This is a genomic window from Candidatus Protochlamydia phocaeensis, from assembly GCF_001545115.1.
GTDB lineage: Bacteria > Chlamydiota > Chlamydiia > Chlamydiales > Parachlamydiaceae > Protochlamydia_A > Protochlamydia_A phocaeensis.
In genome coordinates, this window is sequence record NZ_FCNU01000028.1 from 230,685 (window position 1) to 341,654 (window position 110,970).

A 110,970-nucleotide genomic window follows, 5' to 3' on the forward strand; every position below is an offset into this window, starting at 1 on the left:
GCCATCTTTAAAACCAAGCCGACCCAACCTGAGACGGGGGCGGTTGTGCAGGTTCCTCTTGAAGTTGAACTAGATCAAGAGATTCAAGCAGTTGTGCCGGCCTTAGCCACTCCATCCCCTGTTGCCGTTTCCTCGGTTTCTCCTATTGTTGCGTCATCGATTGATTTGCCTGATGCCAATCGGATTGAAGAATTATTTAATCGAAATGATCCGAAGCTACCTATTGTCGAGACCATTACTTATAAGAGCCATGTACCTTGGCAGAAAGGGCGTCCTGCTTGGTTATCGGATTATGCCTCTCATTACAATACGTCTCGGCATTTTATTGCGCGGAGTTTAAATGGCAAGCCTGATTACTTAAAGCAGGATTTGGCTGAAGGCGATCGCTTTAATGTATTTAAAAAAGATAAGAATTTTCAATTTTATCTGGTTGTAGACACATCCCGTTGTAAAATGTGGTTCTACTATATTGATTTGGATGATAAGCAGGCGACGCTATTAAAGACCTATCAAGTAGGGCTAGGCCGCTTAGATTCAACAAAAGCGTCGGGATTGCTGACGCCTTTAGGGAAGTATTCTCTTGGCGATCGCATTGCAGTCTATAAACCCAAAGTCATGGGAATGCATCAAGGAAAGAAAATTGAAGTAATCACTGTTTTCGGAACGCGTTGGATTCCCTTTGAAAAAGAATTAGGCCCTTGTACAGCTCCTGCAAAAGGATTTGGCATTCATGGAACGCCTTGGCATGATAAAGGCCAAGGAATACTTGCTGATGATACAAGCAGCATTGGAAAATATGAGAGCGATGGATGCATTAGGCTTGCCACTCCGGATATAGAAGAGCTTTTTGCCATTATTATTACTAAGCCCACGACCATTGAAATTGTCCCAGATTTTTCTGAATCCACCTTAGCTGGAGCTGGGGCAGGGCTATAAAATTAAATATTTAATTGAAGGAGCGACCCGTTGGATATTCTACCCCATGAAAAGCAAATTCATGAGTATATCAAAACGATTGAACATCTAAAAAAACAGAATCAAGACAATCCTATTTTTAACGCCGAGATTCGCAAGCTTGAGCAAAAGTTAGATAAACTCAAAGAAAAAGTTTATTCAGAGCTGACTCCGTGGCAAAGGATTATGATTTGCCGTCACCCCTCTCGTCCGCATGCCCTGGATTTCTTTCGCAATATGTGCGAAAGCTATGTGGAGCTATCGGGAGACCGCTGCTATCAAGATGATCATGCGATGGTTGGGGGGTTGGCTAGGATCGGGGGAATAAAGTGCGTTGTCATCGGCCAAGAGAAAGGATTTGATACCGAAAGTCGCGTTTACCGCAATTTTGGTATGCTTAATCCCGAAGGCTTCCGCAAAGCTCTGCGCTTGATGCAAATGGCTGAAAAATTTAATTTGCCTATCATTTCCCTTTTGGATACTCCAGGAGCTTATCCCGGATTGGAAGCCGAAGAGAGGGGGCAAGGATGGGCGATTGCGCAGAATCTACGCGAGATGGCTCGTATCAGCACGCCGATCATTGTGGTTGTTATTGGAGAAGGCTGTTCTGGAGGGGCTTTGGGAATGGGTGTGGGCGATGTCGTGGGCATGCTAGAGCATGCTTATTACTCTGTCATCTCACCAGAGGGCTGTGCATCGATTCTTTGGAAAGATGCAAGTAAAAATATAGAGGCTGCATCAACGCTCAAGTTGAACGCAGAAAATCTTATAGAGCTCAAGGTCATCGACACGATTATTAGCGAACCTCTCGGAGGCGCGCATCACGATCCTCAGCAGACTTATCAAAATGTCAAGCAATTTATCATCGATCAATGTCAGATTCTGCGCAGAATCCCCCCATCACTGTTGCTTGAGCAGCGCTATTTAAAATTCCGACAAATGGGACAATTCCTAGAAGTATAAGTACGAGCTATGCGATTTTTATTTAAGACAGCGCTTCTTGGAAGGCAGCACCGCATCCTGATTGGATTGACCATTTTTTCCATGATCTTATTGACATTTGCCTCCCAGCTAGAGATTGTCGCCATGGGCGTCATCATGAGGAAAGGGCCGGATTTTTTTGAATTGTTTGCCCCTATCAAAGAGGGGAAGCTAGAGCGTAATTTAGCTGTCAGTTGGGAAGATGTCCAGGCGCGCTGGCCGCAATTGGATGTGTCCGATCGAGGCTTTGTTAACTTAGAAGATACAGCGCGCTTTTTAACTGATTATAAGGGCCAAGGATTGGTGGAGAGAGTCATAGACGGCTTAAACCATTTCATTCCTATTACCAGCAGTTTGAAATTCCTCGCTTTTTTTATTGTCTTAGTCGCTTTATTTAAAGCTATTTCACTGTTCAGCCAGCGCTTTGCCTCGCGCCTGGTCGCCATCCGCATCAGCCGCGATTTGCGCCAAGCCTATTTTGAGCATATTCAATCTTTGCCCATGGATTTTTATCAGCGGCATAATATAGGCAGTTTATCCTCGCGCGTGGTAGGGGATGCAGCCCTAGTGGCAGAGGCCTTGAATGCTTGCTTGGTCAATTACTTGCAAACGCCTTTTACGGTTATCACGACGCTTGGCCTATGCTTTTTAGCTTCCTGGCAGCTTTCGCTTATTATTTTCTTCGGTTTTCCCTTGATTGTTTTCCCCATTGTCTTCCTCGCCAAACGGGTCAAAAGAATTTCCAAGCAGATTCAGAAAAATCAAGAAACATTTGCCTCTGTTCTTATCGATTTCTTAGCTGGCATCCAAACAGTCAAAGTTTTTGCCATGGAGGATTTCTCCCTCAGAAAGTACCGCGATCAAAATGCGAAAATGGCGGCTCTGGAGCAAAGAAGCGCTCGATACGATTTGTCCTCGAGGCCCATTGTTCACACAATTGGAATGTTTTTTTTAGCGACGGCCTTGCTCTATGGGCTTTATGTCCTGCAGATGAATGTTTCGGACGTGTTGGTGTATTGCGGATTGCTCTATGTTTTTTACGAGCCCATTAAAAAATTTGCTGAAGAAAATACGCATATTCAGCGAGGCATTGCAGCAGCAGAGCGTGTACAGGAAGTGTTGCATCTTCAGCCTCAAATCCGCGATCAAGACGGGGCTTTAGAGCTTTCTTCTCTTGATAGCACGATTGAATTTGATAATGTTTGGTTTCGCTACGACCAAAAATGGATCCTCAAAGGTGTCAGCTTTACTGTCCGCAAAGGAGAAACCGTCGCTTTGGTGGGGCCGACAGGATCGGGAAAGTCCACCATCGTCCAGCTTTTACCTCGCCTATATGACATCCAGAAAGGGGAAATTCGTATTGATGGCCGTTCCTTAACAGCTTATACCCAGCGTTCATTGAGGGATAACATCGCTTTTGTGCCTCAAAAACCTTTTCTCTTCTTAGATACGGTTGCCGAAAACATTGCTTTCGGACGTCCCTTTTCGCAAGAAGACATTCAAGAAGCGGCTAGGCAGGCCCATGCGGATGAGTTCATTCAGCAGCTTCCGAAAGGCTATCAGACCGAATTATTTGAAGCCGGCAAAAACCTGTCGGGTGGGCAGCAGCAGCGTTTGGCAATTGCGCGTGCGCTAGTCAAAAAAGCGCCTATCTTGATTATGGACGAGGCAACTTCGTCATTGGACGCACTTAGCGAAAATCACATCAAATCGGCTTTAAGCCAGCTTCAGGGAAAGATGACGCAAATTATCATCGCGCATCGCTTGTCTACTATCGAAGATGCCGATAAAATTATTTATTTGGATAAAGGCGAAAAAGTGGCTGAAGGAACAAAGGAAGAACTCCTGCGTACTTGTCCTCCGTTCAGACAAATGTGGGAAATGATGTACAATCAAGCGCCGCTTCAGCCTGCGGGCTTATCTCTAAATTCATAATGGCCTAAATCATTTTTCCTTAGGAGTCTAGCCTATGTCGGCTCCTAAGGAGAAGCACTCGAATTTGGGTCATTGGCGGCTTTAATACACCCTCTAAGACTTTCAAGTCGTCTAAATCCTAGAGCACTCAACACTCAATCAAACTAAATTCTGGCTTTAATCCTTCTTAAAAGGTCTGTATAGCCTTTCAAGTATGGCGCCTTCTCATGCCTTTAGATTCTTATTTATTTACTAACTTTATGAGAGGCTTTGAACGATTTCCTTCTTTTATTCACTAAAAGGCAAAAGACTCCAAATTCAATTTATTAAGTCAAAATAGGATGAAAGAGGTTGACAAAATCTATTAATTAAAATTTTATTTATTAATTCAAATTGTATTTTGGAGACCCTATGAATAATGTGCATTCGTCTTCTAGTCACCCCTCCTCTCCCGTCCTTTCCATGGACTGGAACAGAATCCATGAGAACAGTAAAAAGGTCAAAGAGTTTTTAAAGTCTTTTCATGTCGATAGAATCGGAACCGGCCTTATGAGAGTGGATGAAAATGGCTATACCCTCTCTCCTCGCTCCAATTATGTGAATAGTCCCACGGTGCAACGGGCTTTAAATATTAGAAATCCGCTTGCGACATATGAAGCTGTTCAACGCTGCTTTAATGATATAAGCAGAAAGATAGACGTATTAGAGAAGTTCATTTCAGCGTTTGATCCCGATTCGGGGGATTGTGTCCAGGCCAAAAAGCTTCTTTTGCGTTTAGTGAAGATTAATCGTATTTTTGAGACCACAGCCTTTGAGGGGATAGAGCAGCTTTGCAAAAACTATATTAGCGATGGCCAGGCTGACAAAGCGGGAGCATTAAAGGTAAGTGGGGATGGCTATCACGTTTTATTAAAAAGAATCATTGAAGCTTTAACGCATAAATTGTCCGCTCGCATCGAAGAATTAGATGTCGATATTAAATTAGTGAAGTACAATTTTTCGGCCGCTAAACTTCTCATAAAAAGAGGGGATGCTGTCCTGCATTTACGAAGTGTTTTCTGCAATTTCAAGGTCGGATGCATTATTCCTACAGAATTGATTCAGGATTGCTTGACCGATCAACATAAGTTCAAAGATACGGACAAGAAAGCTATGCAGATTGCGACCAATCAAATCGGTTTGCCGACCTTGGCTAGCAAAATTCCGACTCAAGGCGGAAATGCGAATTGGGTTCCTATGCGTCTTATTGAGACTGAAGAGCGCTCTATTCTCGTTGAACGGGGCGTAGTCGGGACCTGCGAGAGGGACTCTGCGAAGAAATTAAGCGATCTATGCAACGTCTACTATAGAATTGAATCCGATAGCCTAAATTGTTTTATTAGTTGTGGAGCGGTTAACAATGCTCAAAAAGCAAAAGAGCTTGCCCAAGTGATTAAGCTTATGGAAGAGCCGTTAAAGAAGAAACAAAAGCAGTTTGTGCTTCATCAATTGGGATCTTTTAAAGCAGAAGAAGAAATCATCCGCAATGCGCATACGCATATTGCAGAGACTGAGAGCTTGCTGCGGACAATTTGTGAGGATGATGAGTTAAGCATCTTGCACATTAATACCAATTTCAATGCCACGAATTGGTTTGATTCGGAAAGAACAAATTCTTTATCCATCAACTGTCAAGGCCTCGCTCGTTTGGCTAAGCATATATTGATGAAAGTGGATCAGCTCAACCCATTCAACATAAAAGACGCGGCATTTTTTGAATCGGCAAGAGAATTAAAGGAGACATTTGATTGCCAAATCCAACGTTTAATCAATGTCATTGCTTTTATAGAAAAAGAACCTGAATCTATAAAAAATACAATAGAGGCTAAAAATACAATAGAGGTTAAACAAAAGGAGCTTGAAAGGGAGCTTGAAAAATATCTAAAAAATTTGGATGAAGCATTGGCAAAGATTGATCCTTCCCTAGTCAGGAATTATGAAGAAGAGACTCTACTGCTTCTTTTGGATATTTTAAGGCGGCTCATTCACTTGCAATTCACTCCTCTCCATTTACCAAGGCTTTCTCGATCTGCTGAGATAGAATTATATCTGCTTCTTTATCGCATGCTCGATATGACGCCTATTCTCATTTGTTGGAGCGGATTGGATCGATCAGGTGCCGTGAGGGCCTTGGCTGAATCGCAAGCGCGTTTAGAAAGAGAGCTTAAGCAACGCGTTCCCCAAGGGGCTGTCGATCTTGCAAAACAACCCAGTCCTTTGAATGCTTGGAAAATGATTTTTCGCTTAATTCTTCATTGCGATGACTATCGCAAAGAGCTCTTTAGCTTAACAGAAGCCATCAGTCAAGAGAATTCCTCTTTGACGATGATCGCTAATTTAGATAAGTGGCAGGCTTTGGAAAGTCAGCCGTTCCTTCTTAAAGACGAAGATGCCAGCTTTAGAAAAATGCTTTTTGAAAAGATCGATCAGATGTATGAAGATAAGGAAAAAGCGGACGATTTAAAACTCGTCCAATACTATTTGGAGCTTGTGGTTTCGCAGCTACTGGGAAGCGAAGCAGAAAAAACGTTCTATAGTACGGGAATGATTGGCTTCAAATATCATCATAATGGAAGTCTGACACAGAGAATGGGGGCAAATAATTATCCTTTAGAGAGATGGCCTCAATTCATTAGCGACCATCAGGGGTGTGTCATTCAATTATTAAGCGATCCGATGACGATTACAGAAGCCGCTAAAACGCTCATTCTAAGGCTCGCTTACCTTAGAGGGGGCTAAAAAGCTCCAAACTCAGGCGAATAGAATTTCCGGGGCTATCGAAGAGATAGGCCCCAGCTATTTTTTAGATTCTCAAGTAAATAGCAAGCGCATCCTTTTATAATTATTGCTTAAGCATTAATAGAATGGTTTCTAATGAGGCCATTCGAAATCCAGGGTCTGTATAAGCGATAGGGTTGCGGTCGATGCTTCCGGATTCGACCCGGTCTTGGCCGAGCATGGCTCCAAAGGTGGAAATGGCGGCTACGCCAAACATAAGTTGCAAAGGCGTATCATGAAATAAGCTAATGTCATTGATTTTGCTGATTTGAGTGAGCAAGGAATAAAGCAGGGGCAAACATTCGCGGTTTTCAAAAATATTAAAATATATCTCATTAAAAAGCCTGTTATTCCGGCCTGGTCTAAAATTGTTTTTTAGCCACGTTGAAAAGCCTGCAAAGCCAAGCGTGCTCGCTAAAAAAGCCAAGATGGCAATTTGATCTTGGGACTGATCTGTGCAGACAACGGCTATTGAAAATCCGGTGAGGCTCATAAAAAGAGGAATGGTGACGGCCCGATCGACTAAAATGGCTGTGCGAATTCTCTTATCCTTCTTCGTAATGGATAGTGCCTTAAGTATTTTGCTCTTTTTGAGACCTTTCCAGCACCCCTGCAAAGGAACTTTATTAATTTCTTTTTTATGAGTATAGATTTCTTTAGTCAAATTTTGAAATCTTTGCTTGGCATCGCGCTTGGTGATTCCATACATGATACCGAGAAGAATAGCTAATTGATTGTTGTGGAAAATAGATAAAAGCGCATTCATTTCAATGACTGCTTTAGGAATGGCCTGAATAGATGTTTTCATAACCGTTAGGGCTATTCTGCGGGCGCGCATAGGCCGGGACTCTAGCTCCCTTTTTTGCAAATTAGATTCTATTTTCTTTAATACTTGTAATAGGCCTTCCATTCCGATCTCGCCTGCTCCCGCTCCGATTAACAGATAACCGCAGGCATTATACAAGGGAAAAAGCTGATTGCTGGGGCTCAAATAGAGGTTGACAAAGAGCGTTGCGCTCACTCCGCAGGTGATCTTGGCTGCATTGATGAGTAGATTGACTTTAACCTGTGTATGAGCAGGCTCTAAGAGGGCGCAGATTGGCGCATTCCGGCTTTCTACGCTAATTCTCTCCGGTAATGGCGTGTCTTGTACATGTGCAGAAGAGGGGAAACTCCCTTGATCCTCCTGCTGTGGCTCTTCAATCGAAGAGATGACTTCTTGATCTTCTTGTCCGCGGCTATTTAGCAAATGGGAGCCGTCTTGTTTGATCTGGTTGACAATTTGAATAAAGTCATTGGTCACATTATAACCAGCCCAAGCTGAAATCATTCCCAAAACCTTTTCTTGAGCGGAATCTGGGACATTTATAGCTGTATTCCAGAGCATTAAAAATCCCCAAAAGGAAAGATTTGTCGTAAAGGTGTGTGCTTGCTGCATATACTGGTTAATGGCCGGAGTAACAGAAAATGACTCAATCAACGCCCTTAAGGAAACGCCAAGATTGATCCAGCAAACAGTTTCAGCAACCTTATCTTCCATGGAAGATTCGGAGTCTGGCAGTTGGTTCTTATACATGAGAAATGTTCCGGAAGCAACTAAGGCGGTGGTTGCCACTACTCCTTGAGCGATCCTAGGTAAAAGCGGCTTGATACGCCTTCCGCAAAAAGATTTAATGCCGGCCCAAAAAATGGATCCTGTAGAAGTTTGAGAGGGAACGGAATCGGAATCAGAATAAAGGACAAAAGGAGTTCTTTCTGTGACTAAAGACATGTGTATTCTCTCTTGTAAATTTAATATACTCGGAACATAGCTGGAACATAAAATTCCACTGACATACTTTAGGTAGCTGCTGCCTTAGGATTTGTCAAAAACTGCTAATGGCCTAGATTCGAGTACTTTTCCCTAGAAGAAAAGGAGGATAGAGGGCCACATTCACGCAATATTGTTCCTCTATTTCCTATTCTTGCTAGGGAGAAAATGATCTCAAATATAGGCGATTATGAGTATTAAGAAACCCTCTTAGACTTCAATTTTTGCCTTTATTTTTTGCTGTTTCCTTTGAGTCGGACAGGCCTTAATTGATGAGCGGATACAGGAGCGCCTCTATTTATCTGTTTCCTCATTATCTGTTTAGTGCGGAAATTGGTTGTTTTGGAATTGACGACCTTAGAAAGAGACAAGCCTTTGGCATGCGAAGACCCATGTGTTCTGCTATGCAGATGAGGAGGCACGCTGGCTTGGGATTTCATCACTCCCGCTCCATCGGGTCCTGGGCCAAAATGAAGACGGACAATTGGAGTGGCATGTACTTGGCTAAGAGCCAAAGGAGGATAGGTTTGAGGAAGCGGCGATGGGCATTCTCCTCTTGCCAAACTCGCAGATAGGGAAAAGGAAAGAGTAAAAAATAAGCAGGCTTTTTTTAATAGGATCTTCATGATAGCCCTCTAAATAAATTGGTAACCTGAGTTTGGCGTTTTTTTCCCTTTAGACTGCATCAAAGCTGCGGAGATGAATAAATGGCAAGGCGGTCACTATTAAAAAATATGGACCGTCTTGCCATTATCTGTAAAAGCTTCCACGTCAGTCCAAAGGGTAAAAAAACTCCAAACGCGGTTAGTCGTTTGGTAATAGTTGTTAAAAAATAATTTGTATTTTTAACGTTTTGGGCAGATTAGATCAATCAGATAATTAAATAATTGAATGTAATGAGTAGAGAGGCTCTAAGAAAGAAAATCCTAATGATTTTAATTTTTGGTTAGAGACCTTTTTATTGCCTCCATGAGGATTAGAATCTTGATGATTCCATTGAATAGGGGGAAGGTGGGCTTTTTGACAAAGGGCTTCATAGAAGACTTTTCGAGGAATATGGAAATCATTGCATAAGTTAAAAATGCCATTTAGGCGCAATTGAATGGCAAAATCAAGCGCTCTTGTAATATCATCGACATGAATTAAATTGGTGTATTGATTGCCTGTTCCAGGAAAAGGGCGCGCGTGCATGCGGCGGAGGCGATCGGTAATATCGCGTTGAGGGCCATAAATTTCGCCTAAGCGGAAAATACAGACAGACCGCTGCTCTGTCGCAAGACCTAATAAAATTTGTTCCGTTTCATACAAACATTGGTTATTGGCATTAGAAGGATGGATGCGAGCCGTTTCATCGACCCATTCTCCTTGGTAGTCTCCGTACACGGAGGTGCTGCTTGTATATAAAATTTGTTTGAGATGGGGAGCATGAGGTATGCCTGCTGCTATTTGCCGGGCTGTTTGTAGGTAAGTTGTTTGGTAATCGGCAAAAGAATCGGGGGCTACGCTGACAAGAAGGGTATCTAGCTGAGATAAAAAGGAAAAGAGGGAAGAAGCATCCGTCAGTAAATAAGGATGGGGGATAAGCGTTTGCAAATCAGCCAGGCGCTCGGGCTTGCGTGTAGTAGCTGAAAGTTCATGTCCTGCCAAGCTCCACATTTTGGCTGCTGCTTGTCCCACATATCCGCAGCCCAAAATGCCGATCTTCATGCTGCCCCTATAGCGACAGTAGGTTCTAGCAAGCCAAGCCGAAGGAAACTATCTTTTAGCTCTTGATTTTCCGGTTTATCAAAGACGCCTGTCGAGGCTAGCCATTGAATATAAGAACGGGGGACTTTGCTAAGAGGCTGCCCTTGATGTTTGCCAAAAGGCATATGCTGTATCGTACGCGGGCGATTCATTAAATAAAAAATCTCTTCTATCGGCAAGTCATCAATCATCGCTTGAAAGACTTGATACAGGACGATAACGTCATCTAGAGCGCGGTGGGCATTATTTGCAGAAATACCATAAATTTCTCGCAAAAATTGAAGCGTATGCCGAGGAAGATCTGGACGGTAACGCCGCGCCCATTTGAGGGTGTCCAAAAATTTCCATGAAGGCATCGGCATTCCGTTTCTGTCAAATTCATTACGAAGAAAATGAAAATCGAAATTATCATTATTATGCGCAATCAAGACCACATCCCCTTCACAGAATTCCACAAATTCTGCTCCTATCTGAGCAAAAGAAGGCGCTGAGGCAACCATTTCATCTGTAATATGGTGAATGGCGATGGCCTCTGGCGGAATGGGACAGCCGGGATTGACAAATTTTTCAAACCGCCTATCCAGAACAGGGTCATAAGCCGCAATTTCAATAATGCGATCCCTCTCGGCTTTTACCCCTGTCGTCTCAGTGTCATAATAAATTGGTCGTAATGCCATAACAATTATTTTTGCTGTTCCATTTCCTGAGCTTTTTGCAGTATCTCATCCAAAGTAGTCTGCCCAAATCCAACTGCTTCAATGGGTGTGGCAAACATTTGGCAGACATGCTCGATTGTTTTGAGAAAAGCGAGAAGCAAATCGCCATCGATTTTCTTTTTTGGAGTCGGAAGCATAAGACGATAAAAGACAACCCCTGCCATTTCATCCATGCCAAAGCCTGGTACATCTAATTCCTTGTTGAGCAAATGAAGTAGACGAGCCATATCTGGAACGATTTCGCGTTGAAGCTGGCAAGGAATGAAAGCAAGCATTTGTAAAAGATGGCCATCATCAAATACGCGCAAGAAAAGCGGGTACTCTTTTTGTGAGAGTTTGAGAATGGTATAAACTTGCTGCGTATCCGCTTGAATATCAGCTTCATATTTGTTCTTCTGCATGAATGTAAGAATAGACTCAGGAGTCATATTAATCATATTGTGTTCCTTCTTTAGTATCCCATTCCGGGTAAAAGACTTTCTGTTTTTTCGTTAGTAACAGCTGGATTATTAGTCGTAGGAACAACGGAAAAGTCATTTTCAGTCGGCATGCGATAACAGCTGAACAAAGTAGCAATAAACGAGGCTAAGAGGAAGTACGTAAAAGCTGAGGGGGATGTTTTCATAAAAATTCCAAGCTAAAAGATTAAACGGATTGTAATCTAGCTGTTTTAATAAATTTCAATCAATTCTAATTGTAATTAACAGGTAAAATCTTTGTGCTATGTCTAGCAAAAAGCAACGATTTCCACATTTTAACAGGGTGTATTAAAACTCATAATCTCGAATATCGGCTATTAAGGGCTTTAATACACCCTCTAAGTCAAGTAACAAGCGCGCCCAAATTTTAAACGATAACTAAATAAATTATTTAAATCCTTTATTTGAGCTTTAAGAGACGTTTGATTGAGGCATGGGAATTTATTTCCCAAAAAACCATGCTGCAAATTAAGGCTTATATAGTAAAAAAGCTGTTGCATCTCTTCTAAAGAAAATTGATTGGCAGCAAATCTAATTAATTCAGCATTCGAATCGGTTTCCTGAGCGGTTTCCTGACAGGTTTCTTTGAATGCTTGCACGCCTTGTTCCATCTTGTTAAGTAATAAAAGGATATATTGGTCAAGAATGTGCTCGTCGCCAAAATAGGAATGGGCTTCAACGGCCTGATCTTTTTTTAATAGCTTTTGAAAGCTTTTTAGGTCATTTTCAGAAATTTCTCTTAAAAAATTTGAAAGGAATAATCGAATCTTTTCTTCTAATTCTGCTTTATTTGCCAGTAAGGCTGAACTATGGGCAATTTCATGCGTTTGATTCCAACCCAAGTAAAATAAAGCGCTGCTTGGATGAATTTCCTCTTCTTGATTGGAATGAGGAGAAGAAAGAATGCTAGCTTGCCAATGCTGGACGATAATTTGATGAGCAAGTTCTTCCCCTTTCTCCGCCAAGCGCCATCCTTTTATGGCCCACAATGGAATAATGAGGCCAAAAGAAGAGGAGGCGATGCGAATGACAGTACAGACTAAAGGAAATAGAAATTGCAAGGAGGAGAGAAAAATTAGATGGGAAATCAGCTTAACGGTTAAGGGAGTTCGGTGTGTATTTAAAAATAAAAATGAAAAAAAATGATGGGCAACAAAGGCGATTTTACAAATCAGGTAAAAAGGACAAGAGGCAATATCTCCCATTAAATTGACGGCAATGCTGAAACGCGAGGGGCAAAATCCGCACTCGAGGGCAGCATCAAAAATAGCAATGCTTTTTTTAGAGCAAATTAATTGATATTCATATCTGCTATTAAGATTAGTAGGGAGGACGCTTATACTCATTAGATTTCCACAAATAAAAAGAAGAGAATAAAGGAATTATACAAATTTTACAAATAGTAAATAGTTGGTGAAATTCAGCAAGCCTTCGACTTTGGTTGTATTAAAAAAACAAATTTGAATGGAATAGAGGGGAAAAGGCCTGTTAGGTTAAACAAAATGCGGCGGCGCACGGACAACACGTAAAATCATTTCAAGCCTCGCGAGCGGCGAGGCGGTTGCAAATGGTGTGAAAATCCTTCTTTTCAAGGACTAAGCTTAGAGGCATTAATGGGACTAGCCTCTACAAATCCTTTATACCTTATTTTTTGGAGTCATCTCGCAAATAAGGAGGAAGGGATTGCCTTCCGGATGGCATGTCTTCTTCGGGCAGCGTTTCTAATGAGGTTAAGGCTGTCACTCCGGTTGCAGACTCTGCGATTAGCAGCTGTTTGCCTTGTAAATCTAAAAGGTAAAGCGTAGAGCGGGGAGAGAGATAACGCGTTTCTAAAACTTTAATGATACTTGAGCTGTTGAGCTGGGTCACTCGGGTTTTCATCATGCGTTTAAGCATCCAAGAGGCAAGGATCATGAAGCCTATTAAAAGAGCTAAGACAAATAACATGTTCATAAACTTTACTTGGAAGTTGTCCGGTTCTTGCAAGTGATCCGCTAAAGGATCGTAAGGATGAGACGAATCAGTCGAAGAATAAGGAAGGTGGTCGGAGAAGGGATCGGATGAATGTTGGGCAGCTGGCGCATCTTGTCCGGGCAACGAGCAAGGAATGGCAAATAGAGAGAACAAAAACAGTGGGATAAGCAGATAATATTTCATAGTTGTCATCATTGGTGCTAAAATTGATAGATTAGTAGGATACATGCCGCTTAGAGAGTGTATTAAAACCCATAATAACCTATATTTGAGATTATTTTCTTCTTAAGAGGCGATAGGAGACAACGGACACTAGTGAGTGAATAGTGCCCGCCCTCTCCTATCGCCCCTAGGGAAAAGAACTTGAATCTAGGTGATTAGCAATTTGAAAACAAGCTCTAAAGGTAAAAAAAATAATTTTCTATGTTTTTTCGTTCTTTCAAAGGAATTATTGCTTTGGATATAGATGGGACGGTGACTGCAGAGTCGCACGCTCTCTCTTCCGCTGTCATGCATTATTTAAATGATTTACATCAAAAAGGTTGGCAAATTCTCTTTATTACAGGCCGGCCTTTTCAATGGGGATTTCACTCTTTACAGGCCCTTCCCTTTGCATACAGTTTGGCTGTTCAAAATGGAGCTCTTTTGTTGAATATTCCTTCAAAAAAAGTATTAGCTCGTAAATATTTGACTAGCCGAGTTTTACCTATCATGGAAGCAATTTGCAAAGAGCAGCAGACCGATTTTGTTGTTTATTCGGGTTTAGAAAATGAAGACTATTGTTATTATCGGCCGGAACATTGGCCGTCTGATTTGCTGGCTTATGTGCAAAAGAGATCGGCTTATTTAGCGGAAAAATGGGTATCGGTGAAAACTTTTGATGAATTGCCAGTTGAGTCTTTCCCCTCGGTCAAATTATTTGCCAAAGAAGAGGCGGCCTTTAGGCTTAGCCGTCAAATCGAGCAGCGACTGGATCTACATGTCCCTCCTAATAAGGATCCTTTCGATCCGACTTATTTTGTCGTTCAGGCCACACATCCCGAGGCCAACAAAGGAAATGCCCTAAGGGAATTTTTAAGAATGACAGATATTTCAGGCCCAATCATTGCCGCGGGAAATGACTATAATGATTTTACCCTTCTTCAAGCAGCCGACATAAAAATTGCCATGGCGGATGCTCCAAAGGCTCTTTTAGATCTTGCAGATATTATTGCTCCTCCGGCTATTCAGGAAGGCATTATCAAGGGATTGAAAGAAGCTATCGAACGCGTTCCGAAGATAAAACAAGGAAAGTCTCATGATTGAACGTCCGCTTGTTACCGTTGGAGGGTTAATTATTGCCCCAGATGGGGATGTTTTGCTTGTGCGCTCTAAAAAATGGCAGGACTTATATTCCTTGCCGGGCGGAAAAGTCGAATGGGGAGAGACGCGCTTGGAAGCCTTTCAAAGAGAGGTTAGGGAAGAAACAGGACTGGAAATAACGAATATTCGCTTCGCTCTTGTCCAGGATTGCGTTTTTTCGAACGAGTTTTGGCAGAAGCGTCATTTTGTCATGAATGATTTTATTGCCGATTTAGGTCCTGGCTGTCCAAAAGACCGTGTCTGCCTAAATGATGAAGCCTATCACCATATATGGATTAATCCCAAGGAAGCTTTTCATTTGCCTCTCCATAAAGAATGCCGTCATTTGTTGGAATGGTATATCGTCCATCTAAAACAGAAGGGGAATGAAAGAGCAATTGTTGGTTTCGAACACCATCATATCCGTTGCATCATCGGTATTCTCCCGCATGAAAGGGTGCAAGAGCAAGATTTGTATATCGATGCGAAAGTAGAGACGAATTTTGCCGCCTGCAGATTGACGGACAGAGTTGGAGACACATTAGATTATGTCCGCCTAACAGAAATTTGCACGGAAATCGCACAAAATAAAAAGTATGGCTTATTAGAAACCCTGATCTCTGATATTCTAGATCAATTTATGCAAAACGATCGCATTAAATGGGCTTGGGTGCGCATTAAAAAACCGGCAGCGCTGCCTTCGGCGAATTATGCTTTTGTTGAATTAGAAAGGCGCAGACAGGAGTAAAGATGGCGTGGGTATTAATAACAGGAGGCGCTAAACGGCTTGGCGCTGAATTATGCTATGGCTTAGCGGAAAAGGGATATTCTATAGCCGTTCATTATAATACCAGCCAATTAGAAGCATTAGCCGTAGCTGAAAAATGCCGATTGCTTGGTGTTCAAGCAGGGACCATTCAGGGAGACTTTTCAACGGTTGAGTCGACAATTGAATTTGCCGAACGCTATGTAAGGCTTTATCCGCATACACAGGCGCTCGTCAACAATGTAGGGAATTATTTAATTAAATCCGCCTTAGAAACAGAAGCCGAAGAATGGACAGGCCTTTTTCAGTCCAATCTACACGCGCCCTTTATATTGTCCAAGGCGTTGGCTCCGTCGCTTGTCCGCCATTGCGGACAAATCATCAATATCGGCATGTCGGGCATTGATAAACAGGGAGCGCACGTCTACTCGGCTGCTTACATGATTACAAAAGGAGCTTTGCTCATGCTGACCCGCTCGCTTGCTCTCGAGCTGGCTCCGCATGGAGTCCGAGTAAACATGGTCTCTCCGGGATATTTGGACATTGCGGTCGATTTGCCGGAAGATTGCAGCAAGCTGCCGATGCGCCGGGCGGGTCAATGCCGGGAGATTTCTCGGGTAGTGTCTTTTTTGCTAGACCCTGCCAGCCAATATATAACAGGCCAAAATATTGAAGTAGCGGGAGGAGTCGGACTATCATGACGGGAAAACAAGAAGGCATTTTCATGGAAAATTGGAAAGAATTGAATGAATGGGCGCTTGCGGCTGGACGCGTCTTTAAGAGCCCTCAGACAGGCTATATCCACTATCACCATTCCAATTCCCTTAGCCTTGTCCATCAAACCATTCCTTTATATGAAAATGCCCTTTTCATTTTAGCTCTGCTTAAATCTAGGCTTGTCGACAATATTCAAGAGGCAAAAGGGCTTTTGAACCGGATTCTATATTTCCAATGCCAAGAAGGAGAGGCGGCGGGAAATTTCCCTTTCTATCTCCATGATTTTCCTAACTGTTTCGAACCGGAGCAAGGCGTTCAGCTCTTAGCTCCTTTTTATTGGATTTTGAAGTTGTTTGGACATGTTCTAGGTCATGAACTTAAAAATAGAATGGAAAAATCCCTTTCTCAATTAATTGAATTTGCCCTTCGTGCCCATCAAGCAAAGGCTTTCCCTTATTCTCTTTCTGTCCGGCTATCTGCTGGATTGATTGCATGCGGAATCTTGCTAAAAAATGAAGAGTGGAGGGAAAAAGGGCATCAGGCTTGGTTGGAAATGGCTCAATCTTGCGACAGCTGGTATGCGACTGCCCACATAGCTGATATTTTAATAGCATTCCAAATGGCAGAAGAAACGTTAAATGGGGCTTGGGCTTTTTTTGGGAAGTTCCTCAGGCAGACATGGCACAAGCAAGCTTGCTGCTACATAGGTCCTTGCGTAAGAGAGCTGCAAGAACAGGAAGAGCCGCAAGTCAATCTTTATGATTTCTTTTTGGGCTATCTCTATGGGCGTTTTCCCCAACGCGCTAAAAAAATTGGCATTGCGCATTTGCAAGCGTCTTTAATACAGCCTTTTTCCTTTCATCTAGAAGAATTAGAGCTTCCTTATCAAATTGAGGGGACATATAAAAAACAAAAATGGATGCTCTCTTGCCGCTCTACACGTGCTTATACCCTTTTAGAGAAAAAGGAGAAAGCTGGGCCTTCTTTGGACAAAACCTATACGCCTTTCCGATTGGTATGGGGAAATGAACTGCATGCTCATACGTTGGTTTGTCAAGGAGGGAAATATGAAAGGATGGAGTTTAAGCTTGGATCGGATGAACTCCAGACAGCTCAAGAAAGCGTCGAACTATTTTTTGATTTCGAGCAAGATTTTAATTATGAAGGCAAAGAGCAACGCGACATTTGTTTTTATTTTGATTTTCATCCGGATGCCCGCATACAGATTAAAGAGCAAGCTTCTACAACCTTTGAATTGGGACAGCCTATTACCCTGCGTTTGAATGAGCAACAGCTATCTTTAACATTTTCGCTCGTTCAAGGAGAAGGGGATTTTCTAGGTCACCTAGCAAGAGGGAATCGCCCCTCTCAGATCAAATCTAAAGAAGAGAAGTCCTTTCAAACATATGATTGGGTCGTTTTTTTGAGAACAATTAGACGTCATTCCGTTTGCCGTCTTAAAGCAATTCTGCAATTTTCCTAATTTTCGTTTCGGTTATGCAGCCTAATAAGCAGATATCTTGGCAATTATTAGTGATTTTTCTGCTATTTCTTTCCAGCTGTCAGCCTTGGTCTCGGGAATATAGGGACTTTTATAGCTATGCGAAGAAAAGCTATGATAGCAGTCCTATTCCCATGCAGGAGAGCGATTTTTTTTTAGTGATCTTGGTCAATGCGCGGCATTTGGATTATACGGATACGCGTTCTTTTTTTAAAACTGTTGCCAAGCATCCTACAGATGGGAGCAAAAGCGGCGATGTTGGCCATGCTTGGATTTATCTTCAAGGCAAGGTTAATGGAAAAGTATGGGTTTTGGAAGGCGGGCATTCGGGGGAAAGGGGAAGGCTTCAGGCTAGATATTTTGATGGGATCATGAATTATAATGATTGGGGATATGCCAATCCCTCTGATGAGCAAAAACAGTATCCGCGTTATGAACCCAATCCTGTCAAGTATTTATGGGCAACGCTAGAAGACGGGTATTTTGAAAAGGGAGCTGGCGGGCATCGGCCTACTTACGCTGCCAAAGTGGATTTAACCGAGCAGCAATTCTACCGCATTTTGCAGTTTATCCATCCCCGTTATTATCCTTACCGCCAATATGCCCTGACAAACCTGCAATGCTCGTCTTATGCCGCTCAAGTCGCCGTTTTAGCCGATCTCTATGTAGAGTCCGAGGTGTCCATGGCCGTCCAGCCACGCATTTGGTTCGGCAGAAGATGGGTGCGTTTTTGGACAGACCCTTGCTATTCCGTTATTACTTTTTCCAGTCCGGATGTGTTGGAGAAAAGTTTGATGGAAGCTGTGCAGGAAGGCCGAGCAGAATATGCGCTAGATTGGTATTTAAAAAAGCGGCTTTGATAGGACGCCAACTGTTTCTTCTAATGCGAAAAGCTGCTGGCCTATCTTTAATTTGATATAGCCGCAGTTGGAAATCACCCACTTGTTTTTAGGAATAAAATTTACATGGTCGAGAACAGACCGAATAACCCCTCCATGCGAGACAACTAAAATCGCTTGGCCTGTATAAGGGTGGACATGAGAAAGCAAATAATTTTTAACCCTGCAAAAAACGGATGACCACGTCTCTACTTCTGGATGCCAAACGGAATTTAAATATTCTTCCTGTGAAGAGGCTCCTGGACGGGAAATAAAAAATTGCCTCATCAAGTTGTCAACTTCTTTAAAGCTTTTTCCTTCAAAGGAACCAGCATGCCGCTCTCGCAGCTCGGAGGATTCAAAAAGAGGGATGGGATGCGGATCAATAATGCATTTAGCCGTCTCTTTAGCACGAGATAAATCCGAAGAAAAAGCTGCCTTGAAAGAGATATGAGAAAGGACTTGCTTCAAGCTTTGGGCTTGAAGCATTCCTTGCGCATTTAAGGGAATGTCCGTGTGTCCCTGAAGACGTCCAGCTGCATTCCAATCCGTTTCTCCATGCCGGACAATGTACACCTCGCAAGACTCTTGGCTCATAAAGCTTCCGCAGCCTTTGGTTTTAATGTAGGACTATCTACTCCAACTCCCATGGTATGCAAACCATGGTCTACATAAAGAATGGTCCCTGTGATGGCCGATGCTAAAGGCGAGGACAAGAAAGCCGCTGCATTGCCCACTTCATTGGCTGCAAGCTCTTCCTGTAAAGGAGCATTTTCTTGCGAATAATGAATCATGTAATCAATAAAACCGATCGCTTTTGCCGCACGGCTTCTTAAAGGGCCTGCAGAAATTGCATTCACTCGGATATTCCATTTTCTTCCTGCTTCCCAAGCTAGGGTTTGAGTATCGCTTTCAAGAGCCGCCTTTGCCGAGCTCATTCCTCCGCCATATCCAGGAATCACTCTTTCAGACGCTAAATAAGTCAAAGAAAGCGCAGATCCGTGTGGATTCATAATAGGTCCTAAATGGGCAAGCAAGCTAACAAAAGAATAAGAAGAAGAACTGAGCGCCGCCAAGTATCCTTTCCGACTTGTTTCTAATAGGGGTTTTTGAACTTCAGGAGCATTGGCCAAAGAATGAATAAAGATATCAATGTTGCCAAAATCTTGACCAATGGCTTTGCACACCTCGGCAATCGTATAGCCTTCCACATCTTTATAACGCTTATTTTCACGGATATCGTCAGGCACATCTTCAGGCTGGTCAAAAGAGGCATCTAATGGATAAACCTTGGCAAATTCCATCAGCGATCCATCCGATAAACGCCTTGAAGCATCAAATTTGCCGGTATTAAAACTCGTCGTAAAAATCTTTAAAATGGGAGTCCATGTCCCCACTATGATCTCCGCCCCGGCCTCTGCCAAAGCTTTTGCAATTGCCCATCCGAATCCTTGATCATCTCCAATTCCAGCTATAAAGGCTCTTTTTCCTTTAAGGTCAATTTGCAACATAAGATTACCTATATGTAAATTTTGAGAGTCTTATTTTAAATACTCTTTGTTTTCTTGCAAATGATATATATTCAATCAATCTAAAAATACCGAATTTCAGATGTAAATCAGAAGATATTTAAATTAAAATAATTTAAATTTAATTATTTAATTAATGTTTTAATTAATCTTTAATTTTTGTATAATATATTAAAATTTAATATATTTCACAAGATTTCATTGAAAGCAATTGATTTTAAGTAAAATGTTGTTGAAATTTTATAGAATATGCTATAATTTTAATAATTTATAATTAATTAATAACCTTGTGCTAAAAATTTAATTTTAAAGAAGCGGCAGGGTTTCTAAGTTATCAAGTTGGAGTAAATATGCAGTCAAGCCAAAATAGTGCAGTATCTATAGACCCTATACAGTGGGCGAATTGGTTGCAGTCCATTGCAAAAAATCCTCAAGGACACGGAAAAATTGCCCGAGAGAATAACCAATATACCTATCTGAGCTCTGAAGAAATTAAACGCAGACGTTCTATTGAAGTTGTCAATATCCAATCTATTATGGATATCAGTAGCTCTTTATTGCAAAATCGAGAAGCTGATACGGCTCAGACTTATCAAATGTTGCAAGGATTGCGCTATATTCATCAACGACGTGAGAGTAAATATCAAAACATGTTTTTTCTTTTCCGTTGGTTTGCAAAATTGGGGGGAATAGAAGCCAAGCTAGCAAAAGAGAAGGCCATTATTCTTTCACTGGAAGAATCCGTAAAGTCAAATCTTAGCAAACTAGGAACATTAGATCAGCACCGCGAAAATCTTAATGAAGCAATTTTTGAGGGAGCGAAAAACCTTCATTATTTGAAGCAAGTCGTTTCTACAGAAGACACAGATCGCCAAGCGGAAGTGGAAGCTTTAAAGAAGAAGGTTTATGCTCTGAATCCTCGAGTTCCCACTATTAAAAGCCTTATCAAGGCGTTTGGTCCCGAGGTCATTAAGTCGACTTTACAAGAGACGATTGAATTCATTTACGCAGAGAAAGTAGCTCCCGAGCAAAGGGTTAGTTCAGAAGAATTGGCTAGGGATCAAGCGCTTTTTCAGTGCAGTGAATTGGAAGCCAAAGCCATTTATATCAAGCGTTTAATTAAGCATCAACGTACTGATTTATCGGTGTCTTTTATTTCCGCTATTGAACGGACATGGGAAGAGCTTGTTCAAACAGGTCAGCAAAAAGCCGTTGCTATGAATTTGAGTGGCCATCGCGTTCTGTTTATCCCGGGCAAAGACGGAGAAAAAGGCGAAGTATTCATCCATGATAGATATTTGGCTAAGGGAACGTATAAAGCGGCTTTTGTTGCGACAGAGTTCTTTACAGGTAAGAAAAAAGAGCTGCTCGATCAATACGTGGTGTTATTGCCGGCTAAACTAGTCGAAGATGAAATTCCAGATGATGCGGCTGATTCTTTTAGAGAAGCCGACAGGTGGACGCGCACAGAAGAGAGAAAGACTGGCAAGAAAGTCAGGTTTGAAGATTCAACAAGCTCCAGCAGCCAGGAAGAGTACTCAACTCTTTCAAGCGAAGAGGGAACATCCGATACGCGTATTATTGTAGATACGCAGGAAATCGAAAGACGAGAAAAATTAAAGAAAGAGGGCAAAGGCACAGAGGTTGAAGAGAGCACGGGAACCTCGGACAGTTATAATTCGGACAGTTATTCTACCGTTAAGATCAATAAAGCGCCTGATGCCACGTCAAAGACTAAAGAAAGCAGCCAAGTAGTCAAAAATGACGCGCCTAAAGAAAACACAGACGCTTCGGGCACCTATTCTACCTCTGATTTCTCTAAATTGCCAGGGGCTCAAGAGTTGGAAAAAGACGAAGATTATGAGAGCTTGGACTTTGACAATTCGCCAGAAATTAACTCAATAAAGGCGAATATACAGCTTAATAACACAATTATTAAGCCTATTACGAAGCAATCAGTAGAGCGATTAGCAACGCAGCCTTCCGAGGATGAGGAAGATTATAGAAGAGAGGCCGGCTATTGCGTTCGTTTAGGAAATCTGCCAGGTATTTGGCCTACCCATAGAGTGGCGACAGTCCAGGGACAAATTGCCATTATTCAAAAAAAGGCAGGTTACCGAGTTGAAGGCTTAAGAAGGGATGCCATCGATCTAGACGATATGGCTCATTTAGCGGAGCAAAACCGTTTATCCGTTAGAGATCAGATTGCCTTCTTAAATATGATTGAAGATTTCTTGTTAGGGGTAAAGAGTGTGCACGATCAAGGACTCATTCATCGCGATATTAAGCCTAAGAATATTTTATGCGGTACGGATAAGGCTGGGGTATCTGATTTTGGTTTAGTCTGTCCTTTGACCATTTCAAATGAGAAAGGCGAATCTATTCCAAATCCAGAAAGATATACTTTCATCGGGACTCCTTTTTATATAGCACCTGAAGTGACCGGCGTCAATAGCGGCGTTAATGGTAAGCCTTATGCTGAAGTCGATCAAAAAGCGGACATTTGGAGCGTGGGCATCAGTTTGTGGAAAATGCTGACAGGAAAACGCATGGAAGAACATCCTGCGATTGGTTGCTCTCATCCAATGAGGTCCCTATTCCGCGTTCAAGCGCTCTTAATAGGTCCAGGATTGAGAAAAGACTATGAAAATAAATATCCTGAACCTGAAGATAAAACGGGAATTGCCCATCTAATCTGGAGCTGTACCCGCATCGATTCTAAAGAGCGTCCTGATATCCAGACCGTCATTCAACGCTATAGAGCATGGAAAACGGACATAGAGTCGCTTCTACAGAAGCCCAAATCGTCAAGAGCGGAAATAGAGGCGAAGTTAAGCGCGTAAAATCGCTGTTTCCGGCTGTTTGAATCATTCAGGCATAGAAAAAACGAAGGAGGAAATCATTGCATGGTTTCCTCTTTTTGTGCTGAATGGCGCAATTGAGGAAGGAACAGGCGCAATTGGTTGGCGGCTAAATTTAACTCTTCAATTGTTCGATGGAATTGGTGGATGGACTGTGCAATCTGCTGAGCCGTCTGGCTAAGCTGGTTAATAGCTTGGTTGATCTGCTCAGCTCCCGTTGATTGAGCTTGCATCCCTTCATTGACAGTTTCAAAACGAGCAATGAAATTCTGGACTTGCTCCATGATCGTTGCCAATTGCCCGCTGACGAGACTGATCTGTTCTACTCCATTGCGGATTTCTTGCGTAAAATCGTCTACGCTCATGACGCTTGAAGAGACGGCAGTCATAATTTCATTGGCGGTCCTTTCGATATCGAGAGTGGAAACAGCCGTCTGATCTGCCAAGCGGCGGATCTCTCGGGCAATTACAGCAAAGCTGCGGCCGTATTCTCCGGCCTTCTCTGCCTCGATCGAGGCATTAAGCGATAGCAGGTTGGTTTGGTCGGCGACCTTAGTGATGGTCGTAATGACGTTTGTGATGTTGCCCGCTTTTTCGTTGAGGACGGCAAGCTTGGTGGCAATATTGCCGGATGCATTGACCATCTGCCGCATGATGGCTTCCATGTTCGTTAGGGAGTTTTTGCCTGTGACGGCCAAATGCGAGGTTTGCTCGGCGACTTGGCTAATATCTTTTAATGTATTGGCGTACTCTTTGGCTGTCGAAGAAATTTCATTGGCAGCGACGGCAATTTCTCTCGTCGTAGCCTCCTGAGCTATAATAATTGTCTCTTGCTCTTTTGATCCTGCGGCAATTTGATTGGCTGAGTTAGTTAAAGTAAAACCCAGCTCCTCCAGCCGTCCAATAATGACTTCATAAGTTTGAGCCATCTGATTAAAAAGATGAGAGACTCTGCTAAATTCCTTTTGTTCCGTGCCCGGATTAAGGCGAATACTTAAATTGCCTGTAGCAAGGTTATGGATCCCTCTTAACAATTCGTGAAATTGCAGAATCATGCCTTCCATTCTTTGCTTCAAATGATTGATAGAAACTTCTAGAAAACCAATTTCATCGTGATAGGTGATGGGAAGCCGCATAGCGGGCTTGCCATCTATTATTTCCGTTATCCGTTGTTTAATCATTTTCAGTCTCCTCGCCGAATGACGGCAAAGCCAAAGGCCAAAAGCGAACGCGGTTAAGCTAAACATAAGTGTTAGCAGGATTGCCAACCAGAAGCGATTCCGCAGAGTTGTTTGCTGTTCCTTCAATATATGATCGATTTTGTCTGTGATCAAATCCCCTAATTTTACTCCGGAATTAATGGCCTTATTATCTGTAGCCATTAAATCATCGTTTGAAAGGGGAGAGGGAGGATCATTTACAAGGGTGCGGCGGAACAGCTGGATCAATTGTTGAATCGATTGTTTATAAATATGAAAAGAGGAAAGAATCTCTTCACCCAAAGAATCCGTCTGCTCCGGAATCGCTAAAGCGATATTGTCTTTTAAATTATGCAGGTGCAATTCGATGACAGCGAGCCGCGCAAGGAGTTCAGCTTGCATTTTGAGCGTAATTTGCCGGTCAGAAATTGGTTCTTCGGCATTATAGGTCATTTGATAGAGAAGGGCTTGAAGATGGGGAATGTCAATGAGACTCGACAAAATGAGATGAGTAAAAGAGGGATTGGTATTGGCTAATAAATCGTATTGGTCTTCTAAAAAATAACAAAGCTTGAGAGTATCTTCTAATAGTTGCTGGTGAAGATGATCGCTTGCTTGGACAGAATCGAAAGAATAGATAGTTAACTTCTTCCACTCCTCATAGGCACTTGTCGGCGTGAAAAGAGGAAAGGAAAGCGCTCTTGAAGCAGAGGGGAGAGAAGAAATAGACTGAAAATACTCGTCGATTTGTTGATGAAGACGACTTAAATCTTCGGAAACATTCAATTGTCCTTTTAAATAGCGACGAGTCAAAGCTTGGTGGCGCGAGAGACTGTCGATTAATTTTTTTAAAATCGATTGGTATTGATTCCCTTGAATTTGCAACTCTAAAAGGCTGTTTGCGTCCTGATAGGTTCTAACGGAGAAATAGAAAAGAGGAAGAAGAGATAAGCTAAAAATGGCCGATAAAATGAGATAGCGTGGTAGGAGGCTAAAATGTTTAAGAAATGTTGTAGATGTCGCATTTTTCATATTCGAATTAGCAATAAATTTGATTCATCTTATTCATTATTAGAAACGCGAGCTAAATATTCCAAAGCCCTATTGTGTATATATATAAATTTAATAAATAATTTTTTAAATAAAAATACACACTCTTAGACTATTTATAAAAAAATATTTCGCAAGATTTATAAAAAAGAAAAGTTTTCACAATGACTTTTTCTTTTCCATACGCTAAAATGCCTTTTTTTTGCTTAAGAGTTACTTATGAAAATGTCTGTTAAAACAATTCTCTTTCGGTTAATTAGCCTTTCTCTTCTCATTGCAGCTTTATATGGGGCAGGCCGTTTATATTTTCATCTGACAGGAGGCTTTACCTTAGCCAATATTTCTTCTGATTTTTCTTTTAATCCTGAATGGGAAGTGAGGCCTTTAGCTAAAGAAGAAAAAGAGCGATTAACTCAAGCTTTAGATCAGCCTTATTATTACTTAGGCAAAGGGTGCCAATCTTATGTGTTTTTAAGCAAAGATGGCCGTTATGTCATTAAATTTTTTAAGTATCAGCGTTTCCGCATGCAGCCTTGGCTTGTCTATTTCCCTCCCTTGCCAGCCATTGTCAAGTATCGCGAAGAGAAAATGGAAAAAAAATGGGGGAAATTAGATAGCTTTGTCAAAAGCTGGAAAGTGGCATTTGAAAATTTAAGGGATGAAACAGGCCTTATTTTTGTCCATCTCAATAAAACAACCGATCTGCAAAAGCGTCTGACCATTTATGATAAAATAGGTTATTCTCACCAAATCGATTTAGATCAAATGGAATTTTGCATCCAGAATCGTGCCTATATGCTATGCGATGTATTGCTTGAATTGAAGGAAAAGGGCGACTTGCAAGGGGCTAAGCAGTTGATCAACGATCTGCTTGGTCTAATCTTGTCAGAGTATCATAGGGGATTAGCAGATAACGACCATGCCCTCATGCAAAATACAGGTGTTGCTCAAGGAAAGCCCATTCACATTGATGTCGGCCAGTTTGTTCAAAATGAAGCGATCAAGAATCCGACTGTTTATCATCAAGAGCTCTATACTAAAATGTATAAATTTAAGCTGTGGTTGAAAGACTCTTATCCAGAGTTAGCTGATTTTTTAGAGGAACGGTTGGCTGAGATTATAGGTCCTAGTTATGGAACAATGCAGCCTAAATTCCGGCCAAAATAGGAGAGTGTTTTAACAGAAGCTCTTTTATGAGCTCCTAAAGCCTAGCAGTTTGTTTTTAAGTCGATTTTTAGCTGGCACGTGTCGTTCTATTAAATCCGATTAAAATGGTTTTTACGCATTGACTATGGGTTTTGGTTGCGCCTCTACCCACTGCTACTGCCCATGCGCCACTTGCGCGGCTTGTTTGGAATCGCTTATCTATCCCATTGAGATTTGAGTTTTAATGCACTTTCAAAACGATTTTGCCTTGAACATGGCCTTCCTCGCTTTTGGCTTGCGCGTCCCCTGCTTTTTCTAATGGCATTTCTTGAATATGGATGGGGTGAATTTTTCCGGCTTCAATGAGATGGGCTATGTGTTGCAATTCCTTGCCATTGGGAGAGACAAAGACATATAAAGCTTTGATTTTTAATTGTTCGGCTATCGCTTGATTAGGAGGTTCGACAATAGAGACGATGCGTCCGCCTGGTTTGAGAAGCTGATAGCTATCTTTTAAGGTTTGTCCGCCGACTGTATCGAAAACGACATCGAGCCCCTGCGGGTAAAGCCGTTTGATTTCCTCAACCATAGAATGCGCTTTATAGTCGATCGCTGCGCTTGCTCCAAGTTTTTTCACGTACGCATGATTGGATTGGCTGGCAGTCGTTAGAACGTGAGCTCCTGCATAGTTGGCAAATTGAATGGCCAGGCTTCCTACTCCTCCCGCGCCTGCGTGAATAAGGACCGTTTCATTCTTTTTTAATTGAGCGGAATCAAAGAGTGCTTGCCAGGCTGTCAATCCGGATAAAGGAAAAGCAGCCGCTTGAGCAAAGGACAGGTTATGAGGCTTGAGGGCAACATCTTCGGCTGGATAACAGATATATTCGGCATACGTTCCCCATTTGATAACAGGCTTGCGGCAATAGCAAAAGACAGGGTCTCCGATTTTGAACTTTTTGACATCTTTACCTAAAGCAGAGACGATTCCTGCCGCATCCCATCCTAGAATAAGCGGAAAATCATGAGGCAAGCGTCCTTGAAGCATTCCTCTTCGAATCTTCCAATCAACGGGATTGACGGCAGTATAAGCAATCTGGATTTGCACTTCATCGGGGCCGGGAAGCGGTTTATCGACTTGTCCGACTTTTAAACGGTCTATTTCCCCAAAATTTTCTAAAATAATGGCTTTCATGGTGTTTGCAGGCATAGCGGCTTCCTAAGTGTATACATGGTTAATGTGGCTGCGTAACAGCCATGCTGTTTTTTCATGTGCACGCAAACGCTGAATTAGCAAATCAGCAGTGCCGGCATCTCCTAAACTAGAGGATAGCTCAATTCTTTCTCGCAAATGGCGGCATAAAGCTTCATGGTCTTGCAAGAGATGGAGAATCATGTCGTCTCCGCTTAAATCCCCATCCGATTCTTTTAGAGATGACATTTCCAGAAATTGCTTAAGGCTTCCTGGCGCGTGCTGCCCCAATATGCGTATGCGCTCAGCTATTTCATCTATGGCCTTAGCTAGCTCTTTATTTTGTTCTTCAAAAAACTTATGCAAAGCAAAAAAACGTGCATCCACAATATTCCAATGAAAGTTTTGAGTTTTTACGTAAAGGACGTAGGTATCCGCTAGAATTAAACTTAGAAAATGGGCAACTTGCTGACGAATGCTTTGTTCCAGATTAAGGTTGATCATCATCCTTTTCTCCCTTTACTTAAGTCAACTCAGGAGCTAAAGGAAAATCGATTTTCGGGTCTGCAATATGGTTGAAATAGTTTGTAAAAGTATTGAGGGTAATTAGCAAAATGATATCAACAATTTCTGGATCGTTAACGCCAGCCGCTTTTAAACCGGCTATATCTTGATTGGAGATTTGCGCGCGGTTTTCCACTACGGTTTTAGCAAACTTTAAGATCGCCTGCGTTTTCGGGTCTTGCGATTCACCATGCCGGGCTTGAATAATATCCGGATCTTTTAATCCTTGCCCCTTTGCCAACATAGTATGGGCTGAAAGGCAATATTGGCAGTTATTGGTTTGGGAAATGGTTAAGGCTAATTGCTCTCGCACTTTTGGCTCTAAGCTCGTATGACTGGCTGCTTCGCTTAAACTTAAATAGGCTTTCAAAGCAGTGGCAGAATTGCCCATACTTAAAAATATATTGGGAATCCTGCCCATCTTTTTTTCAATTTGTTTATAAATGTCTTTTACCTCATTCTTTGCTTCTTCAGGCTGGACTGGTTTGATTCGCGCCATTTTCTATCTCCTGTTAATTCATGTATGGCTCTATCTTGTATGGGTACTCCCTATCTCTATCGGTTAATAATCTGCGTGAAGAACGCAGGAGGTAGAGAACATTTTCCATGTTTGTAAATCAATCTTTTTTGGCAGATGACCTTAGAGACCGTTTTTTAAATTTATAATATTTTTAAACATTCAACCTTCGTGAATTATTTATGAAGAGAGCGATTAGCTGTTTACAATGTCTCCTCCATTAGGATGTAAAATCTGGCCTGTCATGTAAGAGGAATCTTTTGAAGCTAAAAAGACATAGGAAGGAGCGACTTCGAAGGGTTGGCCGGCACGTCCCATAGGGGTTTCTGAGCCAAATTCCTCTACTTTTTTTTCATTAAAAGTTGACGGGATCAGGGGAGTCCAAATAGGCCCCGGAGCAACGGCATTAACGCGAATACCCTTGTCAGCTAGATTACGGGAAAGAGAACGGGTAAAGGCTACGATAGCTCCTTTAGTCGATGAATAATCGAGGAGCATGGGGTTGCCCCTATAAGCCGTTACCGAAGTGGTATTAATGATAGCGGACCCTTCTTTTAAATGCTTCATGGCCGCTTTGACAAAATAGAAATTGGCAAAAATATTGGTCTTAAATGTTTTCTCTAACTGTTCTTTGCTAATATCATCAATTTTATCCTTAGGATGTTGTTCAGCAGCTCCATTGACTAAAATGTCCAGTTTGCCAAGAGTCTCAACCGTTTGCTGGACAGCCTTCTTGCAGAAGCTTTCTTCACCTACGTCACCGGCAATTAAAAGGCAGCGTCTGCCGAGGCTTTCCACTCTTTCCTTTGTTTTTTGAGCATCGCCATGCTCATTCAAGTAGACAATGGCTATATCGGCGCCTTCTTTAGCAAAAGCGATTGCAACGGCCTTGCCAATTCCGCTGTCTCCTCCGGTAATAAGGGCAACCTTGTTCTTTAGCTTATCGCTTCCTTTATAAGCAGGATCTTCTGTTTGAGGCGCGGGATTCATATTCTCTTCTATTCCCGGTTGAGTGTCCTGCTTTTGAGGAGGAAATTGTTTCTTATTCATTTTTATCTCCTTAATTACCAAGGCCTGTTGTGCCTAAATAAGACACAATCAGGCTGAATTGATGATCGATTTTATTGAGCCGGATTTCTTTTCTTTGTTGTCGTTTGCGTTTGCTCTTTTTCTGCTTCATCATTAATGCCTTGGCTGAAGAAGCCTCCTTCGGCTATATCAGTCAGCTTTTCATCCGCTGCACTTTCTTCATCCAACGTTTGCTGCAATAAATCAGCGATCTCATCAAAGTCAACCCGATCGCTGACTTGGGCGTCGTGAAGATGACGGGCTAAGGTGCGGGCCGAGCCGTAGCTAGCAATTTCGTAATGTTCGACTTGCTGGCAGCATATAATTAAATTCGCATCTTTGACATTTGGAGAGGTATTTTTACTAATCACTTCTTGCGCTTCCTGCATCATTCCCTGCATAGCAGGACAGGGTTTGCCTGTAGGATTTTCATTTAACATTTTGAAGATTTTCTTTAGGCGCTGCACTTGATTCTTTGTTTCGTCTAAATGCTGGGAAAGCGCGTCCTTTAACTCGGGATTAGTCGCGGCTTTAATGACTTTTGGCAAACCGTCGACGATTTGATTTTCAAAATCAAATATTCCTTTTAAGAGAGTCAAAAAGACCTCAAAAAAGGATCCTTGGTTTAAATTCCCTTGATTCATAGCCATAGCACACCTCCTTAAAAAAATGTTTACTACGTTTTGAATGTTAAACCAACGATGGAATTGCAGCAACTTCTTTATAGAAGCTAAAAAAAGGCAATATTCAAATGAAAGATTTATTAGATTGCTTAAATTAAGCGAATTATGGAAAAAGCAAGGAGGCTACGGAATGGATTGAACTTCTTTAAAGTAAAAGACTCGGGTAGGACGGTTAAAGATAAGCCATCCTAATATAATGTATTGCCATTTAATGGATTGCGAAAAAATGGAGTGCGTGGCCGCTTTAATTGAGAAATATGGGAGGCCATTTCTTCAATGGTTAATCCGGCTTTTAAATCAGCTTGGCTGGAAGAAGTCTCTTGATTGGATGCTTTTTCCCTCAGGGATCGAAGAGGGGTTTTTAATTGATGTGGCATAAAAGTTCCTGATTCTTAAATCTTAAAGCAAGAAAATGTAAAGTAAGTAGGAAAAATACTTATTCATTTACTTGAACATAAATAGACATTCAGAATACAGGGGTTGGAGAAAAATTAAAAGAAATATTAACGGGGTGGAATGAATTCAAATTTGAAAATGAGAATGCAAGAAGGGGTTGGCCAGATAAATTTTAAGCTGGCGGTTAAAATGAGTCTGGCTGCTGTGATTAGTTTATATGTAGGCTTAGAATTTAATCATTTTGTGAAAAGGCCGGACCCTTTAATTAGCGGGCTATGGTGCGTAGTGGCCTCTATTATTGCCTCGTTGCCGACTTTAGGCGGAACGTATACCGCGATTTGGAATCGATTTTTAGGGGTCTTGATCGGTTCTTTAGTAGGAGGGGGATTCGCCTACTTTTTTGGAGCGGATTCGTTATTTTTTGCTTTGGCCATTTTCAGTACGGTGATTTTATGCAATCTGATAGGCTTGCAGGAAAGCTATCGCATCGCCTCTTTATCGGTCGCTGTCATTATGATTCCTTGGGGAATGAATCCTACCCTTAGTCCCTGGATATATGCCTCCTTTCGTTTTTTGGACACATGCATTGGCCTGTTTGTCGCTATGCTTGTTGCTCACAGTTTATGGCCCTCCCAATCAATCACAAAGATGCGCTTGAATATGGCGGACATTTTAAGCAGGATGCGGGAATTTTACGAACAGACTTTAATTCCGACTGATAGCCTATCGAAAAGTGAAAAAGTGTTGCAAGGCCTTGCCTCTGATATCAATCAGGCTTTATTAAAAAATCAGTTGTTATTTGGAGAAGCTAAAATGGAGCTTCTGTTTTCTTCAACGTCAGGATGGGGACAGCTATCCAGCGGTTTAGAGCGTTTATGGGGCGCTTTGCAAGACTTGAAAAATGTTTTTAACACGAATGTGGAAGAAATTTTTGATGAAAGCTTAAAACAACGCATTCACTCTACCGGTGAAACTATAGATTTTGTATTTAAAGCCCTTGCCGATAAATTGCGTGCAGAAGAATCCGCCTTTAATTTTTCCATCATTTCTTCTGCTCAGGAAAGCTTGAATGAAGAATTATCGCGCTTTAGATTGACAAGGACGACTAAAAGATACAGCCTGGAAATAGTGGAGAACTATTTTGTCTTTTCTTATAGTTTGAGGATAATTTTACGAGAGCTTTCCGCCTTAAATACGCTGGTTGATCAGTTGGATTTGAATTCGGAATAGCGGTTCAGACACTTTCCTTTGTGCTCTGTAAAATGCGATTGACCCATTTGACTTCTTTTATCGAACATCTCTTCCATTCGGGAGTTTTCTTAAACTGCTTCAGCAAGTCTTTCGCAATCTTCAAGGCAAAAGAATTGCCGCTCTTATAAAAATCCCGAGCGAGAGGAATGCAGGATGGGTTAGGCGTCTTGTCATAATGGTCGATAACCGATTTAACTACGCTCTCCAGCAGCTCCTTGCCTTTATTGGCTAAGGCCGGCATGGACTTGGGATGCTTGAAGAAAGCTGCTTCAATCTCGGCGATAAGGGAGACTGTATCTTTTTCATGTTTATTACCAAAATAGGTATCCGAAATTCGATCCCGGATGATTTGATATGTGGGATCTAAAGCATAAATTGCCATTTCCTCGATTCCACTTAAATTATGGGCCGTTGAGTGATTGAGCCATTCGATGACTAGATCGCAAATGAGAGGCTTTTCTTTATAGGTAAGAGCGTCTCTTAATTTTTGATTGATTTGCTTAATGCTATCCGTCTGCTCGAAATTTGTTGGCTCTATTTCTCCCAAAGCTTGCAGAATTTTCAAAGTAGACGTACGTATAGTCTTGATTTGTTGAAGGAATAGGGGATTCTTAAATAAATCCTCTCTTTGCTTAATCTCTTGGAAAGAGGGGATTTGAGAAAGGGCAATTTGAGTTGCCGGGCCAATTTGGCCTTCTTTAATGAGAATTAAGCTAATTTCGCAGAGTAACTGATTGATGGTAGGATCGTTAATTCCCTCTAAAAGCGTTAAATTTTCCGTGCAAGAATAGATCTTTTCCGTTTGAATGAGCTGGATAATTTGTTTGAGTCCGGTAATAAGAAAATCCCTTGCCTGTCTTTTCTCGGATAATTTAGATGAATGCTTAATAGCCTCGCAGGTTAGAGCGACAAGGGTATTAAGATGGACGGGATTATTGGCATCCATCTGCTTGCTTGCTTTGTTTAATAAATTCAAAGCAATCGTTATCCGTCGATTATTTGCGGCAAGCATGCCTAGTTCTAAATCCTCAGGTAGAGCAGAAGGGCTGTCCGCTTTAAAAGCTTCTTCAGGAGAAAATTCACTCAGGAGAATTTCCAAACGGCTATCTTGATAATACTGACGCTGTTCGCTTCCCTCATTGTCTAGAATGACAGCTTCTAAGAGATCTTTCTTAAGCTTTCTATCTTCCTGGGCCCATTCTTTAAAATGGTTAAACCAGCGATCGGCATTTAAACTCTTGGCATTTCCCATGAAGAATAAAACAGGAATCAAGCGTTTATTTAGATTGTTTAAAGCGGTAGACGGAAAATCTTCTAAATGCGCCTGTCCGTTCTGGATGACGCCACCTTCTGGTTCAAGTAACCACATGGGAAAATTTAATTTTTCCTTTTTAGCAAGCTGTTTTTTAAAGAAAGCGGCTTCTTCTAAAGTGACAAGGACGGTCTCCCAGTCATGGGTTTGAGGATTGAGAATGGCCAAGACATTATAAACAGGTTTTTGATGGAAGGTAAAGAGGCTGTCCGCATTTTCCACAGTCCGGAGAAAATTTTCAGACAGGCTTAGGCTTTTATCAAAGCAATGCGCGTATTTTTTTAAATGAGAGTGATGTTCTAATACATCTTTCAAAGGCCATATAGCAGGGTGGCTCGAATGTTGCAAAGGATAGGGGGGGAATACAGGCCCTCCGGCGGCAAGCGCTTGAAATTGGCCAGCTTGCCAAGCCCGTTCTTGCTGGGGTGTAAGGGTTACTTGTATTTGTTGAAAAGTATCCAGTTCAACGTAATAATCCGTTTGCTGTTCTTGATGCTGCTGCGTCGAAGTCTCTTCCAGCTGTTCTACTGTCGTTTCGCGGCCCCATTCTAAATTGCCCAATTGCGGCATAGTGGGAGGGAGTTTGGTTAGAGCGTGCTGGATCGTTTGATTGATGCGTTGATAAGCTTTGATCAAATCTGGAGACAATTGATTAGATTCTGGCAATAGTTCTCCATTTAATGAAATGACTCCTCTAAGCGGATAACCCGTCAGGGGAATTAAACATTCATCAGCTTTCCTCAATAAAAATTGTTCAGAGGAGATTTCTCCCCCATGAGGTTGAGCGAATTTTTCAAAAAGAGCCAAATCGTGTTTTCTGATCGCTAGATGCCTTGCCTTTTCAAAAAGGCGGTTTTCCTCTTCGTCGCTTTCTGCTTTATAAAGCTCGCGCAAAACAGCTTCCTTGATATGGTTGCTGATTTTTTGAAGGGTCGAGCGGGGATAATCCATTCGTTGCCTTTCCGCTTCATTGAATTCTGCGAAAGGAATCAAATCCGCTATAGAAAGTAGACTTGGATCAGGCGTTGTTTCTATTGCTTGTTGAGGAAGATGGGGCTTTCCAATCTCATCGCCTATCATAGGAAGAGTGGAACGGAGGAGCATTGTTTCAAGATGTTGATTTTTAAAAAGGCCTCTGGCTCTCATATCTCCTTGAAGAACGTCTCGCAAAGGCGTTGTATTGGAAAATGTTGGCAGAATGTAGGCATCTTTGGGCAAAACTAAATCAGCCCCTGTCAATTTGTGATGAGGATAAAAGGCAAAGAGTTGTTCTTGTTTTAAACCTGTGAAGGAAAAGATCGTATCGGGATCTGTAGCAGGAAGCGTGATAGGTTCAGCTTCTCCGGATTTAATGCAGCAGAGCATGTTGGAGACATCATCCCAGTATAAAACGCCTTGAACGGCATGCATCGCCTGATCCGGGTGGTTTCTCATAAAAGCTAAAATATCTGTTGCGATTTGTTCGCTGCTACAGCCCTTGTAGATGGGACCCAAGTCAATTAGAGCGCGGAATTGAGCAGCATGCGGATTGGTAAGGTTAGGCCATCCAAGAACTTGTTTGAGATGATCTTGCACGTTGCCTTCTTCTACAACATGCACTGTTTTATTTGCTCTTAATAAGACTTCTAGGACTTTGCCGTTTGTTCCCTTATCGAGGTTAACTTGTACATCATCTGGAAAAGTGTCCGCACTTTCCATCGTTCCTGTATATCCTTGCTTGACTTTGGGCATTGAGGCGAGGTTTTGTGCATTATGAGTAATCTGTTCCGGATAAATTTTTATAGTGGGAAGCACGTGATCCACGACATAAGCGAGCATCAAGCTTAAACCGGTTTCCTCTCCTTTTAAAAGAGCCTGCTGCACCTGATGAATGCGGTCTGTTTGCCCTCGATTAATGGCGAGCAGCTCGAGTCCAGTCGCTTTGAAAAAGGCCTGGGCTGTCGGCATATCGGATGTTTGAGGAGGATAGCCGGCTTGGCTCCATTCAAACCTCACTTTTTTCTGCAGGTTTTCTATAAACTCAATCGTCTGTTCAAACTTGAGGCCGTTAGACAAATAAAGCTGCAAGGTTCGATTGGCTGTTTCCCAGGGATCTGCAAACTCCGAATTTTCACTAGGTTTGTTATTGGCAGAATAAGGGATGGCGATCAATTTGGTAGATTGGATACGAGAGAATCCATAATGCTCTCCCGCGCTTTTTTTCCAGCTTTCCTGCAACCATTCATTCAATTCTTGACGCAAAAGCGTATAAAGATCTGCCGCCTGTTTCTTCATAGGCTGATTTGAATGGTATAGGGTATGAAGGTAAGCGGGGGCAGGCTTATCCAAATCCGTAATGAATGCGTGAAGTTCGGTAATAAATTGCAAATTACCATATTCTCTTGCCAAACCGAGCCTCTTTTTTAATTGAGGGAGGGAAAAAGAGCGTCCGGAAAAGAATTTTTCTATGTCTTCTAAAGATGGATTGGGCCCAAACGCAGTGTAGATGGACAATAATTCATCGTCCTTTAGGACAGAAGCGGATTTTTTTATCATTTCGTTCAAACTATTTTCCAGCGGTCTTTCTTCCATGCGCAAGAGCTCTGATTGATATTTTTTCAGCACCTCTTGATCGAGAAAAAGGCGCTCGCACCATTTATCGGACGCAATGATCCGGGCTAGAAATTTTCTCGATAGAGTTTCCTTAATTTTTTCATATTGTACAGGCTGAAGCTCGGATTGTTTATTCTCTCTTAGGCGAAGGCCTGCTTGCAAGATATCCCGGTCCGTTGCAGCTAATAGGAAGAGATCGGCCAGTATTTCGTTAGCTTGTCTTGGAAGGGAGATAGAGTCGCCTATGGGAAAATTCAACTCTTTCCTGCAATTTAAAGTAAGGTCAACTTCGTCAAAGGTAAAGACTCCTCTTGCTTTAATTAATTTTAAGGTCTCTTTGAGAACTTTAAGGGGGCGGCTAATGGCTTGAATTTGTTGGTCAATGCGCTCAGCCTCTAGGTGGTTTTCAGCGCCCAATAATTCAGCCCGCGCTTGATAAAGCAAGCGTAGCTCTTCTCGTTTTCCCCAATATTCATTCTCCATCGCTTCAAGAGATTCTGGAGATAAAATGATCGAGCTCTTCTTTTCGATCGCTTGGACAAGCATTTGATAGCCGTTAGTCAAATAGGCGATATTAAAATAGGCCGGATCTCTTTTATACATAAACGTTTCAGTCTTTTGTCCGAACAGTTTATCAGATCGTATTTTCATGTCCTGCGCATTTGTGTCATATAGCGAAGGGGGAGGAATCAGAATGGAAAGGTGATAGCCGTCCGCCTTTAATAAAGCCATAAGCGTTCCTAGGACCAATGTCTTTCCGCCTCCCATGATTTTTTGAGTGAAAAGATTGGGGAATTGAGAACGGACCTGGTCTAATGATTCGACTCCAAGCATTGTCTTAAGGTCATTAATTTGGTCGGGACGCACCTGTTTATTCATAAGATAATGGAAAACGAGAAGGGGAGCGGAAGTCAAATACGCTTCATCGGCAGCATCCAGCTCCATCAGTTCGCCAAGCTCTTGCATGGTTTCTTTAATGGCATCTGCATCGGTGTCGGATTCTATTTGCTGGATGATCTTATCTATTACAGTGATTTTATTTTTATTTTGCCTCAAGTCTAGCGAGTTCACAATAAAGGATCCGATCATATTATGCAGCTCTTCCACTTCAGTCTCGGATAGAGAAGGGTTAAGTTTTTGATAGCCCGCTTTGCTTTGTTGGGCAAAGGCAGCTAATAAATCCGGAAAAGAAACTGAGGCCTGTTTTCTGCCTATTTGTTTCAATTGATGAGACAGATATTGGGGAGGCTTTTCGTTGATAGCAGGAGCCTTATTTGCCAGTTTGATGAGGTTTTCAAATAAAAAGAGGGGAGCTGTTATCTCTTCTATTTCTTGCTTTTCCAATTCGGCTTTCCATCGTTTAAAGTCTATGGCCTGAGAAAAAACAAAGCTGGTAGCCTCATCGCTTTTTTTGCATCCCTCTTGATAATCTTCAAGCAGCTTCCTGTATCTTTCTTGTCCGTAGAAGGTTGTTGGTTCATATTTTGGAAAGGGTGCATGATCTTTGGGCGAGACAATTTTCTTATAAGAGGATTGTCCAATGGCCGCTTTTTCCCTTGCTATTTTGCGCAAATCCGGTGAAAAGGCAAGGGACAGCCTATCCTCTTCTATAGGAAAAGACGAGGGAGGAGAAGGAAGGTCAGGAATATAAGAGGTGGCAAGCTTTATCCTCCTTTCTGTTTCTACTAAGTAAGGATGATCTGAATTGAGAACATCCTTGCTCTGTAAGTAACGGTTAGCCAGCTTTTCCAAGTCTTGAAATGCGGTTTTCTCATCGCGGATCCTTCCTTCTTTCAATGCATCAAGGCATTTCATGATGCCCGAACTTAAGGGGTGCTGCAGGATAATGGCCTCAAGAAGAGCTCGGTATCCTTGGTTTTGTGGGTTAGGTTCATGGCGCATATCATATAAAAGATGAAGGAGAACTTTTTTTTGTTCCTCATTTCCTTTTGTAGCAATTAAATAAAAATTGAGAAAATGATCTAGGAAGCCCTTGCCAGGGCGAGTGCGAGGGAAAATTTCCAAGACAGCTTTCACGGCTTCGGTAGGTGTTTTGGCTATTTGAGATCCTAAAAAGGAAGAGGTTGAACTGCGAGAATAAGAGTCTTTAATGGGAAGCAAAGCGATTTCAGGGGAAGTGATCTGCACAAAAGGAGCATAAGTTTTGAAATCGGAATCAAATTGTTCTAATTCTGCCAAAGCGGTAAAGCGCAAGGCCAGCTGTTCATTGTAATAAATTTTTAAGAGATTTTGAAGCCAAATGATTTCTTGTTGCGGCGTTAGGCGGGCTTCTCTTTTTCCCTTCTTAGAACTATCTAAGCGGAACTCGCCATTCACATTCTTCCTAATATTTAGATAGCTTTTGTAGAGGTGGCTTGCATAATCGGCGAATGAATTCTTGCTGCTGGGTTCGGAGGATAGATTAGGCATTCTTTTCCAATATCCATTTCCGCTAAGATAGTCCTCCCAGTCGCCTTCGTTTTGATAGAGGCTTTTAATTTCCGCAGGGGTTTCAATGGTTGTTTGCTTAGTAGAAATCAAGCGGGGATTTCTAAACAAATTATCGCTGACTAGCCAAGACGCATAGTTTCTGACAGCGATGGCATTGGGATCGAAATCGGCATTTTCTTCTTGGCTATGAATAATCCATCCCAAATATTTGAGATCGTCGGGTTTATATCTTTGTAGATGATAAGCTTTCTCTAAATGCGAAAAAGCATCCTCATAATTTCTATGCATGAGACTAAGATAAGCGCTTATTGCGTGCTGTTTGGGAGTTTTAGGATTCAACTTGTTGCCAGCCAAATCAATGACTTCATATTCAAAAGTGAAAGGAGGGCCTTCGAAAGACGCGTTTTTTTCTGTAGAGTAAGCTTTAATAGGAATAAGCGCCTTCTTTTGTCCAGAGGCATTTTCTAAAATAAGGAATTGATGATAATTTGGAATGCCTGCTAGCTCTTGTTTCTGAGAAATGAAAAATTGGGGATCAGACTCCCAAACCAATTTAGGTTCCACTATTGCAGTCTTTTCGTCGGTTTCTGAGGCATCCCCCCTTTCGACCATTTTTTGGATGAATTTAAGGGGAGAGCCTTGGGAATCGCAATAGCGGCAAAAATTAAGGCTAATGTCTTGATTTTGATCGTCCTGCAGAGCAAAGATATAAGAGGGGGAGTCAAAATGGGCGAGCGCTTTGCTATCCGGAACTTTCTCTATATCTATCCATTCCTTAATTTGGCCTGAAGGCTCTTGAATTTTGCCTTCTGTAGTAAAGAGATAAGCCACTTCTTGCGATTGCTTATCTACGACTCTAATATGTGAATCTTCTAGCGATTGCCAAAGAATATAATGGTCTTTATTTGGGTGTTTGGGCAAAGTCGGCCACTGTGGATAGCCCGGTGCTTTTTGCCATGAAAGATAAACATACGGAACTCCATCTATTATCCTTTCCATGCGCAGGGGAGGGGTTTTATCCTCTTTTGTTTGCCAAGGAAACTCTTGTTGCTTAGGAACAAAAAAATGAATGGGTTGCCCTCTTTCGTCCAGAACTTCATAACAAATGATATTGGTATCCGATTGGGGAATAATGCTGCTGCTAAGAAACCGTTTAGATCCGAAGGCATGCTGGTAATCAGGGTCTTCATAAATGGCTTCTAGTTGATTTAAACGGACGCCATCTTTTTTGACCTCGCCTGTTAAAAGATTCATTTCATAAAGAGTCCCTTGCAGGTTGGTTTTACAAATGGGGAATTCAAGCTCCCAGCTAAGAAGAGAGGAGATAGGAATGCCATAGATATTCTCTAAAATGCGGTTGAAAACCGGTGCAAGCTTGGAAAGATCCGAGGGATCATTAATCAGCGGAAGCAGGCTGAATAGCGCTGATTTAGCCCCTTGCTCTGCGGAAGGATCGCTCTCTTTTCTTAAGGCTGCATAAAATTGAGCGTAAAAGGAATGCTCAATTAAAGCCTCTATTTCTTGCCAATCTTGAAGAGGAAAATTTAAATAGCTTGAGGCAAGAATCAAATGGACTGAGCGCTGCAAGGACGCTTGTTTTGGCTCTGAAATGGGAAAAGAAAGCAGCTCTTCTTTTAAACGTTTCCGCACCTCTGCGACTTCTTCTTTGATGGAAAAGTTAAATTCCTTTTGACTTGTTGTATGGGCTGTTTGGGCATAATCTAATAGCCTTAGCTTAAGCTGATAGAAAAAAAGCTGAGCCTGAGATAGTTTTGTCTGATAGTTAATTTCCTCTTCGCTCAGGGATGGCTTTCCCTTTTTGCTTTCCGCCATCATAAAGGACAGTTCTGCTAAGTTTTTTTCAATTGTTTCTAGGTAATGCCCTATCAAGGCCGGGTCTTCTTCTATTGCAGTGGGCAATCTTTCCTCAGAAAAGAGAGCTAAACTGCAGAAGACCTGATTATCCCGGTCCAAAATATCGTTTAGATGGGAAGACAACCACATTCTAATATGGTAAGGGGTCAGGAGAGGTTGGCTGGTTAGGGAGAAGAGAGATTCTAATTCGGATGTGTATTTGATTGTATAGGCATTTTGGCTTTCTTGGGGATACAAGGCCTTGCTTTTTTCCTTGTTCCCAAAAGCAAAATGCGTCGAAGAATAAGAATTGGATGGATCCGTGTTTTTTGGCGTATGCCTTCCTATCCGAAGCGGAGTGGAGGCTGCCCATTTGCCTTGGGATTGAATGAAAACTTTAGCCGTCTTATCCGAGGTATTAATTTGAATCAGGAACTTATTTGAAGAGTAATTGCAATACTCTTGCCAGGCAAAAGCAGAGACATTCTCGAGAATTTGCGAAAATAAGGATAGATCCCTTTGAATAAGAAAATAAGTAGGTGCATGGCCTGTCTTTCCTTCCCATAGTTTGGCTAAATGCCATTCTTGGCGAGAAATTTTGCGTTTAATGTCGTAATTTAAATTTTCATACTCTCTATCTTCTTTTTCCCATGTTGAAATGGCGTCATGAATGTCTTGCAGGTAAAAGGATTCACCGCTGTCTTTGGGGATGGGGAGTTCAATTTCGGGCCCTTCCCGCTTCCATTGAATATAATTAAATAAGGTATAAGAAGGGGGTTTAGAAGGATGGGCCAGCCTCATATACTCAAGAAGCTCGTTTAGTTTATGTCTTGTCTGTGTGTCATAAATCACATTATGGACATCAGTTTTTAAATTGAGCAAAGGCGTATAGTCGATGCAAAAATTTTCTAATTTAAATTCCTTATTGGGAAAATTTTCTTTCTCAATTTGACAGGCAAGCTTAAAAGCAATGGCTTGAGCTTTGTATAAGGCAATTATGCGCTCGGGAAACGCTATCGGTGAAGACTGCATGTTAAAGAGCAAGTTTCTGGAAATCGCATAAATATGCAAGAGGCTCTTTTCCGCTTGACCGATTGAGAATTCTTCCCAAGCTTCTCCTATATTTCCTGTAGGAAGAGGAAGATTTAGCAAAGTCTGCGTTGCTAATTCAACGGCCATCTCTCGCTCCTTTGCCGTTCCCTGGTTTTGCGAAACGCAAAATTTTCGTATGACCTCTAAGTGGTCAACTAAGCTGTTTCCTCTAAGCTCAGCAATATGAGAGGGCGTTAAAATCTTCAAATGTGGCTGATCGGAGAGTTGAAGATCGACCGTGGATAAGCCTTGGGATTTTTCAACTTGCTTGAATAGGGATTCTAAAGACTGCGATAAAGCTAAGGTATTCAAAGGGGCTATAAGTGGAAAAGAAAAATCAGGATGCCTAGTTCCTATTGAAGAAGGAGCCATGCCAACCGCCCTAAAGATTTGAAAGGCTGTTATTAAGCCGCGAGCGGCCTCTCTAATAGGTAAGCGGGTGGCCTTGATTTGCTCAGGATTTTTTTCTTGGATTCTTTTCTCTAATCTTTCTAATAAAGAAAGAAGCGCTTGTTCGGAAGGGGGCTCTTGCGATTTAAAGCTGATCTTCTCCTCTTCTAAGGCTTCAGAGATGTCTCCTAAAGTCATTTCTCCTAGATTATCTTCCAGAAAATGGGAAGAGTGAAGATTATCTTTTGATAATTTGAGAATATTCCTGCATAGGGATTCGGCAGATTTCCTCAATATATGCTGCAGAACAGGCTGATCTTTTAGGAGATTTTCGTTCTCGATAGCGGCTGATAAAGCCGTCTTTTTCAAGAAATAAGCGGTCGGTTTATAAGACTCTTCTCCCAGCATAACATGCATATAAGCCAGAAGCACCCGGATAGAGCAGCTTCCAGAGCGCTGGGCTGTGATATAGAGATTCATCTCTGGGCTAGTCGTGACTAACTTATCTTTGAAGCGAGCAAATATGCCATCATATAAATCCAAGGATGAATAGTTAGAATCTTTTTGTTCGGGATTGATTCGGGGTTCGAATAGCGCTTGCAAGAAAGTTGAATCGGTCGCTTCTTCTTGCGATAAATCTTTATAACAGCAAATGGGATTGATATAGGTTTTATTTGGTTTTGGCAAAAAGGCATGATGCTCGACACCATCTCCTGTATTAATAGACAGGCAATCATATTTTCCCTGGCCCACACAGCGGAACACGCACAGCATTGCATGCCCGCCGTTCTCTGCGCTCCAGCCTGATGGCAAAACCAGCGATTCTCCCTCTCTTAATCGGTTTATTTGATGAGAAAGGCGTTTGGAAAAGGTTTGAAGCATTTCCTGTTTCTTAAAACGAGGCGCTATTTGAATAGCTGCTAGCTGATCGGCAAATTCAGCGCATTGGGCAAGCTGCTTGGAGAGAGAGTCGAAACGCTCTTTTTGATCTTGCTTATGTATCAATATGTGCTTTATTTCAGGATCTGTTTCCGCCTCTTGCATGACGGAGCCTAAAAGGCTATTGATAAAGTAGAGCGATTGGACAAAATTATTGCCTTCTAGCCTTTCTCCTCTGTCATCTTTCATGTCTTTCATGAAGTTATCGGCGAGCAGGTTGGCTAAATTTTTAGTGTTGACTAAATCTCTTAAGGCCTGTTTTGGATCTTGCTTCTCTCGTTGCACCTGAAATTCTCCAAGTTGGCGAAGCTGCCAATCGGATTGAAGGGGACTAATGTCTGCTCCATCATCTAAGAGAAATTGGATTAGATCATCTTCTCCTATTTCTAGAGCAAGCGAGAGAGGCGTGATTCCTTTCTTATTAGGATCATTAATTAAAGGCGTATGGGCTCCCATCGCCATTAATTTTTCCGCCACTTTGAACTTTTTGCTCTTTAGAGCCATGAGCAAGGAGCTATCTTGGCTTTTTGGATCTCTAATCAGCAAGAAAGGAAGGCCTCTATCTAAAAGCTGGTTGATGATCCTTTCGCTGCTAGGATTTTTCCATTGCATCAAGTCATTCCAAATTTGAGTTGCCTGATCTTGAGGCAAACTTTGCAAGTCTAAATTATGTTGTAGAGCCTTATTCAGGAGATCTAAAGCGGGAGATTGCTGATCTTTGAATTGAGTCAATCTTGAAATAATAAAGGCGATAAAAGATAAGCGCGAGCCCGGCAATACAATATTAGGATTAGAATCAAAGTCAAATAAAATGGAGGCAGATTCGATAGATTTTTTTTCAAAGGCATACTGCAAGGGAGTTAAATGATCTAAATCTGCAATGGGCCGATTATCCGGAGGCTTGAATTGGCATAAAGTTTTTAACAAAGAGGGATTTTGGTCGATCGCGCGTTTTAATACAGTTGAATAATTTTCAGATGAAAGAAGGCCCATTTCTTCTAAGATTTTTAATAGCCCTTTCTGCGTTTCGGGAGACGCTTTGCTAGAGTGACTTAACAGGGAATCAAGCACAAGGGAAGATCTTTGATCCATCCAAGAATGAATAGCGGGAAAATGAGAAGCCCATCTATAGAAAGCATCCAAGTCTTTCAAATAAGGAGTCTCGGAGCCAGTTAATTCTTGATGCAATTTGGCAACTTGTAAAAGCTCCCTTCTAAACTCTTCCTCTGAATGGTTGGAATTGTCATAACGGCCATATTCCCTTCCATAGTTGCCAAATAAAGAGGAAGATTTCTTTTTCTCTTCCGGAATTTTATATCCCCTTACGATCAAAAAAAAGGCAATGTTTTTAAGATTGTTGATTTCTTCTCTTGTGCTAGATTCGTTAGAAAGCTTGCCGTATTTTTTTAAAAATGCATCCAAATCCCCATATTTTGAAATAATCACTTGTATTTCTCGAGATCCATCTCCTTCAATACCCACTCCATGATCAATCAATAAGTTGAAAATTTCAAAACTAGGAATAGAAATAACAGCAGTGAAGAGAGAGGATTTGTTTAAACGTTCATTTTCTAAAATGCCTTGTTTAATCAATAATTTTATTAAAGGGATATTTTTGCGCGAAATGGCTTGATTAAGCAACGCAGGGGCATCATCTGCCGCTTTAAAAAGTGAAAAAGAAGAAATGAAAGAGGCCAATTCATTGACTCTTTTTTGCAGTTCAGGAGACTTTTTATCGATATGGTGATGGATAAAATTCTTCACGATGGAATGAGTCGCTGCTTGATGGGTTTCCATCCATTCCTGATTCGACTTCAAAACTTTTAGACAGCGATCAAAGAGAGCGGGAAAACTCTCCATTTCTTCATGAAAAATTTCCTTAAAAGAGTCTGATTTTTCTATTACTTCAAAAATTTTTAGTACGACTTCCGCTTCTACTGCCGCATTTTCTAACGTCAAACGGATAATTTCCCGATCTAATTTCTTGTTTTTTTGATTATTTACCCATTCTAAATCCTGTACAAAAGCATTAATAAAATCTTTCAAATCTAAGGGATTATTTTCTAAATGCTCAACAATCTTCTTTTCTTCCTTAAATTCTTGGAGATTTTGATGGAGAGAATAAGACAGTCCTAAAGGCAAGTTAGCCATATTTTCTACTTTTGGTATGAAAAAGGTAAAAGATTAATTGTAAATCTTAATTAATATTATAATAGATAATTTAATATTGCTGCATTTAATTAAATGTAAAAATTATTAATAAAAAATAAAGATAAAGAATAGATTTATTTTTTTTAAATGAGGAATCTGACTTTTATCTTTATAGGTTTGATTTTTCCCAGAAAAACCTTTATAGAGGTGAAAAGAGCTTGAAAATTTTGGAAATAGTAGAGCGGATGGCTGAATCAGCATGCTAAATAACTATAGAATAGGGTTAATACTTGTCTTTCTAAGCATTCTTCTACTTAGCATGGCGTCTTATTTTAGCTTTTCTAAATTGATGTCTGCTATCGGAGAGCGGCGGCAGATAATCGATCAAATTCAGAATTTTTCTAATTTATTCTTAACGCTTCAGGATGCCGAGACGGGGCAGCGTGGATATATTATTACGGGACGCAAGGATTTTTTAGATCCTTATCAAACGGCATTGAGAAGAATAAAAGGTGATTTTCAAAGACTTGAATCGGACAATTGGACGGGTTCTCTAGAAGAGTCGCAATTGCGCGAGTTAAAACGCCTAATCCAATTAAAACTAGATGAATTGAGCGAAAGCATTGACAGGCGTAGAGTCGGCGGATTTGAACAGGCTCAGGCAGGTGTGATTAGCAGCGAAGGGAAAAGGTATATGGATGGCATTCGCTTAATCATCTCTCAAATGATCAATGATCGGAGAAGTGAGCTTAACCGTCTAGATCAAAAAGTGGCTTCGGATGTTGAGTATTTCCTTTTTTTGTTCATTCCCCTTCTTTTTTTATCTAATTTTTTAATCTTTTTGTATTCCTGGAAGTTAGAGGGAAATCGGAAGGCGCTCTCTCATTTACAAGCCGATTGGAATTTAAAAACGGAAGCAGACCAAACGATTTTAGGTCGAGCCAAAGAAGCCATTATTCTCACTGATACAGTAGGCACTATTCTCTCTTTTAATAAAGGGGCTGAGAAAATATTTGGCTATGAAGGAAGGGAATTGATTGATCGAGAGTCAATTCTAAATCTTTTTGAGGGGCAAGAGCTGGAACAAAGATTGAAAGAGTCGGCATGGAAGAGCGCCTCTAAAACAAGTCAAAAATTTGAAATTTTGGTTTCGGCCAGCCGCTATCTTATTTGTGCGGATTCCGAGTGGAGAATGAGTAGAAAAAATGGGACAGCGTTTCCTTGCTTATTGTCTATTACGGCTTTTAAAGATCGGTCAAACAATATAAAAGAGTATTTATTTATCGGATCCGATTTATCCGAACAGAAGAAATGGGAAAATGAGCTTAAAAGGGCTTATGAAATCCTTCAAGCGGCGAATTTATCTAAGCACCAACTTTTGTTTAGCTTGGAGCAAGAATTAAAACCGGCTCTAATGGCTACTCAGAGTCGATTAAGTTTTTTCCTTAGCAATAAGAGATCTGTTTTGAATGAGCAAGACTTATCATCTATAAACCAGCTTTCGGCTGCGATCAAGCAGCATTTCGATTTGGTTAACAAAATTGTGGAAGCAGCTAACCTAGAAGAGGGCGTAGAGCTTCGTAAAGAGAAAGTAAATCTTTATACGTTTATTCCCCATATTTTAAATGAATTGAGAGAGCATCTTGAAAAAAAAGAGATGAATTTACAGCTTATTGCCGATATACCCAGAGATCTTCTAGCTTTAGAGACCGACTCGGACATGCTTAAGAGGCTTCTCATCAACTTACTCCATAATATTGTGAGTCGCTTGCGCACAGGAGAGGTGATTATACGGGTAAAACCCGATCCTATGACGCTTCAACCGATAGAAATTGATATTATCGATAATTCGATTGAGAGCATGCCTGTAGGCGAACCTGCTTCTGAAGGCCAAAAGCTTCAGCCGAATAAGCGTCATCATATTGAGATAGACTTGTCGATCGCTCAATCGATGGCAAGATTTTTAGGCTACCAAATGCAAGAATTGCCTTATGGAGAGAATGGAAAAATTTTCGCGTTAATTTTGCCGCAAGCAAAGAAGAAAGAGAATGCGCAGGATTTGGGGATACCCCATTCTCAGCTTTTCTCTTCTCGATTGAATTCTGAAAAAGCTGCTTTTAATCCGCTTCAGTTTAAAAATTTTACTATTCTCGTCATTGATAACGATAATGAATTTAATGCTCTCTTATCTTCCTATTTACAGGAATGTGGTTGCCAGACCTTGTCAGCTTTGACAGGGGAGGAGGCTTTAAAGCTTGCTAGAGAACATCACATCGATTTAATTACAATGGACATGTTGATGTCTCCAATGAATGGATATGATATTGTTCAAGAGCTACAGAATGATTCTCGATTAAAGGGCATTCCCTTTGCCTTTATTAGTATTGTGGCAAAAGAAATTCGGGGCAAAATCTCCGGTGCCCTTGCTTTTATAAGTAAACCTATTACAAAAGAAGATATTCAAACCCTTTTGCTAAAGTGCATGCCTACAGAGAAGGATACCTCTAATACAGGTGAAAGAGAGTGAGTCTATCTTAGATATTTGCGGATAATCTCAATTAAATCATTGGGAAGAAAGGGCTTGGCAAGAAAATCGTTTAATCCTGCCTCTTGGGTGGTTTCCTGGATGCCCCGCATTGCATGCGCTGTAAGAGCAATAATGGGAACATTTTGATAGTGCTGCCTTTTCCGTAATAGACGGGTTACTTCCATCCCATCTATATCGGGAAGGGATAAATCCATTAGAATGAGATCGGGTTGATGAGTTTCACAGTAGTTTAAAGCTTCTTGTCCATGAGACGTGACCACTGTTTTAAATCCATAATAATTGAGGATCTTTTCTGCTAAAATACTATTATCTTCGTTATCTTCTACAATTAAAATTTCTTTCTTTTCCAACATGCAGGCATCCTTCCCTTAGAGATTGTGGATCGTCTCTTAGAGGGTATTAAAACCGCTACAGACCTAGATTCGCATTCTTTTCCCTAGCAAGCGATAGGAGATAGCGCGCAACCTAACTCAATAGGGTTTGCTATCTCCTATTGTCTCCTAGAGAAAGGAATCTCAAATATCAATTAATATGGATTTTAATCCCCTCTTAAGCTGCGCCACTCACGTGGCTAAAAATGGTTTTTTGCGTGCTGTCCGCGGGTTCCGGCTGCGCCTCCACTCAGGGCTACTACCCTGCTTGTCATTTGTTCATATCTGAGGCTTTGATGCAATCGAAAGGGCAAAAAATCAAAACTGAGGTTTTAGGTGTGTTATAAAAATAATTCAAATCACCTGCAAGGAAATTATGTATAAATCTCTCCTTATTTTTTATTCATCGGGATTTTTTAGAGCGTATTTTTAAGCGCTTTATTTTCTTTTTAAAGACAATTTTCATTAAAACGACTGAAAAAGAAAAATAAAAGATAGAAGATAAAAGAGTAGATCAAGGCCATGTCCTTGCATTTAAATTCTTATTGAGTTTTGGGAAGGATAAGAATAAAAGTGCTGCCTTTGCCTTTCTGGCTTTGAACATCAAGCGTGCCGCCATGTAAATCAACAATTTTTTTGCAAATGGCAAGTCCAAGCCCCGTGCCCCCAAATTTACGGGTAATCGAGCTATCTGCTTGAGAGAAAGGTTTGAAAATTTTAGCAATTTCTTCTGAAGTTAATCCAATACCTGTATCTGTGATTTGTATCTCAACCGAATGAGGATGGTTGATCAAGACAATTTGAATAAAACCCGATTCTGTAAATTTGACGGCATTCCCCAATAAATTTAAAAGTACTTGCTTGACGCGGATTTTATCTATTTCCATTAGAATATAGGGGCGGCCGATAAATAGCTTGATAGCAAGCTGCTTTTGTTGAGCTAAGGGTTGGATTTCCTCAATGCAGGAATTAATAATTTCGACGATGTTTTCAGGAGAAATTTCTAATTCCATCTTATTGGCTTCAATTTTTGCCAAATCTAAGATGTCATTAATTAGCGTTAATAAATGAAAGGACGATTTTTCGATCTTTTTTAAGCTGCCTTGCTGCTGCTCGTTGATGGGACCGTCCATGCCCATTAGCAGGCATTGATCAAAGCCAATAATTGCATTAAGAGGCGTGCGCAGCTCATGGGAAATGGTTGCCAAAAATTCACTTTTGGCTTGGTTGGCGGCTCTTGCTTCTTTCATGGCTTTAATGAGCCTTTGTTCATATTCTTTCCTTTCCGTAATATCGCGAATAATGACAGTATCAAAATAGAGAGAGCCGCTTTGCCAACGGGTATGAGAAATTTCTACGGGAAAATTTTTTCCATTCTTATGTTTGCCTCCCATTTCCATCGATTTCGTAGATTCAAAATGTTGAATGCTTTGGTGGGGCAGAATGAGGCTGAGCGGTTTTCCTAAGATTTCTATTTCCGCATAGCCGAATATCTGCTCGGCCCCATAGTTCCAGGACATAATTTCTCCTTTTTCAGAAACCGAAATAATGGCATCAATGGCTTTTTGGGTAATAAAGCGCAGACGCTCCTCGCTTTCTTGAAGGGCTTTTTCAACTTTCCGCCTGGCCGATTGTTCAATCATAATGGAAATAATATCAGCAATGGTCTGTCCAAAGTGGCGGTCCTCTAGCGCCCAATCTCGATGATCTCGGGTTTCTTCGCAAAACAAGACTCCGAGCAGTTTTCCTTCAAATATGATGGGAATATCTAGTTTAGAGATAATATGAAAAGTCGCTAGATAAGAGGCTAGCTCTTGATTTAATTCGGGATTATCGATTGATGGAATAATTAAATGGGAACGCTTTCTTAATGTTGTAAAATAATGGGGAAAATAAGAGGAAGAAAGCTCGAGATGATCGGAAAAAGAATGGGTCGAAAAGGAATACAGACCAGCGCAAGAGAGGACTTCATTTTGCGGTTTAGACTCGTAAAACCAGATGCTTACACGGTCGACTTGCATAACCGCAGCGGTTCGCAGCGTTACCTCATGGATGGCATTTTTCAATTCCGAGGTTGTAAACTTGGTCAGGTATTCTAAGGCTTCATGACGTCTTTGCAGATAACGCTGTTTTTTTGTCCAATCCTCTTCAATTCGCTGTCTTTCATGAATTTCTTGTTGCAAAATACGGTTAATTTCAGCCAATTCTTCCGTTCTTTTTTTAACTTCTTGTTCAATTAACAAGCGTTGATTGACCAAGACTAAAAAATAAAAAGTTGTTAAGCCCGAGAGCAGCAGGCCGATAATCGGCACCTCCCAATGAGTGGTGTTTTTATATTGGTTGAAAAAGTAATGAGTGGGTGTGGCTTCAATCGTCCAAGAACGGTTACCCATATTAAAGGTATGGCTGCGTGTCCATTGTTTCCATTGCGCAAGGGGTTTCTCTATCTTCTCATTGTTGCCTGTATTCCAATATAAAAGCTTTCTACTTCCATTATGATTGTCATAAATTCCAATATTAATGCCGTTAGAATCAATGCGGGTTCTTATTCCTTGTACAATCGTTTCAAAATCTGAAAGCCCAATGAGGACACCTCTCAATAAGCTGTCTTTGTTGGGACGCCCTTGGCTATTATAATCCGCAGAAAAAATGGGATCGAACAAAAAGAATCCTTGCTTAAACCCATCCTGAAAAAAGGCAACTGTGTCTGAAATGACGACCGAAGAATAATCGGCAACGTGATCTAATAAATATTTAAAATCCGAAAAAAATTTAATATCGATGTATAAGGGATTTCGAGAATGGGAAATTTCCAAATAATTAAGCGGGAAAAAATGATTGGTTCGTTTGGCTTCTTCATCAAAAGAAATAAAATTCAAAGAAGTCTTTTGATCCCAAGGGGGAAATTCCTTATTGTCACTTGAAAACCAACCGATTTCCACTAAATTGGGATAAAGGTCAAGAGAGTTGCGGACAAAATAATGAAAGTTATGTTCATTGACCTCGGATGACGAATAGTAAAATTGTTTAATATAATCCATCTGCTCGATTGTATCTTCCAGCGCTTCTTGGATAATATATAAACGGATATCTGATATGCGGTTAAATTCCGATTGGAGATGATTGAGATCGTCGAGCTTATAATAGCGGTAAGCGCCAAAAGTCAGAAGGCATCCTAGAAGGAAAATGATTAAGGCCAACCCGTAGTATTTAAGTTGGCCGGGATAGGCATGCCAGGATAGAAAAGTGAATTTAAAAGGGTTGGTATTCATAGCCTCATGATTAAGAATACAATTGATAGAATCCGCTTTTTCCCGGCTATTTAATTAAACTGACATAAGATAAATTTATCTACTTTTCTGCTTTATACCGTTGATATATTTTTATTTAAATGCTTAATTGATATGTGATTAAACAGGATAGAAATTATGCTGCCTTTTTTTTCTAAAAAATGGGAAAAAATTCAAGCCTGGCTGCAAGCAGCGGCGAAGAGTCCTGCTAAACGGGAAGACATGGCCTACCACGTCTTATGCGTAGATGACGACCCTGACTTTTGCGCCTATTTGCAGCAATTGGCAAGCTCTCTAAAAATCGGACTGGATAAAGCCTATTCAATTGAAGAGGCCAAGCAAAAAATAGAAGAGGGGGGGCAGTACCAGGCGTTTATCATTGACGGTCATCTGCCGGATGGGTCTGGATTTGAGTTAGTTGCTTGGCTCAGGGAAAAGAAAAAGCTTGATCTGCCAATAGGCTTTCTTTCGCGCATTTACCACGATGCTGCAAGTTTCCGCATTCTCAAGGAAGCTTTAAACGTCGATTTAGTGCTGGAAAAGCCCATCAATCCTCAGGAAGCCGAATATCTTTTCAAGCAATTATGCCATATTGAACCCACGTCTTCTTTGGATCAGCCGCTTCCCGCAGATTTTTTAGCCGATATAAGAGAGGCTTATCAAAAATCTATCTTTGATAAGATTGAACGCTTGGAAAAATTAATTTTAATCGTTCAAAAAGAGCCTACTATTGAAAATGTCCAAGTTCTAAAAGCAGATGTCCATAAGATCGCAGGAAGTTCGGGCTCTTATGGCTATTTTAAAGTCAGCCAATTATGCAAACAGCTTGAGGACGAACTCTCTCGGCAAATCGAGGCTCTTCGCTTGGGAACATTCAATCCCTCTTGGACGGCTTCTTTGGATGAATTTTTTACAAAAATCAAAATGGGCTTTCAAATGGCAGAACGGGAAGGCGGAGAGCAGAAAAAAGAGCCCGGTTCCTTTCAACACAGCGCGCTTCTCTATGCGATAACGGCAGATCAGCCTTCGATTGCATGCCTAGAGCAAAGCGGAAAGGACAATGTAGCTGCGGCCTTGATAGAAGAAAATCCTGAAGTTGCCATAAAAAAACTTTTCTCTTCAGAGATTGTTCCCCACGTTCTTCTGGTACAAGCTCATTATGATCACTCTAGCCTAACGGGCGAAGATTTGATCCGCAGTTTTTATCAAAGAGAAGATAGCTTTTTTAATTCTATTGGATTTTTAACTGAAAGCCAAGACAGTAATAAGCAAGCAGAAGCCATTAAAGAAGGCCTTGCTTTAGTTTCAACGCTTCCTCTGTCTACGCAAGCCCTTAAGCTTTTATTAGAGCCTCCTCCCTCGCAGCCGATTTTGGAAGGGTATAAAGTTCTCATTGCAGATGACGATCCAGATGTCTGTCAATATATTGTACAAGCGTTAAAGCCATTGGGCGCGGAATTAGAATGGACAACAAATTTTTCTGAACTATCTGCAAGGGTATCGCACTTTCAGCCGGATGTCATTCTATTGAATATCAGTTTATCCGACGAAAATTCTTTTGAAATACTGAATCAATTAAAAAGCCTCCATAATGACAATCTCTTAATTGCCATGGTGACGGTTAGTCAAGAGGCTCGCTTGATTGAAAAAGTCTATGAGGCCAACGTCGACGATATTTTATTTAAACCCCTTGATCGCGTGACTTTACAAAAGCGTCTTTTCAGTTCGCTCAAAAAAATGTATCGGCTGGCTTATAAAACCCATCACAATGCTTTGACAGGTTTATTTAATGCCCAGGCTTTTTATGACTATCTACAAAAAAGGTATCTGCAAGGCTATCATTTTTCAGCGGCGCATACCCTGGCTATTTTAGAGTTAAGCCCGCTAGAAGGTGTATCCGATCAAGAAGATCATTTACCTGAAGAGCATATCTTAAAAAAACTCAGCCAGTCCATTCCTGATTTGTTTAAAAAATGCGAAATGGCTGCTTATTTGGGCAAAGGACGCTTTGGATTGATCTTCAATGATATCGATGAACATTTTGGCCGCCTCTTCCTTCAACACTTTTTAGAGAATCTAAGCCGGGATGTTCCGGACTCTAAAGATATTCATTTTCACGGCGTCGTCTTATCTTTATTAAAAAATTATCAAAGCTTGGAGCAAATTAATCAGGATATAGAAAAAGCCTTAACAAAGGCAAAGCAGGACAATCAGCAAATCAGTGTCCTCACGCTTAGCGAACCAGAAGTGACCAAGGGACAAAAAGTGCTTCTTACGGGAGAAGCCTCTTTCTCTTTAGATCCACTAAAACAAGTGTTTGATCAATCCGGTTTTGAAGCCATGCAAATCGAGTGGGCAGAAGAAGAGATAAATGAACGGCTAAGCGCCAATCAATCGACATGGCCTTTGTTAGTCTTAAGCGGTCCCTTAGCAGGAACACACGCACAGACTTTGCTAAAACGAGCAAATGCCTCTATGCATCTGCATATTCCCATTCTTTTCTTTTCTAAATTAAAGTCTCCCCATTATTTAATTCGGTTATTAAACGAATTAGATTATCTTCGTTATCCTTTCAAGTTAATTATTTTAATTGAAGAGATGGATATTGAAAACGCTTGATTGTAATAAAAAATCGTTTTATTCTAATCGTTTTTTTTAAATTGTTGAGTTTTTTGCTGTTAAATGCTTGAAATCAGGTTTGTTTGGAATTTAAATGAAAAATCATGTTCTCCTAAAAGTTTTTATTGCTCTTGCGCTGGGCATTTTTGCGGGTTGGATAACGGGGACAGATCAAGCCATAGGTGGAGTGTCTTATGTCAATATTTACAGCTTGATTGGTCAGCTATTTTTGAATGCCCTCCATCTTGTCGCTGTTCCGCTTGTCTCTGCTTCGATCATTTTAGGCGCTGCCAAGATGGCATCCGATTCTTCTTTTGGCCTGTTGGGAATTAAGACATTCGGTTTTTATCTTTTATCCATTTCTTTAGCTATTTTAGTTGGAATAAGCGGCTTCTTTTTTATTTTTTCTGAAATATCAGCTGATCCTCTTGCCTCTATGTCAGCAGTCAATCCTGCACATGCCCTTCCGGTTAATCTTCAACCGCAGGCAGGAGGAGCTTTTGAGACTTTCACCCAAATTCTTTTTAGGCTTATCCCTTCAAATATTTTAGCGGCTGCTTCGCAAGGGCAGATGCTAGGATTGATTGTTTATAGTATTCTTTTTGGATTTTTCCTTTCTAAAATAGAAGCTGGATCTGCGTCGGTGATTTTGAAGTTTTGGGAAGGAATTTTTCAAATCACAATGAAAATGACTTATTTAATTATGACAGCGCTTCCCATCGGCGTATTTGGATTAGTCGCTAAGGTGACGGCGACAACAGGGTTAGAATCTATTGCCTCATCGGCTTGGTATTTTTTAACTGCTATTGCAGGCTTGCTTGCCTATAGTTTTGTGATTATTCCCATGCTGTTGATTGTCATTGCGAAGGTCAATCCCATTCCCTATTTTTATGCCCTATCTCCCGCTCTTTTCACTGCTTTTTCGACAAGTTCGTCCGCTGCCACTTTGCCCATTACACTGGAATGCGTTGAAAAGCGAGCAGGCGTGTCTAATCGCATTTGCAGTTTTTCCATTCCGCTTGGAACTTCTCTCAATATGTCAGGAGGGGCATTATGCATGACCGTTGCTTCCCTTTTCATTGCTACGGTTTATGGAGTTCCTCTTAATGTCCATACGATCGGCCTCATTGGGTGTATGGCGCTTTTGACGTCGATGGGCGTTGCCGGCATTCCCTCTGCTAGCCTGATCTCGGTGACATTGATTCTCAATACAATTGGGGTGCCTGTTGAAGGCATAGGGTTAATTATTGCTGTTGATCGCATCTTAGATATGCTGCGAACAACGGTGAATGTGTTGGGGAATGCCACTTGCGCTGTCTTGATTGCTCGCTCTGAAGGAGAATCATTAGCGAAAGAGCTGGTCGATTTCAAGAGCCAAGCGGGTAAGCTGCCTACATCGTTTTAAGAAAGGGAAGACAAAATAAATTCAAAACTCCAGTTATTGAGCAGATTCTCTGCCTTCTAGGAAGGCAGAGAGGAGAGGGGCGATTAAGACGCTTTAGAATTGCCATCTTTAATGGTAATGCGCAAGATCTTTTGATCTTCAACAGGGCGGTCTCCGGGGCCTGTTTTAGTCGATTCGATCTTTTGTACGATATCATATCCCTTGATCACTTCGCCAAAAATGGTGTGCTTTTTGTTTAACCAAGGAGTCGCAGCTGTCGTAATAAAAAATTGGCTGCCATTCGTCTTGGGACCGGCATTGGCCATGGCTAAAAGGCCTGGTTTATCAAATTTAACCGCATCTGTCACTTCATCTTCAAATGGAGTTCCCCAAATGGATTTTCCGCCGCGGCCTGTTCCAGTAGGATCGCCTCCCTGAATCATAAAACCCTTAATCACGCGATGGAAAATTACATTGTTATAATAACCGTCCTGGGCATGCTTGATAAAGTTTTCTGTTGCTTTGGGCGCAATATCCGGTCTTAAGGCAACTTCAATGTTACCTTGAGTTGTTTCAATAACAGCAATGGGATGTTGGGGCATAGATGTCTCCGTGGCATGTAGAGGAGTTAAACAATGAACACAAAAAGCAGCTAAAGCAAAAAATGCAAATGTCAAAACTTTCATTATTTCTCCAGGTTAAAGTAAAGTGGATAAACACTAAGAAGCATAGCGAAGCCTATTATTTATCGCAGCTAAATTTTAAAATGGGCGGCTTGAAGTTGGTTCTCATTCGCAGGCTTGTGCAGGCTCAGGGTGATCAAAAGCTTTTGCAAGAGCAGAGACATTGAAATTATTATGAATTTGCAGGCAAGGTCTTATATTTGATGTTGTTTTAGCTTATTTTTCTTTATACAATCTTATTAATAAACTTCTAAAATTTATTAAAAATTTTATTTTTTATATATCTGCTACCAAGCTCAATAATATGCCAACTATTTTATCCTCTCATTTTGCCCATTTCGTCGCCCAATTCGAGCAATTAGCCGACAACCGTTCGCTTTATCTTTCGCAGGAAGGCGAAAGGTTTTCGCTGGTTACGGAAAAAAAAAGGAAAACCTTAAACGCTAAAAAAATTTTAGATTTGACTCAACAGACATTTGAAAACCTGAAGGATTTCTATTGGCTTGAAGAAGAGGAAAAGGCAGCAATCCAGCAGCCTATGCAAAAGTTAGTCCGTTCTCTACGGGCTTTTCAAGATCGGTTATACCAGACAGCGCCTTGGTATTGGAAAATTCTTCGTTTTTTTGGCTTTAAACGAGCCATTGAGAAAAACATCCATCAAATCAGTATAGATATTTTACAATCCATGGCAAAGATGGAAATCATCACGCCATTGTTTGTAAAAGAAACAATAAAAGAGTTCTGCCAACAGCCGAGGTTGTTCTTAACAAATTTCTATCATTTCATCTTGGGAGGTCATCTAACTAAAGTCAATGAACTAGAAGGAAATGAAAATTCTCGGACTTTGAATCAAATGCTTCACTTGTTAAAAGCCTATAAGAAAACCTTGTCCGTTAATTCTTCAGAGGCCTTGCTTTATGAGCAATTAATTAACCAATTTAATTTCGCTTGTCAATTTTCAGCGGCCCGCATATTGAAATTAAAAAAAAACCTGTTTTTTGAGCGAGTCCAGCAGTTTCTTTCCGATCCTTCTCGAGGCAATGTTCTTATTCTTCCCGGCGGAACTAAAGATCATTTTGTTCTGTATGAAATTGAAAGAGAAGCCGGGCGGCCGACTTTTTCTTTGCGAGTGATTAATAGCAATCCGAGCACGCAAATCTGGCATTTTAAACAAATCATTGATGATAAGCAAGGAATCAACTGGGAAATGGATTCCAAAGAAAAAATCTCCTACTTGGTGAATATTATAAAAAAAGACGTGCTTTCCCCAGAAAAAATTCAAAGCCTGACGTATACAGGTTTGACAAGCGAGCAAATTTCTTTGGATTTTATTACAAAGATTTCTTGTAAAGAAGATGAGGATATGGAAAGTGTCGTGCACCGTCTAGAAAAGAGCTTGTGCAAGTCTGATGAATCAAACCGTTGCTTTAGCGGACGTCCGTATAGGAGGCAAATTAAAGGTGTTTGTACGCAGAAACCTCTTTCTGTTTGGCTGCATAATCAATTAGGCGAGTTGTCTTACCAGAAATTTAAAGTTTTTGCGACTGAAAGATTGATTAATCGCTTTCAATGTCGGTTCAATCAATTAGGAACGGAAGACGAAAAGAATATTTCCCATTTAACTTTCTCGACGCTTTCTTCTCTGGGATTGGAATTAGAAAATGAAGAAGAAGAAGCCGTAAAAAGAGAGTTTGAAGTCTTTGTACAGCGCGCGGAAAATCTAGAAAAAGAATCAACAGATAAAACGGATTCAGAGGCAGAAGTTCTTTTGTACGATATCAAAATTTTTGCGAAGCGATTATGGAGAGAAAAAAAAGGAAGAACGCTATCCGCTCCAGAGGCTATAGCAGAACTGCTGGCACAAGCGCAACTTGTTCTAGATAAAAGGAGAAGGAAGTTGCAGGCTCTAGAAAGCAGACAGCAGGCTTAGCCTTCCTTTAATGGTCGGAAAATAGTTCTTTGCCTCTTTCATGAGAGATCACTAGCCAATTAACCTATTTGCAGAAGCCTTTTTCTTTTATCTAATCACTTTTATTTGACAAATAATAAATTTGTTGATTTTTTATTTATTAAATGTTAATTTTAATTTTTTATAAAATTAGTTGATTGAATTGTAATCGAAATAGTTAATCTATTCAACTATCGCTAGTTTAAGTTCAAACGGAGGAAAGATACTAGACCTTTAAGATGAATGCTTACAGTTTCCTTAAGGCTTTGGTGTCTTTAAATCTGACCTAATTCTTTACTTTAGGCCGCTAGGCGGCATTTCTGCCAATCAATTGATAACAAGTTTGGCTACTCTTTTGGCCATTCACATGTCAAAGATGGTTTGGTAGGAAGCCTATGCTCTACGACTCTCATTCCAAATCCTAGCTAAAAGCTATTCTTAAAAGTTTTTCTTTAAGATAATTTTTTCCTTCATAAATTTTCCATTTTAATTGGGTGTAAAGGTTTTTGCCATGTTTGCTGATTGTGTTAATAATTATATGTCCGCTTTTAATCGTATTATTAAGGATTATCCAGCTTCTAATAAGGATTGTATTTCTAATTCCGCTAATAATTTGGAAACGGATGACAAAGTCGTTCAAATCCAACAGCGGACATGTTGTTTAGTTAATGTTAGTTTTGAAGGCCTCTCTATTAATGGAAGGAAGAGGAAATTTAATCAAATCTCTTCAGCAGTGCCGGCAAGCGCTTCTGATGTTTTGATGGGGAGTAAAAGACAATGCCAAGACTTAAATTGTCCCTCTTCCGAAATAAAAGCGCTTGATTCTGAAACAGGAGGGGAAGCTTCTAAAATAGAGGGGGAAAGTCCGGCTGCATTTGATTTTTTGCAGTTGGATGTAAATGTAGTCGATCAAATTTTCTCCCATTTAAGTCATAAAGATCTTTTGCAATTCGAACGCTTAGCAAAAGGGTATAAAGACATAACAGGGCCTATATGGAAGAGTTATGCCCAGAGGGAACACTTAGACAGCCTCTGGTGGCGGGACTCCGATCTGACTCCTAATCGAGAGTTTGGTTATAAATGGAATTATTGCTTAAGCAAAGTCATGATCCAATATGTCAAAGAAGGCTATCCTTGCAGATTTAGTAAAAGCCTTGAACTCGCTAAGAAGATCAATGCCCGCTATGGCAGAGTGATAAAGCGTTTTCCTTTTTTTAAAGCTTATGTGAAACAAGACATCTTTCGTATAGGCAGCTCGCTTAGAGCAAGCAGAGGTGACACGAATTTATTCATAGAAGAGCTAAAAGAAGACGAGCTGAAAAGCGGAGATTATCTATTAAATGCTTTATTTGAAGCAAAGAAGTTAAGAGGGTCTATCTCTAAAGTCACAGATGTAAAGCACTATCAAGACTCCTTCGATTTGTTGGAGGAGTACATGGTTGAGGCGATCAAAAAAGGCGGGGCTTATGCAAACCTATTTCTGTTTTATGCTTTAAGTATTCCAAGCTCCTATGCCAATTCCAATATTGCTCCTTCTGGAAATCAACCCATTATCAAAATGGAGGACATGGTCTTTTCCTTTCATAAGCGGCTGTTAAAAGTCTGTGCGGCTCATGATCTGGAAGGTTTAGAGTATTTATTAAAAAATTATCCTGATTTTTCTACTCACTTCTATCCGTATGGTTATTATGTTCCTCTGTTATTGGCTGATTTCATTAAGGAAGCGATCAAAGAAGGAAAGTGGGCAGTGGCAGATGCTTTATGCGCAAAAGCTTTTGCTAGTTATAAAGAAGACGTTGCAGAAAATCTTTGGTTTAAAGCCATTCAAATTAAACTTCAATTAAATCAAATTCTAGAGGCTGAGACGCTTTATCAAGACGCCTTGCTGCCATTTGCTGATAAATCAGATTTAACAGCTTTGGCTAAGATTGCGTCTATAAAAATAGAATTAGGAAAATGGCAAGAAGCAGATACCCTTTTAACCTTTATAATAGGCCATCTGGACCAGTCAGGACAGAAATCAACGGATGCTGCTCTAGCAAATCTCTTCACTAGAAAATTAGAGTTATTAAGGGAACTAACGTTCATAAAAATAAAATTAGAGAAATGGCAGCAAGCGGATGACCTTTATACGCAAATGCTAGCGATCATGGGAAAAAATCTCACAGCAAAAACATTTGTCCAGGTGGCTTTTATAAAAGCAAAATTAGGAGATTTGAAAGCAGCAAGCCAACACTATGCAAAGGCGATCAAAGCCTATGGCAATGACGTGCCGGCAGGCATATTCGCTGATGTGGCTTTGATAAAGTTGCAAATGCATAGATATAAAGACTCCGATGTCCTCTATGAAAAGGCAATCGCTACCTCTGGCAATCAGTTGCCCTTAGCGGTATGGAATGATGCGCTCGGTGTAAAAATCAAATTGAAGAAATGGCAAGAAGCAGAGAGACATTTGGAATGCATTCAGGCTATCTATGGCACTGGCATTTCTCCGGAAATAACCGAGAAAATGCACGTAGTGAAAGATAAATTAAACCACTAGGGCGTTCTGTTACTTAATCGGAGAGGAAATGGGCGGCTGAATCTATATCGAAAGTATGCTTTTTTTCTAAAAATTGCAAGTGCACTCTCGCCCTTTCTATGCTTAGTGGAGAGACTTGTCTTATTTAATCCATTTTCTACAAACAACAGGATAGACCTAGCAGGCGTTGATTGCCTGCTTATCTAAAAAATAATAATTAATTTATATAAGGTTTTAATTCTAAGGTTATCATATGCAAGTTGATGGTTCTAATTATCCTCTATATCAAACAAACCCCTTATCTTTTCTTCCTATTCCTTCGAGTTATACCCATTTTAAGAGGAAATGGGAAGAGAGTGCCCGAAAGGCATTAAACGAAATCAATGCAAATCCTGTAAGAGCCATCAAACGGCGCTGCACGCTAGATGTTGTACAAGGAACCTGTAAGGTCACAGAGGTTTTTAGAGGCGAATGCTCAGTGGCAGATTCGGAAGAGAAGGAAAGGCCTTTTTCCGAGCAAGATGTTGAGAGAAGGATCGGCAGCCCAGAAAAAGGGGGAACTGAATCCATTCTTTCTTCCTTTAATAACAATTTTGTTAAAGATGTTTCTCTTATACAAGCAAGCAGGGAAGAGTCATTTGATTTTTTGCAGCTGCCTGCCGAGTTAATCTGCCGGATCTTTTCAACATTGGATCACAAGGCTCTTTTACAATTTGAAAGGCTAGCGAAAGCCTACCAAGGGATCACAGAACCTATATGGGCAGATTATGTCAGAAGAGCGTGCCTCGATCGCCTTGAGTGGCCAGAGATCGATCTTCCGTCTAATGAAGAGCACCCCAATAAGTGGAGATATTGCCTAAGCCAAGCGATGATCCAATATGTTGTCAAAGAGAGGCATCCCATCCGGTTAGGTAAAAGCCTTGAAATGGTTCAAAAAATAAAAAAGCGTTTTGGAGGGATCTTTAAGCGGTTTCCATGTTGCGAAGCTTATATGGTCCAAGACCTTGCTCGCTTAGGAAGCTTTTCTCAAAGCACTAAGCAGATCCATCAGAAAAAGCTCTTTAAAAGACTACTTGGGGAAAAAAATAAAGGAGGGGATTACTTATTAGGAGCTTTATTTGAGGCTAGGCGTTTAAAGCCAGTTACGGTTAGATGGCAGAAAGATTTTTCTAAGGAGAGCAAAGAAATAGAGGTAGAAGAGCAGGCTATGTTGACAAAAGAGTATTTTACCAAGGCTATACAAATAGGCGGGGCATATGCTTTTTTGATTGCGGTTTCTGTGCTCAAAGATCTTCCCATTTTTTTTCAAAACGTTTCTTTTTATAAACATCTGCTAAAATCCTGCGTTCTTTATGATTCAGAAGGCTTGGATTATTTACTTAGAGAGTATCCTGATTTTGCCGCTTTCCTTTATCCGAACGGATATCATTTTTCTAAAATATTATTTGATCATATGCAGGAAGAATTGCAGGCAAAGCAATGGCCGACAGCAGAAATTTTTTGTACAAAGGCTCTTCAAGCTTACGATGGTCAGGTGCCGAAAGAATTTTGGAGCAAAGCAGCCATAATAAAAGTACATTTAAATAAATGGCAAGAGGCGGATGTTTTATATACTCAAGCAAGAAACGTTTTGGGTAGGACTTTTCCCAAAGAAGAACTGATTAATGAGGCGTATGTAAAAGAGAAATTAAAAAAATGGGAAGAGGCGGACGTTTTATATACTCAAGCAAGAAACGTTTGGGGTGGCAGTATTTCAGGGGAAATATTGACCCATATTGCTCATGTAAAAATGCAATTAAAAAGATGGGAAGAAGCCGATGCTTTATTTAACCAAGCAAAGAACGCTTTGGGCAGCAACATTTCAGTAGAAGGATTGATTAATGCCGCTTATGTGAAAATGCATTTAAAAAAATGGGAAGAGGCGGACGTTTTATATACTCAAATAAGGAACAGATATGGCAGCAATATTCCAGCAGGTGTATGGGGTTCTACCGTTTATGTAAAAATGCAATTAAAAAGATGGGAAGAGGCAGAGGGAGTATATGCTCAAGCAAGGAATGCTTTGGGCAACAATATTCCATTAGGATTGCGGCTTAATGTCGCTTGTGCAAAAAAGCAATTGGAAAAATGGGAAGAAGCAGAAAAGCTTTATGATAATGCAATAGAAGACTTAAAAAGCTGGGATCAAGCGGAGATTGCTTCTATATGGGAGCAAATTGGTTCTGTAAAAAAGGAAGTAAAGAAATGGGAAGAAGCGCTTGACTACTATGAAAGGGCCATAATAGCCTGGGGAAGTCATGTACCGGAAAAATTACAGACTGATGTCGCTTTTGTAAAAGCGAAATTAGAAGGCAATATAAGAGCTAATATTATTTAGCATTTTCTTATTAATCGGAGTTTGGAGTTTTTTGCCCTTTGAAAGCAGTCCAAAGGGCAAAAACTCCAAACTCAGGTTAAGAGAGACTGCTTTTTCTCGCCTTAAGAGGTGCGGCGGTGATCGATTCTTTTCTCAAGATTCTGTTCGTCAATTTGTTGAGAGCTATCTAAAGTGTGATTTACTTAACCAAATGAATCAAATAAGAAGCTAAGACTAGTTATAAAAGAGCCCCTTATCTCTTTAAAACCTAATTATTCAATACAGTTATTTTATCTATTAAATTTCATTTAAAGCCTTTGTCTTAATTGAGGTTAAGTAATAAATTGATTTGCTTTTATTTTTGTTTTTTTGCTAATTTTAATTTTGTGTGAAAATGCTTTAGTTTTATAACGTTTATTCAATAATTTTAATACATACTCTACGCTAGCAATCAAATAGTTAAACTATTTACTAGTTTAAACTTTCAAATGGAGGAAAGATACTAGACCTTTAAGATGAATGCTTACAGTTTACTTAAGGCTTTGGTTTCTTTAACTCTGACCTAATTTTTTATTTTAGGCCGCTAGGCGGCATTTCTGCCAATCAATTGATAACAATTGGGTCCCCTCTTTTGGCCATTTACATGTCAAAGATGGTTTGGTAGGAAGTCTATGTTCTGCGACTCTCACCCAAATCCTAGCTAAAAGCTATCCTTAAGAGTTCTTCTTATTAAGATAAATTTTCTCATTTATAAATTTTCCATTTTAATTTGGTGTAAAGGTTTTTGCCATGTTTGCTGATTGTGTTAATAATTATATGTCTGCTTTTGATCGTATTGTTAAGAATTACCCTGCTTCTAATAAAGATTGTATTCCTAATTCCGCTAATAATTTGGAAACGGATGACAAAGTCGTTCAAATCCAACAGCGGACATATTGTTTAGTTAATGTTGGTTTTGAAGGCTCCTCTATTAATGGAAGGAAGAGGAAATTCAATCAAATCTCTTCAACGGTGCCCGCAAGCGCTTCTGATGTTTTGATGGGAAGTAAAAGACACTGCCAAGACTTAAATTGTGCCTCTTCCGAAATAAAAGGGCTTGATTCTGAAACAGGAGAGGAAGCTTCTAAAATAGAGGAGAAAAGTCCGACTGCATTTGATTTTTTGCAGTTGGATATAAATGTAGTCGATCAAATTTACTCCCATTTAAGTCATAAAGATCTTTTGCAATTCGAACGCTTAGCAAAAGGATATAAAGACATAACAGGGCCTATATGGAGGAGTTATGCGCAAAGGGAGTGCTTAGATCGCCTGTGGTGGGGGGACTCCGATCAGACTCCTAATCGAGAGTTTGGTTATAAATGGAATTATTGCTTAAGCAAAGTCGTGATCCAGTATGTCAAAGAAGGCTATCCTCGCAGATGTAGTAAAAGCCTTGAGCTCGCTCAAGAGATACACGCTCGCTATGGCAGAGTGATAAAGCGTTTTCCTTTTTTTAAAGCTTATGTGAAACAAGACATCTTTCGCATAGGTTGCTCATCTCGTAGAGTAAGCATAGGTGGCAAGAATTTGTTGAGAGAAAGACTAAAAGAGGAAGGGTTGAAAAATGGCGATTATCTATTAAATGTTTTATTTGAAGCTCGGAAGTTAAAATTATCTATCAATAAAAACATAAATTCGGATGACTATAAAAACTCTGTTCGCCTGCTGGAAGAGTACGTGGCTGAGGCGATCAAAAAGAGCGGTGCTTATGCAAATCTACTTGTATTTTATGCCTTAGATTTTCCGCTTTCCTATGAGGGCAACAAGGCTTTTCCTAATTTAAATTGGTGCGATTCCGGAATGCAAGACATGTTCTTTTCCCTTCATAAGCGGATGTTAAGGATTAGCGCGGTTCATGATCCGAAAGGTTTAGAGTATTTATTAAGCAATTATCCCATTTTTTCCACTTATCTCCATCTGCAGGGCTATGATATGCCTAAATTATTTTCCCATCTTATGGAAGAGGCAATCAAAGAAGGAGACTGGACAATGGCAGATACGTTATGCGAAAAAGCGCTTGCTAGTTATAAAGGCCAAGCGCCAGCAAGCATTCGATTTACAGCCATTCGAATTAAACTTCAATTAAATCAAACACAAGAAGCAGAGAATCTTTATCAAGAGGCCTTGCTAACCGCTGCCGCTAAATCAGATTTAGAAATTTTATTTAAGATTGCTTCTATAAAAGCAGAGGAAGGGAAATGCCAAGAAGCAGAGATGATTTTAACTTCTATAGCGGCTCGCTTCAATAAGACAGAACAAGATGCAGTGGTTTTTATAGTCGAAAAAATATGCCCTTGGGATGAGCTTCTCTCAATCCTAATAAAATTAGAGAAATGGCAGCAAGCAGATAACGTTTGTAAGCAAATATTGCCGGTTGTGGAAAAAGATCTCAGAGCAAAAGCATTTGTCCAGATGGCTTTTATAAAAGCAAAATTAGGAGATTTGAAAGCAGCAAGCCAACACTATGCAAAGGCGATCAAAGCCTATGGCAATGACGTGCCGGCAGGTATATTCGCTGATGCGGCTTTTATAAAGTGGCAATTGCGCCGATATAAAGAATCCAATGGCCTCTATGAAAAGGCGATCAAAGCCTCGGGTGGTCAACTGTCCTTATCGGCATGGGATAACATGCTTGCTGTAAAAATCAAATTGAAGAAATGGCAAGAAGCGGAGAGGCATTTGGAATGCATTCAAGCCGCCTATGGGACTAGCCTCCCTTCGGGAATAGCCGAGAAAATGCGCTTAATAAAGAATAACCTAAACCACTAGGGCATACCATTACTAACCAGAATGAAATGGGCGGCTGCCCCATTTATCGAGGGATTGCTTTTCTTTTTTTTCTAAAGTTGGAAGAGCTATCCTCTCTATGCTTAGTGGAGAGTTTTTTTTATTTAATCCATTTTCAACAAGCAACAGGATAGATCTAGCGGGCGTTGATTGCCTGCCTATCTAAAAAATAATAATTAATCGTATATAAGGTTTTAATTTTTAAGGTTATCATATGCAAGTTAATGGTTCTAATAACTTATCTTTTCCTCTTTCCTCTTTTCCTCCTAATTCTGCGAGCTATACCCATTTTAAGAGGAGATGGGAAGAGAGTGCCCGAAAGGCATTAAACGAAATCAATACAAATCCTGAAAGAGCAATCAAACGGCGCTGCACGCTAGATGTTGTACAAGGAACCCATAAGGTCGAAGAGGTTTTTAGAGGCGAATGCTCAGTGGCAGATTCGGAAGAGAAGGAAAGACCTTTTTCCGAGCAAGATGTTAAGGATGTTTCTCTTATACAAGCAAGCAGGGAAGAGACACTTGATTTTTTGCAGCTGCCTGCCGAGTTAATCTGCCAGATCTTTTCAACATTGGATCACAAGGATCTTTTACAATTTGAAAGGCTAGCAAAAGCCTACCAAGAAATCACAGAACCTGTATGGACGGATTATGTCAGAAGAGCGCGCCTTGACCGTCTGGAGTGGGCAGAGATCGATCTTCCGTCTAATGAAGAGCACCCCAATAAGTGGAAATATTGCCTGAGCCAAGCAATGATCCAATATATCGTCAAAGAGGGACATCTCATCCAGTCAGGTAAAAGCCTTGAAATAGCCAAAAGAGTAAAGGAGCGTTTTGGAGGGATCTTTAAGCGGTTTCCACGCTGCGAAGCTTATATGGCCCAAGATCTTGTCCGCTTAGAGAGCTTTTCTAAAAATACACGGCAAATTTTGCCCAAAAAGCTTTTTAAAAAGTTGTTCAAAAATGAAGTTAAGGGAGGAGATTACTTATTAGGAGCTTTATTTGAGGCTAGGCGTTTAAAAGAAGCTGGGCGTGTAGTCCTGTCTAATCCCTATGAACAATATTATAGGCACAAACAACAAAAGACAGAAATGAACACCAAGCTCACAAAGGAGTATTTTACCATGGCTATACAAATAGGTGGAGCTTATGCCTATTTGATTGCGGTCTATACGTTTAGAGATCTTCCCTCGCGTTTTGGTGAATTACCTCTTTATGCCTATCTGGGAAAACCTTGTGCTTTGTATGATTCAGAAGGCTTGGATTATTTACTTAGAGCTTATCCTGATTTTGCCGCTTTCCTTTATCCGAATGGATATGATTTTCCTAAAATATTATTTGATTACATGCAGGAGGAAATTAAAGCAAAAGAATGGCCGACAGCAGAAATCTTTTGTACAAAAGCTCTTCAGGCTTATGCGGACCGAGTACCGGAAGAATTTTGGGAAGAAGCAGCAAAAATAAAAATGCATTTAAATAAATGGAAAGAGGCTGACGGTTTTTATAAGTGGGCTAGAGAAGTGCGTGGAGATAATATTTCAGCAGATGTATTGGTTAATGCTGCCCATGTAAAAATGCAACTAAATGAATGGAAAGAGGCAGATCATTTATACACCCAAGCAAGGAAAGCCAATGGTGGACCTCTTCCAGAAAGTATAGTGTTTAATGCTGCCTATGTAAAAAAGCAACTAAATGAATGGAAAGAGGCAGATCGTTTATATACCGAAGCAATGAAAGCCAATGACAGAGCTAGAGCTATTCCAAAAGATGCATGGATTGATATTGCCTATGTAAAAATGCAACTAAGTGAATGGAAAGAGGCAGATCGTTTATATACCCATGCAAGGAAAGCCAATGACGGAGCTCTTCCAGAAAGTGCATGGATTGATGTTGCCTATGTAAAATTGCAATTACAAGATTGGAAAGAGGCAGATCGTTTATATACCCAAGCATGGGAAGCCAATGGCGGAGCTCTTCCAGAAAGTGCATTGCTTAATGCTGCCTATGCAAAAAAGCAGCTAAATGAATGGAAGGAGGCAGATCGTTTATACACCCAAGCAAGGGAAGCCAGTGGCGGAGCTGTCCCAAAAAATATATGGGATCATGTTGCCTATGTAAAAATGCAGCTAAAGGAATGGAAAGAGGCAGACAGTTTATATACCCAAGCAAGAGAAGCCAATGGCGGAGCTCTTCCAAAAAATGCATTGATAGATGCTGCTTATGTGAAAACTCAATTAAGGGAATGGAAAGAGGCAGACAGTTTATGTACCCAAGCAAGGAATGCTTTTGGCCCCCATATTCCACAATTGGGATTGATTAATGCTGCCTATGTGAAAACTCAATTAAGAGAATGGAAAGAGGCAGACAGTTTATATACCCAAGCAAGGAATGCTTTTGGCTCCAATATTCCACAATTTGGATTGATTAATGCTGCCAGTGTAAAAATGCAACTAGAAGAATGGAAAGAGGCAAACAGTTTATATATCCAAGCAATTAAAATTTCTGCCGTCTCTATTCCAGCACAAGTATGGAGTCAGTTCGCTTTTGCAAAACGGAAATTAGAACAATGGAAAGAGGCAGACCTTTTATATACCCAAGCAAGGAAGGTTTTTGGCTCCCATATTCCACAAGTGGTATTGATTAATGCTGCCAGTGTAAAAATGCAACTAGAAGAATGGAAAGAGGCAGACAGTTTATATATCCAAGCAATTAAAACTTCTGACGTCTCTATTCCAGCACAAGTATGGATTCAGTTTGCTCTTGTAAAACAGAAATTAGAACAATGGGAAGCAGCGGACAGTTTATACATGCGAGGAATTAAAACTTCTAACCCCATTGTATGGGATGTGAATCAAGCGTACAATATGCTTGTTGTGAAAACAAAATTAAAAAAATGGGGACAAGTAGAAAGCATTTATAATCAAATAATGAAAGCTCCTGACGCGAATATTCCAGTCGAGAGATTGGCTGATGTCGCTTTTGCAAAATTAAGTTTGGAAAAATGGGAAGAGGCAGATACGTTATATAAGCAAGTAAGGAACGCTTGTGGCAGCCCTATTCCAGCACAAATATTGATTAATTCCGCTTATGTAAAAGGGAAGTTAGGAGAATGGGAAGCGGCAGACTGTTTATACACACAAGCAATGGAAATTTCTGGTGGGGATATCTCAGCAGAGGTATTAGCGGATATCGCTTTTGTAAAAGCGAAATTAAAAGGCATTCTAGAAGCCAATATTATTTAACGTTGTCTTATAAATCAGGGATCTTAAAAAAAGCTGCCCAGCAGCTTTTCCTTTGAAAAAGAAGAGATTTAACATGATTGATATTGTCTTAAGCCGCATCGCTTGCGTGATATAAAAGGCTTTTTACGTTTTGCACGTGGGGTCGGCTATGCCGCCCCACGGCTACTATCCCTACAGCGTTTGCATGGCATGTTTAGTCTAGCAAGTTTTTTATTTACGCCGGTCAAATTTGAGATTTAATACATCCTTTTAATGGTCGGAAGATAGCTCTTTGCTTCTTTCATAAGCTGCTAAAAAAGTATGAATGATGCCACTGCGAATGGCATAGTCCTCCAACGCTTTCAAGCCCTCAATGGTTGTTCCGGCAGGGGAAGTGACTTGCCATTTTAACTCTCCCGGATGCTTTCTTGTTTTTTCCAATAAGGTCAAACTGCCCTTGATCATCTGCAAGACTAGGTTTTTAGCATCTTCGGCACCAAAACCCATGGCCATTCCGGCTTCAACCATCGCTTCGATCAACGTAAAGATAAATGCTGGACCGGATCCTGTGAGGGAAGTCAGTGCATCGATTTTGGATTCGCTTAGCCAGTAGACCATGCCGAGCGGTTCAAAGAGCGTTTGAAGTTTATGCTTAAGTGCTTGGGTTAAATAGGGATTGTCCACCATGCCGATCACACCTTCTCCATAAGTCAGAGCGAGATTCGGCATCATTCGGATAATTAAAGAGGAATGAAAATAGCGCCTTAGAACGCTATGCGGCGTCCCTGCCAATAAACTGATGATAATTTGATCTGTCTTGAGATGGGGCGCGATCAGATCGCTGATCTCTTTGAGATTTTGCGGTTTAATTGCCAAAATGATTATTTCAGCTTCCTGAATCGCTTCTTCAGCAGATGGGCAGGCGCGGGCTTTAATTTCGCGTGCCAATTCTTGCGTGGCAGGGAAATCCCTGTCGAATAAGGCAAGCTTGTGGAAAGGGCTGAGTCCTTGGGCAATTCCCGTTCCCATGTTTCCGCAGCCAATAATGGCAATATGCATTTGTTTTTCCATATAAACCTGAGGTTGGAGTTTTTTGTCCTTTCGACTGTGTCAAAGCCTCTGAGCTGAACAAATAGCCAGGCGATCCATATTAAAAATATGGACCACCTTGCCAATTTTCATCTGTGGCAGCTTTCACGTCAGTCCAAAGGGCAAAAAACTCCAAATTCAGGTGATAAATCCTTTATGACGGACGTGTATGATAATTCCCGCGTATGATCCATTTATAGGTTGTCAGTTCTTTTAATCCCATCGGACCTCGCGCATGCAATTTCTGCGTACTGATGGCGACTTCGGCTCCCAATCCCAGCTGTCCTCCATCCGTAAAGCGCGTAGAGGCATTGACATAAACGGCTGCAGAATCAATTTCGCTGACGAATTGCTCTGCTAGCTGGACATCCTGGGTTAAAATGCCATCGCTGTGGCCCGAACTATGCTCGCGAATATGATTTAAAGCTTCTTGTGAATCTTCTACTACTTTAATTCCAATTGTCAAGCTTAGCCATTCAGTATCCCAGTCGTTTGCTTGCGCTGTCTGACAAACGACCGTGCCTGCAGGTAATGCTTTTAAAATATGCCAGGCTTTTTCATCCAGATGAAGTTTAACGCCCGCCTCTCCCAATGCTTTGGCTAAAGGGGGCAGGAATAAAGGCGCGGCCTGAGCATGAACAAGCAACGTATCTAGGGCATTGCAGACCGTTGGACGCTGTGTCTTGGCATTCAAAATGACAGGGAGCGCTTTATCCAGATCTGCCGTCCGATCGACATACAAATGGCAAATGCCAATCCCTCCCGTCATGACGGGAATCAGGCTGTTTTCCCGGCAAAATTGATGCAGGCCGGCACCACCACGGGGAATAATGAGGTCGATATAAGTCGGCATCTTTAGCATGTGGATAACCTGGCTGCGGTCTGCAGTTGGGATAAGCTGAATCGCATGAAGAGGGAGGGCTGCGGTGTTTAAAGCCTGTTGAATAACAGAGATAAGGGCCTGATTGGTGTGCAACGCCTCTGAGCCGCCACGTAAGATGGCGCAATTGCCCGATTTAAGGGCAAGCACCGCCGCATCAACCGTGACATTGGGTCTCGATTCATAAATGATTCCCAGCACGCCGATTGGCGTACGGCGTTTACAGACATTCAATCCATTGGGCAAAGTGGTATGTTCAAAGGTTTCTCCCACCGGATCGGGCAAGGTGGCCACATGCTGGACGTCTTGGCTGATTCCTTTTAGACGTCCGTTTAACGATAAGCGATCTATCATGGCCGGGCTAAGGCCGGCTTGTTCAGCTGCCAGGCAGTCTTTTTGATTGGCTTCCAAAATCTCTTTCTGGCTATTCTCTAAGCCATTTGCTAAGGCTTCCAAGACTAAGTCTTTCTGCCGGGCAGTCGCTTTGGCCATCGCAATAGCCGCTTGCTTGGCATGCTGCCCCATTAAAATTAAATCATTTGTCTGCATGTTAGCTGTCCTCTTTAAATCGGGTGCGGGTCATATTATCGCGATGGATGATTTCTGGGCCGTAGCTGTATCCTAAGATGTCTTCAATATGCTGCGAATGTGTGCCGATCAGTTTCTGGATGTCTTGGCTTTTATAATTTGTAATGCCGACAGCTATGGGATAACCAGATAAGGAAACCAGTTGAACTAAAGCCCCTCGATCAAAAGATTGAAAGGTTTGAGTAATGCCTATCGGCAGCAAGCTGGCTCCATTATGGCGCAGCTTTTGCTCTGCCCCGGCATCAATTTGGATTTTTCCTTGATGCTTTTCAGATAGCAGCCAGCGCTTGCGGCTTTCCCTGGCGGTTGTTTCCGCCATAAAAAAAGTGCCGATCGCATGCCCATCGGCAATATCGAGCAAAACATTGGGATGCTTAAAAGACGTAATGACTGTGCTTGTTCCGCTTTGAGAAGCGAGCTGGGCTGCTTGGACTTTTGTATACATGCCTCCTGTGCCAAGGCCAAGAGATGCTGATGCTCCGCCGGCTAAGGCAAAAATCTTTTCATCAATGTGGTTGATCCGTGGAATGAGCGCCGCTTGGTTATCCAATCGAGGATCGGCGGTATAAAGACCTTCTTGATCGGTCAAAAGAATTAATCGATCGGCCGCAATCAGATTAGAGACCAAGGCAGCCAAGTTGTCGTTGTCGCCTACGCGGATCTCTTTGGTGGCAATGGTGTCATTTTCATTAATAATGGGAAGAATGCGATGCTTGAGCATGCAATGCAACGAATCGCGAATGTTCAAATAGCGCTGTCGATTGGAGAAATCGTCCCGCGTCAGCAAAAGCTGTCCGACTTGAATGTGGAAAATGCTAAATAAATCCGCCCAGATTTGCATCAATCGGCTTTGTCCAACGGCAGCAAACATTTGCTTGGAAGGCCAAAAGCGCTCGACCGTGGGATGGCCTAGGCATTCGCGGCCGGCAGCGACGGCTCCAGAAGTGACGAGAACAACTTGTTTGCCTTTTTCTTGCAGATGGGCAACTTGGCGGGCAATTTCCAACATGGCGCGGCGGGAAAGCTGCTTTGTTCCTTGTGTGAGCGTGCTTGTCCCCAATTTAACGACAATCTTATGCATATTTACCTAACTAAATAAAAAATTAACGGAAGGGAAAATAAGAAAAAATGAAGGGTGGGCTGACCTTACCCCAGAAGGGGGAAACGAGGTAAATAGAAAGAAGGCATTAAATCGAAAGAAAAAGATTGCACGATTATCTCCGTTCTTACGGAATTCAAATTAACAAAAAATGTAATTAAAATCATCAAAAAGATATAAACAAATTAAAAATAAGGTTATTAGCAATTCGCCGACAGTCTGTAATAAGAGGGCGGCCGTAAAAAAACATTAAATTAGCATGTGGATAGGATGAGATATGAGAGTATTTGTAACAGGTGCTTCAGGATATATTGGAAATGCTGTTGCCAAAGCTTTTCGAAACAAGGGGCATCATGTCTTCGGGATGGTCCGTAGCGAGAAAGATGCCCATCTGTTGAGCTTGGATGAAATCTGGCCGGTTATAGGGGATTTGGATAAGCTTGAGAGTTACCAGAAAGCATTGGAAGAGTGCGAAGTGGCGGTGCATTGCGCATTTGATTGGGAAGAGAAAGGCGTAGAGCGCGATGCTAAATTGATCGATAACGTGCTGGCCACTTTTTCCAAAAGTTCTCTGCCGCATGCGTTCCTTTATACGTCAGGCATATGGATTTATGGATCTCGAGGAAATCAGGTTGTCGATGAATCGACTCCGGTCAACCCGATCGAGATCGCTAAATGGCGCCCCATTCATGAAGAGAAAGTGTTAAAGGCTGCGGCTGCTAATTTTAAAACAGTCATTTTAAGGCCTGGATGCGTATATGGAAATGTGGGAGGATTAACTAATCTCATTTTTACATCCACTCAAAATGGCATGATAAAAATGATTGGCGAGGGGCGCAACCGCTGGCCTATGGTGCATGTGCAAGATTTGGCATTGGCCTATGTGGCAGCTGCCGAAAAAGAAGCAAACGGGCTTATTTTAAATGTAGCGAATGATACCAGTGTAACTGTAAAGGAATTGGCAGAGGCGGTTGCCAGAAGCGCTGGCATCGAAGGGAAAATTAAGAGTTTAACGCCAGAAGAAGCGCACCAGCAGTTTGGCGATATGGTCCAAGGATTGTCTATCGATCTTCAAGTCAGCAACTCGCGCGTTAAACGTTTATTAGGATGGCAAGTCCATCATCCCTCTTTTATCAATGATGTCGATATCTACTATAATGCATGGAAAACAACACAAGTGGCTGACGAGTTCTAAGAAATGCATTAAAACCGCTAATGGCTTAGATTTTCAAATTTAAGCCATTAGCAGTTTTAAGAAATTCTCTAAGGCGATTGTTAATAACGGTAATTTTTTTTCAAAAATCAATCTTAATGCTTGCAGCCATTGATGCGGCCAAATGTTGGATTATAAGCAGCCGATAGATAAATAGCTGTAAGTCAGGCAAAAGCTACAGCCCGGGCAAGAAAAACACATGCCAATGAAATCGCTCGCCTTTACTTTGTACTTTGCAAAAAAGGAAGAATTGTGGAGAGGACGATTTCCGGATACTCTTCCTGCGGAATATGCCCGCAATTGGGAATTAGAAGCGCTTTGGCAGAAGGAAAATCTCTCTTAAAATGCTCAAAATGCTTCAAAGGGACAAGCCAATCATGATCTCCCCATATGATTAGCGCAGGCTGTTTGATTTGGGGGAAACGCCGGCTTAATTGAACGAAAATCTGCTTATCGAACTGCTGCAAGGTAAGAAGAGTGGACTTTGTTCCTCCCGGGAAACGATATGGCAGGCAATAGGCCTCGACTTGCTCCTCTGTCACGGATTGGGCATCAAAAACAATTTGCCTTAAACTGCTTCTCACAACGGTTGGTCCAAGAAAAGGAGACCAGAGCGGTCCCAGATGACGCGAAAGAGAGAGGTATAGAGGAAGATCGAGAGGATAGCCCAACGCGCTGATTAAGGTTAGGGATTTGACTAAATCGGAATGGTCAAGCGCTAAGCTAAGCGCTAATCCTCCGCCCATTGAATTGCCCGCAATATGCGCTTGGGAAATTTGATGGCTTTTCATAAAAGCCTCCAGCTGTTCAACGAAGAAGGGCATATCATATGGAACGTGATCAGGCTTATCGCTTAATCCGTAGCCAATTAAATCAACGGCCCAGACGTGGTAGCCCGCTTGGGCAAGAGGAGTAATCAAATGACGCCACGTATAGGTATGGGCTCTAAATCCATGGATAAGCAAAACATGGTCGTTTCCTTCCCCTTGTTCTATATAATGCATGGCTAAAGGCCCATAAGCCGATGGCCATTCCCAAAATTGCTTATTATTTTTGACTCTCGCTTGCTCTACAGGATCAAAAAGCTCGACGCTCATGAATAAAAATAAGCAGACAAGCACAAAGGCGCCGCTTGTCATTAAGATAAATAGGCAATAAAGGCTTTTTCTCATGATGTCCTAGGAGAGTGCCCATGATCTGAAAATAGGGTAATTCGTATGTTGAATGTATTTATAAACGGGGAAAAATTTTTCGTCATATTAAAAAGATGGCTAAAAAATTTCCGCATTTCTAAGAAAATTGAGCGGCAAAGCAGATTTATTTGAAATCGTGGACAGTCTCTTAGAGGAATTTTTAAAATCGCTAACGAGGGTGTTCCCTTATTCAGGCCTGCCATTCTTAAAGAGAAATTGATCTCAAATATAGGTTATTATGAGTTTTAATACGCCTTTAAGCGACTAATTAAATAATCCACACGTGCTTAAAGTGTATTTTTTAAATCAAGCACTATATATAATAAAATTGAAGGGATTTGAAATAGCAATAAGCTTCTTTTTTCAAAAGATTTAAACAATGAAAGTGTCCGGAAATGCGATCGCTCTAATCCTATTGCCTATTTTCCCAATGAGTTAACGGAGGTTTTATGCGCTTTATTTTTAATTTTTTCTTTTTTGGAATTCTGTTCTATCTCATTTATTTATTTTTCCCAGATGCCTTTCATACCTTGGTTTCATGGGCGGATCGCACCTATGAATTCTTTAGAGATCTCATTTTACAAATAGCTGGTAAAGTTCACTCATCAAGAGATCATTCGGCCCCTCCGCCTCATCAGGCGCTAGGCGCTCTTTTACCTATTTGGATGTTTTTAAAGCATAAGTGGAAATAATGCAGCTTTCGCAAGATGATCTGGACCAAGCTGTTCGGGAGAACATTTTAAGCCGGCAACAAGCAGATGCGCTAAGGGAGATGATAAAAAGGCGTCAGTTGGGAACTGAAGGCGGCTTTCAATTGGCCACTATCCTTTATTATCTAGGCGCTTTAATTGTTTTAGCTGCCATGGCTTGGCTAGCCTCAATAGGAGAGAAACAGCTAGGCCGTTTCGGCCTTTTTTTTATTTCTCTTTTATATGCCTATCTCTTTTTTCACCTTGGATGGTATTTCTGGCATCGCACTCTTTATCGAGTAGGAGGAGGGTTGCTGTGCACACTTGCCGTTTGCATGGTTCCTCTTGTGGTTTATGGATGGGAAAGAGGAATGGGACTGTGGCCTATACAAGGGGATTTTGAAACATCGGCGCATTATCAGCATTACCTTTTTATTAGCCATCAATATTGGATCTCTTTAGAGGTGGCTACACTTGCCGCTTCTATAATCGCCCTATTCTTTATTCGTTTTCCTTTCTTAACCGCGCCTTTGACCCTTGCCTTATGGTTTTTGGTCATGGATAGCGTCCCTTTAATTTTAGGAGAAGTGAATGAGGGAGATAAGGTTTATCAATGGACCTTGCTTATCTTTGGCCTATTTTTAATAATAAGCGCTTATTTAATTGACCGACGGATGCCCGAAGACTTTGCTTTCTGGGGCTATTTATTTGGAATAACGGCCTTCTCGATCGGATTGGTACAAATATTGATGACGGATACGTCAGAAGCGGTTAAAGTCCTTTATCTCTTGGCCAATGCAGTTCTGTTCGCTCTTGCAGCCTTGCTCAATCGGACGATTTTTTTAATAGGAGGAGCCATAGGGATTTTTGTTTATCTTAGCCACTTAGCATATGAAGTCTTTCAAGATTCGGCTCTATTTCCCTTAATTCTCAGCCTAATAGGACTTGCTATCATCTATTTAGGGATTCTCTATCAACGCTATCAGCTTCGCATTCAAAAGGCTATCAATCGCTTCTTGCCTGCCCAATGGGGAAGTTTATTGCCCCACAATCGCCATTCTTCTCAAGATTAATTCTTGCCATTTAATTGCTTATCTCTTGATTAGTTTTTTAATTAATTATTGAAATATTAATCAAATCTTTAAATTAATTATTTAAAATCTTTGTCAATTATTCCGATAATAAGGAGATTGTTTTTATGTTAAAAGTCGAGAATTTGCTGGCAGCTGATTTATCTAATCTCAATTATGGCAATCGAATTGGATTTGTAGATGAAACACATAAAGCGTTGATCAAGACGAATCCGAGAGGAGAAATTGGAAAGTTTGGAATTGCCTATCATGGAACGATCGGCAGCTTATTCCACCGCACCATTGATGTGACTGTAACGGATGCCAACACTCGCAAAGATCGGAAAATTCACTTGAATAGGGAAAGTACAATTAAGTGGTTGAATAGCCAGCTTGATTCCCAAGAAAAAGTGAGTGGGCGAGCTTCTTCTGAAGAAATTGTAGCTAAAATCAATCGACTATCGACCATTTTGAAGGACAGCGAAACAAAGAAAGCGGAACAAATCGAAGAAAATTTAAAGCAAGGAATTGACTTTAAGGCCTCTTATCCAGCCAAATTGAATCATCGGCCCTTATACGGTTTCTTTGACCGTATCAGTTCTTTTCTGTGGGGAAAATTTTATGATTGGACAATCAGTTCTTGGAATGCTTTCCGCCTGCGGTTCGGCTTAGGGATTGCAGAAAAAACATGGAATGAAGTGTCGGAAAAACGAGCGGCTGCAGCCTTCAGGCAAGCCCTGCAAGTGCCGGCTTACAAGCAGTTCCTAGATTCAAAGGGAGGCGTTCCCCGCACATTTGCCGATTTGCCGATTACTTCGAAAGACAATTACATCAAGCCTCATATTGGACATGACGAGCCGCAGCTTTACCTGGATGGAAAAATTCCGGAAAAAGCCAAGAGGGATACGTCAACGGGAACGAGCGGCAAATCGACGCCTTGGTATCGCGGGGCGCAAGAGCAGGAAAGGGTTGAATTACTGACTTCGTATGCGGCTAAAGTCGTTCTTGGCGATCGTCCTTATACTTTTATCAATGGATTTGCCGTTGGTCCTTGGGCAACGGGAATTACAGCGACGCTGGCAATGAATCGAGATAAAAATGCCGGAGTTTGCGTGATTGGACCTAATATTTCTGAAATTTATGATTGTATCAAAGAGCAAATTCGCATCCGTCCTCCTGGATATCCGATTGTCGTAGGCGGCTATCCTCCTCATATTCGGGCTGTTATTGACATGGCAGTGGCTGAGGGATTCCCTCTTCATGAGCATAATATTATCGCAGTTGTAGGCGGAGAATCCATGAGCGAAGATATGCGCGATTTAATTGTCGCTCAAAAAGGCGAGAATGGAGAAATAATCCGCACGGGACTTAAGCAGTGCTTTTCTTCTTATGGGGCGTCCGATCTCGATATCAATATCGGTTATGAATCGGATTTTGAAATTGAGCTGCGCAAGCTGTGCCATAAGCCAGAAAATAAAGCGCTGGCGGAGGAATTATTCGGCAAAAACGAATTTAAGCCGATGATTTTCCATTATGACCCCTTAAACTACCTCATTGAAGCAGATGAACAGCAGAATTTGATCTATACCTGTGTTCGCCAGGACCGCATATCCCCTCGTATCCGTTATAATTTGGGAGACAGGGGCAAGATCATGGCCGCTAGCGATGTGTTGGCTGTGTTAGAAAAGCATGGCATTAAATTAAAGCACAAGCCGAATACAAACCTACCCCTCTTATTTGTTTGGGGAAGACAAGGCTCTCATATTTCTTTTAGGGGGTGCAAAGTTGCTCCTGAAAATTTGGGAGAGACTATCCGTCGCTTAGACAGCCAGCCGGCCCATCAAGGTTTAAATGAAAAAATTGCCCACTATGGCTTTTATCAATATGAAAAGAACGGCCGAAAGGTGACCGAAATTCTGTTGGAATTCAATGAAGAGGGAGATTTTAATGGAGCGAATGAAGAACTGCTGAAAAATGTGATCGATACATTGGCAGAGGTCAATTCCGATTTTATCACTCAAATTCAAAATTGCCCGCAGGCAGAAAAGCCCGTTTTAAGAGTATTTAAAAAGGGAGAAAGTCCCATGGATATTCAGCAGAAAAAATATCCCATGCGTAAGAAACAATATATTTTTACCGCCGGCGATGAGTTCATTCCTGCCCATGAAGAGCAGATGGCTAACAAAGGCAAGCTTATTTCTTTAGCTGCTGAAGCAGCCACTTAATCTTTCCCTTAAAGAGGCCCTAGTCGGGCCTCTCTCTTTGTCTTCTTTTCAAACCTTTCTATTCTTATATTATTCATTTTTTAAAAATTTTTATTAAAACTCCTTTATTTAATTCTTTTAATTCTAAATTTATCGGGTAAATGTTTTGTGATAGATTTTAAACAGTCTAAAATCTAGAATCTTTTCAATTGTTGATTAAATTTAAATCTTTTGAATAAAAGAAGGGGCAATAATGAATATTGTTAATCATTTACGCAGCTATTGTCAGTCTACAGCTACTTATTTTAATTCTTCAAAAACATCTTTATTTTTAAATGAAAAAGTTAAAGAGGCCTCTTCTGAAGTTTTTTCCGCTTTATTGCCTAATTTTTATACCTTATGCGAGATGAATAAATATCCATACATGAGCGAATTGATGCTAGGCTCGTTTTGCACAGCGGCTGGCTGCTATACGATGTATACAAGTTATGCAATTGGGAAAGTGGTCAAGCAAGAGGCTCCATCCAATGCGGCTTTTCGAAAAGCGTGTGCCTTGGGAGGGGCTTTGTGCGCAACATACGGCGTTTATACATTAACAACGCTTGCTTTAAAGGTATTTTCTGATTTCGTTGAGACGGGTTCTTTACAAGATGAAAATCATTTCGCGCATTCGTATGTCCATTATAATGGCCCCTATTCGGCGAATGGGGTAAAAGAGCAAGCATCCGAGAATTTAGATCGCAAAGCACAAAAGTTCCTTGACGTTTTTTTAAGCTGTCCGGATGCGAAGAAAGTGTATGAAAAAGTCACTAAAGATGGGCCCATTCAGATTAGATTTGTCGATCCCTCTCTTGATGAAATGGTTGCTAAAAGCCACGGCTACTGGAATATAGAGAATAGGGAAATTGTCATCGATAGTACGTCTGGCGATCTGCAGCAATTTCACATCTTGATTTACGAAATGCTGAATGCCTCGCGCAGTAAAGCATTTTCAGCGACTTTCGAAGAAGCGGCTCAAGGGACTTTAGATGCTTTAGAATTTGCCAAGCAGCTTGAAAAAGGCGAGTATGAAACGACAAAAGGGCATTGCTATGTAACGGCGAATTGTGTTGCCAGTCAAGCATGGTCTTTTCTCCCTAAAGCTAGATCTATTGAGCAATGCAACGAGCTTTATAACAAAGGTTTTGAGGAGCGCTGGGAAGAGATTAAGGACCGCCCCCATACTCAAATTTATATAGACATGTATAACGAGCGTTTTTCTGGCAGCAAAATGAAAACGGAAAAAGATGAATTGTAGTTTCAGTGTAGACCAGGCGAGTTCGCTTGAGGCAACTCGCTCATTTACAGTGCGCGCTATGTTTATTTCTTAGCTGCCAAAATTTGTTTAGCAATCTAATTGAAGAATAAACCCCAGCGCGCAAAAGAGGGAAGAGGCCATGCGCCTCAAGCCCTCTTGTTGTAATTAGCTTATTCAGCCGCTTTCATTTGCTGTCTAATCCATTGATTAATGCTCTGTTCTGCAATATCTAGTGGAACTGTTCCATGTCTCAGCCACTCGTCGTGGAAGGCGCGGATGTCAAATTTCTCTCCAAGCTTTGCAATTGCTTCCTGCCGCATTTCTTGGATCTTCAATTCGCCGATCTTATACGCGAGAGCCTGACCCGGCATCACGAGATAGCGATCTACTTCCGTAATAATTTCATGGTCGCTCATGCCTACATATTGCTTGAAGAATTGAATGGCGTCTTCGCGGCTCCATCCCATCGCGTGCATGCCTGTATCGACGACGAGCCGGATGGCGCGCAGCATCTCATAAGTCAACCGGCCGAACTTGGAATAGGAATCTTGATAAAGGCCCAGGTCTATCCCCAAGCTTTCGGCATAAAGACCCCAGCCCTCAATATAGGCCGTGAAATGGCAATTTTTGCGGAACTCTGGCAAATGGCTGAGCTCTTGTGCTAAAGTGATTTGAAGATGATGGCCTGGGACAGCTTCATGCAGGGCCAAAGGTTCCATTTCCCACTTTGGGCGCTTTTCCGGATAGCTGGTATTGATGAAGAAGTAGCCGGGCCTTTCATGTATAGGCGACCCATGGCAATAATAGGCGGCTATTTGAGACTCTTCCGAATAAGCGGGGACAGGGACGACCTCAAAGGGGAGGCTTGGAAGCTTAGTAAATAAGGAAGGAAGCTTTGATTCAATATGTCGGGTAAGTTGCTGATAGCCTTTTAACAGCTCCTCTCGGTTGGAATAAAAAAATTGCGGATCGGATTCCAGGAAATGCAAAAAATCCGCAAAACGGCCTTCGAATCCAGCTGAGGCCATTACGGCGAGCATTTCTTGATGGATCCGTTCCACTTCCTTTAATCCAATTTCATGAATCTGCTGAGGGGATAGATGCGTCGTCGTCGAGCGGCGCGCTTTAGCGGCGTACCATTCTTGTCCGTTGGGAAGGGCCGTAAAGGCAATTGACTTGCGGCAATTCGGAATATAGGTCTCTACCAAATAAGAATAAAAATCTTTTAGGGCCGGGAGGACTTCATTATAATATGCGTCTTCAGCTTGTGTGAGCAGGCGCCGTTGGTTGCTATGGGAAATACTCGGCGGCAAGTGCTTGAAAGATTTTAGAAACGGGCTATCTAAGGCCTCATCTGCCATTTGATTCAGAAGCTGCTGAGGAATATGCCTAAGAGCAATGCGAGGAGGGGTAATACCCGCTTTTAATCCTTCATTTAATAAAGCAGTGGCCTGTTGAAGATAAGGAGGGATCTGATTAAGCCGGGCAATGATGTTTTCATAATCCTTTTCTGTCGCTGCCGGCATCAGATCCATAATGAGCGCGATATTGAGATGAATGCCATGCATTTGGTTGACAAGCAAGTAGTGGTTGTTAAATTGAAACTCTTCTACCTCTTCTGTCAAAAGCTGCTTTAAGATTTGATGGCTGACGGCATCTTCCTCTGATAAGGCAGCGGCAGAAAAAGAGTTGAGCGCAGACAAAAGCTGAATGGCGAAGCGTTGGTGCCGCTCTAGGCTTTCAAAAGACAGATCGGGCCAGCAGTCCTGCTTGCCCGGATAGCCTAAATAAGTCGCCTCATCCGGATTTTCGCTCATTCTCCATTCCCAATATAGCTCAAAAAGGCAATGCAGACGCGTAGTCTCTTCGCTCTCGTTTGCAATCTGTTGTAAGCGCCATTCAAAAGAAAGCGGCGAAGCAGCTTCTTCCGCTTGGCTAAAAGGTGAAACGAAGCTGCTGAGAAAAACAAAGGCCATTAATAGATTTTTTTTAAGAGCATTCATCGGATTACCTCATCTAATGGGAAAGAGAGTTATTGAAATGGGCTGATTTTAATTCTTCCATGATGGATACGCTGGACGAAGTTCCTAAGCGGCTTGCGCCAGCTTGCAATAGACTTAATGCCATGGAAGCATCTTTGATGCTTCCTGAGGCTTTAATAAAAGGACTGAATTGCCTCATCAACTGCACATCTGCAATTGTTGCGCCGCCGGAACCAAAACCTGTAGATGTTTTGAGGAAATCAATGCCTGCTGCAACAGCTAAGCTGCATGCAAGCGCTTTCTCTTCTTCGCTTAAGAAACAAGTCTCTAAAATAACTTTTAAGGGATGTGGAGAGGCTAAAGAGACTAGCTGCTTAAATTCTTCTTCCAATGCGCGCAGGCGCCTCTCTTTTAACCATCCTATATTTAAGACAAAGTCCACCTCATCTGCCCCATTTTGAAGCGCTTCTTCTAACTCTTGGCATTTAATCCGAGTTGAATGGGTGCCTGTTGGAAAGCCTGCTACTGTGACCAACCTAATAGCGGATCCGCCAAGAATGGAACGCGCCAGCTTAAGCCACTGATTATAGCAGCAAATTCCATAGAAATTCCAACGCAGTGCCTCTTGACAAAGCTTTTCTATATCGGCAGCCGTTGCGTAAGGCTTTAATTGAGTATGTTCGATTGATTGGGCAACTTTTTCTGCTTCCATGATTTAACTCATTTTTTGAATTCATTCGGGCGTTGCTTTTGCGATCGATTCTAGATCAAGTTTTGCAAAAAGCAAAGTCTAAAAATATTTGCAAGGCGAAGTCGGTGGACGGGGGGAAAGGATTTTGAATAAAAACATAAAGTTTTTATTTTAAATATTTAAGGTTATGCTTTCATTGTCTTGTATTTAAGTGTTTTTTAATTGATAATAGCCTCGAGACGTATGACTAGTAGGCTGGGTATGGAGTTGGAAGCATCATTTTGTTCCTTTAATCTAGAAGGTAAACTTAAAGAAATTTTTGGCTATAATGACTTCCGAGCTTATCAAAAAGAGATCATTCAAGCTATTTTAGCCGGCAAAGATGTCATGGCTATTCTTCCCACTGGAGCGGGCAAATCCCTTTGCTATCAGCTTCCGGCTATGTTGCTGCCGGGAACGGCAATTGTAATTTCTCCCCTCATTTCTCTTATGCAGGACCAGGTAGTTTCCTTGTATAAGAACGGCATTCCAGCAGCCTTTCTCAATAGTAGCCTTCATTATCAAGATATTCAAGATGTATTGAATCATCTGGCCGATTATAAGCTTCTGTATGTTGCTCCTGAACGATTGGCCGATTCCCAGTTTATCAATCGCTTAAAAGATATTCCGCTTTCTTTTTTCGTTGTCGACGAAGCGCACTGTATCTCGCAATGGGGGCATTCCTTTCGGGGGGAGTACCGCAAGTTGTCGGTATTAAAACAGCTTTTTCCCCAGTGTCCGATGATGGCTTTGACGGCCACGGCAACGTTGGATGTGGAAAAAGATATTATATCCCAGCTTGCCATGGAGCAGCCTGTTTTGATCAAAGGAAGTTTTGATCGGCCCAATCTGACGATTCGCATTCATCCCAAGATTCAGCCTGAAAAGCAAGTATTGGAATTCATCAGACAAAAGTCTCAGCAGCCCGGCATTATCTATGCTGCGACCCGCAAAGGTGTCGAATCGACTTTTTTGCAGCTGCAGCAAGCTGGATTTCAAGTGGGACGCTATCATGCAGGCATGACGGATCAAGAAAGGAGCGCTTCGCAGCATGCCTTTTTGCATGACCAGGTGACGCTTATGGTAGCGACCGTAGCCTTTGGAATGGGCGTTCATAAGCCCGATATTCGCTTTATCGTCCATCTCGATATGCCGCGGACAATCGAGCAATACTATCAGGAGATTGGCCGTGCCGGGCGCGATGGATTGCCTGCCGAATGCCTGATGCTTTATGGCGCTCAGGACCTTGTCATTTATAAAGTCTTCTTGGAGCAGCTAGAAGATCCTTCCATTCGCCAGCAGATGAAGGCCAAAACAGACAGTATGTACCGTCTATGCACCTCGCTTGATTGCCGCCGTAAAGGTCTTCTTAAGTATTTCGGCGAAGCTTATCATTCTCACGAATGTGGGACATGCGATAATTGCATAGATGAGGATAATAAAATTGACGGAACGGTCATTGCACAAAAGATTTTATCATGCGTTTTCCGCATGAGGCAGAATGTCGGTGGCCGTTTGGTCATTGATGTGTTGAGAGGAATGAAGAACCAAGCCGTCTTGGAAAAAAGCTATCAGGATTTATCCACTTATGGGCTTTTGGCCGATTTATCTGAGGCCGAGGTGCGCTATTACATCGAATCCCTTATTCAAATGGGATTGATCATGCGAACAGAAGGGCAGTATCCTATTCTAAAATGGACGGAAAAATCAAAAGAGGTCATCGAAGGGCGCTTGCCGGTCTGGTTTAAGAAAAAGCTGTTTCAGTCCGCCTCAGCTAAGCCCGCTCCAAAGCGCAAAGAAGCTGCTGTTCTTTATTATAATGAGGCCCTATTTGAATCCCTAAAGCAATTGAGAATGGAAGTGGCAAGAGAAGAGCAAGTCCCGCCATTTGTCATTTTCAGTGACCGGGCCTTGCAGGAAATGGCGACTTATTTCCCTCAAAATCAACAGGATTTTTGCAAGATTAATGGCGTAGGTCCCATCAAATGGATTAAATATGGATTGAAATTTTTAGAGGCGGTTAAAGCTTTTACGCCCGCTTCATTGCCCTCCAAGCGGGAAGATATCCGCTCTCCTGTCCAGCGTCAACAGTCGCGGCAAGAGACCGTACGCCTCTATCAAGAGGGCTATCATCTTGAAAAGATCATGGAAAGCCGCCAACTTGCCAGAAGTACGGTGATTACCCATCTTGTAGAAGCCATTCAGCAAGGGACGGAACTGGACTTGGCGCCTCTTATTCCCCATGCCAAGCAGCATGCGATTAAAGAGGCGATTTCCCTGGTTGGCCCCAGCCGCTTAACTCCTATTAAGGAAAAGCTGCCAGAGGATTTTACTTATGAAGATATCCGCTTAGTGGCTGCTTCCTACCGTTTAAAAGAAAGCGAGTGAGGTCAATTCAGCTAAGGCCTTGCTTGTTCGCTTGCCCATAAAGATAGCCAGTTAATAAAGCGATCAATATAATGGGTACAATAATGTCCGTATAAAGAGGTAGGCCTGCGTTGCCCGGCGCTTCATTCTGATAGACCATCAACTGTCTGAGATGTTCGTATGCATCTGCCCAAAACCAAATGGACAGTCCAATGATAGTCGCCGCCCAAAATAACCCTCGAAACCAAATGCATAGAAGGCCTAGGATGCCAAAGGAAAGATTGGCGTAAGCCACTTCCAGTTGGAACGGATTGCCTGGAGGCCATCCAATGTATTCGGCGATTTCATTTGATAGGAAAGCATGGCCATAAAAAGCAAAAAGGCCTCCCAATCCGACAGTAAAGACCAGTTGATACAATAAAAGAATTTCAATTATCCTTGCTTTGGTTGCAGGCTGACGGCTGAGCAAGAGATGCAATATGGCAATGATCCAGCCTAAAGCAAAAATAAAAGGGAAGGGATTCATAACGGCCTTTATTGATTTTTTTGAAATCATGCATTTTACTTGTGATATATAAGGAAGACATATAAAAGTCTAGAGGTCTAACATGCAACGAGAGCCAGCTTTACTTTTACAGCCCATTAATTCGACAGCTTATTCTCTTTCTGTCGAGGAACTCAGGCGTGAAGATGAATGGGCGAGTGGACTGATCTTAGGGGATGACTGGGCCAATGGGTTAACGCATGGCGTTGGTCTTTTATTGAGCTTAGTGGGCTTATTTTTTCTGATTGCCTATCCGCTTGAAAGCGGCGATCACTGGAAGCTTGCCAATTTCTTTGTCTATGGCGTTAGCCTTGTATTGCTTTATACGGCATCTACGATCTATCATTTTTTGAAGCGTCCCCATTTAAAGAAAATGTTTCAAAAAATCGATCACTGCGCCATTTATCTTCTCATAGCCGGCACTTATACGCCTTTTACGATGATGCCTTTGAAAGGGTTTTGGGGATGGCTTTTGTTTGGAATTGTCTGGGGACTGGCAGGAATGGGGATCGTATTCAAGATCTTTTTTATCCACCGTTTTAAAATCCTTTCCACTCTAGTTTATTTGGCCATGGGATGGCTTGTTCTCATCGCGCTTGAACCCCTTGTCAATAATATAGCCACCGAAAGCCTATATTGGCTGATTGCCGGCGGATTGTCCTATTCATTCGGAGTCATTTTCTTTGCTCTAGATAAAAAACGCTTCTATCATGCCATCTGGCATCTTTTTGTAATGGGGGGAAGCGCCTGCCATTACTTTGCCATTCTTCTTTATCTTTGAAAAGCAGGCTAGTCGCTCTATTTGAGAGTATTTCCCCCTAAAAAGGCGGTAGGAGATAGCGGACATTGCCCGTTATCTCCTACCGCTTCTTAGGGAAAAAACGCGAATTAAGGGCATTAGCGGTGTTAATACCTCTTACGACAGCTTCTTAATACATGATAGTGAATATATTAATGGCTTATGGAAAGATTTTGCTTCAAGTTCAAATGCGCTTCTTGGTAGAAAGTGGATTTAAATAAAAAATTTGATAAACCTCAAAAAAAGAAGACTTATGAATAGAAATGAAAATTTGCGGCGGTTGTTCTTTTTTTTACTCACTTTAAGGTTATTCTTTCCCTCATTGACTGTTGAAGCCGCTTCTATGGTCCAAGTGAATGATGGTGATATAGGGACATCTATTAACCAGTATCAGTATACCGGAAATTGGCTATATGGAGGGGAGCCTGGCGCTTATGGGGGCGATAATCATTGGTCTAATACTCCCGATTCGACCTATCAAATTAATTTTGTAGGTACTCAAATTGATGTTTATTCAATAAAAGCTCCTATCCATGGAATAGCTGGAATTTCTTTAGATGGCGGGCCAGAAGTCTTAGTGGATTGTTATGCTCCTACACGTCTAGAAAACACCTTGATATACTCTAGTCCATCTGTCAGTTATGGGCAGCATCATTTGCAAGTTCGTGTGACAGGCAAACAAAATCCGGCTTCTCAAGGAAGCTATGTGGTAGCGGATCATGTGGCGATCCATTCGGCTAATCCCATTATCACGTATGTCAATGATGCGACTATAGGAACAAATGAGAATCAATTTAACTTTACAGGCGCTTGGCAATATGGGGAGCAAAGTGGAGCATATAACAATGATAATCATTGGTCTGATCAAAAAGATAGCCGTTATTCAGTCAGTTTTGTAGGCGCACAAATCCTGCTATTTGGCGCTCAGGCTCCCTATCATGGGATCGCAGCTATTTCCATTGATAATGGGCCGGCAGTCAATGTTGATTTTTATGCCCCTGTCCGCAAAGATCAAGCGCTCCTCTATACTAGTCCGATCCTAGCTCAAGGTCCTCACACCCTTACTGTGACAGTGACAGGCACAAAAAATACCAATTCTACAGGATTGTCTATTGTTGCCGACCGTGTGTCTATTTTGTCCTATCCTCAGTCGGTTGTGCCTGAGCCTGATACGAGTTTTGAGGAGTTGAGTACAGGTTTATTTCGCTACCGTCCCATTTCTTTATTAAATAGAGAATGGAATGTTGAAATGTACCTGTATGGCTATTCCAATTATCCAGCTGCTGCTGTTAAAGCCTCAGCAGCCAAATATAAACTGGCTGATACCTTTGGAGACACGTACTTTAATAATTTATATGAGTGGGACTATACTTTTCACTTTGGACAAGGAAATGGCTATCCTCATTTTCCCGCTAATGTATCGGATGCTTATCAGATGATTGAAAATTGGTATGCCTCCCAACTCGCTAATCAAGAAAAAAATCATCCGGCTTGGATCACGGCAATCACGGGTCATTATTATTATCCCCATTACTCTGCATTATGGGGAGGGGGCGAAGTGGACATGCTTATGTCAGAGGTGGGTGAAAATATTAAAAGTACAAATGCCCATTTAGCTTTTGTGCGAGGGGCTGCAAGACAATTTGATAAGCCATGGGGGCTTCAATTCTCTCCTTGGTATGGCTCATTTGTATTGGATTACACGGGTAAATCCGTTTGGGGGGAAAGCGGAGGCGCAAGTTACGGGCATTCGCTTGAATTAGCTAAGCGGACTTACTTTTTAACCTATATGGCAGGCGGCAACGAGCTTCATGCGGAATCGGCAAGTGTGAATTGGTTCAATGGCGACACGCTCAATGCAGATAAAACATTTAATCTCTCTCCCATGGGAAAGATCGGACAGGCTTTTTATTCTTTTTCTCATTCCTTTGTAGATCGAGGGATTCCCTTTACTCCGATGGCCATTGTTTTGGATCAATTCCATGGATTGACGGGACTTAGTTCGAGTCAAACGTTTTATGGAATGTTAGCGTCTAATTCTCAACAGGTAGGTTTTAACTATACGACTGAACAGCAGGCGGACGTTCAGCTTTTTAACGCCCTTTGGCCCCAGAGTTTTTCCCAGCCGGCTTGGGATGAATCGCAATTTTATCTTGTCAATTCTCCGCATGGCGATATGTATGATGTTCTTTTAAGTGATGTGGATCTTTCGGTTTTAAGAGCTTATCCTGTCGTTTATATAGGGGCTAGTGTCAATATGACCCCTTCTTTTGCGGCTCAATTAGAGCAATATGTTAATAGAGGGGGAACATTAATTTTAAATAAATCAGCTCTTTCGTATTTTACTTCAGATTTTATAGGAGCCAGCTTTGGTTCGGATCAAAAGGCTGTCTTTAATCGGCTAATTTGGAAAGCCAGCGGCCAATCGATTGATTATGCCTCAAGCTTAACAGTCCCTTCTTTTCAAGCCACAACAGCAGCTCCCTTGCTAATTGGAACAGCGGATGCGGGAACAAGCACGCTAGCGATCGTTAACGCAATAGGAAATGGCAAAGTCATTGTCATTCTTCCTGAAAACCTGCAAGACACCACTGTGATGGGATTTTTTATAGGATCTTTAATTCAACCGCTTAATCCTTTCCTGATTGAAGGGGATATTGAATATCTCGTAAATAGAAATAGTGAGGGATGGGTGTTGACTCTGATTAATAATTTAGGAGTTAAAAAGTCTCCTTCTACGCCTACTGTCATAGATCCAACTCAAGCTCAAATGGTTCGCGTAACTTATAGAGAAACTGGCCAAACGATAAAGAGTGTGACAGAAATGATTAATCAGACCGTCATTCCGCTTCAAACTCCTAATGAATTCACGCTTACCGTTCCTCCGGGAGAAGTGATGATTTTCAATATTCCCATTGTTAACGGAGGCAGTTAAGCCGAAGGGATCTTTTGAATGTAAAGCTTTCTCTTATCTTCAAAAGATGCCTAGGCTTTTTCGAAAACAGGCTTTTCGCTGGCTAAAAATTATTTTTCCTTCATTAATGACCTGATTTTGGAGTTTCTTTGCTTTTTTGACGCAGTCGAAAGGACAAAAAAACTCCAAACACAGGTTAATGGATTAAAATATTGAGGGGGCGCTTGTAGGATTATCGGGGGGCGTCAAATCATTAGATAAAACGTTGACGGTAGGCTTTAAAAGCCCTTGTAAGTAATTTAAAGCTTCCAGAGCAGTTATTCGTTTTAAAGGATCCAGATCAAGCATCATTCTGAGTAGGATTTCTATTTTATCATCGGGATTAAGGGGTTGCTGATGGTATGTATGCATCAAGTGGGTTGCATTTAATTTGGTGTAATAATCTAACTTCCGTATTCCATACCAAGGGAAAGGGCGCTCTTTCCACAGCTGCCATAACACGCATCCTGCTGCCCAGATGTCCAAGCTGGTTCCATACATTTCACGAGAACCTAATATAGCCTCTGGGGCCAAATAATCAAGCGAACCGGCTGTGTGACTCAACGCTTTTGAATCAATATTTAAGCAGGATAGTCCGAAATCCGTCAAAACAAAATCCTTAGGATCGAATAAAATATTTTCCGGTTTAATATCTCGATGAATAATGCCCTTCGCATGTATCTGAACGATTGCTTTCAGTAGATCTATGCTGCAATTGAGCTTCTCTTCGTCAGAAAGAGTTAAATGTTTATAATTTAGTCCTGCGATAATAGAAAAAAAATCGCAAGGATAATATTTCATTAAAATGATCTGCGTGGAATCGTAATAAAAAATTTCATGCACTTTTACAATATTGTCGTTTCCTTGCAGAACATTTAAAAAGATCTCTTCATTTCTGGCTGCTTGCGTGGAAGAAGTAGGGGAAAGGCTAGAAAGGGACATAAGATAAGCCTTCAGCTTTCTAGGCTTTGTTAAATTAAAAGCCTTGAGAACTCTCTTGAAATTGCCTTGTGAAATATAAGTAGAAGGCTCCGGTCTATCAAAAAAGAGTAATAAGACGCGTTTTTTTGAATGCACTTCTATTCTAAAGGATAACTCGCAAGAGTTTGGATTTTCTGGTGTTGGGGGAGCGTATTGCACATGGCCTTGAAAAAGGGCGGGATAGGAAATTGACTTGTTTTCGCAAATCTCTTTTTTATTGAACCTAAGCCAATTATAAATGTCATGAAGCGGTTTTTCTTCCAAAGGAATTCCCAGCTGAATTAATTGCTGAATGCGGAATTTTTGCTCTTCAAATGAGCAATCGATGAGGTCTTCAGAAGGATTCTTTGTGGGATTAAATGGCGGAAAAAGAGTACTGAGAAGCTCAATCCGCTTGGTGCATTGGGTGACCGGCGTGTTATTAAGGGCCGCAAAGGGATAAACGACGGTATATTCCTCAAAAACGCGTCTTCTTTTAGGCGTAGCAGGTGAATAAACAGGGGTGCCGTTCGATTGAATATGCAGCCCCGCAGCTGTATCGGTTTCTTTATCCAGCTCGATGACATGTTTCCGGCAGGTAGGAGCCTCTCTTGTTGTTGATAAAGGAGGATTTCCTGTGGACTGTAAGGCATAAATGGGAAGAGATCCCATTAAAGAAGGTGAAGCGGAAGAGAAAGGGTGCATAATTTATTTCCTTCATTTTCTTAAGTGATTGAGAGCTGCCTGGGCTGTCCAGCGCTGTTGAGGGTGGGGATGGAGCGTATGCCAAAGCAAAATTTCGATCTTATCGGAGTGATTAAAAGGGGTGTAGTGATAGTCATTAATTTCACGTAACACCGATTTCTTTGTGAAGTGATCAAATTTTTTACTTCCGAACCAGGGAAAAAGCTGTCCTTTCCACAAAATCCATAATATGCATCCCGCAGCCCATACGTCTAAAGCCGGACTGAACGTCTCTGTTTCTTGTTCCCAGCCCTCGGGAGCTAAGTAGTCCAATGATCCTTTGCATCTAGATAAAGCGTCTTGATCATCCACAAAGCAGGCCAGGCCAAAATCTGTCAGGCTCAAATTTTTTTTATTTATATCCATTAAAACATTTTCAGGTTTGAGGTCTCTGTGAATGACGTGTTTGGAATGGATGTAAGCGAGCGTTTCAAAGAGTTGAATGCTGAGGCGTAGTTTTTTTTGAGGGGATACAAACGTTTTTTTTAGAATCAAGTCGTTTAGCAACGAAAATAATTCGTTTGGCATATACTTCATTAATATGCGCTGTTGATTTTTTGCGTAGTAAAAGATTTGATAGGTTTTGACGACGTGCGTTTGTTGATTGAATAAAGATAGAAATATTTCTTCATTCTTCATCGCTTCAAGAGCGAATTTAGTCGAATGTGAAAGAGGATCGGCATAGGCATAAACTTTTGGCTTAATTAAATTGAAAGCTTTGATAATTTTTTTAAACGAGCCGGAAGAAATATAAGTAGAGCAATTTTCCGGAAATAGGAGAATGATCCTTTTATTTGAATGGACTTCAATCAAGAAATCGCTTTCAGGTTGCTTAACAAAGGGATCTTCTGCCGTAGAGGCTTTAGACCGCTCGCTGATAGTCGCTTTAAAAGGGGCGGGATAAGAAATATCGGAGCGATTGCAAATCAAATGCTTGTTTTTTGCAAACCACGCATATAAGCACTTAAGGGCCGTCTTCTCCAGAGGAACGCCGAGTTTGATAAGCTGTTCGCTGTTTTCTTCCGGATCTATATCTGCTTGCTTCTTATAAGGTTTAAGAGAAAGACGAGAAAGTTGATCTTCTAGGCCTAAAACAGTCACAGATGCATCATAAATCTTCTTAATGCATTGTTGGCAAGGCGTTGTTTCAACGGAGAGAGAAATAAGCGGTAATGTGTCCTCTTCTCGCTGTTTACTTGCAAAAATAGAATGGGCAAAGTTCGATGCTAATCGGCTGATCGTTTGTTTAATCCATGAGCTTTTAGGCATTTCCAAAGAAGGCTGAGGATCCGGTTCAGGGAGAAGCAAGTCTTCTTTTCCTTCTAAATTATAGCTCTCTGATTCTCCTAAATTATCGCTCTCAGATTCTTCTAAATTATAGCTTCCTGTAAAATTCATTGAAAAGAGCGGAATGGAAGATTTAGTTTCGAAATGCATAATAATATTCCTGAGTAATTTAGTATAAATTAAAGAGCCAGAAAGTATCTAATCATAGGATAGATAGCGCATCGAAACGGGCGACTAAGATAAAAAAATATCCGGATCGCGCATCTTAAATTCTATTAAAACTTAAATAGCCTGAATTGCTAATAGGCTATATTTGGGAGTATTTTCTCCTTGCTTCCTAGGCCAAGAAAATAAGGAAGCCTCTTATAACAGCCTGCCTTCGTGGTCGAAAATATCCTGAATTCATTAAAAGCTATTTAATAAGTTTTATAAATGGTGAAAAATCATAAATGATTCGCTTTATAGAATAAATAATAATAAATTTTATTACCTCTTGTTCGCTTATATTAACAACAGTATATCTTGGATATCTTTTTCAATCAATTCCAACGCTTGCTCCCAAAAAATAGGTTTTCTTAAATCGACTTGCAAATGTTTTTGGGCCAATTCTTCCGTTGTCATGCGGCCCGTATCGAACAATAAATCTTCATAAATAGAAGGGGCACGTGGCCCTTTTTCGCGTAAGCGGGCATAAAGGCCTAAGCTGAATAAATAGCCAAACGTATAAGGAAAATTATAAAAAGGAACATCCGTCGCATAAAAATGCTGTTTTGATGCCCAGAAATGGGGATGCCCTTGAGATAGCGTTTGGCAAAAGGCCTCTTGTTGGGCCTCTTCCATCAAATGGTTAAGCGTTGAGGCTAAAACAAAGCCTTTTTTTCTTTCTTCATAAAAACGCAATTCAAAGAGAAAGCGTGCATGGATGTTCATGAGAAATAAAACCGAACGCTGCACTTTGTAATTTAGAAGGACTTTTCTTACTTCCGGTTTCTGCGCCTCTTCAATCATCGCATCAATGACGGCCATTTCCGCTAATGTGGAGGCTGTCTCGGCTACATTCATGCGATAGTGTTGCGCAAAGCGGGGAAGAGGATCAATAATGGCATTGTGATAGGCATGCCCAAGTTCATGAGCAAGCGTAAAGACATTATTCATCGTACCGCTATAAGTCATAAAAATCCGGCTTTGGCGGCTTTGAGGAAAATGCGTGCAAAATCCGCCCGGACGCTTTCCGGGACGGTCTTCTGCTTCGATCCATTGCTCTTCAAAGGCTCGCTTGGCAAAAGCTCCCATATTAGGGCTAAAGCGGTTGAATTGCCGAATAATGATTTCCGCCGCTTCTTGGAAAGGAATGAAGGGAAGATCATTTGTGGATAAGGGAGATTCGACGTCGAACCAGGCAAGTTTTTCGGTTCCTTGCAAAGAAGCCTTCTTTTCGAGATAGCGCTGCAGGCAGCCTTTATGCGCTTCAATACTTTCCCACATAGCTGTCAATGTATCTTCTTGCATGCGATTACAGAATAGCGGCTCTGCCAACACCGAGGTCCATCCCCTCGCTTCGTAGAGATTGAGCCGGAAGCCCGACAAATGATTGAGAATTTGAGCAAAAATTTCCTCTTGAGAAGCCCATGCTTGTTCCCATGCTTGAAAGATGGTCTGCCTAATGGTGCGGTCGGGATGGAATAAGCGGTTTTCTGCTTGTCCGATGGATAAGCTGGACTGAGAAGAAATGTTTGGGTCGGAAACGGAAATGCGCATCGATCCTATAAGAGTCCCATACAAATCATTCCATCCTTGATAGCCATCGATCCATAGCTGATGCACTAATTTCTCTTGATTCAAAGGTATTTTTTTCTTTTGCCAAGTCCGCTTTTCTTGTAGGCAGAAGGCTAAAGCTGATAAGCGGTCATCTGTGATCAATTGCCGGAAGGTTTCTTCTGGCAAATGAGCGAGAGCTTCATCGAGCTGAGAAGAAACGTTCTCATAAGCCGCCCTCAGGGTTGCAATTTGGCTTTGCAATTGCACCGCTTGTTGGTCTTTTGTATTTTGCGCTAAAAGGCAAGCGATAAAACTCTCCAACTCATGGCATTCTTCATCTAGTTTTTGTAAAGAGGAAATAAGGGAAGGTAAAGAAAAAGAAGCAATCCCTTGCCGCAGGTGGGCTATTTCGTTCTGTAATTCTTTTAAAGCCTGCAAAAGAGCCGAAGAGGAGCTGCCACCCGAAAAAAACGTATCGAGATTCCATATTTGAGAATAAGACTGAGGCATAATTATTTTTTAAAACTTGGGTTGTAAAGATAAAACGTGATTTTTTATAGTGCTTTTGCGTATGTAAAAGATTTGAGCAAATTTTTCAACTGTCCTTTTTAGCAATGCTTTTCATAAGAAGATTGAAGGAGACCGCATGAGTGCGGATATGCTTTTACAGCCTTTGTTAGCGCAAGCTGTCGCGACTCTCGACTCTTTTGAGCCCTTGCATACGATTTTAATGATCATCAAACAACTACTTGCATTGATTGGGGCATTGGTCATCTTAACCGGTTCGCTGTATGCTGTCTGCCAATACTTAATGAAGGTGTTTAGCTCCCGACATCAGCGTATTTTAAACTTCGACACCATTCGCCTTGATCTAGGACGGTCCATTATTCTTGGGCTTGAATTTATTATTGCAGCCGATGTCATAGAGACAACCACAACGCCTGATTATTATGCCTTAGGCATATTAGGGCTTTTGGTTGTCATCCGAACATTTCTGAATTATTTCCTCAATAAAGATTTAAACGCTTTAAGCGAAAGAGAAGCATTGATCGATCAAAGCCATCAAGATCGCTTGGATGTCTAGCGTAGGTGCCTAATTCAAAGACTTTTTTTCTAAACTGAGTTGATTGTCCTTAATGACTTTATAAATGAATAGGCTGACCAAGGCGGCAAAAAAGCACCAGACAGAGACAAATGTCGATGTATAGAAATAATCGGCTGTCAGATAGCCTAAAAGGACAAAAAAGCCGAATAGCCAAACCATTCTCACGCTAGAGATGAAGCAAGGCAGTAAGACAATGAAAGGATATAAATAAGTCTGAGAAGGAACCTCTCCGCTATATTGCAAGCTATGATTGACGATCCTAACGGAGACATCTTGATGAAGCGCATAAAATAAATTCAGGCTGGACAAAGCAAGTCCGCAAGCTAAATCAAAATAGAGGACCGTGCGGCGCCATTCGACTTTCTCTATTAGCGCAAAGGAAAGAGGGAGCCAGATCGGCCAAATAATAAAGGCAAAAATTAAAAAGATTCGCTTTGCATCTAATAAGAGGGAAGCGGAAGAGAGCTGTTTATTTAATTGAAGCCAGAGGATGCCTTCTGAAAACTGCTGAATAGCAAATAAAAAAGGAATGGCGGCTAAGAAGAAATAAGACTTAGATGAGCAATTTCTTAAAGAAGAGCCTCCAATAGCCCCTAAAACGGCTGATGCTGTAAAACTGGCTTCGGCAGAAAAACACATGGCTATCTCCATATTCAAATAAAAAATAATACTGAAGAAAGAATTTCTCTAATAGACAAATCAAATAAAAAATAATATGTTTAAGCATAAACCTGTTCGAGATCTAGCCTGGGTGATTCAGAGCTGCCCTTTAATTGATCCTTCCGCTAGGCTTCCTTGCGTGACATGGCAGGAGTGTCAAAAATGGTATGCGCAATTTTTGCCTGAACTTGAGACGTTAGATCGAGATCCTGTTCCTTTGCTTACGCACCTTTCTTCATTTTCATCCAAGCGTTTAGGCGACTATTTTGCCCACCTTATTGAGTTTTGGCTTCAACGGCGTCCAGATATTGAGCGTCTGCACGCTTGTGTGCAAATCAGGGATGAGCGGACAATCGGAGAATTTGATTTTATCTTTTTCTCATTGAGCGAGCAGCGCCTTCTCCATTGGGAGGTCAGTGTTAAATACTACTTAAGTTATACCAGCCAATTGGAGACATTCTTTTTAGGCCCCAATCCCCATGATCGCATGGCAAGTAAATTAGAGCGTTTGAGCAACCATCAGCTGCATTTATCACGCCATCCTTTGGCTCAATTATGGATAAGCCAGCACTACGGAAGCATGCCGGCCAGCCAATGCTTCATTAAGGGGTATTTATTTTATCCATGGGGAGAGCCATTGAATGCCACAGCTGTGCCGCCGGAGGCCCACATCGGCCATTTGCGAGGATGGTGGATCGCTTATCTTTCCAATAGCTGGGAAAAATGGAAAAGTCAAGAGGATGGCGGGCAAACGAGATGGGCCATTTTGCCAAAGTTGTACTGGCTTTCTGCTTATTTGTGGAATGGGCAAGACGGAATAGGGTTATTCGAAAAAAAAGATTTTATCGCGGCTGTTGAAACACACTTTGAACAACACATGCATAGTTTGATGGCAGCGCAACTGACGCTTAATAAGCAGGGAGAATGGGAAGAGGCCGGGCGGGGAATTCTTGTCGCCCCTCAATGGCCATTTTGGGAATAGGATTCATTCAAAGCTGCTTTTAGCTGCTCCTCAAATCCCATTAGGGTCAGGGCTCCGCCCGAATGGAGGATGAGCGCATTTCCCTGTAGCGATTGTTCGCCAATGATGCGCTTAGCCTCTCTAAAAAGCTTAATGGTATAAACCGGATCAGTTAAAAAGCCTTCTAATCGAGCCAATCCGATGATGTCTTGGAATAAGCTTTGGTTAATTTGGCCAAAGCGTGGAGTCTTTTGCGGATAATAAAGATGAAAATTATGGAGAAGCGGCATCTCCTCAATTTGCATTAGATGCAGGAAATGCGCATGAAAATGCGAGAGCTGATCTAAAAAATAAGCGCTGGTGTCGGCCATTAAAACCACATGGATCTGTGCCGGCTTTTCTAGCCAGCTGTAGGCTAAAATTAAGGCTATAGCAGTCAGGCCCGTTCCCGAATCAATAAACAGGTGGTCGAAAGAAAGATCGCGTTCTTGCTCATTGCGCAAAATATCTAAAGGCAGTGTGAGGGCGCCTGGCAAAGATGCGGTTAAGCATCCCCCTTCAGGTAATACAAATGCTTTATGCGGGCGCTTTTGGGCGTAAAGATGCGCTTGCTCTTCGGCGGATGCCCAGTCTTGCTTTGAAAACCAATGGATTGAAGAAGGAGGAACGAGAAGCGTGCTAAGGAAAGCGTTGCCTGTTAGTTCTCGTCTCGGATTTCCGCGGACAAATAAAGTGGGGACCAAGCCATTTTCAAGCAAAAGCTGAGTGATGCCTAAGACATGGTTTGAATAAGCACTTCCCACTATGACAACTTCTTTGATTTCCTCAGCCAGTAAGAAAGGAATGAGTGTGCGGTACTTGCGTATTTTAGATCCTGAAATACCGAATCCCAGCTCATCTTCGCGCTTGACAAAGCAAGAGAGGGAAGGAAAATGAAAAGATTTGAGAGGATGAACGCGGGATTGAAAGGGATAAGGAGCCTGTGGAATAGAGCGTAGGCATTTCTCAAGTCGAAGCTGCTTATTAAGGGCATTAGGCATGTTAAGAAATATAGTTGATCAAAACTTTTTCAACGCGGCGTCCTTGCATCTTAACAACTTTAAATTTGAATTTCTGCCAAGTGAAGCTATCGCCGACATTAGGAATGCTCCCAATCTGGCGCATGCAGAATCCCCCAAGGGTGCGGTAGGTTCCCTTTTCTTCCTCAGGCAGCTGATCGAGGTCGAACTGTTCTTTTAATTCATCGATAGGGAGCATGCCATCGACCAACCAAGAGCCATCCTTGCGTTGAATGATTGACATTTCCGGTAAGATAGAGGTTGTAGGGACATCTCCTACAATCGATTCCAAGACGTCATGCAAAGTGATCAGCCCTTGGACGCCGCCATATTCATCTGTCACTAAAGCTAAATGGTCGGGTGTTTTTTTGAACAAATCGAGCAGCTGCACGACGCGCATATTTTCGGGGACAAACAAGGGTGGTTTGACGAGCGTTTTGAGATCGAAAGTGCCTTTTGCTAAAACTTCATTGAGGATATCCTTAGAGGTAACCAAGCCAATGACTTCATCGAGCTCTCCATCGCAAACGGGAAAGCGGTTGTGGGGAGAGGCGTCTACTTGCTTGCGCAAGTTCTCTATGCTTTTATTGAGGTCTAACCATTCGATATTCATGCGAGGAATCATGAGAATTCCCACGCGGCGGTTTCCAAGCCGGAAGATGCTTTCTACCATGTCATGCTCGACTTCTTTGATGACGCCGGCTTGCGTGCCCTCTTCTAAAATTAATTTGATTTCTTCTTCTGTAATTTTCTCCTGCGTTTTTCCCCTTGATAGCAAGCGGGCAATATATTCGAAAGAAACGACAAAAGGATAAGTGATCCAAATCAAGAATCGAATAAAATAGGCAGTAAAAGGAGCTAGTTTTTTCCAATAGAGCGCGCCGATTGTTTTCGGAATCATCTCGGTTAAAAATAGCATGGTTAAAGTCAAGATAACGGAAGCCATGGCGAGCCATTGATTGCCGAATAGCTCGACGACTTGAGCTCCTACCCCCGCCGCGCCGAAGGTATGAGCTGCTGTGTTGAGTGTGAGAATAGCGGCTAGCGGGCGGTCGATTCGCGTTTTAAGATCTGCCAAAATATGTCCGGCCTTGGGCTTCTTCTTTTTCAGCAGCCCAATGTAGCCATTGGTGCAGCATAGCAAAACAGCCTCCAAGATCGAACATGTAAAAGAGATCAAATGCGAAGTAAGGTAATAAAAAAGAAGAATGATCATACCATGGAATCGATTATAATTTCCGTATCTGCTGATTTTTTAGATTTCTTTTTACGGCTTGAAGTAGACTCTCCTGAGTCAACTAAGCTCTCATATTGGACTTCATGCGCAGGTTTTAAGCCATTGGAAGTAATACACCATCCGTCTCTCGTATACAAATACTTGATATCTTTGCCTAAACGGAAACGGTCTGCAACAGCATGCTTGCAAAAGGCTAAACGTTTAACATATTCTTGCTGCGATTGTAAAGGATCAATTTCTTCTAGAACAGATTCTTCTTTAAGATGGCTGGCTTTTTCTCCTTGCCATTTGTTATCTTCGGAGGAAGATAAGCTCTCCTCATTCCTTTTATCGATCCCTTTGCCTTTATCTTCTTGATCTCTATTTTCTTGCGATAAGTAGCTAACGGGCAAGGGTTGATGAGCTAACACTGTTAGGTCTGAAAAGCGGGCAGGTTTAAGAGATTGCAATTGGGCCTTGAGCGGATCTTCGTCGGGAAGATGTTGAATGAGAAGAGACAGAATTCTAAAATAGACCTCGTCTTTGCTCAATTTTCCTAAGGCTTCGTAATGTCTTAGGCAATCTCCAATTTGACCATCAATATTGATGTTGATATTGACGCTTTGTTCCTGGAAACGGCTCCGTGCGATTTCGCGAATCTCTTTCAGGCGCTTGATGAATTTCTTGAAGACTTTGGCCTGCTCGATTCCTTCCCTGTTAATGGTAGCCAAAGTCGATTTTTCGTCTTCATCAAAAAAAGCCTTGGTCGAATAGGTCGTTGTGGCTAAATCAAAAATTTCCCCTAAAGCAGCGCAGCCTAATCCAACCCATTTGGAAATGGGTTCGGGAGAGAAAACAGCCACAGCCGCTCCTCCAATCACGAATACCTTAGAAATTCCATTCAGCACAGTTGTTGTAATCACAGCCGATCGCGTATAAGTCGAACAGCCCCCTTCAACTTTCTCTTTCCGCTTTTCAATTTCTTCGGAAAGCGTTTGCAAATGCTGCACTTGCGCTTTTACGACTTGATAAATTTTATCCAATTCTTCCGGTTCGTAATAATGGCTGAGATCATCTAATTTAATTGAGGACTGAACACTTTTATTGAAGGCTTCTATTTGTTCCTGCACAATATGATAAGAATCATTCCAGTCACGAGCTATGTTTGCCATATTTCCTCCTTTCTTATCTTTTAGGCTTTAACCAAAGCAGACAAATCAGGGGCTGGGAAAGATGAAATTGCGGAGCTGTTAAGGAATAAGTATCAAAACATTGGTGCGTCTTTCGGCATTTATTTTAAGATTTAGCTAAAAGATAAAATTTATTTAAGTGTTTGGGTTCTAACTTCTGTATTACATAATTAAAAAATTTTTTATATAAAAAAATTTTTAAAATTAAAGGGGAAAAGAAAGGCTATTTGACAATGGAATTAGCTTTACAAATTGGTTAGCCGATTGCTCTAACAGGTGGGATAAAAACCGCTAAGGGCTTAGAGGGGTGTTCTTTTCCCCTAAGAAGCGATAGAAGAGAACGGGCAATTTACTCAAATTTGTCCGCGATTTCTATTGCCTTCCGGGAGAAAATAACCTCAAAGATCGATTATGAGGGGGAATACACCCCCTCAGAGTCCGTTCATCAAAAGAGGGTCTAATCGATTCATTAAAAGGAGGGTTAGCTGCGGCGGACTTTTTTGCAGAGGACATCCCAAGCAGAGTCGATGGCTTCTTGCGTTTCGATATCATATAAGGTGACTGTCATGCGATAATCCTCATAATCATAAAAGCGGTCGGCGCGCACGGCTTTAGTAATGCGCACTTTAGCCAGGAATTGAGGTGCCGTGGCCAGTCCGGGTTGAAGGCGCGTGGCATTATCATATTTAGGAGCCAAGGCGATTTTATTCATGAGATAATCCAATTCATGCTCATCGCATGTATTGCCGACCACGACAGTGTAGCGTCCGTCATCAATGGCTACGCCTTCAAAAATATCGCGGATCATATCTGTTGGAATATACTGATCTGTGCAATTATCAATATCTGTAATGATCAAGCGTGGTTTGCCTGCCTCGCAATGGTAGCCTGTTTTAGCAAACCAGCGGTCTAAGAGTTGCTGATTAATCTTCGTCGTTTGAATGCGAATATCCGCAGCGCCATAACGCCAATCCAGTTTTTCGCAGAAATTGCCAGGCGTAACGTCTTCTGCTGTACGGACATGGCGGCAGCAGCTGGTTGCGCTGAAAAATAAGGCGCATAAGGCGGTTAACTTAATAAGGGTCTTATTCATACGATTCTCCTTGGGTAGCAAGATAGCGATGAGGAATCAAGATTTGCCTGACTCCGGGATGAATATTAAACACGTGAATAATACATAAATCGCGCGGACGAAGATGAAGTTGGTACTCTCTTTTATCTACGCCATTTCTTTCATATACTTCTAGGCTTAAAGCATGGATGCCTGGTTCGACATCGAAGCGGGCAGTATCGATAAAAGCGGGAAGTGTTGTCCATGAGCGGGTATCTGCTCGGGTGTTTTCGTTGATAAGCAGCATGGTTAGATCGGCCAAAGCGCCCAGATTGGGATCTTGCCTTTCAATATAGCCGACGGCGCAGCGGCGCAAGAGCAGTCTAGCTACTCCTCGGGCGACAATGACGGGCATTTTTTGCTTAAGCTCTTCGCTAGCTGCTTCTTTGATGCTATAAAAGGGTAAAAGCGGTTTTTTTTGACAGTTAATGGCAGCATAAGTTGGAAGCGGGTAGGAATCCGGCCATTGGCGAAGGGCGGGGACCGGAATGCCGCTTAAAGTCGACCAAGCAGGATCAATGCGTTGAGTAGCCAGCAAACATTCGAGGGCAAGGGCTGATGCCACAGAAGCGGGGCTTGTTGCAGAGATCTTATAAGGCGCGTTTCCATTATGGCATAAAACAATAATGGTCGCTTGATGTGGAGAGGCATCGGCTGGTTGCAAAGACGCTTGTTGAGTGCAGGGAATAACCCTAGCCGCCTGATCGTATAAGATGCGGGCATTAGTGAGATCACCCCGCTTTTCTAAAAGCACCCCGAACAAGAACTTGCTCAATCCATTATCTGCAATCCGATAATGCCGTGTAAAAGGAACTTTTGCATAGACATGCTGCTTCTCTTGTTGATAATCTTCGGCTTGGCGAAGAATGGCATAGGCATTGCTTTCATCCCCTTTGTGTAAAAGGGCCAATGCAAAATAAACACGTGCTAAAATTTGCTCGAAATCAGCGGCTTGATAAGCGCCTGTTTCATCTTGTAGCATCATTTGGGCTAGCTGCTCTGTGGGCAACTCTTGGCTATAATAGTCCAACGCTTCCAATGCCTTTGCATAATCTTGAATGGCCTCATCTGTTTTATTTAGAGCAAAACGAGTTGTCGCCCGATCCAACAAAATCCAACTGGCTTCTTTAGACTGCGTATAGCATTGGTCCGGAAGCTCTTGGTCCGCCAAATGTGTGAGTTTTCCTTCCGCTTTGGACAACTCGCCTTCATGATACGCCCGCAGATAGGGACCCCGCTGGGCTAAAATAGCAGTGGAACAACCAGCAAGCAGCCAAGAAGAGAGCAAGGCAATACTTAAAGATAGGCAAGGATAAAAAAAACGTTTTAGCATGGATAACCTGCAGAACAGCCTATTCCTGGATAGTCGAATAATAGTTCGATTTGGAGGGAGAAGGCGCCGATTGATAATAATCCGAGTAGTAGCAGTCTTTTTCAGCCCATCGATTGCAGCAAGGGCCTCGCTGACAAGCAAACAGGGAGCTAAGCATGATACTTAAGCCGAATAATCGCAATAAATTCAATGATGCCATATGGAACGTCCTTTTCTGAATTAAATCATTCGAACGAGACAACCGTTCTTTCATCCAAATAGTAAGATTCAAGGAAGGTTAATTTAACGCAGAAAGGTTTAATAATCAATGAAATGAAAAACTATTAATCGAATTAAAAATTTAAATTCGATTTTAAAAAGTTTAAGAAGGGGTTAAAACCGCTGACTAGAAATGTTTAAAGGCAAAGAAATCAGGTAAGCGCACTTTTATGAATCCTGTTATTTAATAAGTTGAGTTTTATTGCTCGAACACTATATATAAATTTTAAATTTATTGAATGAAAGAATGTCTCGTATATCAAAACTTCAGAGAAATTTGTCTCTTAACTACATGTGAACAAATTATGACCGATCGCCCTCTTTATACAAACCGTTTGATTAATGAAAAATCCCCCTATCTTTTGCAGCACGCGCATAATCCCGTTGATTGGTATCCATGGGGAGAGGAAGCGTTTGAAGCGGCTAGAAGTCAAGACAAGCCTATTTTTTTATCGATTGGGTATGCGACTTGCCACTGGTGCCATGTGATGGAAAGGGAATCTTTTGAAGATATTGGGGTGGCACAGTTGATGAATCAGGTATTCATTAATATTAAGGTCGATCGAGAAGAGTTGCCGGATGTAGACAGCCTTTATATGGAATTTGCTCAAAGCATGATGGCGGGAGCTGCCGGATGGCCGCTCAATGTGATTTTGACACCTCACCTACAACCCTTCTTTGCTGCCACCTATCTTCCTCCGCATAGCAGCCATGGGCTGATGGGGCTATCTGACTTAATTGTCCGCATTTCTGAATTATGGACAGGGGAAGAGCGAGAAAAAATTTTGACGCAGGCAGAGAAAATTGTAGAGGTATTCTCAAGCAGTGTGCAGACCGGTGGGGAAGACATCTCCGATGAAGAACAAATACAGGCGACAGCGGATTTGCTGTATAAGATGGCGGATCCCATTTATGGAGGGATCAAAGGTGCGCCGAAGTTTCCCATTGGCTATCAGTCCAGCTTTATGCTCCGCTATTATGCCGGCATGAAAGACAGCCGGGCGCTTTTCCTGGTTGAGCGCACGTTGGATATGATGCATCGAGGAGGCATTTATGATCATCTGGCAGGTGGTTTTTCCCGCTATAGCGTAGATGAAAAATGGCTGATCCCTCACTTTGAAAAAATGCTTTATGACAATGCTATTTTGGTGCAAAGCTATCTGGAGGCATGGCAGCTAACAAAGAAGCCGCTTTACCGGGAAGTTTGCGAGGAGATTGTCCAATATGTTCTCAGGGATATGACCCATCCAGAAGGCGGATTCTATTCAGCAGAAGATGCCGATTCGGAAGGGCATGAAGGCTTATTTTATACTTGGCCTTATGAAGAAGTAAAGCAAGTATTAGGCAATGATAGCGATCTATTTTGCCAATTTTATGAGATTACACCCGAAGGGAATTTTGAGGGCCGCAATGTCCTGCATACGCCCCTTACGTTGGAAGAATTTGCTGCCCAGCATCATAAAGACGAGGAAGAGCTCAAGCGTCTATTTGGCGAGCAAAGAAAAAAATTGTGGCAGGTAAGAGAAAAGCGCGTTCATCCGTTCAAAGATGATAAAATCCTTTGCTCATGGAATGGCCTGATGATTTATTCGTTGGCTGAAGCGGCTTATGCGCTTAACCATCCTCCTTATTTAGAAGCTGCGATTAAGGCTGCGCGTTTCATTAAAACGCATCTTTGGAAGGAAGGTAAATTGCTGAGGCGTTGGCGGGATGGCCAGGCCATGTTTACAGCCAGTTTAGATGAATATGCGTTCTTGATTAAAGGCGTATTATCCTTATTTGAAGCCAATGCCGGAACGGAGTGGTTAGAATGGGCGGTTGAAATGACCAACATTCTAAAAGACGGGTATAAAGCCGAAGGGGGCGCCTTTTATCAGACTGACGGAACGGATAAAAACCTCATTTTGAGGAAATGCCAATTTTCGGATGGAGCGGAACCGTCCGGAAATGCTGTTCATTGCGAGAATCTTTTGCGGCTGTACCAACTTACCAATCAAGAGGATTTTCTTCTTCAGGCAGAAGATATTTTTAAAGGAGTGAAAGAGTATTTAGAAAACTATTCGCCAGGCTATTGTTTTCATATCATGAACCTTCATCGTTTTTATGATGATAAAGCTCCCACTCTTGTCATTGCCTTGAATTCTAAGCGTGAATTTGAACCGGAGCTGAAGCAGTTGATATACGAGCATTTTATTCCTCATAAAGCAATCATCTGGCAAACGCAAGACATCGCTTTGGAAGAATTGATTCCATTTATCAAGACTCAAACAACCCGGCAAGATCAAACGACTTTGTATATTTGCTATGAAGGGGTTTGCCAGCAGCCATTGACAACCTTGGAAGACATGAGACTGGCAATTGAGAAATTAGCTTAAGATGAGAGGACTTAGGTTATTAAAAAAGGCTGCTAAGAGGAATTTAATAGACTTTCCTAGCGGCCTTTTAATGGAGAGTGCATTTAGATAGAAAACGCCTTATCGCGCAGTTCGGTTGAGATTTCGCCCAGAACTTTGCCAACATTTTTATAAAGCTGTGTTTCCCTTAATGGTTGAATCTGGTCTTCACTGGCAAGCGAGTGAATGCGCTGAATTAGCTCATTATAACTTTGCTCAAACTCTTCGAAATTCTTGTAAGAAGGGTTAATCGCTTTGTTCCCTCTTTCAAAAGCCGCATTCAGACGTCCTTTTTCAATTAGGTTCAAATGCTTCTCAATCGCAGTAGTCAAGCTGTTTTCATTAAGAAACCTTAGGTCTTTTAAAAGAGCATTCTTTCTTTTTTCTAACGCTTCGGCAGCTTTTTGCTCGTTTGTTTCTCGAATCAAGCGCTCATGCTCTTCGCGTTGCCTTTCAGCTTCTAATCTTTTCTGAGGATCTACTTTTGTTGCTTCCTCTATTTGCTTAGCAAAAAAATTAAAATATTTTTTTGCGTGTTCCAGGCGGTCCTCTGAAATTTTTGTCATCGGCTTTTCAGCCATGTCATCAAAATTGAGGTGAAAGCCTCTGCAATATTCTGTCAATAAAGGAGCTATTTGTATATCCTCATCCCACTCATCTAAGTCTACTACAGTAACGTTTTTCTCATCGGATTCCAAATACTCAATAACAGCCTCAACGCTTGGTCGCGTTTTCTGTAGCAAAGCAGTTCGGCGAAGAGGGTCCTGAAGTAATTTTTCATGTATGGCAAGAAGGGAGATATCACCTTTGCTTCCGATACCAACTTCCACCTTTTCTGCCGGTTTTGTCGCCCGATTGCGAATCGCATCTAATAAGTTTTTCCTGTCATCGGTTACTGTTGGCAAAGGCGGCTTAGTGGGTGTTTGCTGTGCAGTTGAATTCGGCGTTTCTTTATTCGGTTTAGGAGGATTCTTTGTAGGTGTTGGTTTAGAATTGGGTTTTGGTGGCTGTTTTGGGGGTTCAGGAATTTTTACCTTTGGCGGTTCAGGAATTTTGCTTTTTTGCGGAGTTGAATTAGGAGGGGTCGGATTGGTTCCTTGATTTGAAGGAGTGCTATCCTTAGAAGGGCGTGCTTTTTTTAACTCTTCCAATTCCATTTTTAAAGCAGTCAACTCTTGTTCTAATTTCAAGCGAGCCTCTTCTGATCTCAAGCGTGCCACCTCTGCACCGGAAAAACTAAACAATTGAGCACGAAGGGCACTTTCTGTTGCGTCTTTATCTCTTACCTGCTGTTGAAGGTCGCGAACTTGTTGATCTAAGTTATGGACATGTTTTTGACGATCTTTTTCATGCAATCCATAACGATGGCTCATAAAATCATAGGCACGGTCTGGATTAATTAAGCAGACAAAGGGAAGAATTGCAGCTGTAAATACACATTCAACCATGCGCATTAAGTGAATAAAGGCTGAGGATATCTCTAAATCGCGAGGAGCTTTCCAATTAGGAGCAATTCTGCCGGCGATCGTATTATAAGGCGTAATGACAACGCCCGTGCACATTTTTCCTGCAAAACAGCTCATATGAATGGTGCTATCCACTATCGCAGTCAACGGAATGACCACGCAGCTAAGGACGCGGGCGGAAACCGCACCAAGAAGAAGGAAGCCCGATTGATTTAAATCGGATAACGGCTTGGTCGCATAAGCTGTAGAACTAAAATTTTCAAGTGGGCTTAATTGAGCAGAATTAATATACATGATCACCTAACAAATTATAAGGAATACAGATAATTTAAACTGTCTTTGTTTGAGTAGTATTAAATGTAAATTAAGCTTTGATAAAAATTGCAGATTTACTTCTTATCTGGCTTGTTTAAATGAATTGGCAGATTGAGATGTTTAAATCAAAAAATATAAATCATTTTGATTTAACAAGCAATATTTATTCAGGTGTTAAAAAATAATTTTAAAAAATATAAAATTTTTTTTTACTGCTTAATTTTTTATTTAATCGGTTAGAAATAGAGAGCAGTTGGCGGTAAAGGGGGGAATCCTATTTAAAACAATGCTTATAGACTATCCGCGATTTGAAATAGGATGATTTGCAGGCTGAATTTAGTTATAAACGTGTGAAAAAATTTTCCGCATTCCTCACGAAATTGAGCGGCAAAGTATCCTTATTTGAGGTCGGGGAAGAGGGCTTAAAATTCAATTTTGAATGGCAATCGCATAGATAGCCTGAGTGTGGAATTTTTTACGCTTTAGACTGACGTGAAAGCTTGCCATTTATTCATCTCAGAGGCTTTGACGCAGTCGAAAGAGCAAAAAAACTCCACACTCAGGTTATTGGAAATTCAAAGAGCTTTTATCAAACAAGCGTGCTCTATTCTCTAAATTCAAGAGAAATAAAACCGACCAATTGAGCAACTCTTTGGAAAAGGTGTTGCTGCTTCAGCTGTTCAATCGCTTCTTCGGAATTGGCTGATTGAATGCTTGCCACCAATTCTTTATGTTTTTCAATAAATTCCTCATAGCTGGCAAAGCTGGGAGACAATTTTTGATTGTTTGACGCAAATATGGTGCCTTTTAAAGACATTTGCTGAATCCGTTTCATGGACGATACTTTAGTTTCTATATCTATTTCCTTAAGAAAACTAAGTGACGTCAAGGCAAATTCCTTCTTCTTGGCAAGCTTTTGCTCTGCTTCCAAGATCTTTGGCGTAACTGGGCTAGACGGTGTAGGATGAACGATAGAAGGTTGAGGCGTATCTACGGTTTTCTTGTCTTCCGCCGTTTTATTATCTTCTTCTTTCGGTTCTGCTTTGCGCCTTGCTAGGCACTCTTCTTCTCGCTTAGCTTCAATTTGCTTAAGAAAATAGTCGAAATAAGATCGCGCATTTTCCAAATTCTCTTCCGTTATCGTAAAGGGTTTTTCTTTTAGGCTTGAGAAGGGAATATTGACGTTTTGGCAGTATTCCTGGAGGAAAGACGCAAATGCTTCCACACACCATCCTCCATCTTCTATTTCTTCTATGCTATCGCCTTCTTCGGGATCTGCTAAATAAGTTAAAATATCTTCTTCGACGCATTCCTTTAAATTATATAAAGACGGTCCCCTTCTGGCATTGAGAATACTCTGATGCTTTGCACATAGAACAATTGCTTGTTTTTCTGTTTGATTTTCTACGCTGGAATTTTGTAGGGAAGCAGTCGAAGAATTAATTCTTTTCAAATTATCTTTAGAAAATTGATGAATGCTAGTAAGTAAATCACCTATCTGTTCCGTAGGCTGTGGATTTGAAGAATTGGAATCTGAAGAGGAAGGATCCATCGGTTTAAAATTTTTAGGGGGAGGAGGGGGTGGCGGCATGTTTTTAGGAGGAGTTGGAATATTCTTAGGAGGCGTAGGCGGAGTCGGAATGGGCTTAATAGGAGTCGATGGATTGCCGATAGAAGGGTCTGTTTCTTGAGAAGGGCTTCCCTTGATCGGAGAGGCGCCAATATTTTTAAGTTGCTCATTTTCTTTTCTTAAAGCAGCCAACTGCTGTTCTAAGGCTTTTCGAGCCACTTCTGCTCCGGCAACGCTCATGAGCTGAGCGCGAAAGTCGCTCACTTGAGCCTCGCTTTCTCTTAGCTGTCTGTCCAAATCGACAACGCGCTGGTCTAAATGATCGACATGCTTTTGACGGTCTTTTTCATGCAATCCGTACCGATGACTCATAAAATCATAAGCGCGGGTAGGATTGATCAAACAAATAAAGGGAAGAATAGCTGCGGTAAATAAGCATTCGACTACGCGCATTAAATGAATAAACGCCGAAGACAATTCTAAATCGCGAGGCACTGTCCATTTAGGAGAAATTTTGACCATAACGAGATTGTAAGGAGTAAAGAATGCTCCTGTCGTCCCTTTTAGGACAAATAAACTCATATGGATGGCGCCATCTGCAATGGCTGTTAGAGGAACAATCGCACAACTCAATATGCGGGAGATCAATAATCCACCGCTTTGGTTTAAATTAGATAAGGGCTTAGTCACATGAGCTGTACAGCTAAAATTCTCTATAGAGCTTAATTGATAAGACGGGATGTTCATAATAAATAATGATCCAATTAAATCTTAAAACTTGGATTATAGGCTCAAATTTTTGGGAAATATAAATATCAAATTAATTTTGTGTAAAAATGGGCTTTGTCTTTCCTTTCATTCAAGTTTACTCGTTACCCAGAATGAATATTAAAGCGGGCTAAATAGTTTTTTAGTTTTGTATTCCACTCATTTAAAGAAAATAAAGGAGAATACGGCTACTGAAAATTGCTTAGCAGACTTTAAAGATGAAATTTAAGAACGCAATTCAAGTAGTTTATTTAAACGAATTGAATTTATTTAGCAAGAAATAAACAAAGATAAAAAAATATATAAAAATTATTTTAAAAATTAAGCTGCTTGTTCTTAGCGGATTTAAAAACTGCAGGGAATGACTCATGACTTAATTCAAGAGGATAATGTATTCAATAGGGACTTTTAAGGGAGTAAAAGCTCCTAATGCCTAGATTAGAGGGTTTGAGTATGAGGACAATAGGACATCACTAGAGTTTTTTATTTTGGCGCTCGAAAAGAGCAAAAAACTCCAAGCTTAGGTTAATAGGCGAGTCTGTTGCAGGGAATAAGAAAAAAAATGGCGTTTTGACAATGAATCATCAAAACGCCGTTAAATTTTTTTTAACTAAAATGTTTTAATAAGTTTCGTAATCTCTATATTCGCGAGAAATGTTCGCTAGCATGTCAGATACTCTTTTATAGTCAGGCTCTTTCTTGATTTCTTCAATTGCCTCTAGAGTAGTAGCTGATAGAATTCTTTTTACTAATTTTTCTTGGGTTTCCGCAAATTCTTCCTGATTTTTGAAAGCTTGTGGCAATTTTGTATTTTGTTGAGCAAAATGATTTAAAAATGTCTTTTGATGAATGGGCTTTAATTTTTTAATTCCCGCCTGTAAATCCGTCTCTTCTAAGAAGCTAAGAGAATTTAAGGCATAGCCCTTCTTTTCAGTAAGTTTTTGCTCGGCTTCTGTAATTTTTTGCTTAAAAATATTGGCCATATAGGCTTTGATGTCTTCATCTTCTTCATCTGTTTTCTTTTTGCTCTGTTTTTCCGCTTGCTGCCTGGCTTCAATTAGAGCAAGAAAATCAGTGAAATAAGATTGAACTTTTTGTAAGTCATCTTTAGAGACTTTAAAGGGTTTCTCTTCCAGGTCAGCAAAGTTAATTTGGAATTCTTTGCAATACTGTTCCAATAATTCGGCAGACTCATTCCATTCATCCAACTCCGCAACTCCTTCTCCGGCATCGGGAGAATTCAAATAATCTATTAATCCTTCCACGTACCCTTTTGTATTTTGTAGAGCCTCTCCAAAATTTTTTAATAAGAGCTTATGCTTGGCGCAAATCATCTTATCGTTTGCCTCTCCAGTTTGCCCAGTCAGGACATCTCCTATTTGGATTTTCTTTAATTTATTCTTATCAAAATCCGCAATGTTGCTAAGCAGGCCTTCTTTACCGGGAGAAGATCCCTTATTCTTAGGCGTTGTGGAATTCTTAGGCTTGCCTATTGCGGCTGGTTTTGGCATGGGAGGTATGGGAGG

General features: G+C 41.4%; 72 protein-coding genes (1 of these 72 cut by a window edge). 31 read left to right on the top strand and 41 right to left on the bottom strand.

Going from position 1 to position 110,970, the window contains the following annotated elements; all coding sequences use genetic code 11:
- The 4 genes from BN3769_RS10575 to BN3769_RS10590 all read left to right on the top strand — a co-directional run.
- Nucleotides 1-936 carry the 3' portion of a L,D-transpeptidase gene (locus BN3769_RS10575; protein ID WP_068470342.1) on the top strand. It extends 63 nt beyond the left edge of the window, so 936 of the gene's 999 nt are visible here — the last part of the coding sequence; the start codon falls outside the window, past its left edge; it ends in the stop codon at nt 934-936.
- 30 nt (nt 937-966) lie between these two features.
- Nucleotides 967-1,917: an acetyl-CoA carboxylase carboxyltransferase subunit alpha gene (locus tag BN3769_RS10580; RefSeq protein WP_068470344.1), complete on the top strand. Its 951-nt coding sequence runs from the start codon at nt 967-969 to the stop codon at nt 1,915-1,917.
- A gap of 9 nt (nt 1,918-1,926) precedes the next feature.
- Entirely contained in the window at nt 1,927-3,870 is a 1,944-nt protein-coding gene (locus BN3769_RS10585; protein WP_068470346.1) for an ABC transporter ATP-binding protein, read from the top strand.
- Nucleotides 3,871-4,260: 390 nt separating this feature from the next.
- Nucleotides 4,261-6,627 carry a hypothetical protein gene (locus tag BN3769_RS10590; protein WP_068470348.1) on the top strand — a complete coding sequence of 789 codons (2,367 nt, stop codon included), beginning with the start codon at nt 4,261-4,263 and terminating at the stop codon, nt 6,625-6,627.
- Nucleotides 6,628-6,730: 103 nt separating this feature from the next.
- Here BN3769_RS10590 and BN3769_RS10595 read toward each other — a convergent pair whose 3' ends face one another.
- The 8 genes from BN3769_RS10595 to BN3769_RS10625 form a co-directional block, all read right to left on the bottom strand.
- A complete protein-coding gene (locus BN3769_RS10595; RefSeq protein WP_068470350.1) occupies nt 6,731-8,437 on the bottom strand; it encodes a hypothetical protein in 1,707 nt (568 codons plus the stop codon).
- A 269-nt stretch (nt 8,438-8,706) separates the two neighbouring features.
- A complete protein-coding gene (locus BN3769_RS10600) occupies nt 8,707-9,102 on the bottom strand; it encodes a hypothetical protein (protein ID WP_068470353.1) in 396 nt (131 codons plus the stop codon).
- Between the two features lie 253 nt (nt 9,103-9,355).
- Nucleotides 9,356-10,183: an SDR family oxidoreductase gene (locus BN3769_RS10605; RefSeq protein WP_068470355.1), complete on the bottom strand. Its 828-nt coding sequence runs from the start codon at nt 10,181-10,183 to the stop codon at nt 9,356-9,358.
- Entirely contained in the window at nt 10,180-10,899 is a 720-nt protein-coding gene (locus BN3769_RS10610; RefSeq protein WP_068470357.1) for a putative quorum-sensing-regulated virulence factor, read from the bottom strand. The genes BN3769_RS10605 and BN3769_RS10610 overlap by 4 nt, the downstream gene beginning before the upstream one ends.
- 5 nt (nt 10,900-10,904) lie before the next feature.
- Nucleotides 10,905-11,375, bottom strand: coding sequence for a YbjN domain-containing protein (locus tag BN3769_RS10615; protein WP_068470359.1), 471 nt, complete (start codon nt 11,373-11,375; stop codon nt 10,905-10,907).
- A 14-nt stretch (nt 11,376-11,389) separates the two neighbouring features.
- Nucleotides 11,390-11,563 (bottom strand): hypothetical protein, encoded by a 174-nt coding sequence (locus BN3769_RS14800; RefSeq protein ID WP_154017890.1) that lies wholly within the window; start codon nt 11,561-11,563, stop codon nt 11,390-11,392.
- 192 nt (nt 11,564-11,755) lie between these two features.
- Nucleotides 11,756-12,763 (bottom strand): hypothetical protein, encoded by a 1,008-nt coding sequence (locus tag BN3769_RS10620; RefSeq protein WP_068470361.1) that lies wholly within the window; start codon nt 12,761-12,763, stop codon nt 11,756-11,758.
- A 298-nt stretch (nt 12,764-13,061) separates the two neighbouring features.
- Nucleotides 13,062-13,574: a FliO/MopB family protein gene (locus BN3769_RS10625; protein ID WP_068470363.1), complete on the bottom strand. Its 513-nt coding sequence runs from the start codon at nt 13,572-13,574 to the stop codon at nt 13,062-13,064.
- A 240-nt stretch (nt 13,575-13,814) separates the two neighbouring features.
- On the opposite strand from BN3769_RS10625, the gene BN3769_RS10630 reads away from it, so the two are divergent.
- The 5 genes from BN3769_RS10630 to BN3769_RS10650 are packed head-to-tail and all read left to right on the top strand — an operon-like array spanning nt 13,815 to nt 18,576.
- A complete protein-coding gene (locus BN3769_RS10630) occupies nt 13,815-14,696 on the top strand; it encodes an HAD-IIB family hydrolase (RefSeq protein ID WP_068470365.1) in 882 nt (293 codons plus the stop codon).
- Nucleotides 14,689-15,480 carry a dihydroneopterin aldolase gene (locus BN3769_RS10635; RefSeq protein ID WP_068470367.1) on the top strand — a complete coding sequence of 264 codons (792 nt, stop codon included), beginning with the start codon at nt 14,689-14,691 and terminating at the stop codon, nt 15,478-15,480. The genes BN3769_RS10630 and BN3769_RS10635 overlap by 8 nt, the downstream gene beginning before the upstream one ends.
- 2 nt (nt 15,481-15,482) lie before the next feature.
- Nucleotides 15,483-16,199 (top strand): SDR family oxidoreductase, encoded by a 717-nt coding sequence (locus tag BN3769_RS10640; protein WP_068470369.1) that lies wholly within the window; start codon nt 15,483-15,485, stop codon nt 16,197-16,199.
- Nucleotides 16,196-17,698: a hypothetical protein gene (locus BN3769_RS10645; RefSeq protein ID WP_068470371.1), complete on the top strand. Its 1,503-nt coding sequence runs from the start codon at nt 16,196-16,198 to the stop codon at nt 17,696-17,698. Before BN3769_RS10640 ends, BN3769_RS10645 begins: the two co-directional genes overlap by 4 nt.
- A 14-nt stretch (nt 17,699-17,712) precedes the next feature.
- Nucleotides 17,713-18,576, top strand: coding sequence for a hypothetical protein (locus BN3769_RS10650; RefSeq protein ID WP_068470373.1), 864 nt, complete (start codon nt 17,713-17,715; stop codon nt 18,574-18,576).
- On the opposite strand, the gene BN3769_RS10655 is transcribed toward BN3769_RS10650, so the two are convergent.
- Both BN3769_RS10655 and BN3769_RS10660 read right to left on the bottom strand, forming a co-directional pair.
- On the bottom strand, nt 18,559-19,191 hold the full coding sequence (locus tag BN3769_RS10655; RefSeq protein ID WP_068470375.1) for a histidine phosphatase family protein: 633 nt from the start codon (nt 19,189-19,191) through the stop codon (nt 18,559-18,561). The two genes, BN3769_RS10650 and BN3769_RS10655, sit on opposite strands and share 18 nt — an antisense overlap.
- Nucleotides 19,188-20,105: an enoyl-[acyl-carrier-protein] reductase gene (locus BN3769_RS10660; protein WP_068470377.1), complete on the bottom strand. Its 918-nt coding sequence runs from the start codon at nt 20,103-20,105 to the stop codon at nt 19,188-19,190. The genes BN3769_RS10655 and BN3769_RS10660 overlap by 4 nt, the downstream gene beginning before the upstream one ends.
- 368 nt (nt 20,106-20,473) lie before the next feature.
- On the opposite strand from BN3769_RS10660, the gene BN3769_RS10665 reads away from it, so the two are divergent.
- Nucleotides 20,474-22,966, top strand: coding sequence for a protein kinase domain-containing protein (locus tag BN3769_RS10665; protein ID WP_068470379.1), 2,493 nt, complete (start codon nt 20,474-20,476; stop codon nt 22,964-22,966).
- Nucleotides 22,967-23,022: 56 nt separating this feature from the next.
- Here BN3769_RS10665 and BN3769_RS10670 read toward each other — a convergent pair whose 3' ends face one another.
- Complete coding sequence (locus tag BN3769_RS10670; RefSeq protein WP_068470382.1) at nt 23,023-25,215, bottom strand: methyl-accepting chemotaxis protein; 2,193 nt, start codon at nt 25,213-25,215, stop codon at nt 23,023-23,025.
- Nucleotides 25,216-25,452: 237 nt separating this feature from the next.
- Here BN3769_RS10670 and BN3769_RS10675 point away from each other — a divergent pair, with 237 nt between their 5' ends.
- The gene (locus BN3769_RS10675; protein ID WP_068470384.1) at nt 25,453-26,400 is read left to right on the top strand and encodes a hypothetical protein; all 948 of its coding nucleotides are present in this window, start codon (nt 25,453-25,455) and stop codon (nt 26,398-26,400) included.
- A 220-nt stretch (nt 26,401-26,620) separates the two neighbouring features.
- Here BN3769_RS10675 and BN3769_RS10680 read toward each other — a convergent pair whose 3' ends face one another.
- The 6 genes from BN3769_RS10680 to BN3769_RS10705 all read right to left on the bottom strand — a co-directional run bounded on the left by BN3769_RS10680 (nt 26,621) and on the right by BN3769_RS10705 (nt 30,777).
- Nucleotides 26,621-27,586: an NADP-dependent oxidoreductase gene (locus BN3769_RS10680; protein ID WP_228840679.1), complete on the bottom strand. Its 966-nt coding sequence runs from the start codon at nt 27,584-27,586 to the stop codon at nt 26,621-26,623.
- Nucleotides 27,587-27,595: 9 nt separating this feature from the next.
- Complete coding sequence (locus tag BN3769_RS10685; RefSeq protein ID WP_068470386.1) at nt 27,596-28,075, bottom strand: Dps family protein; 480 nt, start codon at nt 28,073-28,075, stop codon at nt 27,596-27,598.
- A gap of 16 nt (nt 28,076-28,091) precedes the next feature.
- The gene (locus tag BN3769_RS10690; RefSeq protein WP_068470388.1) at nt 28,092-28,631 is read right to left on the bottom strand and encodes a carboxymuconolactone decarboxylase family protein; all 540 of its coding nucleotides are present in this window, start codon (nt 28,629-28,631) and stop codon (nt 28,092-28,094) included.
- A 213-nt stretch (nt 28,632-28,844) separates the two neighbouring features.
- Nucleotides 28,845-29,699 (bottom strand): SDR family oxidoreductase, encoded by an 855-nt coding sequence (locus tag BN3769_RS10695; RefSeq protein WP_068470390.1) that lies wholly within the window; start codon nt 29,697-29,699, stop codon nt 28,845-28,847.
- A 71-nt stretch (nt 29,700-29,770) separates the two neighbouring features.
- The gene (locus tag BN3769_RS10700; protein WP_068470393.1) at nt 29,771-30,367 is read right to left on the bottom strand and encodes a ferritin-like domain-containing protein; all 597 of its coding nucleotides are present in this window, start codon (nt 30,365-30,367) and stop codon (nt 29,771-29,773) included.
- A 221-nt stretch (nt 30,368-30,588) separates the two neighbouring features.
- Nucleotides 30,589-30,777 carry a hypothetical protein gene (locus BN3769_RS10705; RefSeq protein ID WP_068470395.1) on the bottom strand — a complete coding sequence of 63 codons (189 nt, stop codon included), beginning with the start codon at nt 30,775-30,777 and terminating at the stop codon, nt 30,589-30,591.
- 139 nt (nt 30,778-30,916) lie between these two features.
- On the opposite strand from BN3769_RS10705, the gene BN3769_RS10710 reads away from it, so the two are divergent.
- The gene (locus tag BN3769_RS10710) at nt 30,917-32,026 is read left to right on the top strand and encodes an FUSC family protein (protein WP_079989525.1); all 1,110 of its coding nucleotides are present in this window, start codon (nt 30,917-30,919) and stop codon (nt 32,024-32,026) included.
- A gap of 4 nt (nt 32,027-32,030) precedes the next feature.
- On the opposite strand, the gene BN3769_RS10715 is transcribed toward BN3769_RS10710, so the two are convergent.
- Complete coding sequence (locus tag BN3769_RS10715) at nt 32,031-44,828, bottom strand: hypothetical protein (protein WP_068470398.1); 12,798 nt, start codon at nt 44,826-44,828, stop codon at nt 32,031-32,033.
- A 319-nt stretch (nt 44,829-45,147) separates the two neighbouring features.
- Here BN3769_RS10715 and BN3769_RS10720 point away from each other — a divergent pair, with 319 nt between their 5' ends.
- Complete coding sequence (locus BN3769_RS10720; RefSeq protein WP_068470400.1) at nt 45,148-47,355, top strand: CHASE3 domain-containing protein; 2,208 nt, start codon at nt 45,148-45,150, stop codon at nt 47,353-47,355.
- 2 nt (nt 47,356-47,357) lie between these two features.
- On the opposite strand, the gene BN3769_RS10725 is transcribed toward BN3769_RS10720, so the two are convergent.
- Nucleotides 47,358-47,729, bottom strand: coding sequence for a response regulator (locus tag BN3769_RS10725; RefSeq protein ID WP_068470403.1), 372 nt, complete (start codon nt 47,727-47,729; stop codon nt 47,358-47,360).
- Between the two features lie 560 nt (nt 47,730-48,289).
- Nucleotides 48,290-51,019 carry an ATP-binding protein gene (locus BN3769_RS10730; protein WP_068470405.1) on the bottom strand — a complete coding sequence of 910 codons (2,730 nt, stop codon included), beginning with the start codon at nt 51,017-51,019 and terminating at the stop codon, nt 48,290-48,292.
- Nucleotides 51,020-51,175: 156 nt separating this feature from the next.
- On the opposite strand from BN3769_RS10730, the gene BN3769_RS10735 reads away from it, so the two are divergent.
- A complete protein-coding gene (locus tag BN3769_RS10735; protein WP_068470406.1) occupies nt 51,176-53,656 on the top strand; it encodes a response regulator in 2,481 nt (826 codons plus the stop codon).
- Nucleotides 53,657-53,750: 94 nt separating this feature from the next.
- Entirely contained in the window at nt 53,751-55,061 is a 1,311-nt protein-coding gene (locus BN3769_RS10740) for a dicarboxylate/amino acid:cation symporter (RefSeq protein ID WP_068470408.1), read from the top strand.
- A gap of 83 nt (nt 55,062-55,144) precedes the next feature.
- Here BN3769_RS10740 and BN3769_RS10745 read toward each other — a convergent pair whose 3' ends face one another.
- Complete coding sequence (locus tag BN3769_RS10745; RefSeq protein WP_068470410.1) at nt 55,145-55,642, bottom strand: peptidylprolyl isomerase; 498 nt, start codon at nt 55,640-55,642, stop codon at nt 55,145-55,147.
- 385 nt (nt 55,643-56,027) lie between these two features.
- On the opposite strand from BN3769_RS10745, the gene BN3769_RS10755 reads away from it, so the two are divergent.
- The 5 genes from BN3769_RS10755 (at nt 56,028) to BN3769_RS10775 (ending at nt 68,615) form a co-directional block, all read left to right on the top strand.
- Nucleotides 56,028-57,653, top strand: coding sequence for a hypothetical protein (locus tag BN3769_RS10755; RefSeq protein ID WP_068470415.1), 1,626 nt, complete (start codon nt 56,028-56,030; stop codon nt 57,651-57,653).
- A gap of 529 nt (nt 57,654-58,182) precedes the next feature.
- Nucleotides 58,183-60,213 carry a tetratricopeptide repeat protein gene (locus BN3769_RS10760; protein ID WP_068470416.1) on the top strand — a complete coding sequence of 677 codons (2,031 nt, stop codon included), beginning with the start codon at nt 58,183-58,185 and terminating at the stop codon, nt 60,211-60,213.
- A gap of 232 nt (nt 60,214-60,445) precedes the next feature.
- Nucleotides 60,446-62,569: a tetratricopeptide repeat protein gene (locus BN3769_RS10765; RefSeq protein ID WP_068470419.1), complete on the top strand. Its 2,124-nt coding sequence runs from the start codon at nt 60,446-60,448 to the stop codon at nt 62,567-62,569.
- Nucleotides 62,570-63,337: 768 nt separating this feature from the next.
- Nucleotides 63,338-65,356, top strand: a complete 2,019-nt coding sequence (locus tag BN3769_RS10770; RefSeq protein WP_068470420.1) for a tetratricopeptide repeat protein — start codon at nt 63,338-63,340, stop codon at nt 65,354-65,356.
- Nucleotides 65,357-65,588: 232 nt separating this feature from the next.
- On the top strand, nt 65,589-68,615 hold the full coding sequence (locus BN3769_RS10775; protein ID WP_068470422.1) for an F-box protein: 3,027 nt from the start codon (nt 65,589-65,591) through the stop codon (nt 68,613-68,615).
- 249 nt (nt 68,616-68,864) lie between these two features.
- Here BN3769_RS10775 and proC read toward each other — a convergent pair whose 3' ends face one another.
- The 3 genes from proC to proB form a co-directional block, all read right to left on the bottom strand.
- The gene (gene proC / locus BN3769_RS10780; RefSeq protein ID WP_068470424.1) at nt 68,865-69,665 is read right to left on the bottom strand and encodes a pyrroline-5-carboxylate reductase; all 801 of its coding nucleotides are present in this window, start codon (nt 69,663-69,665) and stop codon (nt 68,865-68,867) included.
- 172 nt (nt 69,666-69,837) lie between these two features.
- Nucleotides 69,838-71,112, bottom strand: coding sequence for a glutamate-5-semialdehyde dehydrogenase (locus tag BN3769_RS10785; protein WP_079989527.1), 1,275 nt, complete (start codon nt 71,110-71,112; stop codon nt 69,838-69,840).
- A 1-nt stretch (nt 71,113) separates the two neighbouring features.
- Nucleotides 71,114-72,232, bottom strand: a complete 1,119-nt coding sequence (gene proB, locus BN3769_RS10790; protein WP_068470426.1) for a glutamate 5-kinase — start codon at nt 72,230-72,232, stop codon at nt 71,114-71,116.
- A gap of 295 nt (nt 72,233-72,527) precedes the next feature.
- Between proB and BN3769_RS10795 the strand changes: the two genes are divergently transcribed.
- Nucleotides 72,528-73,445: an NAD-dependent epimerase/dehydratase family protein gene (locus tag BN3769_RS10795; protein WP_068470427.1), complete on the top strand. Its 918-nt coding sequence runs from the start codon at nt 72,528-72,530 to the stop codon at nt 73,443-73,445.
- Between the two features lie 239 nt (nt 73,446-73,684).
- Here the strand turns inward: BN3769_RS10795 and BN3769_RS10800 are convergent, their stop codons facing one another.
- A complete protein-coding gene (locus BN3769_RS10800) occupies nt 73,685-74,635 on the bottom strand; it encodes an alpha/beta fold hydrolase (protein WP_068470429.1) in 951 nt (316 codons plus the stop codon).
- Between the two features lie 470 nt (nt 74,636-75,105).
- On the opposite strand from BN3769_RS10800, the gene BN3769_RS10805 reads away from it, so the two are divergent.
- The 4 genes from BN3769_RS10805 (at nt 75,106) to BN3769_RS10820 (ending at nt 79,916) form a co-directional block, all read left to right on the top strand.
- The gene (locus BN3769_RS10805) at nt 75,106-75,348 is read left to right on the top strand and encodes a hypothetical protein (RefSeq protein WP_195155574.1); all 243 of its coding nucleotides are present in this window, start codon (nt 75,106-75,108) and stop codon (nt 75,346-75,348) included.
- Entirely contained in the window at nt 75,348-76,418 is a 1,071-nt protein-coding gene (locus BN3769_RS10810; RefSeq protein ID WP_068470431.1) for a DUF2157 domain-containing protein, read from the top strand. Before BN3769_RS10805 ends, BN3769_RS10810 begins: the two co-directional genes overlap by 1 nt.
- Before the next feature lie 125 nt (nt 76,419-76,543).
- Nucleotides 76,544-78,640: a phenylacetate--CoA ligase family protein gene (locus tag BN3769_RS10815; protein ID WP_068470433.1), complete on the top strand. Its 2,097-nt coding sequence runs from the start codon at nt 76,544-76,546 to the stop codon at nt 78,638-78,640.
- 232 nt (nt 78,641-78,872) lie between these two features.
- Nucleotides 78,873-79,916, top strand: a complete 1,044-nt coding sequence (locus tag BN3769_RS10820; RefSeq protein ID WP_068470435.1) for a hypothetical protein — start codon at nt 78,873-78,875, stop codon at nt 79,914-79,916.
- A gap of 170 nt (nt 79,917-80,086) precedes the next feature.
- On the opposite strand, the gene BN3769_RS10825 is transcribed toward BN3769_RS10820, so the two are convergent.
- Both BN3769_RS10825 and deoC read right to left on the bottom strand, forming a co-directional pair.
- Nucleotides 80,087-81,919 carry a DUF885 domain-containing protein gene (locus tag BN3769_RS10825; protein ID WP_068470436.1) on the bottom strand — a complete coding sequence of 611 codons (1,833 nt, stop codon included), beginning with the start codon at nt 81,917-81,919 and terminating at the stop codon, nt 80,087-80,089.
- Between the two features lie 13 nt (nt 81,920-81,932).
- Entirely contained in the window at nt 81,933-82,610 is a 678-nt protein-coding gene (gene deoC / locus BN3769_RS10830) for a deoxyribose-phosphate aldolase (RefSeq protein ID WP_079989528.1), read from the bottom strand.
- A 240-nt stretch (nt 82,611-82,850) separates the two neighbouring features.
- Between deoC and recQ the strand changes: the two genes are divergently transcribed.
- Nucleotides 82,851-85,016 carry a DNA helicase RecQ gene (gene recQ / locus BN3769_RS10835; RefSeq protein ID WP_068470440.1) on the top strand — a complete coding sequence of 722 codons (2,166 nt, stop codon included), beginning with the start codon at nt 82,851-82,853 and terminating at the stop codon, nt 85,014-85,016.
- A gap of 7 nt (nt 85,017-85,023) precedes the next feature.
- On the opposite strand, the gene BN3769_RS10840 is transcribed toward recQ, so the two are convergent.
- The gene (locus tag BN3769_RS10840; RefSeq protein ID WP_068470442.1) at nt 85,024-85,521 is read right to left on the bottom strand and encodes a DUF6790 family protein; all 498 of its coding nucleotides are present in this window, start codon (nt 85,519-85,521) and stop codon (nt 85,024-85,026) included.
- 82 nt (nt 85,522-85,603) lie between these two features.
- Between BN3769_RS10840 and trhA the strand changes: the two genes are divergently transcribed.
- Both trhA and BN3769_RS10850 read left to right on the top strand, forming a co-directional pair.
- Entirely contained in the window at nt 85,604-86,320 is a 717-nt protein-coding gene (gene trhA / locus BN3769_RS10845) for a PAQR family membrane homeostasis protein TrhA (protein WP_079989530.1), read from the top strand.
- Between the two features lie 271 nt (nt 86,321-86,591).
- On the top strand, nt 86,592-89,273 hold the full coding sequence (locus BN3769_RS10850; RefSeq protein ID WP_068470444.1) for a hypothetical protein: 2,682 nt from the start codon (nt 86,592-86,594) through the stop codon (nt 89,271-89,273).
- 183 nt (nt 89,274-89,456) lie between these two features.
- On the opposite strand, the gene BN3769_RS10855 is transcribed toward BN3769_RS10850, so the two are convergent.
- The 3 genes from BN3769_RS10855 to BN3769_RS10865 form a co-directional block, all read right to left on the bottom strand.
- Nucleotides 89,457-90,956 carry a protein kinase domain-containing protein gene (locus BN3769_RS10855; protein ID WP_068470446.1) on the bottom strand — a complete coding sequence of 500 codons (1,500 nt, stop codon included), beginning with the start codon at nt 90,954-90,956 and terminating at the stop codon, nt 89,457-89,459.
- Nucleotides 90,957-90,968: 12 nt separating this feature from the next.
- Nucleotides 90,969-92,432 (bottom strand): protein kinase domain-containing protein, encoded by a 1,464-nt coding sequence (locus BN3769_RS10860; RefSeq protein WP_068470448.1) that lies wholly within the window; start codon nt 92,430-92,432, stop codon nt 90,969-90,971.
- 351 nt (nt 92,433-92,783) lie between these two features.
- Nucleotides 92,784-94,550, bottom strand: coding sequence for a M3 family oligoendopeptidase (locus tag BN3769_RS10865; RefSeq protein WP_068470451.1), 1,767 nt, complete (start codon nt 94,548-94,550; stop codon nt 92,784-92,786).
- Nucleotides 94,551-94,686: 136 nt separating this feature from the next.
- Between BN3769_RS10865 and BN3769_RS10870 the strand changes: the two genes are divergently transcribed.
- The gene (locus BN3769_RS10870; RefSeq protein ID WP_068470453.1) at nt 94,687-95,124 is read left to right on the top strand and encodes a DUF1622 domain-containing protein; all 438 of its coding nucleotides are present in this window, start codon (nt 94,687-94,689) and stop codon (nt 95,122-95,124) included.
- Nucleotides 95,125-95,133: 9 nt separating this feature from the next.
- Here BN3769_RS10870 and BN3769_RS10875 read toward each other — a convergent pair whose 3' ends face one another.
- Complete coding sequence (locus tag BN3769_RS10875) at nt 95,134-95,784, bottom strand: DUF6629 family protein (protein ID WP_068470454.1); 651 nt, start codon at nt 95,782-95,784, stop codon at nt 95,134-95,136.
- 76 nt (nt 95,785-95,860) lie between these two features.
- Between BN3769_RS10875 and BN3769_RS10880 the strand changes: the two genes are divergently transcribed.
- Nucleotides 95,861-96,787 carry a DUF1853 family protein gene (locus tag BN3769_RS10880; protein ID WP_068470455.1) on the top strand — a complete coding sequence of 309 codons (927 nt, stop codon included), beginning with the start codon at nt 95,861-95,863 and terminating at the stop codon, nt 96,785-96,787.
- Here the strand turns inward: BN3769_RS10880 and BN3769_RS10885 are convergent.
- From BN3769_RS10885 to BN3769_RS10910, 6 genes are all read right to left on the bottom strand, one after another.
- A complete protein-coding gene (locus tag BN3769_RS10885; protein ID WP_068470458.1) occupies nt 96,766-97,806 on the bottom strand; it encodes a hypothetical protein in 1,041 nt (346 codons plus the stop codon). The two genes, BN3769_RS10880 and BN3769_RS10885, sit on opposite strands and share 22 nt — an antisense overlap.
- Nucleotide 97,807: 1 nt before the next feature.
- Nucleotides 97,808-99,040, bottom strand: coding sequence for a hemolysin family protein (locus BN3769_RS10890; protein ID WP_068470460.1), 1,233 nt, complete (start codon nt 99,038-99,040; stop codon nt 97,808-97,810).
- A complete protein-coding gene (locus tag BN3769_RS10895) occupies nt 99,037-100,212 on the bottom strand; it encodes a P-loop NTPase family protein (RefSeq protein WP_068470462.1) in 1,176 nt (391 codons plus the stop codon). The genes BN3769_RS10890 and BN3769_RS10895 overlap by 4 nt, the downstream gene beginning before the upstream one ends.
- A 499-nt stretch (nt 100,213-100,711) precedes the next feature.
- Complete coding sequence (locus BN3769_RS10900) at nt 100,712-101,323, bottom strand: hypothetical protein (RefSeq protein WP_068470463.1); 612 nt, start codon at nt 101,321-101,323, stop codon at nt 100,712-100,714.
- Nucleotides 101,316-102,674, bottom strand: a complete 1,359-nt coding sequence (locus BN3769_RS10905; RefSeq protein WP_068470465.1) for a COG3014 family protein — start codon at nt 102,672-102,674, stop codon at nt 101,316-101,318. Before BN3769_RS10905 ends, BN3769_RS10900 begins: the two co-directional genes overlap by 8 nt.
- A 19-nt stretch (nt 102,675-102,693) precedes the next feature.
- On the bottom strand, nt 102,694-102,873 hold the full coding sequence (locus BN3769_RS10910) for a hypothetical protein (protein ID WP_068470467.1): 180 nt from the start codon (nt 102,871-102,873) through the stop codon (nt 102,694-102,696).
- 364 nt (nt 102,874-103,237) lie between these two features.
- Here BN3769_RS10910 and BN3769_RS10915 point away from each other — a divergent pair, with 364 nt between their 5' ends.
- Entirely contained in the window at nt 103,238-105,307 is a 2,070-nt protein-coding gene (locus BN3769_RS10915; protein ID WP_068470470.1) for a thioredoxin domain-containing protein, read from the top strand.
- Between the two features lie 83 nt (nt 105,308-105,390).
- Here the strand turns inward: BN3769_RS10915 and BN3769_RS10920 are convergent, their stop codons facing one another.
- The 3 genes from BN3769_RS10920 to BN3769_RS14935 all read right to left on the bottom strand — a co-directional run.
- Nucleotides 105,391-107,085, bottom strand: a complete 1,695-nt coding sequence (locus BN3769_RS10920; protein ID WP_068470472.1) for a hypothetical protein — start codon at nt 107,083-107,085, stop codon at nt 105,391-105,393.
- A gap of 625 nt (nt 107,086-107,710) precedes the next feature.
- Nucleotides 107,711-109,423 (bottom strand): hypothetical protein, encoded by a 1,713-nt coding sequence (locus BN3769_RS10925; protein ID WP_068470474.1) that lies wholly within the window; start codon nt 109,421-109,423, stop codon nt 107,711-107,713.
- A gap of 641 nt (nt 109,424-110,064) precedes the next feature.
- The coding region (locus BN3769_RS14935) for a hypothetical protein (RefSeq protein ID WP_195155576.1) at nt 110,065-110,970 on the bottom strand (906 nt) is incomplete at its 5' end.

Bases quoted from the DNA above. Each gene is read 5' to 3' on its own strand.
- BN3769_RS10635 (WP_068470367.1), top strand. From the start codon at position 14,689: ATGATTGAACGTCCGCTTGTTACCGTTGGAGGGTTAATTATTGCCCCA.
- BN3769_RS10840 (WP_068470442.1), bottom strand. From the start codon at position 85,521: ATGAATCCCTTCCCTTTTATTTTTGCTTTAGGCTGGATCATTGCCATA.
- trhA (WP_079989530.1), top strand. From the start codon at position 85,604: ATGCAACGAGAGCCAGCTTTACTTTTACAGCCCATTAATTCGACAGCT.
- proC (WP_068470424.1), bottom strand. From the start codon at position 69,665: ATGGAAAAACAAATGCATATTGCCATTATTGGCTGCGGAAACATGGGA.
- BN3769_RS10855 (WP_068470446.1), bottom strand. From the start codon at position 90,956: ATGCACCCTTTCTCTTCCGCTTCACCTTCTTTAATGGGATCTCTTCCC.
- BN3769_RS10865 (WP_068470451.1), bottom strand. From the start codon at position 94,550: ATGCCTCAGTCTTATTCTCAAATATGGAATCTCGATACGTTTTTTTCG.
- BN3769_RS10810 (WP_068470431.1), top strand. From the start codon at position 75,348: ATGCAGCTTTCGCAAGATGATCTGGACCAAGCTGTTCGGGAGAACATT.
- BN3769_RS10885 (WP_068470458.1), bottom strand. From the start codon at position 97,806: ATGCCTAATGCCCTTAATAAGCAGCTTCGACTTGAGAAATGCCTACGC.
- BN3769_RS10715 (WP_068470398.1), bottom strand. From the start codon at position 44,828: ATGGCTAACTTGCCTTTAGGACTGTCTTATTCTCTCCATCAAAATCTC.
- BN3769_RS10895 (WP_068470462.1), bottom strand. From the start codon at position 100,212: ATGGCAAACATAGCTCGTGACTGGAATGATTCTTATCATATTGTGCAG.
- proB (WP_068470426.1), bottom strand. From the start codon at position 72,232: ATGCATAAGATTGTCGTTAAATTGGGGACAAGCACGCTCACACAAGGA.
- BN3769_RS10825 (WP_068470436.1), bottom strand. From the start codon at position 81,919: ATGAATGCTCTTAAAAAAAATCTATTAATGGCCTTTGTTTTTCTCAGC.
- BN3769_RS10610 (WP_068470357.1), bottom strand. From the start codon at position 10,899: ATGGCATTACGACCAATTTATTATGACACTGAGACGACAGGGGTAAAA.
- BN3769_RS10630 (WP_068470365.1), top strand. From the start codon at position 13,815: ATGTTTTTTCGTTCTTTCAAAGGAATTATTGCTTTGGATATAGATGGG.
- BN3769_RS10595 (WP_068470350.1), bottom strand. From the start codon at position 8,437: ATGTCTTTAGTCACAGAAAGAACTCCTTTTGTCCTTTATTCTGATTCC.
- BN3769_RS10760 (WP_068470416.1), top strand. From the start codon at position 58,183: ATGTTTGCTGATTGTGTTAATAATTATATGTCCGCTTTTAATCGTATT.
- BN3769_RS10910 (WP_068470467.1), bottom strand. From the start codon at position 102,873: ATGGCATCATTGAATTTATTGCGATTATTCGGCTTAAGTATCATGCTT.
- BN3769_RS10665 (WP_068470379.1), top strand. From the start codon at position 20,474: ATGCAGTCAAGCCAAAATAGTGCAGTATCTATAGACCCTATACAGTGG.
- BN3769_RS10685 (WP_068470386.1), bottom strand. From the start codon at position 28,075: ATGATGATCAACCTTAATCTGGAACAAAGCATTCGTCAGCAAGTTGCC.
- BN3769_RS10710 (WP_079989525.1), top strand. From the start codon at position 30,917: ATGAATTCAAATTTGAAAATGAGAATGCAAGAAGGGGTTGGCCAGATA.
- BN3769_RS10690 (WP_068470388.1), bottom strand. From the start codon at position 28,631: ATGGCGCGAATCAAACCAGTCCAGCCTGAAGAAGCAAAGAATGAGGTA.
- BN3769_RS10670 (WP_068470382.1), bottom strand. From the start codon at position 25,215: ATGAAAAATGCGACATCTACAACATTTCTTAAACATTTTAGCCTCCTA.
- BN3769_RS10765 (WP_068470419.1), top strand. From the start codon at position 60,446: ATGCAAGTTGATGGTTCTAATTATCCTCTATATCAAACAAACCCCTTA.
- BN3769_RS10890 (WP_068470460.1), bottom strand. From the start codon at position 99,040: ATGATCATTCTTCTTTTTTATTACCTTACTTCGCATTTGATCTCTTTT.
- BN3769_RS10700 (WP_068470393.1), bottom strand. From the start codon at position 30,367: ATGGCTATGAATCAAGGGAATTTAAACCAAGGATCCTTTTTTGAGGTC.
- BN3769_RS10785 (WP_079989527.1), bottom strand. From the start codon at position 71,112: ATGCAGACAAATGATTTAATTTTAATGGGGCAGCATGCCAAGCAAGCG.
- deoC (WP_079989528.1), bottom strand. From the start codon at position 82,610: ATGGAAGCAGAAAAAGTTGCCCAATCAATCGAACATACTCAATTAAAG.
- BN3769_RS10915 (WP_068470470.1), top strand. From the start codon at position 103,238: ATGACCGATCGCCCTCTTTATACAAACCGTTTGATTAATGAAAAATCC.
- BN3769_RS10650 (WP_068470373.1), top strand. From the start codon at position 17,713: ATGCAGCCTAATAAGCAGATATCTTGGCAATTATTAGTGATTTTTCTG.
- BN3769_RS10820 (WP_068470435.1), top strand. From the start codon at position 78,873: ATGAATATTGTTAATCATTTACGCAGCTATTGTCAGTCTACAGCTACT.
- BN3769_RS10850 (WP_068470444.1), top strand. From the start codon at position 86,592: ATGAATAGAAATGAAAATTTGCGGCGGTTGTTCTTTTTTTTACTCACT.
- BN3769_RS10725 (WP_068470403.1), bottom strand. From the start codon at position 47,729: ATGTTGGAAAAGAAAGAAATTTTAATTGTAGAAGATAACGAAGATAAT.
- BN3769_RS10640 (WP_068470369.1), top strand. From the start codon at position 15,483: ATGGCGTGGGTATTAATAACAGGAGGCGCTAAACGGCTTGGCGCTGAA.
- BN3769_RS10605 (WP_068470355.1), bottom strand. From the start codon at position 10,183: ATGAAGATCGGCATTTTGGGCTGCGGATATGTGGGACAAGCAGCAGCC.
- BN3769_RS10620 (WP_068470361.1), bottom strand. From the start codon at position 12,763: ATGAGTATAAGCGTCCTCCCTACTAATCTTAATAGCAGATATGAATAT.
- BN3769_RS10660 (WP_068470377.1), bottom strand. From the start codon at position 20,105: ATGTTGCAAATTGACCTTAAAGGAAAAAGAGCCTTTATAGCTGGAATT.
- BN3769_RS10770 (WP_068470420.1), top strand. From the start codon at position 63,338: ATGTTTGCTGATTGTGTTAATAATTATATGTCTGCTTTTGATCGTATT.
- BN3769_RS10755 (WP_068470415.1), top strand. From the start codon at position 56,028: ATGCCAACTATTTTATCCTCTCATTTTGCCCATTTCGTCGCCCAATTC.
- BN3769_RS10730 (WP_068470405.1), bottom strand. From the start codon at position 51,019: ATGAATACCAACCCTTTTAAATTCACTTTTCTATCCTGGCATGCCTAT.
- BN3769_RS10740 (WP_068470408.1), top strand. From the start codon at position 53,751: ATGAAAAATCATGTTCTCCTAAAAGTTTTTATTGCTCTTGCGCTGGGC.
- BN3769_RS10925 (WP_068470474.1), bottom strand. From the start codon at position 109,423: ATGAACATCCCGTCTTATCAATTAAGCTCTATAGAGAATTTTAGCTGT.
- BN3769_RS10800 (WP_068470429.1), bottom strand. From the start codon at position 74,635: ATGAGAAAAAGCCTTTATTGCCTATTTATCTTAATGACAAGCGGCGCC.
- BN3769_RS10815 (WP_068470433.1), top strand. From the start codon at position 76,544: ATGTTAAAAGTCGAGAATTTGCTGGCAGCTGATTTATCTAATCTCAAT.
- recQ (WP_068470440.1), top strand. From the start codon at position 82,851: ATGGAGTTGGAAGCATCATTTTGTTCCTTTAATCTAGAAGGTAAACTT.
- BN3769_RS10860 (WP_068470448.1), bottom strand. From the start codon at position 92,432: ATGCATTTCGAAACTAAATCTTCCATTCCGCTCTTTTCAATGAATTTT.
- BN3769_RS10880 (WP_068470455.1), top strand. From the start codon at position 95,861: ATGTTTAAGCATAAACCTGTTCGAGATCTAGCCTGGGTGATTCAGAGC.
- BN3769_RS10600 (WP_068470353.1), bottom strand. From the start codon at position 9,102: ATGAAGATCCTATTAAAAAAAGCCTGCTTATTTTTTACTCTTTCCTTT.
- BN3769_RS10905 (WP_068470465.1), bottom strand. From the start codon at position 102,674: ATGCTAAAACGTTTTTTTTATCCTTGCCTATCTTTAAGTATTGCCTTG.
- BN3769_RS10805 (WP_195155574.1), top strand. From the start codon at position 75,106: ATGCGCTTTATTTTTAATTTTTTCTTTTTTGGAATTCTGTTCTATCTC.
- BN3769_RS10625 (WP_068470363.1), bottom strand. From the start codon at position 13,574: ATGAAATATTATCTGCTTATCCCACTGTTTTTGTTCTCTCTATTTGCC.
- BN3769_RS10720 (WP_068470400.1), top strand. From the start codon at position 45,148: ATGGCGTCTTATTTTAGCTTTTCTAAATTGATGTCTGCTATCGGAGAG.
- BN3769_RS10615 (WP_068470359.1), bottom strand. From the start codon at position 11,375: ATGATTAATATGACTCCTGAGTCTATTCTTACATTCATGCAGAAGAAC.
- BN3769_RS10695 (WP_068470390.1), bottom strand. From the start codon at position 29,699: ATGAATAAGAAACAATTTCCTCCTCAAAAGCAGGACACTCAACCGGGA.
- BN3769_RS10655 (WP_068470375.1), bottom strand. From the start codon at position 19,191: ATGAGCCAAGAGTCTTGCGAGGTGTACATTGTCCGGCATGGAGAAACG.
- BN3769_RS10745 (WP_068470410.1), bottom strand. From the start codon at position 55,642: ATGCCCCAACATCCCATTGCTGTTATTGAAACAACTCAAGGTAACATT.
- BN3769_RS10645 (WP_068470371.1), top strand. From the start codon at position 16,196: ATGACGGGAAAACAAGAAGGCATTTTCATGGAAAATTGGAAAGAATTG.
- BN3769_RS10900 (WP_068470463.1), bottom strand. From the start codon at position 101,323: ATGAATAAGACCCTTATTAAGTTAACCGCCTTATGCGCCTTATTTTTC.
- BN3769_RS10795 (WP_068470427.1), top strand. From the start codon at position 72,528: ATGAGAGTATTTGTAACAGGTGCTTCAGGATATATTGGAAATGCTGTT.
- BN3769_RS10705 (WP_068470395.1), bottom strand. From the start codon at position 30,777: ATGCCACATCAATTAAAAACCCCTCTTCGATCCCTGAGGGAAAAAGCA.
- BN3769_RS10775 (WP_068470422.1), top strand. From the start codon at position 65,589: ATGCAAGTTAATGGTTCTAATAACTTATCTTTTCCTCTTTCCTCTTTT.
- BN3769_RS14800 (WP_154017890.1), bottom strand. From the start codon at position 11,563: ATGAAAACATCCCCCTCAGCTTTTACGTACTTCCTCTTAGCCTCGTTT.
- BN3769_RS10920 (WP_068470472.1), bottom strand. From the start codon at position 107,085: ATGTATATTAATTCTGCTCAATTAAGCCCACTTGAAAATTTTAGTTCT.
- BN3769_RS10735 (WP_068470406.1), top strand. From the start codon at position 51,176: ATGCTGCCTTTTTTTTCTAAAAAATGGGAAAAAATTCAAGCCTGGCTG.
- BN3769_RS10870 (WP_068470453.1), top strand. From the start codon at position 94,687: ATGAGTGCGGATATGCTTTTACAGCCTTTGTTAGCGCAAGCTGTCGCG.
- BN3769_RS10585 (WP_068470346.1), top strand. From the start codon at position 1,927: ATGCGATTTTTATTTAAGACAGCGCTTCTTGGAAGGCAGCACCGCATC.
- BN3769_RS10675 (WP_068470384.1), top strand. From the start codon at position 25,453: ATGAAAATGTCTGTTAAAACAATTCTCTTTCGGTTAATTAGCCTTTCT.
- BN3769_RS10680 (WP_228840679.1), bottom strand. From the start codon at position 27,586: ATGCCTGCAAACACCATGAAAGCCATTATTTTAGAAAATTTTGGGGAA.
- BN3769_RS10875 (WP_068470454.1), bottom strand. From the start codon at position 95,784: ATGTGTTTTTCTGCCGAAGCCAGTTTTACAGCATCAGCCGTTTTAGGG.
- BN3769_RS10590 (WP_068470348.1), top strand. From the start codon at position 4,261: ATGAATAATGTGCATTCGTCTTCTAGTCACCCCTCCTCTCCCGTCCTT.